The organism is Sphingomonas aquatilis (genome assembly GCF_014196115.1).
GTDB lineage: Bacteria > Pseudomonadota > Alphaproteobacteria > Sphingomonadales > Sphingomonadaceae > Sphingomonas > Sphingomonas aquatilis.
On sequence record NZ_JACIDB010000008.1, the window covers coordinates 1 to 112,002 of the forward strand.

General features: G+C 68.0%; 109 protein-coding genes and 1 tRNA gene (1 of these 110 only partly in view). 37 read left to right on the top strand and 73 right to left on the bottom strand.

The window, feature by feature from the left end; translation table 11 throughout:
* Positions 1-317: 317 nt before the first annotated feature.
* Positions 318-1,799 carry a lipopolysaccharide biosynthesis protein gene (locus tag GGR47_RS14740; protein WP_147035799.1) on the top strand — a complete coding sequence of 494 codons (1,482 nt, stop codon included), beginning with the start codon at positions 318-320 and terminating at the stop codon, positions 1,797-1,799.
* A gap of 20 nt (positions 1,800-1,819) precedes the next feature.
* Here GGR47_RS14740 and GGR47_RS14745 read toward each other — a convergent pair whose 3' ends face one another.
* Positions 1,820-2,248 carry a CBS domain-containing protein gene (locus GGR47_RS14745; protein WP_167509728.1) on the bottom strand — a complete coding sequence of 143 codons (429 nt, stop codon included), beginning with the start codon at positions 2,246-2,248 and terminating at the stop codon, positions 1,820-1,822.
* A 96-nt stretch (positions 2,249-2,344) separates the two neighbouring features.
* Between GGR47_RS14745 and GGR47_RS14750 the strand changes: the two genes are divergently transcribed.
* Positions 2,345-2,653 carry a hypothetical protein gene (locus GGR47_RS14750; protein WP_043061179.1) on the top strand — a complete coding sequence of 103 codons (309 nt, stop codon included), beginning with the start codon at positions 2,345-2,347 and terminating at the stop codon, positions 2,651-2,653.
* 211 nt (positions 2,654-2,864) lie between these two features.
* Here the strand turns inward: GGR47_RS14750 and GGR47_RS14755 are convergent, their stop codons facing one another.
* From GGR47_RS14755 to hisS, 4 genes are all read right to left on the bottom strand, one after another.
* Complete coding sequence (locus tag GGR47_RS14755; protein ID WP_147035797.1) at positions 2,865-3,767, bottom strand: DUF4167 domain-containing protein; 903 nt, start codon at positions 3,765-3,767, stop codon at positions 2,865-2,867.
* Positions 3,768-4,047: 280 nt separating this feature from the next.
* The gene (prmC, locus tag GGR47_RS14760; protein WP_147035796.1) at positions 4,048-4,878 is read right to left on the bottom strand and encodes a peptide chain release factor N(5)-glutamine methyltransferase; all 831 of its coding nucleotides are present in this window, start codon (positions 4,876-4,878) and stop codon (positions 4,048-4,050) included.
* A 144-nt stretch (positions 4,879-5,022) separates the two neighbouring features.
* On the bottom strand, positions 5,023-6,099 hold the full coding sequence (gene prfA, locus GGR47_RS14765) for a peptide chain release factor 1 (protein ID WP_017980675.1): 1,077 nt from the start codon (positions 6,097-6,099) through the stop codon (positions 5,023-5,025).
* Entirely contained in the window at positions 6,096-7,421 is a 1,326-nt protein-coding gene (gene hisS / locus GGR47_RS14770; protein WP_244305008.1) for a histidine--tRNA ligase, read from the bottom strand. The genes prfA and hisS overlap by 4 nt, the downstream gene beginning before the upstream one ends.
* Positions 7,422-7,470: 49 nt before the next feature.
* Between hisS and GGR47_RS14775 the strand changes: the two genes are divergently transcribed.
* The 3 genes from GGR47_RS14775 (at position 7,471) to ppa (ending at position 10,874) form a co-directional block, all read left to right on the top strand.
* Positions 7,471-8,133: a DUF1345 domain-containing protein gene (locus GGR47_RS14775; protein WP_147035795.1), complete on the top strand. Its 663-nt coding sequence runs from the start codon at positions 7,471-7,473 to the stop codon at positions 8,131-8,133.
* 211 nt (positions 8,134-8,344) lie between these two features.
* Positions 8,345-10,261 (top strand): M61 family metallopeptidase, encoded by a 1,917-nt coding sequence (locus GGR47_RS14780; protein WP_147035794.1) that lies wholly within the window; start codon positions 8,345-8,347, stop codon positions 10,259-10,261.
* A 34-nt stretch (positions 10,262-10,295) separates the two neighbouring features.
* Entirely contained in the window at positions 10,296-10,874 is a 579-nt protein-coding gene (gene ppa, locus GGR47_RS14785; RefSeq protein WP_017980671.1) for an inorganic diphosphatase, read from the top strand.
* A 145-nt stretch (positions 10,875-11,019) separates the two neighbouring features.
* Here the strand turns inward: ppa and GGR47_RS14790 are convergent, their stop codons facing one another.
* From GGR47_RS14790 to ispG, 5 genes are read right to left on the bottom strand one after another with little or no spacing between them, the layout of a single operon-like run.
* Complete coding sequence (locus GGR47_RS14790) at positions 11,020-11,502, bottom strand: GNAT family N-acetyltransferase (protein ID WP_147035793.1); 483 nt, start codon at positions 11,500-11,502, stop codon at positions 11,020-11,022.
* Entirely contained in the window at positions 11,499-12,392 is an 894-nt protein-coding gene (locus GGR47_RS14795; protein WP_147035792.1) for a DMT family transporter, read from the bottom strand. Before GGR47_RS14795 ends, GGR47_RS14790 begins: the two co-directional genes overlap by 4 nt.
* On the bottom strand, positions 12,389-12,775 hold the full coding sequence (locus GGR47_RS14800; RefSeq protein WP_147035791.1) for a type II toxin-antitoxin system VapC family toxin: 387 nt from the start codon (positions 12,773-12,775) through the stop codon (positions 12,389-12,391). Before GGR47_RS14800 ends, GGR47_RS14795 begins: the two co-directional genes overlap by 4 nt.
* Positions 12,772-13,017 carry an AbrB/MazE/SpoVT family DNA-binding domain-containing protein gene (locus tag GGR47_RS14805; RefSeq protein ID WP_043061169.1) on the bottom strand — a complete coding sequence of 82 codons (246 nt, stop codon included), beginning with the start codon at positions 13,015-13,017 and terminating at the stop codon, positions 12,772-12,774. Before GGR47_RS14805 ends, GGR47_RS14800 begins: the two co-directional genes overlap by 4 nt.
* A 36-nt stretch (positions 13,018-13,053) precedes the next feature.
* Positions 13,054-14,181: a flavodoxin-dependent (E)-4-hydroxy-3-methylbut-2-enyl-diphosphate synthase gene (ispG, locus tag GGR47_RS14810; RefSeq protein WP_147035790.1), complete on the bottom strand. Its 1,128-nt coding sequence runs from the start codon at positions 14,179-14,181 to the stop codon at positions 13,054-13,056.
* Positions 14,182-14,244: 63 nt separating this feature from the next.
* Between ispG and GGR47_RS14815 the strand changes: the two genes are divergently transcribed.
* Genes GGR47_RS14815 through GGR47_RS14830 form a run of 4 tightly spaced genes read left to right on the top strand, consistent with a single transcriptional unit; the run spans position 14,245 to position 18,272 of the window.
* Entirely contained in the window at positions 14,245-15,393 is a 1,149-nt protein-coding gene (locus GGR47_RS14815) for an acyltransferase family protein (protein ID WP_147035789.1), read from the top strand.
* Positions 15,390-16,307, top strand: coding sequence for an isoaspartyl peptidase/L-asparaginase family protein (locus GGR47_RS14820; RefSeq protein ID WP_147035788.1), 918 nt, complete (start codon positions 15,390-15,392; stop codon positions 16,305-16,307). Before GGR47_RS14815 ends, GGR47_RS14820 begins: the two co-directional genes overlap by 4 nt.
* 16 nt (positions 16,308-16,323) lie before the next feature.
* Positions 16,324-17,364: a DUF6624 domain-containing protein gene (locus GGR47_RS14825; RefSeq protein ID WP_147035787.1), complete on the top strand. Its 1,041-nt coding sequence runs from the start codon at positions 16,324-16,326 to the stop codon at positions 17,362-17,364.
* A gap of 47 nt (positions 17,365-17,411) precedes the next feature.
* The gene (locus tag GGR47_RS14830; protein WP_063687095.1) at positions 17,412-18,272 is read left to right on the top strand and encodes a S1/P1 nuclease; all 861 of its coding nucleotides are present in this window, start codon (positions 17,412-17,414) and stop codon (positions 18,270-18,272) included.
* 84 nt (positions 18,273-18,356) lie between these two features.
* On the opposite strand, the gene GGR47_RS14835 is transcribed toward GGR47_RS14830, so the two are convergent.
* From GGR47_RS14835 to GGR47_RS14890, 12 genes are all read right to left on the bottom strand, one after another.
* The gene (locus GGR47_RS14835; protein ID WP_244305007.1) at positions 18,357-18,602 is read right to left on the bottom strand and encodes a hypothetical protein; all 246 of its coding nucleotides are present in this window, start codon (positions 18,600-18,602) and stop codon (positions 18,357-18,359) included.
* Positions 18,586-18,807 carry a type II toxin-antitoxin system antitoxin gene (locus GGR47_RS14840; protein ID WP_017980660.1) on the bottom strand — a complete coding sequence of 74 codons (222 nt, stop codon included), beginning with the start codon at positions 18,805-18,807 and terminating at the stop codon, positions 18,586-18,588. Before GGR47_RS14840 ends, GGR47_RS14835 begins: the two co-directional genes overlap by 17 nt.
* Before the next feature lie 12 nt (positions 18,808-18,819).
* Complete coding sequence (locus GGR47_RS14845) at positions 18,820-19,716, bottom strand: SPFH domain-containing protein (RefSeq protein ID WP_183949580.1); 897 nt, start codon at positions 19,714-19,716, stop codon at positions 18,820-18,822.
* Between the two features lie 219 nt (positions 19,717-19,935).
* On the bottom strand, positions 19,936-20,460 hold the full coding sequence (pal, locus tag GGR47_RS14850; RefSeq protein WP_017980658.1) for a peptidoglycan-associated lipoprotein Pal: 525 nt from the start codon (positions 20,458-20,460) through the stop codon (positions 19,936-19,938).
* Positions 20,461-20,516: 56 nt separating this feature from the next.
* Complete coding sequence (gene tolB / locus GGR47_RS14855) at positions 20,517-21,932, bottom strand: Tol-Pal system beta propeller repeat protein TolB (protein WP_147035785.1); 1,416 nt, start codon at positions 21,930-21,932, stop codon at positions 20,517-20,519.
* A gap of 178 nt (positions 21,933-22,110) precedes the next feature.
* The gene (locus GGR47_RS14860) at positions 22,111-23,127 is read right to left on the bottom strand and encodes a cell envelope biogenesis protein TolA (RefSeq protein ID WP_147035784.1); all 1,017 of its coding nucleotides are present in this window, start codon (positions 23,125-23,127) and stop codon (positions 22,111-22,113) included.
* Complete coding sequence (tolR, locus tag GGR47_RS14865) at positions 23,127-23,567, bottom strand: protein TolR (RefSeq protein WP_053111642.1); 441 nt, start codon at positions 23,565-23,567, stop codon at positions 23,127-23,129. Before tolR ends, GGR47_RS14860 begins: the two co-directional genes overlap by 1 nt.
* 10 nt (positions 23,568-23,577) lie before the next feature.
* Positions 23,578-24,270, bottom strand: coding sequence for a protein TolQ (tolQ, locus tag GGR47_RS14870; RefSeq protein WP_017980654.1), 693 nt, complete (start codon positions 24,268-24,270; stop codon positions 23,578-23,580).
* Positions 24,267-24,731 (bottom strand): YbgC/FadM family acyl-CoA thioesterase, encoded by a 465-nt coding sequence (locus GGR47_RS14875; protein WP_017980653.1) that lies wholly within the window; start codon positions 24,729-24,731, stop codon positions 24,267-24,269. The genes tolQ and GGR47_RS14875 overlap by 4 nt, the downstream gene beginning before the upstream one ends.
* 63 nt (positions 24,732-24,794) lie before the next feature.
* Positions 24,795-25,544: a hypothetical protein gene (locus tag GGR47_RS14880; RefSeq protein WP_147035783.1), complete on the bottom strand. Its 750-nt coding sequence runs from the start codon at positions 25,542-25,544 to the stop codon at positions 24,795-24,797.
* Positions 25,545-25,838: 294 nt separating this feature from the next.
* Positions 25,839-26,825 (bottom strand): NAD(P)H-dependent flavin oxidoreductase, encoded by a 987-nt coding sequence (locus GGR47_RS14885; RefSeq protein WP_147035801.1) that lies wholly within the window; start codon positions 26,823-26,825, stop codon positions 25,839-25,841.
* Between the two features lie 29 nt (positions 26,826-26,854).
* Positions 26,855-28,114 carry an aspartate kinase gene (locus GGR47_RS14890; protein ID WP_017980650.1) on the bottom strand — a complete coding sequence of 420 codons (1,260 nt, stop codon included), beginning with the start codon at positions 28,112-28,114 and terminating at the stop codon, positions 26,855-26,857.
* Positions 28,115-28,167: 53 nt separating this feature from the next.
* Here GGR47_RS14890 and ubiG point away from each other — a divergent pair, with 53 nt between their 5' ends.
* The 3 genes from ubiG to GGR47_RS14905 all read left to right on the top strand — a co-directional run bounded on the left by ubiG (position 28,168) and on the right by GGR47_RS14905 (position 31,209).
* Positions 28,168-28,929: a bifunctional 2-polyprenyl-6-hydroxyphenol methylase/3-demethylubiquinol 3-O-methyltransferase UbiG gene (ubiG, locus tag GGR47_RS14895; protein ID WP_147035782.1), complete on the top strand. Its 762-nt coding sequence runs from the start codon at positions 28,168-28,170 to the stop codon at positions 28,927-28,929.
* A 154-nt stretch (positions 28,930-29,083) separates the two neighbouring features.
* Positions 29,084-30,493, top strand: coding sequence for a hypothetical protein (locus GGR47_RS14900; RefSeq protein WP_147035781.1), 1,410 nt, complete (start codon positions 29,084-29,086; stop codon positions 30,491-30,493).
* Positions 30,490-31,209 carry a polysaccharide deacetylase family protein gene (locus GGR47_RS14905; RefSeq protein ID WP_147035780.1) on the top strand — a complete coding sequence of 240 codons (720 nt, stop codon included), beginning with the start codon at positions 30,490-30,492 and terminating at the stop codon, positions 31,207-31,209. The genes GGR47_RS14900 and GGR47_RS14905 overlap by 4 nt, the downstream gene beginning before the upstream one ends.
* Positions 31,210-31,567: 358 nt before the next feature.
* Here GGR47_RS14905 and GGR47_RS14910 read toward each other — a convergent pair whose 3' ends face one another.
* From GGR47_RS14910 to GGR47_RS14920, 3 genes are read right to left on the bottom strand one after another with little or no spacing between them, the layout of a single operon-like run.
* Positions 31,568-32,752: a glycosyltransferase gene (locus GGR47_RS14910; protein WP_017980646.1), complete on the bottom strand. Its 1,185-nt coding sequence runs from the start codon at positions 32,750-32,752 to the stop codon at positions 31,568-31,570.
* A gap of 3 nt (positions 32,753-32,755) precedes the next feature.
* Positions 32,756-33,289: a DUF2141 domain-containing protein gene (locus GGR47_RS14915; protein ID WP_017980645.1), complete on the bottom strand. Its 534-nt coding sequence runs from the start codon at positions 33,287-33,289 to the stop codon at positions 32,756-32,758.
* A complete protein-coding gene (locus GGR47_RS14920) occupies positions 33,286-34,230 on the bottom strand; it encodes a hypothetical protein (RefSeq protein ID WP_147035779.1) in 945 nt (314 codons plus the stop codon). Before GGR47_RS14920 ends, GGR47_RS14915 begins: the two co-directional genes overlap by 4 nt.
* A 113-nt stretch (positions 34,231-34,343) precedes the next feature.
* Here GGR47_RS14920 and GGR47_RS14925 point away from each other — a divergent pair, with 113 nt between their 5' ends.
* Complete coding sequence (locus GGR47_RS14925) at positions 34,344-35,486, top strand: glycosyltransferase (RefSeq protein WP_147035778.1); 1,143 nt, start codon at positions 34,344-34,346, stop codon at positions 35,484-35,486.
* A 6-nt stretch (positions 35,487-35,492) separates the two neighbouring features.
* Here GGR47_RS14925 and GGR47_RS14930 read toward each other — a convergent pair whose 3' ends face one another.
* The 5 genes from GGR47_RS14930 to pyrE all read right to left on the bottom strand — a co-directional run bounded on the left by GGR47_RS14930 (position 35,493) and on the right by pyrE (position 39,397).
* Positions 35,493-36,557 carry an AI-2E family transporter gene (locus GGR47_RS14930; protein WP_147035777.1) on the bottom strand — a complete coding sequence of 355 codons (1,065 nt, stop codon included), beginning with the start codon at positions 36,555-36,557 and terminating at the stop codon, positions 35,493-35,495.
* 16 nt (positions 36,558-36,573) lie between these two features.
* Positions 36,574-37,527 carry a signal peptidase I gene (gene lepB, locus GGR47_RS14935; RefSeq protein ID WP_052814250.1) on the bottom strand — a complete coding sequence of 318 codons (954 nt, stop codon included), beginning with the start codon at positions 37,525-37,527 and terminating at the stop codon, positions 36,574-36,576.
* Positions 37,524-37,934, bottom strand: a complete 411-nt coding sequence (gene acpS / locus GGR47_RS14940) for a holo-ACP synthase (protein WP_147035800.1) — start codon at positions 37,932-37,934, stop codon at positions 37,524-37,526. The genes lepB and acpS overlap by 4 nt, the downstream gene beginning before the upstream one ends.
* A 153-nt stretch (positions 37,935-38,087) precedes the next feature.
* Positions 38,088-38,819 carry a pyridoxine 5'-phosphate synthase gene (locus GGR47_RS14945; RefSeq protein WP_147037290.1) on the bottom strand — a complete coding sequence of 244 codons (732 nt, stop codon included), beginning with the start codon at positions 38,817-38,819 and terminating at the stop codon, positions 38,088-38,090.
* Positions 38,816-39,397 (bottom strand): orotate phosphoribosyltransferase, encoded by a 582-nt coding sequence (gene pyrE / locus GGR47_RS14950; RefSeq protein ID WP_147037291.1) that lies wholly within the window; start codon positions 39,395-39,397, stop codon positions 38,816-38,818. The genes GGR47_RS14945 and pyrE overlap by 4 nt, the downstream gene beginning before the upstream one ends.
* Before the next feature lie 208 nt (positions 39,398-39,605).
* Here pyrE and coxB point away from each other — a divergent pair, with 208 nt between their 5' ends.
* The 4 genes from coxB to GGR47_RS14970 all read left to right on the top strand — a co-directional run bounded on the left by coxB (position 39,606) and on the right by GGR47_RS14970 (position 46,035).
* Positions 39,606-40,763: a cytochrome c oxidase subunit II gene (gene coxB, locus GGR47_RS14955; RefSeq protein ID WP_147037292.1), complete on the top strand. Its 1,158-nt coding sequence runs from the start codon at positions 39,606-39,608 to the stop codon at positions 40,761-40,763.
* Position 40,764: 1 nt separating this feature from the next.
* Entirely contained in the window at positions 40,765-42,426 is a 1,662-nt protein-coding gene (gene ctaD / locus GGR47_RS14960; protein WP_147037293.1) for a cytochrome c oxidase subunit I, read from the top strand.
* Positions 42,427-42,895: 469 nt separating this feature from the next.
* On the top strand, positions 42,896-44,644 hold the full coding sequence (locus GGR47_RS14965; protein WP_246343080.1) for a DUF1800 domain-containing protein: 1,749 nt from the start codon (positions 42,896-42,898) through the stop codon (positions 44,642-44,644).
* A gap of 5 nt (positions 44,645-44,649) precedes the next feature.
* Positions 44,650-46,035, top strand: coding sequence for a DUF1501 domain-containing protein (locus tag GGR47_RS14970; protein ID WP_147035036.1), 1,386 nt, complete (start codon positions 44,650-44,652; stop codon positions 46,033-46,035).
* Between the two features lie 3 nt (positions 46,036-46,038).
* Here GGR47_RS14970 and GGR47_RS14975 read toward each other — a convergent pair whose 3' ends face one another.
* The 13 genes from GGR47_RS14975 to GGR47_RS15035 form a co-directional block, all read right to left on the bottom strand.
* On the bottom strand, positions 46,039-46,740 hold the full coding sequence (locus GGR47_RS14975; protein WP_147035037.1) for a GIN domain-containing protein: 702 nt from the start codon (positions 46,738-46,740) through the stop codon (positions 46,039-46,041).
* Between the two features lie 44 nt (positions 46,741-46,784).
* A complete protein-coding gene (locus GGR47_RS14980) occupies positions 46,785-47,510 on the bottom strand; it encodes a head GIN domain-containing protein (RefSeq protein WP_147035038.1) in 726 nt (241 codons plus the stop codon).
* 66 nt (positions 47,511-47,576) lie between these two features.
* A complete protein-coding gene (locus tag GGR47_RS14985; RefSeq protein ID WP_244304948.1) occupies positions 47,577-48,305 on the bottom strand; it encodes a GIN domain-containing protein in 729 nt (242 codons plus the stop codon).
* A 147-nt stretch (positions 48,306-48,452) separates the two neighbouring features.
* The gene (locus tag GGR47_RS14990) at positions 48,453-48,986 is read right to left on the bottom strand and encodes a CarD family transcriptional regulator (RefSeq protein ID WP_017980630.1); all 534 of its coding nucleotides are present in this window, start codon (positions 48,984-48,986) and stop codon (positions 48,453-48,455) included.
* A gap of 209 nt (positions 48,987-49,195) precedes the next feature.
* Entirely contained in the window at positions 49,196-49,537 is a 342-nt protein-coding gene (gene fdxA, locus GGR47_RS14995) for a ferredoxin FdxA (protein WP_017980629.1), read from the bottom strand.
* 102 nt (positions 49,538-49,639) lie between these two features.
* Positions 49,640-49,933 carry an RNA-binding S4 domain-containing protein gene (locus GGR47_RS15000; RefSeq protein ID WP_147035040.1) on the bottom strand — a complete coding sequence of 98 codons (294 nt, stop codon included), beginning with the start codon at positions 49,931-49,933 and terminating at the stop codon, positions 49,640-49,642.
* Positions 49,926-52,400 carry a helicase-related protein gene (locus tag GGR47_RS15005; protein WP_147035041.1) on the bottom strand — a complete coding sequence of 825 codons (2,475 nt, stop codon included), beginning with the start codon at positions 52,398-52,400 and terminating at the stop codon, positions 49,926-49,928. Before GGR47_RS15005 ends, GGR47_RS15000 begins: the two co-directional genes overlap by 8 nt.
* 58 nt (positions 52,401-52,458) lie before the next feature.
* Positions 52,459-52,635 (bottom strand): Trm112 family protein, encoded by a 177-nt coding sequence (locus GGR47_RS15010; RefSeq protein WP_082049335.1) that lies wholly within the window; start codon positions 52,633-52,635, stop codon positions 52,459-52,461.
* On the bottom strand, positions 52,632-53,258 hold the full coding sequence (locus GGR47_RS15015) for an LON peptidase substrate-binding domain-containing protein (RefSeq protein WP_043061143.1): 627 nt from the start codon (positions 53,256-53,258) through the stop codon (positions 52,632-52,634). The genes GGR47_RS15010 and GGR47_RS15015 overlap by 4 nt, the downstream gene beginning before the upstream one ends.
* Positions 53,255-54,163, bottom strand: a complete 909-nt coding sequence (locus tag GGR47_RS15020; RefSeq protein ID WP_371859726.1) for a tetratricopeptide repeat protein — start codon at positions 54,161-54,163, stop codon at positions 53,255-53,257. The genes GGR47_RS15015 and GGR47_RS15020 overlap by 4 nt, the downstream gene beginning before the upstream one ends.
* A 228-nt stretch (positions 54,164-54,391) precedes the next feature.
* Positions 54,392-57,724, bottom strand: coding sequence for an error-prone DNA polymerase (locus GGR47_RS15025; RefSeq protein WP_147035042.1), 3,333 nt, complete (start codon positions 57,722-57,724; stop codon positions 54,392-54,394).
* A gap of 157 nt (positions 57,725-57,881) precedes the next feature.
* Complete coding sequence (locus GGR47_RS15030; protein ID WP_147035043.1) at positions 57,882-59,420, bottom strand: Y-family DNA polymerase; 1,539 nt, start codon at positions 59,418-59,420, stop codon at positions 57,882-57,884.
* The gene (locus tag GGR47_RS15035; RefSeq protein ID WP_147035044.1) at positions 59,332-60,102 is read right to left on the bottom strand and encodes a hypothetical protein; all 771 of its coding nucleotides are present in this window, start codon (positions 60,100-60,102) and stop codon (positions 59,332-59,334) included. Before GGR47_RS15035 ends, GGR47_RS15030 begins: the two co-directional genes overlap by 89 nt.
* 152 nt (positions 60,103-60,254) lie before the next feature.
* Between GGR47_RS15035 and GGR47_RS15040 the strand changes: the two genes are divergently transcribed.
* Positions 60,255-60,329 (top strand) — tRNA-Gly (locus tag GGR47_RS15040).
* A 281-nt stretch (positions 60,330-60,610) separates the two neighbouring features.
* On the opposite strand, the gene GGR47_RS15045 is transcribed toward GGR47_RS15040, so the two are convergent.
* Positions 60,611-61,006, bottom strand: coding sequence for a VOC family protein (locus GGR47_RS15045; protein WP_147035045.1), 396 nt, complete (start codon positions 61,004-61,006; stop codon positions 60,611-60,613).
* Between the two features lie 46 nt (positions 61,007-61,052).
* Here GGR47_RS15045 and GGR47_RS15050 point away from each other — a divergent pair, with 46 nt between their 5' ends.
* Together GGR47_RS15050 and GGR47_RS15055 are read left to right on the top strand one after the other, a co-directional pair.
* Positions 61,053-61,244 carry a hypothetical protein gene (locus GGR47_RS15050; RefSeq protein ID WP_147035046.1) on the top strand — a complete coding sequence of 64 codons (192 nt, stop codon included), beginning with the start codon at positions 61,053-61,055 and terminating at the stop codon, positions 61,242-61,244.
* Between the two features lie 34 nt (positions 61,245-61,278).
* Positions 61,279-61,926, top strand: a complete 648-nt coding sequence (locus tag GGR47_RS15055; protein ID WP_147035047.1) for a YoaK family protein — start codon at positions 61,279-61,281, stop codon at positions 61,924-61,926.
* Between the two features lie 31 nt (positions 61,927-61,957).
* On the opposite strand, the gene GGR47_RS15060 is transcribed toward GGR47_RS15055, so the two are convergent.
* The 8 genes from GGR47_RS15060 to GGR47_RS15095 form a co-directional block, all read right to left on the bottom strand.
* Positions 61,958-63,979, bottom strand: a complete 2,022-nt coding sequence (locus GGR47_RS15060; RefSeq protein ID WP_147035048.1) for an acetyl-CoA carboxylase biotin carboxylase subunit — start codon at positions 63,977-63,979, stop codon at positions 61,958-61,960.
* A 118-nt stretch (positions 63,980-64,097) separates the two neighbouring features.
* Positions 64,098-64,256: a hypothetical protein gene (locus GGR47_RS15065; protein WP_167509689.1), complete on the bottom strand. Its 159-nt coding sequence runs from the start codon at positions 64,254-64,256 to the stop codon at positions 64,098-64,100.
* Between the two features lie 68 nt (positions 64,257-64,324).
* The gene (gene bioB / locus GGR47_RS15070) at positions 64,325-65,431 is read right to left on the bottom strand and encodes a biotin synthase BioB (protein WP_147035049.1); all 1,107 of its coding nucleotides are present in this window, start codon (positions 65,429-65,431) and stop codon (positions 64,325-64,327) included.
* Complete coding sequence (locus GGR47_RS15075; protein ID WP_244304950.1) at positions 65,428-66,114, bottom strand: TlpA family protein disulfide reductase; 687 nt, start codon at positions 66,112-66,114, stop codon at positions 65,428-65,430. The genes bioB and GGR47_RS15075 overlap by 4 nt, the downstream gene beginning before the upstream one ends.
* Before the next feature lie 121 nt (positions 66,115-66,235).
* A complete protein-coding gene (gene scpA, locus GGR47_RS15080; RefSeq protein ID WP_147035050.1) occupies positions 66,236-68,440 on the bottom strand; it encodes a methylmalonyl-CoA mutase in 2,205 nt (734 codons plus the stop codon).
* Positions 68,427-68,846: a methylmalonyl-CoA epimerase gene (gene mce / locus GGR47_RS15085; protein ID WP_147035051.1), complete on the bottom strand. Its 420-nt coding sequence runs from the start codon at positions 68,844-68,846 to the stop codon at positions 68,427-68,429. The genes scpA and mce overlap by 14 nt, the downstream gene beginning before the upstream one ends.
* Positions 68,843-69,133 (bottom strand): hypothetical protein, encoded by a 291-nt coding sequence (locus GGR47_RS15090; protein ID WP_147035052.1) that lies wholly within the window; start codon positions 69,131-69,133, stop codon positions 68,843-68,845. Before GGR47_RS15090 ends, mce begins: the two co-directional genes overlap by 4 nt.
* A gap of 12 nt (positions 69,134-69,145) precedes the next feature.
* Positions 69,146-70,672, bottom strand: a complete 1,527-nt coding sequence (locus GGR47_RS15095; RefSeq protein WP_147035053.1) for an acyl-CoA carboxylase subunit beta — start codon at positions 70,670-70,672, stop codon at positions 69,146-69,148.
* A gap of 100 nt (positions 70,673-70,772) precedes the next feature.
* Here GGR47_RS15095 and GGR47_RS15100 point away from each other — a divergent pair, with 100 nt between their 5' ends.
* From GGR47_RS15100 to GGR47_RS15110, 3 genes are all read left to right on the top strand, one after another.
* Positions 70,773-72,173, top strand: coding sequence for a helix-turn-helix domain-containing protein (locus GGR47_RS15100; RefSeq protein WP_043061045.1), 1,401 nt, complete (start codon positions 70,773-70,775; stop codon positions 72,171-72,173).
* Between the two features lie 177 nt (positions 72,174-72,350).
* Positions 72,351-73,154 (top strand): DUF72 domain-containing protein, encoded by an 804-nt coding sequence (locus GGR47_RS15105; protein ID WP_147035054.1) that lies wholly within the window; start codon positions 72,351-72,353, stop codon positions 73,152-73,154.
* 58 nt (positions 73,155-73,212) lie between these two features.
* Positions 73,213-73,584 (top strand): hypothetical protein, encoded by a 372-nt coding sequence (locus tag GGR47_RS15110; protein ID WP_208663141.1) that lies wholly within the window; start codon positions 73,213-73,215, stop codon positions 73,582-73,584.
* Positions 73,585-73,654: 70 nt separating this feature from the next.
* Here GGR47_RS15110 and GGR47_RS15115 read toward each other — a convergent pair whose 3' ends face one another.
* Positions 73,655-74,173, bottom strand: coding sequence for a YceD family protein (locus tag GGR47_RS15115; RefSeq protein ID WP_147035055.1), 519 nt, complete (start codon positions 74,171-74,173; stop codon positions 73,655-73,657).
* Positions 74,170-74,676 carry a ubiquinol-cytochrome C chaperone family protein gene (locus GGR47_RS15120; RefSeq protein ID WP_244304952.1) on the bottom strand — a complete coding sequence of 169 codons (507 nt, stop codon included), beginning with the start codon at positions 74,674-74,676 and terminating at the stop codon, positions 74,170-74,172. The genes GGR47_RS15115 and GGR47_RS15120 overlap by 4 nt, the downstream gene beginning before the upstream one ends.
* A 139-nt stretch (positions 74,677-74,815) precedes the next feature.
* Here GGR47_RS15120 and GGR47_RS15125 point away from each other — a divergent pair, with 139 nt between their 5' ends.
* Positions 74,816-75,334, top strand: coding sequence for an outer membrane protein assembly factor BamE (locus tag GGR47_RS15125; protein ID WP_244304953.1), 519 nt, complete (start codon positions 74,816-74,818; stop codon positions 75,332-75,334).
* Positions 75,335-75,620: 286 nt separating this feature from the next.
* Here the strand turns inward: GGR47_RS15125 and pbpC are convergent, their stop codons facing one another.
* Together pbpC and GGR47_RS15135 are read right to left on the bottom strand one after the other, a co-directional pair.
* Positions 75,621-77,741: a penicillin-binding protein 1C gene (gene pbpC, locus GGR47_RS15130; protein WP_147035057.1), complete on the bottom strand. Its 2,121-nt coding sequence runs from the start codon at positions 77,739-77,741 to the stop codon at positions 75,621-75,623.
* 255 nt (positions 77,742-77,996) lie between these two features.
* A complete protein-coding gene (locus GGR47_RS15135) occupies positions 77,997-83,777 on the bottom strand; it encodes an alpha-2-macroglobulin family protein (RefSeq protein WP_244304954.1) in 5,781 nt (1,926 codons plus the stop codon).
* A gap of 214 nt (positions 83,778-83,991) precedes the next feature.
* Between GGR47_RS15135 and GGR47_RS15140 the strand changes: the two genes are divergently transcribed.
* From GGR47_RS15140 to GGR47_RS15165, 6 genes are all read left to right on the top strand, one after another.
* A complete protein-coding gene (locus tag GGR47_RS15140; RefSeq protein WP_147035058.1) occupies positions 83,992-85,362 on the top strand; it encodes a glycosyl transferase family protein in 1,371 nt (456 codons plus the stop codon).
* Complete coding sequence (locus GGR47_RS15145; RefSeq protein ID WP_147035059.1) at positions 85,359-86,369, top strand: hypothetical protein; 1,011 nt, start codon at positions 85,359-85,361, stop codon at positions 86,367-86,369. The genes GGR47_RS15140 and GGR47_RS15145 overlap by 4 nt, the downstream gene beginning before the upstream one ends.
* A gap of 372 nt (positions 86,370-86,741) precedes the next feature.
* Positions 86,742-87,656, top strand: coding sequence for a sulfite exporter TauE/SafE family protein (locus GGR47_RS15150; protein ID WP_043061052.1), 915 nt, complete (start codon positions 86,742-86,744; stop codon positions 87,654-87,656).
* Positions 87,653-88,441 carry a TIGR02186 family protein gene (locus GGR47_RS15155; protein ID WP_147035060.1) on the top strand — a complete coding sequence of 263 codons (789 nt, stop codon included), beginning with the start codon at positions 87,653-87,655 and terminating at the stop codon, positions 88,439-88,441. Before GGR47_RS15150 ends, GGR47_RS15155 begins: the two co-directional genes overlap by 4 nt.
* A gap of 67 nt (positions 88,442-88,508) precedes the next feature.
* Positions 88,509-90,194, top strand: coding sequence for an ATP-binding protein (locus tag GGR47_RS15160; protein ID WP_147035073.1), 1,686 nt, complete (start codon positions 88,509-88,511; stop codon positions 90,192-90,194).
* Positions 90,195-90,259: 65 nt separating this feature from the next.
* Complete coding sequence (locus GGR47_RS15165) at positions 90,260-90,589, top strand: hypothetical protein (protein WP_147035061.1); 330 nt, start codon at positions 90,260-90,262, stop codon at positions 90,587-90,589.
* Positions 90,590-90,617: 28 nt separating this feature from the next.
* Here GGR47_RS15165 and GGR47_RS15170 read toward each other — a convergent pair whose 3' ends face one another.
* The 3 genes from GGR47_RS15170 to GGR47_RS15180 form a co-directional block, all read right to left on the bottom strand.
* Complete coding sequence (locus GGR47_RS15170) at positions 90,618-92,105, bottom strand: M23 family metallopeptidase (RefSeq protein WP_147035062.1); 1,488 nt, start codon at positions 92,103-92,105, stop codon at positions 90,618-90,620.
* Positions 92,106-92,256: 151 nt separating this feature from the next.
* Positions 92,257-92,802: an MAPEG family protein gene (locus tag GGR47_RS15175; protein ID WP_147035063.1), complete on the bottom strand. Its 546-nt coding sequence runs from the start codon at positions 92,800-92,802 to the stop codon at positions 92,257-92,259.
* A complete protein-coding gene (locus GGR47_RS15180) occupies positions 92,799-94,013 on the bottom strand; it encodes a UbiH/UbiF/VisC/COQ6 family ubiquinone biosynthesis hydroxylase (RefSeq protein WP_147035064.1) in 1,215 nt (404 codons plus the stop codon). Before GGR47_RS15180 ends, GGR47_RS15175 begins: the two co-directional genes overlap by 4 nt.
* 552 nt (positions 94,014-94,565) lie before the next feature.
* Here GGR47_RS15180 and GGR47_RS15185 point away from each other — a divergent pair.
* Positions 94,566-96,893, top strand: coding sequence for a DNA translocase FtsK (locus tag GGR47_RS15185; protein WP_147035065.1), 2,328 nt, complete (start codon positions 94,566-94,568; stop codon positions 96,891-96,893).
* A gap of 9 nt (positions 96,894-96,902) precedes the next feature.
* On the opposite strand, the gene GGR47_RS15190 is transcribed toward GGR47_RS15185, so the two are convergent.
* Together GGR47_RS15190 and GGR47_RS15195 are read right to left on the bottom strand one after the other, a co-directional pair.
* Positions 96,903-97,289 (bottom strand): STAS/SEC14 domain-containing protein, encoded by a 387-nt coding sequence (locus GGR47_RS15190; protein ID WP_147035066.1) that lies wholly within the window; start codon positions 97,287-97,289, stop codon positions 96,903-96,905.
* A gap of 42 nt (positions 97,290-97,331) precedes the next feature.
* Positions 97,332-98,060 carry a Crp/Fnr family transcriptional regulator gene (locus tag GGR47_RS15195; RefSeq protein ID WP_244304956.1) on the bottom strand — a complete coding sequence of 243 codons (729 nt, stop codon included), beginning with the start codon at positions 98,058-98,060 and terminating at the stop codon, positions 97,332-97,334.
* A gap of 106 nt (positions 98,061-98,166) precedes the next feature.
* On the opposite strand from GGR47_RS15195, the gene GGR47_RS15200 reads away from it, so the two are divergent.
* The 5 genes from GGR47_RS15200 (at position 98,167) to ribA (ending at position 103,849) form a co-directional block, all read left to right on the top strand.
* The gene (locus GGR47_RS15200; RefSeq protein ID WP_246343082.1) at positions 98,167-98,682 is read left to right on the top strand and encodes a hypothetical protein; all 516 of its coding nucleotides are present in this window, start codon (positions 98,167-98,169) and stop codon (positions 98,680-98,682) included.
* 60 nt (positions 98,683-98,742) lie between these two features.
* A complete protein-coding gene (locus GGR47_RS15205; RefSeq protein WP_183949583.1) occupies positions 98,743-100,668 on the top strand; it encodes a S9 family peptidase in 1,926 nt (641 codons plus the stop codon).
* Positions 100,669-100,966: 298 nt separating this feature from the next.
* Complete coding sequence (locus tag GGR47_RS15210; RefSeq protein ID WP_017980532.1) at positions 100,967-101,581, top strand: LolA family protein; 615 nt, start codon at positions 100,967-100,969, stop codon at positions 101,579-101,581.
* A gap of 421 nt (positions 101,582-102,002) precedes the next feature.
* Positions 102,003-102,785 (top strand): exodeoxyribonuclease III, encoded by a 783-nt coding sequence (locus tag GGR47_RS15215; RefSeq protein WP_147036895.1) that lies wholly within the window; start codon positions 102,003-102,005, stop codon positions 102,783-102,785.
* Positions 102,785-103,849, top strand: a complete 1,065-nt coding sequence (gene ribA / locus GGR47_RS15220; RefSeq protein WP_147036894.1) for a GTP cyclohydrolase II — start codon at positions 102,785-102,787, stop codon at positions 103,847-103,849. The genes GGR47_RS15215 and ribA overlap by 1 nt, the downstream gene beginning before the upstream one ends.
* Positions 103,850-103,855: 6 nt before the next feature.
* Here the strand turns inward: ribA and GGR47_RS15225 are convergent, their stop codons facing one another.
* The 12 genes from GGR47_RS15225 to GGR47_RS15280 all read right to left on the bottom strand — a co-directional run bounded on the left by GGR47_RS15225 (position 103,856) and on the right by GGR47_RS15280 (position 111,198).
* On the bottom strand, positions 103,856-104,344 hold the full coding sequence (locus GGR47_RS15225) for an MmcB family DNA repair protein (protein ID WP_017980529.1): 489 nt from the start codon (positions 104,342-104,344) through the stop codon (positions 103,856-103,858).
* 49 nt (positions 104,345-104,393) lie between these two features.
* The gene (locus tag GGR47_RS15230) at positions 104,394-105,056 is read right to left on the bottom strand and encodes a cell wall hydrolase (protein WP_017980528.1); all 663 of its coding nucleotides are present in this window, start codon (positions 105,054-105,056) and stop codon (positions 104,394-104,396) included.
* 153 nt (positions 105,057-105,209) lie between these two features.
* Positions 105,210-105,536 carry a DUF1491 family protein gene (locus GGR47_RS15235; protein WP_017980527.1) on the bottom strand — a complete coding sequence of 109 codons (327 nt, stop codon included), beginning with the start codon at positions 105,534-105,536 and terminating at the stop codon, positions 105,210-105,212.
* Entirely contained in the window at positions 105,533-106,000 is a 468-nt protein-coding gene (locus tag GGR47_RS15240) for a PaaI family thioesterase (protein ID WP_017980526.1), read from the bottom strand. Before GGR47_RS15240 ends, GGR47_RS15235 begins: the two co-directional genes overlap by 4 nt.
* The gene (locus GGR47_RS15245) at positions 105,997-106,461 is read right to left on the bottom strand and encodes a PTS sugar transporter subunit IIA (protein WP_017980525.1); all 465 of its coding nucleotides are present in this window, start codon (positions 106,459-106,461) and stop codon (positions 105,997-105,999) included. Before GGR47_RS15245 ends, GGR47_RS15240 begins: the two co-directional genes overlap by 4 nt.
* Before the next feature lie 66 nt (positions 106,462-106,527).
* A complete protein-coding gene (gene hpf, locus GGR47_RS15250; protein ID WP_063689806.1) occupies positions 106,528-107,142 on the bottom strand; it encodes a ribosome hibernation-promoting factor, HPF/YfiA family in 615 nt (204 codons plus the stop codon).
* Between the two features lie 50 nt (positions 107,143-107,192).
* Positions 107,193-107,888, bottom strand: a complete 696-nt coding sequence (dnaQ, locus tag GGR47_RS15255; RefSeq protein ID WP_147036893.1) for a DNA polymerase III subunit epsilon — start codon at positions 107,886-107,888, stop codon at positions 107,193-107,195.
* Positions 107,889-107,895: 7 nt separating this feature from the next.
* The gene (gene coaE / locus GGR47_RS15260; protein ID WP_147036896.1) at positions 107,896-108,498 is read right to left on the bottom strand and encodes a dephospho-CoA kinase; all 603 of its coding nucleotides are present in this window, start codon (positions 108,496-108,498) and stop codon (positions 107,896-107,898) included.
* A gap of 11 nt (positions 108,499-108,509) precedes the next feature.
* The gene (aroE, locus tag GGR47_RS15265) at positions 108,510-109,322 is read right to left on the bottom strand and encodes a shikimate dehydrogenase (protein WP_147036892.1); all 813 of its coding nucleotides are present in this window, start codon (positions 109,320-109,322) and stop codon (positions 108,510-108,512) included.
* A complete protein-coding gene (locus GGR47_RS15270) occupies positions 109,319-109,666 on the bottom strand; it encodes a hypothetical protein (protein ID WP_147036891.1) in 348 nt (115 codons plus the stop codon). Before GGR47_RS15270 ends, aroE begins: the two co-directional genes overlap by 4 nt.
* Entirely contained in the window at positions 109,663-110,256 is a 594-nt protein-coding gene (locus GGR47_RS15275) for a Maf family protein (protein ID WP_147036890.1), read from the bottom strand. Before GGR47_RS15275 ends, GGR47_RS15270 begins: the two co-directional genes overlap by 4 nt.
* 132 nt (positions 110,257-110,388) lie before the next feature.
* Entirely contained in the window at positions 110,389-111,198 is an 810-nt protein-coding gene (locus GGR47_RS15280) for a pyruvate, water dikinase regulatory protein (RefSeq protein WP_017980517.1), read from the bottom strand.
* Positions 111,199-111,564: 366 nt separating this feature from the next.
* Between GGR47_RS15280 and hemE the strand changes: the two genes are divergently transcribed.
* Positions 111,565-112,002, top strand: partial view of a uroporphyrinogen decarboxylase gene (gene hemE / locus GGR47_RS15285; protein ID WP_244305196.1) — the 5' portion only. It continues 528 nt past the right edge of the window; only the first 438 of its 966 coding nucleotides appear in the window; the start codon lies at positions 111,565-111,567; its stop codon lies beyond the right edge, outside the window.

Genomic DNA, 112,002 nt, shown 5'->3' on the forward strand with positions numbered 1-112,002 from the left:
TAACGTGCGCTTCGAGCCTTGAGGACCCGAAACACACGAGCCGCCGCCCACATGTCCCTTCATCTTACCTACAATGTCAAAGAGCCGACAAAAACCGACGCCCAGTCAATCCCTCTTTTTGGAGGGCGACCCCGGCGCCTGGATTTCGGTGACCGTAGAAGCGAACCGTGTGGTCCGTCGCTGCGGTGACGTCCCTCTAGGCGGGGTGTTCCGAACGGTCAAACACTTTTTTGCATTTTTCTTTCAGGGGACGTGCAAACCCGCAGAAAAGCTGGGATTTACGGGATGTGAAGACCCCCTCCCCTACCCCCCGCCAGATGGCCACCACCGCGAATCATGCCGACAACAGGCCCGAATCACTCGAGAATCAGGTGCGACGCGCGATTCTGTGGCGATCGGGGAGCCAGATTTTCGCCCAGGCGGTGCAGTGGGCCGCGACCTTCCTGGTCATCCGGATCCTCGATCCGCGCGATTATGGCCTGTACGCGATGACCTCGGTCGTGCTGGTGTTCCTCAACATGCTCAATGGCTACGGCCTGGCGAGCGGACTGATCCAGCGCGACGACGTGACACCGCATCAGACTCGGCAGCTGTTTGGGATGCTGATCGCGCTGAACGGGACGCTGGCAATCGTGCAGCTGATCCTCGCGCCGGTTGCCGCCGCCTATTACCGCCAGCCCGAGGTCGCGCAGCTGCTGCGCGTGCAGGCGCTGATCTATTGCGTCACCCCCTTTGCCGCGCTGCCCTATGCGCTGCTCAGCCGGCAGATGGAGTTCCGGCGGCAGGCGACCGCCAATGTCGCCGCCTCGCTGGCGGGCGCGGCGACGGCGCTCGCGGGGGCGCTCGCCGGTCTTGGCGTGTGGACATTGGTGTGGGCGCCGATCGCGCTGTTCGCGGTGCGCGCGACGATGCTGACCTGGGGCGCCCGATCGCTGATGTGGCCGAGCTTCGACTTTCGCGGCGCCGGCCACCTCGCCCGCTATGGCGGCGTGATGGCGGCGGGGCAGTTCTTCTGGTTCCTGCAAAGCCAGGCCGACGTGTTCATCGGCGGACGCTGGTTCAGCGCCCACCAGCTTGGCATCTACACCACCGCGCTGTTCCTGGCGCAGATTTTCGTGTCGAAGTTCGTGCCGCCGCTCAACGAGGTGGCGTTCAGCGCCTATGCGCGCATCCAGCATGACGACGCCGCGGTGTCGCGCGCGTTTGTGCGATCGGTGCGGATCATCATGCTGGCGGCGATGCCCTTCTACGCCGGCCTTGCCGTCACCGCCTATCCGGTGGTGCTGACGGTGCTCGACGCCAAATGGGTGGAGGTGGCGCCGGTGGTGCAGATCATCGCGCTGGCGATGCCGTTCATGACGATCCAGGTCCTCTATTCCCCCGCCTGCGATGCGCGTGGGCGGCCCGGAATCGGTGCGCGCAACGGCGCGTTCGGCGCGCTGGTGCTCGCCACGACCTTCCTGGTCGGGGTGCATTGGGGGCCGGTCGGGCTCGCGTGGAGCTGGGTGGTGGCCTATCCCGTGTATCTGGCGGTGAGCAGCTGGCGGTCGCTGCCGGTGATCGGCGTCGCACCGCTGGCGCTGATCCGGGCGGTCGCGCCGGCGGTGATCGCCGCCGCGGTGATGGCGGGTGTCGTCCGACTGGTGGAGGCGCTGCTGCCGCCGCTGGCGCCGCCGGTGCAGCTAGCGATCCTCGTCGGCGTGGGGGCCGCGACCTATGGCGGCTGGCTCGCGCTGTTCGCGCGCGGCACCGTGCGCGAGCTGATCGCGATCCTGCGCAAGCGGCCGCTGCCGGCCTGACGGGGCAGCGCTGACCCGTCCTATCCCTGCTGGATATAGTCGCGCATCGCCGCGGCATCCGCCTCGATCCGGTCGATGCGGTATTTGACCAGGTCGCCGATCGAGACGAAGCCGACCATCCGCCCGTCCTCGACCACCGGCAGATGACGGATGCGCCGCCGCGTCATCAGCGACAGTGCGCCGATGACGTTTTCCTGCGCGCCGACGCTCTGCACGGGCTGCGTCATCACCTCGGACAGGGGCCGGTCGAGCGCGCCGGCGCCGGCCTGCGCCAGGCAATGGACGACGTCGCGTTCGGAAAAGATGCCCACCGGCACGCCATCGTCGCAGACCGGCACCGCGCCGATTCGCTTCTCCGCCAGCACCGCCACCGCCTCGCCGACACGCGTCTGCGGGATCAGCGCGATCACATCGTCGCCCTTGGTGCGCAGGATTGCCGCGATTGTCATGTTCATCCTCCTCCGTCACATCCGACTCGGTCCCGTCCGGCTCTTCGGGCCGGATCGGGGTTGAGCAGATCATGTTTGCGCGTCATTGGCAAAGCCATGGATCAGCGCCCCGCCGGACTGGACGATCCCGCGCTCGCGGCGCACGCCTGGGCGCGGTTTCGCAGCATCATGGCGTGGATGATCGCCGTCGCCGCGGCGTGCAGCGCGGGCGCGATCGTCGGCCTTGCCTGGGTGCATGGGCCGTTGCGCCTGATCACCATGGCGGCGGTGATCGGCGGGGTCGGCGGATCGATCGCGCTCGCCGGCGCGCTGATGGGTCTGGTGTTCCTGAGTTCGGGCACCGGGCATGATGAACACGTCGAGCGGCACGACCCGCCCGCGCCGGGACCACGGCACGATCGCTAGACGGCGGGCGCGAAGGCACGCGTCCCCGCATCTTTGCGCGACGATTCCCTCGTCGGCGTGGGCGGGGTCATGCGGCGCTTCACCTGCATGCGCCGTGCCGAACGCCAGTCGTTGCAGGAGTGGCGTGTCCGGGTGAGTGCCGCGACACCAAAGCAAAAAGGGCCGGCTCCTCGTCGGAACCGGCCCCTTCTGGCGTTCGGATATCGCGCGCTTATTCGGCGGCGGGCACTTCCACCGCGGGTGTGCGCGGGGTGCGACGGCGGCGCGGCTTGGGCGCCTCTTCGTCGGAATCGTTCGCCGCAGCGATGTTAAGCGAGGGCGGCAGGCGATCGGCGTCGACGCCATTGCCCTGATCCTCGGCCGCGGGCGCTTCCACCTGCGCATCCCGACGCGGGCGACCGCGGCGCTTGGGCGCGGGGGCGTCGGCGGCGATCACGGTCTCGGCGCGCTCGGTGAGCGATTCGCCCTCTGCGATCGGATCGGCACGATGCTGACCGGCGACCTCGACCCGCGCCTGCTCCGCCTCGAAGCGGGGCCGGCGGACGCGGTCCTCGCGCTGCGGGCGGTCGTCACGCTGCTGGCGATCCTCCCGATTGCCGCGCTCTTCGCGATTGCCGCGGTCGTCCCAGTTCCGGCCCTGGCGCTGGTCGCCATCCTGTCGGTCGCGATCCTGCCGATCCTGACGGTCGCGGCTCTGGCGCTGCGGGCGATCCTCGCGGCCCTGCCCGTCGCGCGCCTGCACCTCGCCGTCCTGCTCGCCGGCCCGGATCGGCTCGCCTTCGTCGCCGTAATCCTCGTCGTCGTTCAGGTCGAACGGCTGCTGGCGGCGCGGCTGATTATCCTCGAAACGGCCGCGCTGATCGGCGAGCACGCGGAAATAATGGTCGGCGAACTGCAGATAATATTCGGTGTTGACGCGGTCGCCCTGGCGCTGCGCCTCCATGGCGAGGTTCTTGTACTTCTCGAACAGCTGGTTCGCGTTGCCGCGCGCGCGGCTGTCGATGCGATTGCCGTTGTCGGGACGCCCCTGGCCACCCTGCCGCGGCCCGTTGTTGCCGCCGCCGTTGTTGCCACCACGGCCGCGACGGCGGCCGTTCTGCCGATTGTTAATCAAGCTGATGTCCCATGATCTGAGTAATGGTCCTCAAAACCAATCCGGCCCTTCGGGCCTGACGCACGGTCAAACGGTGCCATCCTTTGCGTCCGCGGCGTGCCCTGCGGGGCGACGCTGGAGCCTGTCACGGCCCCCGCCCATGCGGCGACCTGATGACGAAAGGATGCGGGTAACCGTCCTACGACCCCTTGTGATCGTCGATGGTGCTTGCCCCGGCCCGACCAATAGCTGGCGCGAGGGCGTTCCTACAAGCGAAATATGTGGATGGTCGTGCCATCTTTCAACCGGCGGTGCGGGGCGTGACGAGAAGGCAGCGGTCGCGCTGCCCCAGATCGCGATGGACGACACTGTCGAGGCCGGCCGCGGCGAACAGCGCGGCGACCGCCGCGGCCTGGGTATGGCCGATCTCCACCGCCGCGCAGCCGCCGGGCGCGATCAACCGCGCGAGCTGCCCCGCGAGCAGCTGGTAATCGTCGAGGCCATCGGCACCCGCAAACAAGGCGGAGCCCGGTTCGTGGCGGCGCACTTCGTCGGGCAGCGGCTCGTCGGTGCCGATATAGGGCGGGTTGGCGAGGACGAGATCGAAGCGCGCATCGATCGCCGCCGCCCAGTCGCCGCGGACGAAGGCGGTGCGGTGCGCCATCCCCAGCGCCGTGGCGTTCGATGTGGCATAGGCCAGCGCCTGCGCGGAGCGATCGACACCGACCCCGCGCGCCGGCCATTCGTCGAGCGCAGCGAGCAACAGCGTCCCCGGTCCGGTGCCGAGATCGAGCACGGTTACGGGCGCGCGGTTGCCGAAATGCGCGAGCGCGGCGATCAGCAGCGTCTCACTGTCGGGTCGCGGCACCAATGCGCCGGGACCGACAGATAGGTCGATCGTCCAGAAGCCGCGCGTGCCGGTGATATAGGCCACCGGCTCGTGCGCCGCGCGCCGTTCGACCAGGCCTGCGAAGGTGGCGGGGACGGGCCGCTCCATGTCGAGCAGCAGCGCGTTGCGATCGATCCCCAGCGCGTGCGCCATGAGCAGTTCCGCATCGAGCCGCGCGGTGGGCGAAAAGCCGAAGCGCGCGGTGGCGTCGGCGAGCGCAGCGCGGAGATTGGCGGCGCTCACCTTCCACCCGCTTCGTCATCCCGGCGAACGCCGGGAACCAGGGACACGCGACGCATCGGTTTCACCCTTACGCTGGCCACACCGCCGTCCATGGATCCCGGCGTCCGCCGGGATGACGGAGGAAGGAAGCGGGCCCCCGCGCCCTCACCCATCCAGCGACGCCAGCCGCTCCGCCTCGTCCTCGGCGATCAGCGCGCCGATCAGTTCGTCCATCTCGCCCTGCAGGATTTCGGGCAGGCGATGCAGCGTCAGGTTGATGCGATGGTCCGTCACGCGGCCTTGCGGGAAATTGTACGTCCGGATGCGCTCGGATCGGTCGCCCGATCCCACCATCGCGCGTCGCGTGCCCGATCGTTCGCTCGCCAGCCGCTCGCGTTCGGCTTCGTACAGGCGCGTGCGCAGCACCTTCAGCGCCTTGGCCTTGTTCTTGTGCTGCGACTTTTCATCCTGCTGGATCACGACCAGGCCGGTCGGCAAGTGCGTGATGCGCACCGCGCTGTCGGTGGTGTTGACCGACTGGCCGCCGGGACCCGACGAGCGGTACACGTCAATGCGCAGGTCCTTGTCGTCGATGCGCACGTCGACCTCTTCGGCCTCGGGCAGCACCGCGACGGTGGCGGCGGAGGTGTGGATGCGTCCGCCCGCCTCGGTAACGGGCACGCGCTGCACGCGGTGGACGCCCGCCTCGAACTTCAGTTTCGCGAACACGCCCGTGCCGGTGACGCTGGCGACGACTTCCTTGAACCCGCCCGCATCGGACGACGAGCTGGAGATCACCTCGACCCGCCAGCCCTGCGTTTCGGCATAGCGCTGGTACATGCGTAGCAGGTCGCCGGCGAACAGCGCCGCCTCATCGCCGCCAGTGCCGGCGCGGATTTCGAGCATCGCCGCGCGTTCGTCCGCCGCATCGCGCGGCAGCAATGCGAGCGCCAGCCGCCGGTCCGCCGCCTCCAGCGCGCGGGCGTTATCGCGCAACTCCTCCGCGGCCAGGCTGCGCAATTCCTCGTCGCCGGTATCCTCCGCCATATAGGCTAGGCTGTCCGCCTCCTGCCGCAGCCGCCGCACCTCGCTCGCCGCCTGCGCGACGGGTTCCAGCTCGGCATATTCCTTCGACACCGCGACGAAGCGGTCGGAGGGCAGGTCGCCGGTCGCCATCTGCGCCTGCAACTCGTCCCGCCGCGCCTCGATCTGCGCGATCCGTTCGGGGGAGATGGTGGTCATGCCACTCCACGCACTTGAAAATCAGAACTGCCTTGGGCTCGCGTTAGGTCGCGAAATCCGGGGAAAGCCAGTCGAAGTGCTTCTGCGGCATAGCGCTCCGCCTCTCTAGGAGCCCCAATACGCGAGAGCTTGCCCATCTTACATTCCACGGCAAGCCATCCATCGTCACCTGCGCCTTCTACTTTCAGGATTGCGTCGGCACCCCTCGACTGAGCTTTATCATAGCGCTTTTTAAACGAGCCTCCTGAGACGATGTCGACAGAATAGCCTACCTTTCGAAGACTTTTCGCCAAGCTGATGAGGGCATTTTCGAGGTCATCGACCTCTGACATCACGATGAAGTTTGGCTTTTGCTCCGCCGGCTCGTCCAGCAACATCGCCAGCCGCTCGACGCCCGCCGCCCAGCCGACGCCCGCCGTCGGCGCGCCACCCAGCGACTCCACCAGTCCGTCATACCGCCCGCCGGCCAGCACCGTGCCCTGCGCCCCCAGCCGATCGGTCACGAACTCGAACGCCGTGTGCCGGTAATAGTCCAGCCCGCGCACCAGCCGCGGGTTGCGCGTCCACCGAACCCCCGCCGCATCCAGCCCCGCCGTCACCGCATCGAAGAACGCGCGCGCCTCATCGGTCAGATAAGCGTCGATATCCGGCGCGGCGTCGGCGATCGGCCGGTCGCGCGGGTCCTTCGAATCGAGGATGCGCATCGGATTCTTCTCGAGCCGCGTCAGGCTGTCTTCCGACAGGTCCCCGCGATGCGCCTCGAAATGCGCCACCAGCCCCGCACGCCACGCGTCGCGCGTCTCGGCGTCGCCCAGCGTATTGAGCTGCAACGTCACGCCCTCGGCGATGCCCAACTCGTGCAGCAGCTGGTCCGCCATCACCAGCAGCTCGACATCCGCCGCCGGCTCGGGCGCGCCCAATATCTCGGCGTCGATCTGGTGGAATTGGCGATACCGCCCCTTCTGCGGGCGTTCGTAGCGGAACACCGCGCCACTCGTCGCGACCTTCAGCGGCGCATATTGCTGCCAGCCTTCGGTCAGGAACGCGCGCGCGATACCTGCAGTGAATTCGGGCCGCAGCGTCAGCGAATCGCCGCCGCGGTCGGGGAAGGTGTACATCTCCTTCGACACGACGTCGGTCGTCTCGCCGATCGAGCGGGCGAAGACCTCGGTCGCCTCGAACACGGGCAGATCGACGCGCTGGAAGCAGTACAGGCGGCGGACGCGTTCGAACGTCTCGATCACCGTTGCGAAGCGGCGCTGCTCGTCGCCGAAGATATCCTGGGTCCCGCGCACCCGGCGCGGCGTTTCGATACGGGCCATATGGTGGCGGTATCTAGGCGACGCCGCTGCCAAGCGCTAGCACCCCAACATGACCAATCCGCGCCGCTATTGGGGAATCGGCAACCGCATCGCACCGCCGCGTTTCGCGCTGTTCGTGGCGATCTTCGCCATAGGGCTGGCCGCCCTGATTCCGATCGTCGGCAAGGGGCGCGGGATCATGGGCGCGTTCGATGCCGCCGCGATCGTCTTTCTCCTGTCGCTCGTCTCGCTGTTCCGCCACGCCAATGCCGCGCGGATGCGGCGGGCGACGCGGGAAAACGACGCCAATCGCGCGCTACTGCTGGCGATCACCGCGGCGACGATGGGCGTGATTCTGGTCGCGGTGGCGGGCGAATTGAAGGGCCGCAACGATACGCTGGCGATCGTGCTGGTGGTGACGACGCTGGCGCTGAGCTGGCTGTTTTCCAACATGGTCTACGCCATGCATTACGCGCATCTGTTCTACAGCGCCGACGACGATGGCGAGGGGGACGCAGGCGGCATCGACTTTCCAGGATGCAAGGAACCCGATTACTGGGACTTCCTGTATTTCAGCGCGACGCTGGGCATGACGTTCCAGACGTCGGACGTCTCCATCACCTCGCGGCGCATCCGCCGCGTCGTGCTCGGCCAGTGCCTCGCCGCCTTCGTGTTCAACCTCGGCGTGATCGCCTTCACCATCAACGTGCTGGGCGGCGGCGGCGGGAACTGAGTCCTTTTCGTCTCGTCACCCAGGACTTGATCCGGGGTCCCGCTATTGCCGGCAGAAGAAGCGGGATCCCGGCTCAAGGCCGGGATGACGGGTTTGGATATCGGATGGTGCCAGATCACGGGGCGGAATTCCCCGTTGCCCGCGTAAGGGCTGGACGCCGCGGCTTTGCGAAGCTTACACCGGTGTATTCGTTTCTTGCCGAAGGCTCGCCATGCTCCGTTCCATCGCCGTCGCCTCCCTGCTCCTGTCCACCGCCGCGCCGGCCCTTGCACAGGTCCCGCCCGGCAATTCGGCACCGCAGCCGGTGCCCTTCGTCGACACGATCCCGGCGCCGCAGGATACGCCCTATCCCGGCACGATCCTGCTCAACGTCGATGCGACCAACACCGAACAGGGCATCTTCCGCGTGAAGGAGACGATCCCCGTCGCCAAGGCGGGGCCGATGGCGCTGCTGTTCCCCAAGTGGCTGCCCGGGGCGCATAGCCCGCGTGGCGAGATCGAAAAGCTGGCCGGCCTCGTCATCAAGGCGAACGGCCGCGTCATTCCGTGGACGCGCGACATGGTCGATGTCTTCGCCTTCCACATCGACGTGCCGCAGGGCGCGCGCAATCTGGACGTCGAGTTTCAGTTTATCTCGGCGACCAAGCCCGATCAGGGCCGCATCGTCGCGACGCCCAACATGATCAGCCTCGAACCCAATTCGGTCAGCCTGTATCCCGCGGGCTATTTCACCCGTCAGATCCCGATCCAGATGACGGTGAAGTTCCCGACCGGCTGGACCGCGGCGGGCGCGGTGCCGGCCAAGGCGAACGGCTCGACTTACGTCTACGACAAGACGAATTACGAGATCCTGGTCGATTCGCCGCTGCTCGCCGGCCGCTACGGCAAGACGTGGCCGCTGTCGGAGCGCGTGAACCTTAACGTCTTCGCCGACGATCCCAAGGAACTCGCCGCGACGCCCGAGCAGATCGACGCGCACAAGCGGCTGGTCGAGCAGGCCGAAAAGACGTTCGGCGCGCATCATTACAACCATTACGAATTCCTGCTGTCGATCAGCGACCAGCTGGGCGGCATTGGGCTGGAGCATCACCGCTCGTCGGAGAACGGCGTGACGCCGGGTTATTTCACCGAATGGAACGCCAGCCCCGGCCGCCGCAACCTGCTGCCGCACGAATTCACCCACAGCTGGGACGGCAAGTTCCGCCGCGGTGCCGAGCTGTGGACGCCCGATTATCGCACGCCGATGCGCGACAAGTCGCTGTGGGTTTATGAAGGACAGACGCAATTCTGGGGCTATGTGCTCCAGGCGCGCTCGGGCCTGGTCAGCAGGCAGGACACGCTGGACGCCTATGCCGGCATCGCCGGCAGCTACGATCTCGCCCCGGCGCGCCAGTGGCGCGACCTGATCGATACCACCAACGATCCGATCATCTCGGCACGCCGCCCCAAGGGCTGGACCAGCTGGCAGCGCAGCGAAGACTATTACAACGAAGGCCTGATGGTCTGGATGGAAGTCGATGCGATGCTCCGCCAGAAGTCGGGCGGCACCAAGTCGATCGACGATTTCGCCAAGGCCTTCTTCGGCATCCGCAACGGCGACTGGGGTGAGGTCACCTACACGTTCGACGACGTCGCCAGCACGCTGAACGGCATCGTGCCCTATGATTGGGCGGGCTTCCTCACCAAGCGCCTGACCGAGACGGGCCAGCCTGCGCCGGTCGATGGCTTCGCGATGAACGGCTACAAGCTCGTCTACACCGCCGAACCGACGAAATACTTCACCAACGCCGAGAAAAGCGGCGGCGTGAACGTGACCTATTCGATCGGCCTGTCGGTGGCCAAGGACGGCGAGGCGACCGCGGTGATCTGGGACAGCCCGGCGTTCAAGGCGGGGATGGACGTCGGCACCGTCATTCAGGCGGTCAACGGCACCGCCTATAGCGGCGACGTGCTGAAGGCGGCGATCGTCGCCGCACAGACCTCGAAGGAGCCGATCAAGCTGCTGGTCAAGAGCGGGCCGCGTTATCGCGAAGTCGCCATCGACTATCACGGCGGTCCCCGCTATCCGCGCCTCCAGAAGACTGGCACCGGCGAAACCGGACTCGACAAGCTTCTGATGCCGCGCTGAGGGGCAGCAGGCATAGGATTATCAAGGGACTTTCATGCGTATCGATCTGATTCCGGTCGGCAAGAGCCCGCCCGACGACCTCAACGTCATCATCGAGGTGCCGACCGGCGGCGAGCCGGTCAAATATGAGTTCGACAAGGCGTCGGGCGCGCTGTTCGTCGATCGCATCCTGCACACGCCGATGCGCTATCCGGCGAACTACGGCTTCGTGCCGCACACGCTGTCGCCGGACGGCGATCCGCTCGACGCCTTGGTCGTCGCGCGCTCGCCGTTCATTCCGGGCTGCGTCGTGCGCGCGCGTCCGATCGCGGTGCTGAATCTGGAAGACGAAGCCGGCGGCGACGAAAAGCTCGTCTGCGTCCCGGTCGATTCGACCTTCCCCTATTATTCGAATGTCGGTGAAAAGGACGATCTGCCCGAGATCGTCTTCGAACAGATCGAACACTTCTTCACCCACTATAAGGATCTGGAGAAGAAGAAGTGGGTGCGCATTGGCACCTGGGGCGACCGTGAGGAAGCGCGCCGCATCGTGATGGAAGCGATCGACCGCTACGACGCCGCCAAGAAGCAGGGCGAAGAGCCGCACGACCACGACGTCCCCGGCCGCGACTGATCCACGCCGAAATTCCTCCCTCGCGTCAGCGGGGGAGGGGGACCGCCGGCGTAGCCGGTGGTGGAGGGGGCGTTTCCACGAGCACGACGTTCGCGGCTTACCCCCCTCCGTCACCGCTACGCGGCGTCACCGTGCGAGGGAGGACTTAGCGTCCCGCCATCCGCCTGAGCGCCTCGCCCTCGACGCGCTGCACCGTCCATTCGTCCAGCCCCACCGCCCCCATCCGGCGATAGACCGCGATCGCATCGGCGTTCCAGTCGAGCACCGCCCATTCGAAGCGCGCGCAGTTCCGCTCGACCGCGATTGCGGCCAAATGGCGCAGCAGCGCGCCGCCCACGCCCTTCCCGCGTGCTGCCGGCGTCACGTACAGATCCTCCAGATACAGGCCGCGCCGCCCCTTCCACGTCGAGAAATTGTGGAAGAACAACGCGAATCCGACGGGCGCCCCCGCCTCTTCGGCGATCACCGCTTCCGCCGCCGGCTGCGGCCCGAACAGCGCCTCGCTTAGCATCGCCTCGGTCGCCTCGACCGCATCGGGCTCGCGCTCGAACGCGGCGAGGTCCTGCACGAAGCGCAGGATCGTCGCGATATCGTCGGGCGTCGCGGGGCGGATCGGGATGTCGGTCATAACGACGCTTCCGTTTGCGGGGCGGGGATGGGGCGGCGCACCGCGACCAGGCACCCGGCGATGATGAGCACGGCACCCGCGACCGTCCACGGCGACACGCGCTCGGCGAAGACCAGCCAGCCGAACAAGGCGGACCAGACGAAGGCGGTATATTCGACGGGCGCCAGCACCTGCGCCTCGGCACGCGCATAGGCCCAGGCGAGCGCCACCGCCGAAACCGATCCCAGCGCCGCCGATGCGGCGATCGCGGGCAATTCCTCGACGCGCGGCACGCCGGCGAACCAGGGTGCGCCGATCAGCAGCAGTCCGCCCAGCACGATGCTGGTGAACAGCGCCACCTCCAGCGGATCGGCCGCCTGCGCCTGCCGCCGCAGCAGGATCAGGCTGCCCGCATAGAGGATCGACGCGATCAGAATCGCGACGCTGCCCAGCACCATGTCTTCCGACGCGCGCGCCTGTACCTGACCCGCGGCGATCGCGAACACACCGAGGCTTGCGACCAGCGACCCACCGATCGCGCTGCGCTGGATGCGTTCGCCGAGCGTCAGCGCGGCCAGGAACAGCGCGATCAGCGGCGCGAGGAAGGTCAGCGCCACCCCCTGCGCCATCGGCACGCGCACGAGGCCCCAGAAGAACAGCAGCACCGACGCGCCACCGACGCTGCCGCGCGCCAGATGCAACCGCAGCGCCGCCCACGCCGGCCACCGCCCACCCCGCGCGATGAAGATCGGCGCCAGCAACGCCACTCCCGCCACCGATCGCCAGAGCACGGCAAAGTAGGCGCCGCTCGCAATGGACAGCCCCTTCATGATGGCATCCATCCCTGCGTAGACGGCAATCCCGCCCGCGGCGACGCCGAAGGCGGTGATGGGGGATGTAGCGCGGCTCATCGGATCAGGCGGATGTCGATGCCGAGCGCAGGATCAACCTCGGCTAGCCGGCGATCGGCCGTATAAATCGGCAAATTGCGCGTCCGCCCCAGCGCCAGGCATGCGCGATCGCCAAGCGAGGCGCCCTGCGGACGCGTTGGCTCGCGCAGGCGCGCGGCCTCCAGAGCCTGCGGAAGATCGAACGGTACGACAGTGATCTCATACATGGTCAAGATCGACAGCACATCGTCCGCACTCGCACCGCGCTCGACGCCCCGCGCACAACATTCCGAAATGTTGACGGCCGACATGAGGCTGCCCCTGACGACGTCGCGGACCCTGTCGGCGCCCGGCTCGCCCAGCATGAGCGCCATGGTCGCCGACGCGTCGACGACGGCGCTCATTCCTCGCCCCAGTCGGCGCGCCGCTCCTTGAGAAAGGTGTCGACGGAGTAATCCGCCCCGAAGATCGCCCGTGCCTTGGCCTGCGCCTGTCGTACGGTTTGGTCGAACGTCATCAGTCGAACGCCACCATCCTCGGTGCGATCAATGACCAGCGAATCGCCGTCCTTGATGCCGAGCTCGCGGCGGATATCCGCCGGGATCACCACCTTGCCGCCCGCGATCACCTTCGCATGATAGGTCATGTCAGAACCTCCAGGTCCTGACCTATAACACAGGACCTATTCGGCTGCCACGACCTGCAGTTCGGCCTCGGCCGCTTCGATTTCCGCCGCCTTGGCTTCGACCAGCCGGACGATGTGGTCGATCATGCCCTCGTCCTGCACATGATGGTCGGTGACGCCCGACAGATAGACCATGTGCTTGCCGTTGCCGCCGCCGGTGATGCCGATGTCGGTCTCGCGCGCTTCGCCGGGGCCGTTGACGACGCAGCCGAGTACCGACAGGCTCATCGGCGTACGGATGTGCTGAAGCCGTTCCTCGAGCGCCTGCACGGTGCGGATCACGTCGAACCCCTGCCGCGCGCACGACGGGCACGACACGACGCGCACGCCGCGGTTGCGGATGCCAAGCGCCTTCAAGATTTCGAAGCCGACGCGCACCTCGTCCTCCGGCTCGGCGGAGAGCGAGACGCGGATCGTGTCGCCGATGCCGTACCAGAGCAGGCTGCCGATCCCGATCGCGGACTTTACGGTGCCGCCGACGAAGCCGCCCGCTTCGGTGATGCCGAGGTGCAGCGGGCAATCCACCGCTTCGGCGAGCTGCTGATAGGCCGCGACCGCCAGGAACAGGTCCGACGCCTTCACCGCGACCTTATATTCGTGGAAATCGTGGTCCTGCAGCAGCTTGATGTGGTCGAGTGCGCTTTCCACCAGCGCATCCGGACACGGCTCGCCGTATTTTTCGAGCAGATCCTTTTCGAGGCTGCCGCCGTTGACGCCGATGCGGATCGCGCAGCCATTGGCCTTGGCGGCGCGGACGACTTCGGCGACGCGCTCCGACGACCCGATATTGCCCGGATTGATGCGCAGGCAGGCCGCGCCGGCATCCGCCGCCTCCAGCGCGCGCTTATAGTGGAAGTGGATGTCGGCGACGATCGGCACGCGCGATCCCCGCACGATCTGCTTCAGCGCCGCGGTCGATTCGACGTCGGGGCAGGAGACGCGGATGATGTCGACGCCCGCATCCTCGCAGCGGCGAATCTGGTCGATCGTCGCGCGAATATCGGGGGTGGGCGTGTTGGTCATCGTCTGCACGGTGACGGGCGCATCGCCGCCGACGGGAACGGTGCCGACCATGATCTGGCGGCTCTGACGGCGGACGATGTCGCGCCACGGACGTAAGGACATGGCGTCTATATACAGCAGCCGGGTTGCGGTTCAAAGACGCTGGTGTAGGGCAGCAGCAGTTCCATGACGCGTCCCCCAATTCCTCGCCATTACGGCCTCGACTGGCTGCGCGTCGCCGCCTTCGCGATCCTGATCGTCTATCATGTCGGCATGGTGTTCGTGCCCTGGGGCTTCCACGCCAAGAGCGCGCATGGCGCCGACTGGGTGGTACTGCCGATGCTGGCGGTGAACGCTTGGCGATTGAGCCTGCTGTTTGTCGTGTCGGGCTATGCCAGCCGCGCTTTGCTCACCCGCGCGCACGGTCCCGGCGGCTTCCTGCGCCAGCGTTCGCTGCGCCTGTTGGTGCCGCTGGCCTTCGGCGTCGCGGTGATCGTGCCACCGCAAAGCTGGGTCGAGCTCGTCACCCAGCACGGCTATCGCGCCGGGTTCGCGACCTTCTGGACCCACGATTATTTCCGCCTCGGCAGGCTGGGCGGGATCGGCCTGCCCGCGCTCAACCATCTGTGGTTCGTCGCCTATCTGTGGTTGTACACGGTCGTACTGGCTGCCGGCGTCGCGCTGATCCGCACGCAGGCGCCGCAGCGGGCATTCGACCGGCTGTTTGCCGGGCCACTGCTGATGATCATCCCGACTGCGTGGCTGGTATGCATTCATGGCTGGTGGTTCCCCATGGGTTATGAGACGCACGATCCACTCCACGATCTGATGGCGCATCTGAGCTACCTGCCCGCCTTCCTGTTCGGCTTCGCGCTGGCGGGATCGGCGCCGGTGCTGGCCGCGTGCGTGCGCTGGCGCTGGGCGGGGCTGGCGATGGCGCTCCTGGGCTATGGTTTCATCCTGGCGGTGGAGCTGGTCGGCGGCGACGCACCGCGCTGGCTGTATCCCACCTACGGAGCCGCACATGCGCTGCAGCAATGGGGCGCGACGCTCGCACTGATCGGCTTGGCCGAGCGGCACTGGAATCGCGACGCGCCGGCGCGCGCCACGCTGACCGAGGCGGTCTTCCCCTTCTACCTCGTCCATCAGACGATCATCGTCCTCGTCGCCTATTGGCTGATCCCCGCGCGACTGGCCGGCGGTGCCGAATTTGCGGTGCTGATCGCCGCGACGATCGCCGGCTGCTGGGCCTTTTACGCGATCGGCCGCCGCATCGCGATCCTGCGCCCGCTGATCGGGCTGCGGTCCCTGTCGTCACAGAAGGTAGCATCATGAGCTGGTCCCTTGTCCTGCACGGCGGCGCCGGATCGATCGAGCGCCACCGCCTGACGCCCGAACAGGACGCGGGCGCCCGCGCCGGCCTGTCCCGCGCGCTCGACGCCGGCGCGGCGATCCTGTCGGACGGCGGCAGCGCGCTCGATGCGGTGGAAGCCGCCGTCCAGGTGCTGGAGGACGATCCGCACTTCAACGCCGGCCGCGGCGCCGCCTTCACCCGCGACGGCAGCATCGAGCTGGATGCGGCGATCATGGACGGCGCCACGCGGGCGGCCGGCGCCGTCGCGGGGATCACGCAAACGCGCTCCCCCGTCGCGCTCGCACGCCGAGTGATGGCGGCGAGCCCCCACGTTCTGCTGAGCGGCACCGGCGCCGAGCAATTCGCCCGCGACCAGGGCCTGGAGGTCGCACCCGAAGGCTGGTTCGAGACGCCCGAGCGCCGCCGCCAGCTCGACGAGATGCTGTCGCGCAACGCCGACGCCTTCGACGTCGACATGAAATACGGCACCGTCGGCGCGGTCGCACGCGATGCGGCGGGCCATGTCGCCGCCGCCACCTCGACCGGCGGCGTGACGGGCAAGCGCTGGGGCCGGATCGGCGATTCGCCACTGATCGGCGCGGGCACCTTCGCCGACGATCGTGCCTGCGCGGTATCGTGTACCGGTTCGGGCGAATTCTTCATCCGCGTCGGCGTGGGCCATGAGATTGCGGCGCGCATCCGCCTCGCCGGGGACACGGCGCAAGCGGCCGCGGACGCCGTGATGGCGGAGGTGCGCGCGCTCGGCGGCACCGGCGGCGTGATCGTCACGACACCTGCGGGCGATGCGCTGTGGAGCCTCACCACCCCCGGCATGTACCGCGCCCGCGCCACCGCGGCCGGTATGCGCGAGGTCGCGATCTACGGCGACGAGTGATCGTCACGATCCGGCCATGATCCGTGGCGAGCATGGCCTCATGATCCGCCGCCTCGCCTTGCTCGCCGCCGCACTGCTCGCCACCGCCGAGGCGCCACCGCCGCCCGCGACGCTGACCCCTTATATCACCGGCGGGACGTTCCGGCCGGGCGACTATGGCTGGCTGCGCGGTGCCTTCGATGACGCGACGCCTGCACAGAAAGCCGAATGGCACGTTCTGGACGCTTGGTTGAAGCAGTGCCGGCAGGAGAGCGCAGCACAGACCCGCGCCGAGCTGATCGCGCTCGGCATCGCCGATCCCAAGATCCGCCCTACCTCTTACGGGGATGCGCCCTGCGGCGCGGTGGATCGGGCCTTCCCACAAGGCGACATGGGTAACGATTGGTCGCTGTTCCAGACGAAGCTGACAAGCGCCCGGCGCGTCGCCGACACGCTCGTCTGGTCGGCCGCGCTGGCGCAGGCGGTCGGGGACGAGGCGGGCGACATCCTGACCGCACAGCTGATCGCCCGGCCGATCACCGATCAGGTCCTGCGCACGTCGCTGGCGTGGAATCAGGGTCCGACGAAGGGCGCGCCGCCGCTCGATCCCATGGAGGCGGGAATCGTCCGCGGACTCACCTGGTCGGCGATCGCCGCGCGCGATCATGCCAATACCGCATGGATGAAGACGGTGGTCGCCAAACATGGCTGGCCGACGATCGCCATGGTCGGGGCGCAGGCGTCGTCGAGCGCCTGGATGTTGGTACAGCATGCCGACGACGATCCCGTCTTCCAGCTCAAGATGCTGCGGCTGATGGAGCCGCTTGCCGCGCGCGGGCAGGTGTCGCCCCGGAATCACGCGCTGCTCTACGATCGCGTTATGCTCCAGATGGTCGGGACGCAGCGCTACGGCACGCAGATGAGCTGCGCGACAGGCAGTTGGCAGCCCTTCCCCTTGGAAGATGCCGCGAAGGTCGAAGGCTATCGCCGCGCCGCCGGCCTCAATACGATGGCGCAGAACGCCGCGCGCATCCTGCAGGAAAACGGCCCCTGCCCGCCGATGCCCACAGCCCACTGACGCAAAGCCGCTTCTGCCCGTCACATTCCGACGCTAATACCAAGGTCATGACACTCGTCCGCTTTGCCCTTGCCGCGCTGCCCGCGCTCGTCCTTGCCGCGCCTGCCCAGGCCTATTGGGAGTTCGGGCATGAGACGGTCGCGAAGATCGCCTATGCCAATGTCACGCCGCAGACGCGCCGCGCGATCGACCGGCTGCTCGCCGAGACGCCGAAGCTCGACACGCCCGAATGCCCCGCGACGACGATCGAGGGCGCGAGCACCTGGGCCGATTGCGTCAAGCCGCTGAAGGGCCCCAATGGCAAGTCGCGCTTCGGCTATGCCTACACATGGCACTTTCAGGACGTGAACATCTGCCAGCCCTTTACGCTGGAAGAGGCGTGCAAGGACGGCAATTGCGTGTCGGCGCAGATCACCCGCGACGTCGCGATCCTGAAGAATAAGCGCCTGCCGGCCAAGGAGCGGGCGCAGGCGCTCGTGTTCCTGATCCACTTCGTCGGCGACCTGCACCAGCCGCTGCACGCGGGCGAAAAGAACGACAAGGGCGGCAATGACGTCGCCGCCGCCTACGGCAGCTACAGCCCGAAGCGGTTCAACCTGCATTCGATCTGGGACGGCACGCTCGCCGAACGCGCGATCACGACCGGGCCGAGCCTCGTCCGCCGCTACCCCGCCGCCGAAAAGCGCCGCATCGCTGCGGGCAATGTCGTCGACTGGAGCCGCGAATCGTATCAGGTCGCGCATGACGTCGTTTACGCAAGCGCGCTGAAGGGCGATCCGTGTGCGCCCTCCCCCGCCAAGGTGACGCTGGACGAAGCGACGATCGAAAAGCTGGTCCCGGTCGCGCGGCTGGAAGTGGAGCGCGGCGGGCTGCGCCTCGCCAAGCTGCTGGATCAGGCGCTGGGGTGATCTGCTCGTGAGGCGTGTCGCTCGTGCTTCACGTCTCCCGTCACCCCGGACTTGTTCCGGAGTGACGCAGCCTGTCGGGCGAGCTTACCGCGCGCCTCGCCATCGCCAGTGCCAGCCGCCGCGCGTTTTGACGGCGGCGATCCACACCAGGACTAGCGTAGCGGTCAGCACTACGAGCCATCCCCCACGTGGCTGCCAATGCCTCACGGCGAGAAGCACCGCCAGATACGCCACCAGCACCGCCCATCCCTGCCACGCGATCGGCAGGCCCGCGCCATAACCGAACCGCTTGGGCGCGAACCACGCGCCATCGTCACGCTCCTGCATCATCGTCCTCCTGCTGCTTGGGCGGGCGGCCGCGTTTTGCCGCGACCGGCGCCTCCAGCTTCACCCCCCGCCGGGCAAGCGCTTCCCGCAGCAGGCACTCGACCTGCGCATTGACGCTACGCAGGTCGCCCGCCGCGCTCCGCTCGATCGCCGCATACAGTGCGGGATCGACGCGGAGGGGAAACGCCTTTTTGGGGGGAGAAGCCATCGATCGATACGCTTACTGGTAGAGCGAACCCGCATTGACGACGGGCTGCGTGTCGCGCTCGCCACACAGCACGACCATCAGGTTGGACACCATCGCCGCACGCCGCTCGTCGTCCAGCTCGACGACGTTCTTCGCCGACAGTTGGTCGAGCGCGAGCTCCACCATGCCGACCGCGCCTTCGACCAGCGTCGTACGCGCCGCGACCACCGCCTGCGCCTGCTGCCGGCGCAGCATCGCGCCCGCGATCTCCTGCGCATAGGCAAGGTGCGTGAAGCCGCATTCGTCGACGGTGATCCCCGCCACCGCCAGCCGCGCGATCAGCTCGGCACGCAATTCCGCCCCCACCTGATCGTGGTTGCCGCGCAGCGTGATCTCCTGATGCTCGTAATCGTCATAAGGGTAGCGCGAGCCGATCGTGCGCACCGCCGCCTCGATCTGGACGTTCACGAACGCCTTGTAATCGTCGACGTCGAACAGCGCCTGCGCGGTGTCGGTGACGCGCCAGACGACCTGCGCCGCCATCTCGATCGGGTTGCCGCGCAGGTCGTTGACCTTGATCCGGTCCGAAATGACGTTGTTGGCGCGGACCGACACTTTCCGGCGCATCAGCCAAGGCAGCACCCAGCGCAGGCCCGATTCGCGATCGGTGCCGGCATAGCTACCGAACAAGGTAATCGCGCCCGCCTGATTGTGCTGCAACATGTAGAAACCGGCCGCGATGAACACGGTGCCGATCGCGCATAGCAGCGGCACGATCGCAAGGATCGGCGGCATCGCGTCGGATGCGAGTTCGACGATGACGAACACCGCGATCACGACCAGCAGCGCCGCCAGCGCCAGCATCGTATAACCGCTCGCTGTGGCGGCACGCCGTTCCTGCGACCGCGTGAGACTCCCCTGTTGCACCACCCTGTCCTCCAATTAATGTGATATCACATTTATATCGGATTTTAGGGGATGCAAGGGGATTCGCTTTGACCCATCCCGTCACCCCGGCCGAAGAGCCGGGGTCCCGCTTCTTCGATGCGGTCGGCGGAAGAAGCAGGCCCCCGGGTCAAGCCCGGGGCGACGGGAGGGATCGGATCGTCAGCGGCCCATCGGGCCTGGGAGGGGGCGCCCCTCGGGTCGTCAGTTCAGGACGACCGTCACCGCACGGCGGTTCTGCGCCCAGGCCGCCTCGTCCGATCCCAGCGCGACGGGGCGTTCCTTGCCGTAGCTGATCGTGGTCAGGCGCGACGGATCGATGCCCTTGGCGACCAGATAATTCTTGGCCGCATTGGCGCGGCGATCGCCCAGTGCCAGATTGTATTCGCGCGTGCCGCGTTCGTCGCAATGGCCCTCGATCGTCGCGCGGACGTTCGGGTAGCGCTGCATCCACGCCGCCTGGCTGTCGAGGATCGCACGCGCGTCGGCGTCGATGTCGCTCTGGTCGGTGCCGAACAGAACCGTGTTCGACGTCACCGAGCGGCGGAAGTCGGCGTCAGAGCCGGGCACGATCGCGCCATCGACCGGTCCGGTGTTCGCCGGCGGCGCTGTGTTGAGGCCGGCGGTGTTGTCGACCGGGGGCGGCGGCAGCTGCTTGGGCTTGTGCGCACAGGCGGCGAGCGACGCCAGCGCCGCGCCGGTCAACAGGATGTTGGTCAATTTGGTCATCGTCGTGACTCCGTTGGTGATCGTTTCGCCCCCGAAACACCCCTGCCGAAAACGCGTCAGGGCCGCAAAGGTCCCCAGGCCGGGTCCGAGCCATCGAGCGGCGTCGGAATCTTGCGCTCGACCTGTCCGGTCAGGTCGACCATCCACAGATCGGCCTTGCCCGAGCTGCCCGGCGTCGAGCGGTAGAAGGTGATGACGCGGCCATTGGGCGACCAGCTGGGCCCTTCGTCCTGCCAGCCGTCGGTCAGGATCTTTTCACCGCTGCCCGACGGGGACATGATGCCGATCCGGAAATTGCCGCCCAGCTTCGTGAAGGCGATCAGGTCGCCGCGCGGGCTCCACACCGGCGTCGCATAGCGCCCCCCGCCGAAGCTGATCCGCTGCTGCCCGGAGCCGTCCGCGTTCATCACATAGATCTGCTGGCCCCCAGACCGGTCGCTCTCGAACACGATTCTGGACCCGTCGGGCGAATAGCTGCCGCCGGTGTCGATACCGGGCGAGGTGGTCAGTCGCTGCGGCGTGCCGCCCTGCGCCGAGACGCGGTAGATGTCCGTGTTGCCGTTCTGCGCCATCGAGAACAGGATCCAACGACCGTCAGGCGAGAAGCGCGGCGCGAAGGTGAGGCTGACGTTCTGCACCACCCGGCGCGGGCGGCCCGAGCCGAGATCGTAGACGTAGATCGCCGGCTTGTCGTTCTCGTAGCTCATGAAGACGATCGACTGCTGGTTCGGCGCGAAGCGCGGCGTCAGCACGATCGACTGGCCGTTGGTCAGGAAGCGGTGGTTGGCGCCGTCCTGATCCATGATCGCGAGACGCTTGATGCGCTTGGCCTTAGGGCCGGTTTCGCTGACGTAGACGACGCGACTGTCGAAATAGGGGCCTTCGCCGGTCAGGCGCGCATAGACCATGTCGGCGCATTTGTGCCCGGCGCGGCGCCAGTCGGACGGCGCGACGACGAAGCCGGTGCGCTTCAATTCGATCTTCGAAAAGACGTCGTACAGGTAGCAGCCGATCGTCAGATTGCCGTCGCCATTGGCGCGCACGAAGCCCTGCACCAGTGCCTGCGCGCCCGTGCCGCCCCAGTAATCGAAGGCCGGCGCGTTGACTTCCTGAAAGCCGACGGGACGCAGCTGATTGGCGCCGAGCGGCGTGAACAGGCCGGAATTGCGCAGGTCGTTGGCGATGATGTCCGCCATCTGCCGGCCAAGCGCATCGGTGCGGCCCGCGGGCGTATCGACCACCTCGGCGGTCGGCATGGCCGGGATGGCGATCGGCATCGGTGCGGAGACGCCGCCCGTGACTGACACTTCCAGCGGTGCGGGCGTCTGCCCGGCAGGCGCGGCCTGATCCTGCGGCGCCGGTGCCGCGGCAGCGGACTGCGCCGGGGCGGGCGCCTGCTGCGCGAGGGCAGGCAGGGTTAGCGCAGGCAGGGCAACGGTAACGCTCAGCGCGACCAGCAACGACCGGATCATGACCATCCTCTCAAACGCGTGTTACACGATACCGCGACCCCATACGCCCCGTCACCCCGGACTTGGTCCGGGGTCCACTCTGGGGCTTGGGGAGTGGCAAGCCGCTCCAGCGTTGCCCGTGCGGCTTGGTGGACCCCGGACCAAGTCCGGGGTGACGGAGTGGGTGGGGCCGGCGCCGTCACTGCAATTTCCACTGGAAATTGATGTTGTTCCACCCCCCCGAAGGCGTCGAATAATATTCGGGTGGCAGCTTGAGCGGCGAACAGCCCTTGAAGGCCGCAACGCCCAGATCGATCACACGCTGCTTGTACCGCTCGTTCTCTTCGGTGACGCCCGCCTGGCGGACCATGCGCGGCGTAGCGGCCAACGTCCCGTCCTCGTTGAGCCGTAGGTTCAGCGTCGTCACGATCTCGTTCGCGCCCGGCCCCGGATTGACCTGTCGGTCGGCGCACGGCTGGATCTGGCGCTGGATCGCCTGAACGATCCCCGCCATTGCCCGCGCGTCGATCTTGGCGGCGCGCGGCGCGGTGGAGGTGCTGGTCGACTTCTCGCTGGTCAGCCCGGCGAGGAAGTTGTCGCCCAGGCGCGAGCCGCGCGGGCGCGCCGCCTTGGCGGTTTCGCTGCTACCGCTGCCCTTCGCGGCGGGCGATTTGGCGGCGCTCGCCGACTTGCCCGTCCCGGCCTTCGCCGGTTCGGCGGCGGGTTTCGCTGCAACCTTGGCAGGCGCGGGCTTCGCGGCCGGCTTGGGCGCCGCCTCGGCGACGGGCCGGGGCTTCGGCGCGGCCTTCACCGGCGCGGGTTTCGGTTTGGGCTGCGGCTTGGGTTCGGGTTTCGCCGGCTTCGGCTCTGCTTTGGGAGCAGGCTTGGGCGCCGGTTTCGGTTCGGGCTTGGGCTGCGGCGGCGCCGGCTTGGGTTCGGGCGGCGCGGGTTCGGGTTCTGCGGCGGGCTCCGCCTCGGCAGGCGCGGCCGCGTCCTCCGGCTCGCCGGCATCGGGTGCGACCGATTGCGCAGGCGGCGTCACCGATTGCGGTGCGGTCGCTTCCAGCCCGACATCCTTGACGAGGCTAACCTCCATCGGCGTCTGCTGCAATTTCTCCGGATTGGGCGTGGCGAGAAAGCCGATCGACAGCAGGCCGAAGAGCACGATGTGCCCCGCAACCGCGATCCCCAGTCCGACCTTCTCGACGCGATCCATTATTTCTGCTCGCCGCCTTCCACCGTCAGCAGCGACACGCGGTTGAGCCCGGCGCGGTTGAGCTCGCCCATTACGCGCATCACCTGCCCATAATCGAGCGCGCGATCGGCGCGCAGGAACACCTGCGGCGGCTGGCCGCCCGCCTGCACCGCGGCGATCTGCTCCAGCCGCTGCGGCAGCGCCGCGGCGCTCACTTCCTCGTCATCGATGTACGTCTTGCCCTGCGCATCGAGCGACAGCTGCACCGGCTTCTGGTCCTGATCCAACGCCTTGGCGCGGCTGTCCGGCAGGTTCACCGGCACGCCGGCGGTCAGCAGCGGCGCCGTCACCATGAAGATGATGAGCAGCACCAGCATCACGTCGACCAGCGGCGTGACGTTGATGTCCGCCATCGGTGCGCGCCGGCCGCGACCGCGCTGCGAGGGGAGGTTCATCGCCATCAGCGCGCGCTCACCGCGAACCGTCCAGCTGGCGCGACAGCGTGGTGTGGAAGCCGTCGGCGAAACGGTTCAGCGCCGCCTCGATCCGGTTCACGCCGTGGCTGAAGCGATTGTAGGCGATCACCGCCGGAATCGCCGCAAACAGGCCGATCGCAGTGGCGAACAGCGCCTCGGCAATGCCCGGCGCGACGACGGCAAGCGACGAGTTCTGCGCCTGCGCAATGCCGGTGAAGCTGCGCATGATACCCCACACCGTGCCGAACAGCCCGACGAAGGGCGCGACCGATCCGATCGTCGCGAGGATGTTGAGCCGGTCGCCGATCCGGTCGATCTCGCCCGCGGCCGCCGCGCCCATCGCGGTGGCGAGGCGTTCGCGCGTGCCATTCTTGTCGATCGTGCCGCCCGCGGTGGAGCGGCGCCATTCCTTCACGCCCGCGACGAACACGCGCGCGGAGGGCAGGTCCTTGTCGCTTTCCGCCTTGTAGAAGGCGTCGATATCCTCCGCCTTCCAGAAATCGCGTTCGAAGCCGGCCATGCCCTTGCGGATCCGGCCCAGCCGCCGCCAGAAGGCGATGATCAGCGCCCAGGTCCAGATGCTGGCGCCGAGCAGGCCGAGCATCACGACCTTCACGACGATATCCGCCTGCAGGAACAGTGCGACGGGCGACAGCGTCGCCGCATCCATGTTGAACACCGGATTCATGAATTGGTCCCCTGCCAGATCAGGCGTTGGTAGATGGCGAGCCAGTCGGCCGGTTGACGCTTTGGCCGTCCCGATGGCGCGACGAGCGCCGCCGTGACCTCGGCCTCGGTCAGCACAAGCGAACCGCGCCTGACTGTTTGATGAATGACCACGCTCGCCGGGCTGGCGCGGATCACGCGACTGGCGACGATCAGCGCGTCGTCGAGCCTGGCGGGCGCGCGATAGCGGATCGCGAGGTCGACGATCGCATAGGCGCCCTCGCCCGCCTCATGAACGGCACGCTGGTCGATCCCGGCGACGCGCAGCATGTCGGAGCGGGCGCGCTCCATGTAGCGCAGGTAATTGGCGTGATAGACGACGCCCGACAGATCGGTGTCTTCGAAATAGACGCGCAGCGGGAACAGGTGCTCGCGCCCCTCGAACCGTCCGCCCGCGGGCTGGTCGATGCATCCCTCGTCCATTGCGAGGGGGCGTTAACCCAACCCGGCCCTAGGGGAAACCCTTAGCCGCGCCTGCGCTCCGCCTTATTGCGTAACGGTGCCGGCATCGGCGAAGGCGCTGGGGTCCAGTTTGAGGCGTGGATGCGCCGCTGGCGTCGCGGCCGGCACCGCCTGCACGACCAGCGGGCGCGGGGTGAAGGGCGTCACGCTCGCCATCCGCGTTGCCGCGGCCTGTTGCGCGCGCCATGCGTCATAGGCCGCGTAGAAATCGGTGAACGGCTTTTCGAGCACGGCGAGCCGGCCGGCGGCGAAGGCGGGCAGGTCTGCGGGTGCGACGCTCTGCACGTCGGTCAGCGTCGCAGCGGCGGCATTGCAGAAGGCCTCATGCGCCGGCACCTGGCTGAAGAAATTGTAGAGCCGCGTCATCGCGTCGTCGTAACGGTCCTGCCAGTCGCCGCCGCCTGCCTTGAATTCGCTCGCGAGCCGCGTCTGCGCGGAGGCGAGCATCGCCTTCTGCGCGGTGAGCAGCGTGTTGTAATCCGCGACGACCTGCGTCGATTCGGGGCCGCGGCAGGCGAGCGCCGCGACGTTCAACGCGGCGCGCAGGTGCCAGACCGCGCCGTCGGCGCTGAGGTTGCGATTCGGCGTCGCATAGCGGCCATCGGCCATCAGTGCGGGGATGGGCATGCCGACATAGGCGCCCTTCGGCATCGTCAGCAGCGCGGGGGCGGGCTTGGGCAGCGTCGCCACCACGGGCGGCGGCTGCACCCGGCGCGTCGCACAGCCGGCGAGCAGCGCCAGCACGGTCATGGAAATGGCAATCGAACGGCGCATCGTCCCGGCGTCCCTTTCGCCCCCCGGCGTGTGAGGGCGACTCTGCGGTCGGATGGTTAACGAAGCGTTAGCGGTGCGGTGAGCCGCGAGCGGCTCGGGACAGGGCGCGCTATGGATGACGCTGGGGAATGGGGCCGCCCCCTCGCCCCGCATCCTCCGTCACCCCGGACTGCTTCCGGGGTCCACCGGGCCACACGGGGAAGGCAGGAGGTTCACGCCATCCCCCTCGCCGCAGAGTGGACCCCGGAACAAGTCCGGGGTGACGGCGTGGGTGGGGCTACCGCATCACTCCAATCACGCCGCCCGCTTGTCCAGCGCCGTGGCAGCCTCCGCCATCAGGCTGGCGATGATGTCCGCGATCGGCTCTTCCTTGGTCACCATGCCGACCGACTGGCCGGCCATGACGCTGCCGTGCTCGACGTCGCCGTCGATCACCGCGCGGCGCAGCGCACCGGCCCAATAATGTTCGATCTGCAGCTGCGCCTCGGCCATCGCGACGCTGCCTTCGTCCAGGCTCTGCGCCACTTCGCGCTGCTTGGCGGTGAACAATTCGCCGCCGGCGTTCTTCAGCGCGCGCACGGGGATTACCGGCAGGCGCGGGTCGATCTGCACGCTCGCCACCGCGTCGCGGGCGCTGGCGCGGATGAACGCCTTCTTGAAATTGGGGTGCGCGATCGATTCGGTCGCGCAGACGAAGCGCGTGCCGAGCTGCACGCCCGCCGCACCCATGTCGAGATAGCCCGCGATCGCCTCGCCGCGGCCGATGCCGCCGGCGACGAACACCGGCACCGATTCGGCGATCTCCGGCAGCATCTCCTGCGCGAGCACGCTGGTCGAGACGGGGCCGATATGGCCGCCGGCTTCCATGCCCTCGATCACCAGCGCGTCGACGCCCGACCGGATCAGCTTCTTCGCGAGCGCCAGCGTCGGCGCGAAGCAGATGACCTTGGCGCCGCTCTCCTTGATCGCTTCCAGCGACCCCTTGGGCGGCAGCCCCCCGGCGAGCACGACATGGCCGACGTTGTGCTTGGCGCAGACCGCGATCAGGTCGAAGAGCGCCGGGTGCATGGTGATGAGGTTCACGCCGAACGGCTTGTCCGTCAGCGCCTTCGTGCCCGCGATCTCGGCACCGAGCAGCTCGGGCGTCATCGCCCCGCACGCGATCACGCCGAACCCGCCCGCGTTGGACATGGCGGCGACGAGGTTGCGCTCGCTGACCCACGACATGGCGCCCGCCATGATCGCGACCTCGCTGCCCAGGAACGCGGCGCCGCGCGCCATGCGGCGCGTCAGGCGCTCTTCGCCGACGCTCACGCCGCCGCCTCTGCGTCGAGACCATAGGCGGTGTGCAGCACGCGCACCGCGAGCTCGGTTTCATCCTCGTGGATCAGGACCGAGACCTTGATCTCGCTGGTCGAGATCGCCTGGATGTTGATCCCGCGCGCGCCGAGCGTCGTGAACATCGTGCTCGCCACGCCCGCATGGCTGCGCATGCCGACGCCGACGACCGAAATCTTGGCGACGCGCGTGTCATGGACCAGCTCGCCGAAGCCGATCGCCTCGCGCCCCTGGTTCAGCGCCTCGAGGCTGCGCGCGAGGTCCGCGGACGGCACGGTGAAGGTGACGTCGGTCGAGCCGTGGTTGTGCGCGATATTCTGGATGATCATGTCGACGTTGATGTTCGCCGCCGCGAGCGGCTCGAAGATCGCGGCCACCGCGCCCGGCTTGTCGGGGACGGAGGTCAGCGTGATCTTCGCTTCGTTCTTGTCGTGCGCGATGCCGGTGATCAGCTGGCGTTCCACGTCGTCAATCTCCTCTTCGCCGACGATCATCGTGCCGGGCAATGTATCCGCCATCGGCGCGTCCTCGCCCGTGAAGGACGAGAGCACCTGAACGCGGACCTGTTCCTTCATCGCGAGGCCGACCGATCGGGTCTGCAACACCTTCGCGCCGACGCTGGCGAGTTCCAGCATCTCTTCGTACGTCACCTTGGCGAGTTTTCGCGCGCGCGGCACGATGCGCGGATCGGTGGTGTAGACGCCGTCGACGTCGGTGTAGATGTCGCAGCGGTCCGCCTTCACCGCCGCCGCCACCGCGACCGCCGACGTATCCGACCCGCCGCGACCCAGCGTGGTGACGCGGCCATCCTCCGACCGGCCCTGAAAGCCGGGGATCACCGCCACCTCGCCCGCCGCCATGCTGGCGAGCAGCGCGTCCGTCTCGATCGTGCCGATCCGCGCCTTGGCGTGCGCGTCGTCGGTATGGATCGGCAGCTGCCAGCCGAGCCAGCTGCGCGCCTGCACGCCCGCCGCCTGCAAGGCGATCGCCAGCAAGCCACTGGTGATCTGTTCGCCCGCCGCGACGACGACGTCATATTCGCGTGGGTCGTACAGCGACGAGGCTTCGCGGCAGAAGCCGACCAGCCGGTCCGTCTCGCCCGCCATCGCCGACACGACGACCGCAACCTCGTTGCCAGCCTCCACCTCGCGTTTGACGCGCGCCGCAACGCTCCGGATGCGCTCGATCCCGGCCATCGACGTGCCGCCGAACTTCATCACGATACGTGCCATCGCGTCTCGCCAAACTCCTTGGGTGAAAGGGTGCGCCCTGATAGGTAGCGGCCATGGCAAGCGCAAGCAGCACGATCGATCCCGCCGGCGGCGTTACCGGCGCCACCACCATCGACCCCCGCGAGGCCGATCATTTCGGACGCATGGCGAAGGACTGGTGGGACCCCAAAGGCTCGTCGGCGATGCTCCACAAGCTCAACCCGGTACGGCTGCGCTACATCCGCGCGGCGATCGACCTGCACTGGGACGGTGACGACACCAGCTTCACGCCGCTCGCCGGCAAGTCGGCGCTCGATGTCGGCTGCGGCGCCGGGCTGCTCGCCGAACCGCTCGCCCGGCTGGGCGCGGCGGTCACCGGCATCGATGCGGCGGCAGAAAATATCGCGGTGGCAGAAGCGCATGCAGCGCAGAGCGGCCTCGCCATCGATTACCGCGCGACCGGCATCGAAAGCATGACCGGCCGCTTCGACCTCGTCACCAGCCTCGAGGTCATCGAACATGTCAGCGACCCCGCCGGCTTCGTCCGCGGCCTCGCCGAAGCGCTGAACGACGACGGCCTGCTGATCCTCTCGACCCCCAATCGCACGCCGCTCTCCCGCCTCGCGCTCATCACGCTGGCGGAAGGCACCGGCCGCATCCCGCGCGGCACGCACGATTGGGACAAGTTCCTGACCCCCGAAGAGCTCACCGACTTGATCGAACGCGCCGGCCTGACGGTGACGGACGTGACGGGGCTGAGCTTCTCGCCCGCAACCGGCTTCACCTTGAGCGATTCGACCGCCCTCGATTATTTCGTGACCGCCAAGCGCGTCTAAGTCCTCCCTCGCTTCAGCGGGGGAAGGGGGACCGCGGCCGAAGGCCGTGGTGGAGGGGGTGTTTCCACCAACACAACGCCCACCGCCCCCCTCCGTCACCGCTATCGCGGCGCCACCTCCCCCTGGCGGGGGAGGAATGATAACGGGGCGGCCCATGCCACTGCTTACCAACCCTCGTTTGCGGCTGCCCCTGCTGATCCTCGTCGCGATCGCGGCACGGGCGCTGACGTTCGGCAATCCGGTCGTCCACGTCGACGAGGAATTCTATTATTTTACCGGCACCGCGCTGTGGCACGGCCTGCTGCCGTTCGTGGATGTATGGGACCGAAAGCCCGTCGGCCTGTTCCTGCTCTACGCCCTCCCCGCCGGGCTCGGCTTTCCCGCCGGCATCTGGGCCTATCAGGCGATGGCGCTCGCCAGCCTGATCGCCACCGCGGCGCTCGTCGCCCGCCTTGCGACCTGCGCCGGATTCGCCGCCGGCGCCACCGCGAGCGCGCTCGCGTATGTCCTCTGGTTCGACCTGCTCGGCGGACAGGGCGGGCAGTCGCCGGTCTTCTACAATCTGCTGATGATCGGCGCCGCGCTGTTGGCACTGCACGGCACGCGGCGCGCCGGCCTCGCGGCGATGGCGCTGGTCGGCGTTGCGCTGCAGATCAAATATTCGGTCGTATTCGAGGGGCTGTTCCTCGGCCTGTGGCTGCTCGCCGACGACTGGCGCGCGCGCAAAAGCCTAGCCGGCTTGATCGGATACGGCATCGCTTTGGTCGCCCTCGCGATGCTACCCACCGCGCTCGCCGCCGTCGCTTATGCGGCGATCGGCCAATGGGACGCCTTCGTCTACGCCAATTTCCTGTCCATCTTCCACCGTAACCCCGATCCGCTCGGCGAACTCGCCGGCAATCTCGGCCAGATCGTCCTCGTCATCTCGCCCATCGTCGCGATCGCCAGTCTGGCGCTGCACCGGAACGCGATGACGCGCGCGCGCCGCTTCGTCGCACTCTGGCTCGCGGTGTCGATCGCCGGCGTGATCGTGTTCCGGCCGTGGTTCGACCATTACAGCCTGCCCGTCCTGTTGCCCGCCTGTGCCGCGGCGGCGGGCCTGCTGGGGCGCGACGACTGGCAGCGCTGGCGCACACCCGCCCTGCTGCTGACCGCCGCGCTCGCCGGGCAGATCACGCTCGTCATCCAGCGCCTGGAGCGGGGCGAAGCGCGCGAGTTCGCGGCCCTCAGCGCCGCGGTCGGGCGCGGGACGGGATGCCTGTGGGTCTATTCGGGCAGCACGATGCTGTACGTCTCGACCGCACGCTGCGCGCCGTCGCGCTATATCGTGCCGAGCCACCTCGCCCGCACGCGCGAAGCCGGCGCCACCGGCATCGATCAGCAGAGCGAAATCCGCCGCATCCTCGCCGCTCGTCCCGCCGTCGTCGTCATGCGCCCGCCCTATGGCGGCGAACGGCCCGAAGCCCGCGCGGCGGTGATGGCGGCGATGGCCGCCGACTATGCCCTCGCCGCCGCGCTGCCGATGGGCAACGAGACGATCAGCGTCTATAAACGGCTGCGATGAAACGCCTGTTCGCCTCGATCCATGACGTCTCGCCCCGCTTCGAGGGTGAGGTCGACCGCCTGCTCGACCATCTCGCACCCCATGTCGGCCGGCGCCTCGCGATGCTGGTGGTGCCGGACCATTGGTCGAGCGCGCCGATCACGCCGGCCTTCGCAACACGCCTGCGTGGCTGGGCGGACGAGGGCATCGAGATGTTCGTCCACGGCTGGACGCACCGCGACGACAGCGCCCACACCGGCGCCGCCGCGTCGCTGAAGGCGAAGCATATGACCGCGGGCGAGGGCGAGTTTCTGGGCCTCAGCCATGCCGAGGCGCTGATCCGCATGCGCCGCGGCAAGGCGTTGGTCGAGGACATCACCGGCCGCGCCACCACCGGCTTTATCGCGCCGGCCTGGCTGTATTCGCAGGGCGCGCGCGCGGCGCTGAAGGACGCCGGCTTCGCGTTGGCGGAGGATCATGCGCGCGTCTGGCAGCCCGGCGGCGAGGTCGTCGCCCGCGGGCCGGTCATCACCTGGGCGAGCCGCAGCCGGCCGCGGCAGTTGAGTTCGCTGTTCGCCGCGGGAGCTCTGCGGCATGTGCTGCAGCCGACCAGAAATGTGCGCATCGCGGTACATCCGGGCGACACGACCGTCCCGGCACTGATGCGCAGCATCACGACGACCTTCGCGGCATTCGGGGGGCACAAGCCGGCCGCTTATGCGGAATTGCTAGGCTAAACTCACCTCCGTCACCCCGGACTTGGTCCGGGGTCCACCAAGCCGCAAGGGGATGGCAAGAGGCTCGAACCGCCCCCCTCGCCGCAGAGTGAGTCCGGGGTGACGGAGAAAGAAGACCGCCTGCTCAGGCGCCAAATGCGAGCCAGCGCCCTTGGCGATCACGTCGTACTGATCCAGCATGCAAGGCATAAGTCCGCGATCCACACGGATCGTCTGACGAACCCTCGCCCCACCCACCCCGTCACCCCGGACTTGGTCCGGGGTCCACCGGGCCGCAAGGGGGTGGCAAGAGGCTCAAAACGTCCCCCTCGCCGCGGAGTGGACCCCGGAACAAGTCCGGGGTGACGTGGGAGAAGCCTCAAGCGCTGCGCCGCATCCCGTCCTTGCGCGCGATCACGTCGGCGTAGTGCGCGACCAGCTCGGCGGCATGCTGCTCGTCGGTGCGCACCTTGCCCGCCGCGACGCCGGCCGCGCGGCGCACCACGGCGCGGTCGCGCGCCAGCATCCGCAAAATCGCGTCGGCGCACGAATGCGCGTCGCGCTGGGCATAGACCTCCGCGAACAGCGGCTCGGCGATCTCCGCGGTGCCGCCGCCATCGGGCACGATCAGCGGCGTGCCGCTCGCCAGCGCCTCGGCGGGCACCAGCCCGAACGTCTCCGTCCCGCAGCCGTGGATATAGGCGTCCGCGCTCGCCATGATCGTCGCGAGGCGGCGGCGGTCGTAGACCGGGCGGAACAGGCGGATGTGCGGGTTGGCGCCGATGTGCCGTTCCAGCGTCTTGGTATCCATGCCCTGGCCCAGGATGACGAGGCCGACCGGCGCCTGCGTGCCGACGCGGCGCACCGCGTCGATCACCGTCGGCCAGCGCTTTTCGGGATGGTGCCGCCCGACGCCGAGCAGCAGGTGTGCGTCCGCCGGCAGCCCGCATTGCTGGAGCAGCGCGACGCGCAGCGCCTCGTCACGCAAGCTGGGTGAGAAATGCGCCCGCTCGATCCCCAGCGGCATCGTCGCATCGACGCGCACGCCGCGCGCGCCCAATTGCTTGGTCAGCGACGGGCCGTTGGTGACGATCGTGTCGTACTGATCGAAACAATGCGTCAGATAGCGATCGTACCACGAAAACGCCCGCTCGATCCGCGGTGCGGAGGCAAAGGTCTTGAGCCAGCGCTTCGGATAGGCTTCGACATTGTCGTTGTGCAGGAAGAAGGATCGGATCGCCCGCCCCTTCCACTGCGCGACGATCCAGGCCGAGCGCCATGGCGAGCAATTCTCGACGACGTCGGGGTCCAGCGCATCGAGCCGACGGTGGATCGGCTCGGCATCCCAGAACAGGCCGTAATTGGCGTCGAACGGCATGCCCGGCGCCTTGATATAATGGATCGCGCCGCCGCCGGGTCGTTCCTCGATCCGGTCCTCGCGACCGGGGGCGAGCACGATCAGCTCATGCCCCATCGACGCCAGCACCTCGATCTTGCGATCGATATAGGTGCGTACGCCGCCGCCGGTCGGCGAGTAGATCTCGTTGACGTCGACGATCCGCATCGCTCAGTCGCCCTTGACCGGCCCGAACCCGCCCAGGCCGCGCAGATATTGCATGCGGACGGTCCGTTCCACGGTGCCGCCGCCGACATCGATGATCGCCTGGTCCACCTTTGGCCGCGACATGCCGAGCTTCCCCGTGCCGACGAAGCCGGCACCGTCCTGGAAGAAGTTGAACTTGTTCTTGCCGTCGCGGTCGTGCGTGACGAGCAGCGCATAGCGGCCGGGGCGCGGCACGCGGATGCAGACGTTGACCGGGCCGCTGCCCGGCGTGTTCGCCCAGACGCGGCGGAAGGTCTTGCCCTCGGCGACGAGATTGTCGTCGTCCTTCAGGAAATCCGCCTCGGTTGCCGGATACAGCTCCAGCTTGATACGGCCTTTGCGGTCCTTCAGGCCCGTCACCTGCACCAGGATCGCCGACCCGCCGCCGGCGCTGCACGCCGCGGCATCGCTGCCCAGCACCTGCGCGCCGGCCGGCGTTGCCGCCATCAGCAGTGCCGCGGCGAGGATCGCGCGCTTGGTCATATCCGGCGTCTTCATACCCGTTTCCTGGTCGCGAGATGGTAAAGGCTGAACCCCAACACAAGCACCGCGTGCAGCAGCAGCACGGCGGCGGCGGTGAAGGCGATCAACTCCGACAAGGCCTGATCTTGCCCGATCATCAGGATCGCAAAATTGGCGAAAAGGAGGTCCTTGTTGGGCAGCAAAGGCAGGCGAGAGAACAGCATACGCCCCGCCGACAGGAACACCCAGATGCCGAGCGGCACGCTGGGCATCGCCAGCGCCCAGGCCAGCGCCAGGAAGAACGCCCCGCCGACGAGGCGCAGGCAGTGGATCCCGAACACCGCCCACAGATCGGCGCGCGGCAGCGAGAACACCTTCCGCGAAAAGATCAGGAAGGGCAGCGACGTGCCGAAGATCACCGCGAGGCTGCCGTAGACGTAACGGACCATGTCGTGCGGGATCAGGTTGCGCCCGACCGGCAGTGCGATCGCGATCATCGCCAGCGTCACCGCATTGCCGGCGATCGCCGACAGGATCGACACGTCCTTCACCGCCCCGAACGGCGCCGCGACCAGCTGCGCGCGCTGGCGCGCCCAGGCGTAGAAATAGGCCTCGCCCGAATAGCCCATGACGACGTCGTTCGAGATGCGCTTCTTGTTCAACGCAACGAAGCCCGCCGCAGGGATCCGCCACAGCCGGTAGAAGATCCAGTAATCCGCAAGCGGCGGGATGAAATACAGCGCCAGAAACGCCAGATAGAACCACGGGCTGTGCGGCGTCGCCCGCTCGAGACCGTCCAGCCCCGAGCTCAGCAGCTCGTGCGCGAGACCGCCGAGCATGGCGAGCGTCACCAGCCCGCCGATGATCGCCGGCCAGCGGCTGCGAATCGTCTTCAGGGGCTGCAGCCCGTCGATATCGGAGGAGGAGGACGGTTCGGTCTGGTCCTGGAACCCGTCTGCTTTATGATCGATCTGCACCCAGTGGTCCGAACATGAAGGTGGCGCGATGTAGCCGGCAGCGCGCCGACTTGCACATGAATTCCCTTTCACTGTCGTCTCGGGCAGCAATATGGCAAGAGGCGTAACGAACCATGGCCGCGACCCACATCCTCACCTATGCGCAGGACCTGGCCGGTGGCGGCGTCGAGCGCGCGCAATTGCGCCTTGCGCGCGGCTGGCTGGCCGCCGGACGTCGCGTCACGCTCGCGATCGGCGATGCCAGCGGACCACTGGCGTCCGAAATTCCACCCGGGCTGGAGATCGTGCCGCTCGGCAATCGCGGCTATCTGACGCAGGCGCGAATCGCCGACTGGGTCCGCAAACATGACCCCGATGTCATTTTCTGTGGGGGTAGCCATTACACCTTGGTCGCGGCCTGGCTGCGCTGGCGGCTGGGTGCGGACTGCCCGCCGATCGTCGGGAAATTGTCCAATGCCGTGACGCGCGGCGACCATGGCCGCGTCGCGGATGCCGCGCATCGGCTGTGGCTGGCGCAGCATGGCCGGTTCCTCGACCATCTCGTCGCGATGACGCCCGCCACCGCGGCGCAGGCCGCGCGCCTTACCGGCATGCAGCGGCGCACCAGCGTGATCCCCAACCCGCCCGCACCGCGGATCGTCGATCCCACCGCGCCGGCAATCCCCCTGCCGCCGGGCCGCGTCGTGCTGGGCGTCGGCCGCCTGGTGCCGCAGAAGCGCTGGGACCGGCTGATCGCCGCCCTGCCGCTGATGCCCGAGGACGTGCAGGTCGTGATCCTGGGTGAAGGCGAGTTGCGCGGGGCGCTGGAGCGGCAGGCGCGCGAGGCGGGTCTGGCGAACCGCGTCCACCTGCCCGGCCATGTCGCGGATCCGATCGCAGCGATGGCGGCGGCCCGCGTGCTCGCGCTGCCCTCCGATTACGAAGGCGTACCGGGGGTCTTACGCGAATCGCTGTCGGTGGGGACGCCGGTCGTATCGACCGCGTGCAGCCCGTCGGTACGCGAGATCGTGTCCTCGCCCACGTTCGGCACGGTGGTAGCGGCGGACGACCCCACTGTCTTCGCCGCGGCGCTGACCCGCTGGCTCGATGCGCCGCGCCCCGATCCGGTCGCGCAGCCGGGCAGCGATTCGGCCGACCGCTATCTCATGCTGTTCGATCGACTGGCGGGCGAAGTCCGCGCCAGCCAGAAGGCGCGGCGCGGGGCCTATGCCGGCGCTGGCACCTTACCCGTGCCGGCGACGCAGCCGCTGTCCTGACCAGCGTCAGCCCTCGGCGCCGTCGTCCCGCTCCGATTCGCGTTCGGCGCTGCGCTCCAGCGCGGTCTTGACCATTGCGGTCATCGGGTCGGCCAGCGCCAGCCCCAGAATGCCGAACAGCGCGCTCGCCATGATCTGTGCGCCCAGCGTCAGCGCCGGCGGCAGGTCGACGGTCTTCTTCGCGACGATCGGCAGCAGCACATAGCCGTCGAACCCCTGTACGATCACATAGGTGCCGATCGCCCAGAAGCCGACATGCGTGCCCGCCGAAAAGCCCACCGCGATCATCAGCGCGCCGCTGATGAAGGCCCCGATATTGGGGATGAAGGCGAGCAGGCCGGTGAGGATACCGAGGATCATCGCCATCGGCACGCCGCCGATCGCCAGTGCGGTGCCGGTCAGCACGCCTTCCGCGACCATGCCGAGCAGGCGCCCGGCGAGCAGGCGACGCAGCGTCTTGCCCATCCGTTCCAGCACGGTCGCGAACTCGGCGCGATGATCGCGCGGCACCATCCATTCCAGCCCGCGCTGGTAGGTGCGCGGGTCCATCGCGACGAACAGGCCGATGACGATGATCATGAACATCGTCGTCAGCGCACCGAAGGCGGTGCCGACCCACGAGGTGATCCGCCCGACCGACGACAACGCCTGTTTGGCGATGCCGCTGACGTCGGACGCGCCGGGCATCAGCCCTTGCGAACTCAGCCAGCTCGCCGCGCGATTCGCCTGCGTTTCCAGCGTCGAGCGCAGCTGCCCGAATTGGTCGGCGACCTGCACGCCGGTGAGGTAGAAGGTGCCGATCAGGAAGGCGATCGTCAGCAGCACGACGATCAGCAGTCGCCAGCCACGCCCGATCGGAAGCACCTTGCCGAGCAGCCGCACGCCGCCGTCGAGCAGCGCCGCAAAGACGAGGCCGGCGAAGATGATCAGCAGCGGCTGCACCAGGATCACCGCCAGCGCGATCGCGCCGGCGAGGCCCAACCAGACGGTCGCGCGCTTCAGCTCACGCCGGACGAACGGATCGCGCAGCTCATTGGGGCTGGCCTCCCGCGTGAGCGGCGCGTCCGTCATCGTGATGGTCCTTGCGTCAGTGGGTCTGGGCGGGATGGAGCGACAGGCCAGCCCGGCCCGAGCGCAGCGATCCCCACCAGGTCAGCGGGTTGAGCGTTGCATCGCCGTCGAGGCTGAAGGTCAGGAATTCCGCACGGCCGCCGAGATTCTCATACGGCACCGGCCCGCCCAGACCCAATTGGGTCAGCGGGAAACGGCTGTCCGCCGAGCGATCGCGGTTGTCGCCCATCAGGAAGACATGGTTGGCCGGAATGGTCACCGGGCCATAATTGTCGCCGGGGCTGTCGGGTTCCAGATCGACGGTGTCGTAATGGCGGCCGTTCGGCAGCGTCTCGGTGACGATCGGCAGGTGGCATACCTCGCCCTTGCCCCCCGGCGCCGGGCGCTTGGCACCGTAATAATCGGTTTCGCTGCACGGGCTGTTGGTGTCGACCGGAATGTCGACATAGTGGAGCGGCCCGCGTTTGATCGGCTTGCCGTTCAGGATCACCGTGCCGCCACGCACCGCCAGCGTATCGCCGGGCAGGCCGATGACGCGCTTGATGTAATCGTTCTGCGTACCCGGCGGCGTGACGATGACGACATCGCCGCGCGTCGGCAGGCTGCCGAACAGGCGGCCGTGGATGAATGGCAAGCCGACGCTCCAGCTTTCCTCAGGCCGGCGCAGCACCAGCCCCTTGAAGATCGCGACCGGGTTGGGAATCGTCGGCGAGACGAACGACCAGCCATAGGCGAATTTCGACACCACCAGCCGGTCGCCGACCCGCAGCCCCGGCAGCATCGACTCGCTCGGGATGTAAAACGGCTTGGCGACGAAGCTGTGGAAGCCGAGCACGATCAGGACGAGCCAGAAGATGCCCTTTACCTCGCCCCACCAGTCGGTCGTCTTCTTGGGCGACGCCTCGGCAGGCGGCGGCACTACCGTCCCGTTCTGAGCGGACTCGTTACCGTCCAACACCGCTTCCTTCATGCTCTGGGGTCCGGGATCGCCTCGATGATCACAAAGGCCTGCGCCCAGGGATGATCGTCGGTCAGGGTCAGATGTATCTGCGCGAGGTGGCCCTCGGGGATCATGGCGTCAAGCCTGTCCTTCGCACCGCCGGTGAGGCTGAGCGTCGGCGCACCGGAGGGGGCGTTGACGACGCCGATGTCCTTCATGAACACGCCCGCCTTGAAGCCCGTGCCGACCGCCTTCGAAAACGCTTCTTTCGCGGCGAAGCGCTTGGCGAGCGTGCCGGCCTTGGTGAACGGCCGCTTCGCGGCCCGCGCGCGCTCGGCATCGGTGAAGACGCGGGTTTCGAAGCGATCCCCGAACCGGTCGAGCGACTGCTGGATGCGCTCGATATTACACAGGTCGGAGCCCAGGCCGACGATCACCAGTCCGCCCCCGCGCAGCGGGGGAGGGGGACCGCTCGCCGCAGGCGAGTGGTGGAGGGGGCGGCGGCGCAGCCGCCGTTCCACGGCGGCCCCCCTCCACCATGCTGCGCATGGTCCCCCTCCCCCGCTAAAGCGAGGGAGGAGTTGCGACCCTCACCCACGCGCGGCATCCATGTCCTCGCGCATCCGCCGCACGGCGCCGTCGAGGCCGACGAACAGCGCCTCGCCGATCAGAAAATGGCCGATGTTGAGCTCGCGCACCTGCGGGATCGCCGCAATGGGCCCGACATTGTCGAAGGTCAGGCCATGACCCGCGTGCACCTCGATCCCGTTCTTCGCCGCCAGCGCCGCGGCGTCGGACAGGCGGCGCAGTTCGGCGGTGCGCGCTTCGCCGTCCAGTTCGGCGTAGCGGCCGGTGTGCAGCTCGACGACCGGCGCGCCGAGGCGGATCGCCGCATCGATCTGTGCCGCGTCGGGCTCGATGAACAGAGAGACTCGCACCCCCGCCTCGCTCAATTGCGCGACGATGGGCGACAGGCGCTCGAACTGCCCGGCGGCGTCGATCCCGCCCTCGGTCGTCCGCTCCTCGCGCTTCTCGGGCACGATGCACGCCGCGTGCGGGCGATGCTTCAGCGCGATCGCGAGCATCTCGTCGGTGGCCGCCATCTCCAGGTTGAGCGGCACGGTCAGGCCGGTCGCCAGCCGCGCGATATCGTCGTCGGTGATGTGGCGGCGATCCTCACGCAGATGCGCGGTAATGCCGTCCGCCCCCGCCTCGACCGCCAGCAGCGCCGCCCGCACCGGATCGGGATACCCCGACCCGCGCGCATTGCGCACCGTCGCGACGTGATCGATATTCACCCCAAGCCGCAGGTCGCTGGTCATGCCGCGCGGCTCCCCGGCTTGATCGCGGGGATCGCTTCCAGTTCGGGCGGCAAGGCGTCGGGCTGATAAGTCGGCACGTCGAGCCGGATCAGCGGGAAGAAGGGTACGTCGAACGCCGCCTTGCCACCCGACCGGTCGACCAGCGAGGCCATGGCGATCACGCGCCCGCCCGCCGCCTCGATCGCGGCGATTGCCTCGCGGCTCGACAGGCCCGTGGTGACGACGTCCTCCATCATCAGCACCTCCTGGCCCGGCTCCAGGCGGAAGCCGCGACGCAGTTCGAACGTACCGGTGGGACGTTCGACGAACATCGCCTCGACACCCAGCGCGCGTGCCATCTCATGGCCGGCGATCACGCCGCCCATCGCGGGGCTGACGACCGCGCTGATCCGCGCCTTCAGTTCGGCGGGCATGCGCTGCACCAGCGCGTCGGACAGGCGGGCGCCGCGGCGCGGGTCCATCAGCACGCGCGCGCATTGCAGGTAGCGCGAGCTGCGCAGGCCCGACGACAGGATGAAATGCCCTTCGAGCAGCGCGTCCGCGGCGCGGAATTCGGCCAGCACGTCGTCGTCGGTCATCGTCATTCGTCCCGCACAGGAAACCGTATCGTCGGCGCTCATAGGTACTCCGTCCCGGCCCCTCAAGCGCCCGGCCACCATAAACATGGGGGTAACGCTTGAGGCGGGGCGCCCTGCCGCGTATAGCCCCGGCAAAAGGGGTGCATTCGTGTGCCCATAACGGCCCGTTGCCGGGCGGGCGAGGGAACTGAACGGGGTGACGACACGCATGCGCATGAGGTTCAAGGGAATCGTGCTGGCCGCAGGGCTGGCGCTGACCGGCCTGGGGGCGAGCGCCGTGGCGCAGGCCCCCGCGTCGCCCGCTCCGCAAGGGGCCGCCGCCCCCGCGGGCGTGTCCAATATCGCCCCCACCACCGCCAACGCGACCGCGCCAGCGGTGCCGGAATCGCCCGCGCTCGCGATGGACGGCGCACCGGTGATGACCGCCAAGCCCGGCGTCGGCCACCCGGTCGCCGGCCGCATCGGCTTGCAGCCGCAGGTGACGACCAATGGGCAGTTCGCCCACTGGTTCCACGATTCGATCCTGCTGCCGCTGATCATCTTGATCAGCCTGCTGGTGCTGGTGCTGCTGATCTGGGTCGTGATCCGCTATCGCCGCGCCGCCAATCCGATCCCGTCGAAGACCAGCCACAACACCGCGATCGAGGTGATCTGGACGCTGGCGCCGGTTATCATCCTGGTGCTGATCGCCGTGCCGTCGATCGGTCTGCTGCAGGCGCAGTTCAAGCCGGCTCCGGCGGGCGCGGTGACGCTGAAGGCGATCGGCAACCAATGGTATTGGTCGTATCAATACCCGGATAACGGCGGGTTCGAAGTCACCGCCAACATGCTGAAGGAAAAGGACCAGGTCGCCAAGGGCGAGCGGTTCCGCACCGATGCCGACGGTCCCCGCCTGCTCGCGGTCGACAATCGCATCGTGCTCCCCGTGGGCGTGCCGATCCGCCTGATCACCACCTCGCAGGACGTGATCCACAGCTGGGCGGTCCCCGCCTTCTGGATCAAGCTGGACGCGGTGCCCGGCCGCCTCAACGAGACGAGCTTCACGATCAAGGAACCCGGCCTGTACTTCGGCCAGTGCTCCGAATTGTGCGGCGCGCGCCACGCCTTCATGCCGATCGCCGTCGAGGCGGTGTCGCCCGCGCAGTTCGCCGCGTGGGTGAAGGCCAAGGGCGGCACGATGCCCGGCACCAAGGCGCCGTCGGACAAGGTGATCCCGCAGCCGGGCGCCGAGGGTTCGGCGACCAAGCAGGCGGAAGCCAAGGCCGCCGACGCCGTCACCGGCCCGGTCACCAACGCGACGACCGCCGCCCCCACCACCTCGCAGGGTGCGACCGGCAACCCGGCCACCGGCAACGCGGGACAGTAAGATGACCGATACCGCCCTTCACCCCGACGCCTTCGTCGCGCACGACGATCACGCGCACCACGACGCGGACCACAAGCCGGGCTTCTTCGCCCGCTGGTTCATGTCGACCAACCACAAGGACATCGGCACGCTGTACCTGATCTTCGCGATCGTCGCGGGGATCATCGGCGGCGCGATTTCCGGCCTGATGCGCGCCGAGCTCGCGCAGCCGGGCATCCAGTATCTGGTCGGCTGGGCGAACTTCCTGCCCGGCGGCGACGGCGGCCTCGACCACGCGCTCCATCTCTGGAACGTCCTGATCACCGCGCACGGCCTGATCATGGTGTTCTTCATGGTCATGCCGGCGATGATCGGCGGCTTCGGCAACTGGTTCGTGCCGATCATGATCGGTGCGCCCGACATGGCCTTCCCGCGGATGAACAACGTCAGCTTCTGGCTGCTCATCCCGGCATTCACGCTGTTGCTTGCCTCGCCCTTCTTCGGCGGCGCCGGCACCGGCTGGACGGTCTATGCCCCGCTGTCGACCTATGGCGAGCCCGGACCGTCGGTGGACATGGCGATCCTGTCGCTCCACCTCGCCGGCGCAAGCTCGATTTTGGGCGCAATCAACTTCATCACCACCATCTTCAACATGCGCGCACCCGGCATGACGCTGCACAAAATGCCGCTGTTCGTATGGTCGGTGCTGGTCACCGCCTTCCTGCTGCTGCTCTCGCTGCCGGTGCTCGCCGCGGCGATCACGATGCTGCTGACCGATCGCAACTTCGGCACGACCTTCTTCGATCCGGCCGGCGGTGGTGACCCGATCCTGTACCAGCATCTGTTCTGGTTCTTTGGCCACCCCGAAGTGTACATCATGATCCTGCCGGGCTTCGGCATCGTGAGCCAGATCATCGCGACGTTCAGCCGCAAGCCCGTCTTCGGCTATCTCGGCATGGCCTACGCCATGGTCGCGATCGGCGTCGTCGGCTTCGTCGTGTGGGCGCACCACATGTTCGTCACCGGCCTCAGCGTGAACGTGAAGATGTACTTCACCGCCGCGACGATGGTGATCGCGGTACCGACCGGCATCAAGATCTTCAGCTGGATCGCGACGATGTGGGGCGGCTCGCTGACCTTCAAGACGCCGATGGTCTGGGCGATCGGCTTCATCTTCATGTTCACCGTCGGCGGCGTCACCGGCGTCGTGCTCGCCAACGGCGGCATCGACGATTACATGCAGGACACCTATTACGTGGTGGCGCACTTCCACTACGTGCTCAGCCTGGGCGCCGTGTTCGGCCTGTTCGCCGGCTTCTACTACTGGTTCCCGAAGATGTTCGGGAAGATGTACAACGAGTTCCTCGGCCAGGCGCACTTCTGGGTGTTCTTCGTCGGTGTGAACGTGCTGTTCTTCCCGATGCACTTCCTGGGCCTGCAGGGCATGCCGCGTCGCTATCCGGACTATCCGGATGCCTATGCGACCTACAATGCGCTGGCGACGCACGGCTATGAGATCATGGCCGCCGGCATGGCGATCTTCTTCGTCAACGTGATCTATTCGCTGATCGCGGGTCCTAAGGCGCCGGACAATCCCTGGGGCGAAGGTGCGACGACGCTGGAATGGACGCTGTCCTCGCCGCCGCCGTACCACCAGTTCGAGACGCTGCCGAAGATCGACTAAGGGGTTGAGGCGGATAGCCGATGGCTGTCCGCCGGTGCGATCAGCCGACCGCACGGCCCCGCCCGGCCGACGCGACACCGCCGCGATCGATCCCCGCCTCCGCGGGGACAGGCTACGGGATTTACTCCCGTGACGGGCCAGCGATGAAAGACGAAGCCCCGGAGCGCTCCTCCGGGGCTTTTCTTTTGCCGACCGGTCTCATTGGATTTGGCGTGCGGGGGACAGGATGGGAAAGCATCCCCCCGCGGCGCAGTGGACCCCGGAACACGTCCAGGGAGACGACGTGGGTGGGGCGAGCCGTACCAGCCATTCCTTCGGTTTGTTACGCGTACGACCAATCCGGCCCTGTATGCGCCGACTTGAGGCCACACCCTGCTTATCCGTTAACACTTTGACACGTATGATGTCAGCGTCTTCGATACGTCGGCAGGTGGGTGCCGCCGTCGCGGGGGTGGGGACCGACAATCATATGCTGGACGCGGAACGGGCGGGCGCGGGGGCGCCGCCGGAAGACGTGGGCGACACCGGAGCGGGCGATGCGCCGACGCTGCCGATCGCCCTGGGCGAAGCGACGGGCGCTTCCGCCGCGCTGAAGATCGGCAGCGCGATCGCGCCCGCGGTGCTGCTTGCGGCCTGCGGTGGCGGAGGTGGCGGATCGACACCGACGCCGACCGCATCGACGCCCGTCGTCGTCACGCCCGCCGCGATCAGCGCGACGCAAGCAAGCCGCTTCCTCGCGCAGACCACGATGGGGGCGACGCGCGCGATGATCGATACGGTCATCAGCCGCCGCTACGAAGGCTGGATCGACGACCAGTTCGCCTCGCCGCGCGCGACGTCGCATTGGGACTGGCTGAATGCCAACGGCTATAACGTCGCCGCCAACATCAACATCGAAACCGGCTTCGACGCGACGATGTGGCGGCAGATGATCGTCGAGCCCGATCAGCTGCGCCAGCGGATCGGCATGGCGCTGCTCGACATGCTCGTCGTCGGCATCGGCGGCGTAAACCTCAACTGGAAACAGTTCGCCACCGCGGCGTATGTCGACGTGCTGCTGGACAATGCGTTCGGCAATTACCGCACGCTGATGGGCGCGATCACCACCAATGCGGCAATGGGATCGTTCCTCACCTTCCTGGGCAACCGCAAGGCGAATGCAACCACTGGCGCGCAGCCCGACGAGAATTACGCGCGCGAGCTGATGCAGCTGTTCACGCTGGGCCTCTACCAGCTCAACATGGACGGCAGCGTGAAGACGAACGGCGGCACCCCGCTGGAAACCTATGGCCCGGCCGACGTCAGCGGACTGGCGCGCGTGTTTACCGGCCTCAGCCTGGCGAGCAACGTCAACACGACGCCCGATCGCTATCGCCAGCCGCTGGTGATGAATGCGTCGATCAACGAAACGGGCAGCGCCACCTTCCTCGGCGCCACCGTCAGCGGCGGCGGCATGGCTGCGGTGGACAAGGCGCTCGACACGATCTTCGCGCATCCCAACCTGCCGCCGTTCGTATCGAAGCAGCTGATCCAGCGCCTCGTCACCAGCAACCCCAGCCCCGCCTATGTCGGCCGCGTCGCATCGGTTTTCGCCAACAACGGCTCGGGCACGCGCGGCGACCTGAAGGCTGTGATCAAGGCCATTCTGCTCGATACCGAGGCGCGCAGCGACGACGCGTTGACCGGCCCCACCGCCGGCAAATTGCGCGAGCCGGTGATGCGGCTCACCGCCTGGGCACGGCTCGCCAAGATCAACTCCGCATCGAACGCCTGGGCGTTCGGCGACACGTCCAGCCAATCCACGCGGCTCGCCCAATCGATGGGACGCAGCGGATCGGTCTTCAATTTCTTCCGTCCCGGCTATGCGCCACCTGCCACCGGGATCAGCAACGCCGGCCTCGTCGCGCCCGAATTCCAGATCACCAACGAACAGAGCGTCGTCGCCTACGTCAACTACATGCAGGGCCTGGTCGCCAACGGCACCGGCGACATGAAGCCCGATTACAGCGATCTGACCGCCAAGGCGTCCGACAGCGCGGCATTGGTCGACGAGATCAACCTTGTGCTGGCCGCCGGCCAGCTGAGCAGCGCCACCATCACCGCGATCCGGGCGGCGGTGGACAGCGTCGCGACGACCGCGACCAACGCCGCGACCAACCGCGTCGGCATCGCCCTGCTGCTGACGCTCGCCTCCCCCGACTTCCTGACGCAGCGGTGAGCATCATGGACACGACCCGCGATTCCTCCCGCCGCGCCTTCCTGAAGCGCTCCGCCGCTTTGGGGCTTGCCGGCGTCGCCACACCCTTCGTCACCAGCCTCGCCGCGATCGGCGAAGCCGCGGCGGCGACCGCGACGGACTATAAGGCGCTGGTCTGCGTCTTCCTGTACGGCGGCATGGACTATGCCAACACGCTCGCCGCCTATGATTCGGACAGCTATGCCAAATATCTGGCGGCGCGATCGAACATCGCGCTGACCCGCGAATCACTTGCCGGTACGTTGCTCAATCCGGCGACCGGCCTGCCCAACGGCCGGCAATATGCGCTGGCGCCGACGATGGGATCGCTGCTGCCGCTGTTCGATGCAGGCAAGCTCGCGGTGACGCTCAACGTCGGCACGCTGGTGCAGCCGACGACGAAGGCGCAATATCAGGCGAACAGCGTCAAGTTGCCGCCCAAGCTGTTCAGCCACAACGACCAGCAAAGCTATTTCCAGGCGTCCAACCCCGAAGGCGCGACCAGCGGCTGGGGCGGACGGATGGGCGACCTGTTCCAGTCGGGCAATGGCGCAGCGACGCTGACCTGCATCAATGCCAGCGGCAATGCGGTGTACCTGACCGGCAAGTCGGCGGTGCAATATGCCATCGGCACCGGCGGCCCGATCGCGCTGCTCAACAATGCGACGTCGCTCTACGGGTCGACGGCCGCGGCGGCGACGCTGCGCAGTCTGATGACCGGCAGCACCGGCAATCTGTTTGCCGACGAACATGCCCGCGTCTCGAAGCGCGCGCTCGACACCTATTCGCAGGTCACCAGCGCGCTCGCCGGAGCGCCGGCCAGCGGCTTCTCGCTATTCCCCGGCAACAATGGCCTTGCCGACCAGCTGAAGATGGTCGCGCGCCTGATCGCCGTCTCGTCGCAGCTGGGGGCGAAGCGGCAGGTGTTCTTCGTGTCGATCGGCGGGTTCGATTTGCACGACAATCTGGTCGCGCAGCATCCCGGGCTGATGGGCAAGGTCGCCGACGCGATGCGCGCCTTCTACGACACCACCGTCGCACTGGGCGTCGCGGATCAGGTGACGAGCTTCACCGCATCCGATTTCGGACGGACGTTGCAGTCGAACGACGACGGGTCGGACCATGGCTGGGGCAGCCATCATTTCGTGCTGGGCGGTGCGGTGAAGGGCCGGCGCTTCTATGGTACTCCGCCGGCGATCGGCAACAACACCGCCGATGACGTGGGACAGGGCCGTCTGCTGCCGACGATCTCGGTCGACCAATATGCCGCCACGCTGGCGAACTGGTTCGGGGTCAGCGGCGGGAACATGACGACGGTGCTGCCCAATATGGGCAATTACAATGCGTCGAGCTGGAACCTGGGCTTCGTCTGACGTTCAGCCGCAGGTGACCGGGGCGCCGGCCGGCGCGACGACGCGGCACTTCGGCCGGCCGGCGACCTCGACCGTGCCAAGGCCGGTGCTCGTCACCTGCGCGGTATAGCGCGCCTGCGCCCGCACGGTCCCGGGTCCGTCGAGACGAACGACCACGTCGCCCGCATCGAGGGCGCGTGCATCAATCGTCCCCGATCCGCCGTCGAACAGCCGCGCGGCGCCGACGCGGCCGGCGAGCGTGATCTGCCCATCACCCACCTGCTGCGCGGCGAGGCTATCGCCATCGACCGACGCCGCGCCGATCGTTGCCGCGCCCATTGCGGCAAGATCGATGCTGGCGCCCTTCAGCTGGGCGGCCGAGACTTTGCTCGCCCCCGTCACGCTGATCGCGCTTAACCGCGGCGTCGACAACAGGATGCGCAGCGGCGTGGTGGGACGCGCCCGATCCTGCTCGGTCCAGGTGCCAGCGCGCGCGGTCCGGATCGTCAGCGTCGATCCCTCGACGCGGATGTCGACGTCGCCGATCGCGCCATCATCGCCCACCACCGTCGCATCAGGCGATCCCGTCGTGACGGTCACGTCGAAGGCGCCAAACACCCGCAACCGATCGAAGCTGCCGATCGACACGCGCCGCTCCCCCGCGCTCGCCGCCGATGGCAGCGCGAGGGACGACAGAACCAGCAGGGCGGAAACGGGACGGATCATGGTCGCAGCCTCGCACCGCCGTCACGCGGCGGCAAGGGCCTGCGTTATCGGCCGCAGCGGACCGAACCCGATCCCTTCTTCGACACATCGCACTGCGCCGCCGCGCCCAGATCGACGTTGCCCGATCCCATCAGCTCCACCTTCGCCCGGCCGCTGACCGCGGCGCGGACGTTGCCCGATCCGGCGACGGTCACGTCCGCCTCGCCGACGCGCAGACCCGCCGCATCGAGGCTGCCCGATCCCATGACGTTGGCCTCCAGTCGCTTGATCGCTCCCCCGGCGCGCAACGTACCCGCACCGGCAATATTCACCTCGGCGGCATCGGTGGTCAGGGCGGCGATGTTGAGATCGCCCGATCCGGCGATATTCGCCTCGAACGTCGTGCCCTCGATCCGGTCGACCGTCATCGTGCCGGATCCAACGATATTGGCTTCGGACAGGCGCGGCAGCGTCACGAAGACCTTTACGCCCTTGCCGCCGCCGAAGCCGAACACACGCTTCTGGCGCCCGATCACGAGGTCGCGGCCATCACGCGCGATGCGCAACGTGTCGAGTTCGTCCGCCGGCCCCTCGGCGCGCACGGAAAAGGCGGTGCCGGCGCGCACGTCGACATCGTCTGCACCCGCCACCGCGATCCGGTCGAACCCCTCCACCGCATAGGTACGCGTCGGGCCGCTGCCGCTCGCGGACACGGCGTTGCCCTCGTCGCTGCCGACCGAGCAGGCGGTCAGCGATGCCGCTCCCATCAACGCGATTGCAATCCGGTGCATGGCCTGTCCCCTCTATGTGTATTGCTGCATTAATACACATAGAGGGGCATCGCAAGTCGTCTGCGGTCAGTTGCCGCAGCGCACCCGCCCGCCGCCGACCTTGCTGACCGTGCAGCGCGCCTGCGGCCCCAGATCGACCATGCCGCTGCCCGCCATCGACACCTGCGCGGGACCGCTGACGGTGGCACGGACCGTGCCCGACCCGCCGACGGATACCTGTGCGTTGGAGGCGCGCAGACCGGCAGCGGCGATCCCGCCCGACCCGCCGACATTGGCCTCCAGCGTGCCCACCGTTCCTGCGGCCGAGATCATCCCCGATCCGCCGACGTTGAATTCGGCGGTCCGCGCATCGAGCGCGTCGATGCGCAGCGATCCCGATCCGCCGACGCCGGCCGAAAACCGGTCACCGCCCGCGCGATCGGCATTCAGGCTGCCCGATCCGCCGACACTGGCGGCGCGGAGTGCGGGCATGGTGACGTGGACGACGATCTGCCGCTCCATCGCGCTGCTCTCGCGCTCGTCATACCGCCGTCCGACGACCAGCGCCGATCCATCGCGCGCGATGCGGAAATTGACGAACGCCGCCGCCGGCCCCTCCGCCCGCACGCTATAGCCATTGCCGATATGGACGACGACACGTTCCGACCCGCCCAGCCGGATCGCATCGAAATCGCGCACCGGATAGACCATCGCCTCACCCTGCCGCTGCCCGGCGATACCGGGGCCATGGTCACGTTCCGCGGCGATCGCAGCGGTGGCGACGAGCGGGATCAGGGCAAGCGCGAGATAGTTCATGGCGGGCATCCTATCGAGGTGTGGCCGGATGCTAGCGTATCGCCTACAGATGTAAACACCAGATCGTTTGGAGAAGGCGCGACCGGCCAAACGAAAAAGGGCGGCCCGTTGCGGGGCCGCCCTCTTCGATGGCACGAGGCGAACGGCTTACGCCGGCACCTTGTCCTTGTTGTAGATCGCCGCGGCGGCGCGCAGGATGTCGAGGATCTTTTCCTGCGCCTTCAGCTCGTCCACCTCTTCCATCGCGGCGAGTTCGCGCGCGAGGCGGCTGCACGCCGCTTCGAAGATCTGCCGTTCCGAATAGCTCTGCTCGGGCTGGTCGTCGGCACGGAACAGGTCGCGGACCACTTCGGCGATCGACGCGAGGTCGCCCGAATTGATCTTCGCTTCATATTCCTGCGCGCGGCGCGACCACATGGTGCGCTTGACCTTGGGCTTGCCCTTCAGCGTTTCCATCGCTTCGCGCATCGTCTTGTCCGACGACAGCTTGCGCATGCCGACCGACTCGGCCTTGTTGGTGGGGACGCGGAGCGTCATGCGCTCTTTTTCGAAGCGGAGCACGTACAGCTCCAGGCTGGTTCCGGCGATCTCCTGCTTCTGCAGTTCGATCACACGGCCGACGCCGTGCTTGGGATAAACAACGTAATCACCGACATCGAAGGACAATGCCTTGGCAGCCATGAACGGGCCTTTCTAAGGTCACATCGCTCGCGTGAACGGTCCGTGGCGGAAAACCGCTGGGCAGGACCGACGAGGATGGTTGGTACGAGTGTCTCCTGATCGGGCATGACTCATCCTGCCCGTCGTGGACCCATTTAACACACTCGCAACAAAATTACCAGCGCGGTTGAGTCGCTTAGCTTCGCTCAACCCACTGGAATCACGCAACCTCAGTCGCCGGCACCCGGCTCGGGCGAGAAGAATTTGTCGTACTTGCCCTCGACACCCTTCATCGCGTCCGCGTCGGGCGGCGTCTGGTCCAGCTTGCGCGTGACGTTGGGCCATTGCGCGGAGAAGGTCGTGTTGAGCTCCAGCCACTGTTCCAGGCCGCTCTCGGTATCGGGCAGGATCGCCTCGGCCGGGCATTCGGGTTCGCACACGCCGCAGTCGATGCACTCGCTGGGGTTGATGACGAGCATGTTCTCGCCTTCGTAGAAGCAGTCCACCGGACACACCTCGACGCAGTCCATATACTTGCAGCGGATGCAGGCATCGGTGACGACGTAGGTCATGGGGCTTCCTTGCGGCCTTGGGCGATCGATCTCCGCCCTGTGAACCAGGGGACGAAGAACGGGGTACGAACGCGAGGCTGCTATGCCGCGTTCCGGCTCACGTCAATCGATCGCGGATGTCTGCGATACGTTCGCAACCAGTTCCTGGTAGCAACCTTGCGCTTCGGGTGCCGGTCCACGGCGCAGCGGCAGTGCCTCGATGCGCAGCACGCGGACGCGCCCCTGATGTGCGAAGGTCAGGATATTGCCGACGCGCACCGGCGCCGCGCTGCGCCCCACCGGCCGGCCGTCGATGCGCAAACGCCCCTCGCACGCGATCGCCTGCGCCGCCTCGCGCGTCTTGGCGAGCCGCACGAACCACAGGAAGCGGTCGAGCCGCATCGTCGCGTCAGCCATGCCCGCTCCATCCCGCGAGTGCCGCAAAGGCACCGGTCGCAGGCGGTGCGGGCCGCGCCTCACGCCGGACCGTGCGGCGCCCCTGCCAAATCCACGTCGGTGCCTCGCTGCCGCGCACGCTGCGAAAGCCCAGCTCTGCCATCAGCCGTTCGAACGTCGCCGGCTCGACGCCCATCGAAATGCCGAGCGCCGGATCGGGCGCGAAGGGCTTCCTGCCCTGTCGCGCGTCATGCGCCGCACGCGCGATCCGCTCGACGAGATCGAGCCGCACCGCCTGTGCGCCCAGCGGCCGAAAGCCACTGACGACCTGCGCCCCCGGGCTGCCACGTGCCAGCACGCTCGCGCCTTCGCGTGGCAGCACCGGCGCCGGCCCCCGCACGCCGAGCAGCGCCGCCCGCCAGCGCGCCGCGCCGGGCTTGAGCAATCGCGCATCGAACAGGTCGAGCGCGCCGATCGTCACCCCCGCCTTGCGCAACCGCTTGCGTTCGTCGGGCGACAGGCCGTCCACCGCCTCGCGCAAGGCAATCCGGGGGGCGAGCCCGCCGGCCGCCTCCAGCTCTCCGGCCACGACGCGCAAGGCTGGCGTCGCCTGCGGATCGCGCGCCATATCGGCCAGCGCGATCAGCGCCGGCACGTGGCGGCGGAGCATCGCGTCGAACCAGCGCACCAGCCGCGCCTGGACCGCCTCACGCTGCGGCTTGACGAGGCAATCGAGATCGCGCTCCAGCACCAGCTGCGGCCGCGCCAGCGAGCGCCCCGGCATCAGCTTGGCGACGCCATGCCCGTTCCAGACGATCATGCCGTCGACGAGGGTCAGCGCCGCATCTTCTGCCGCCGCCAGCGCCTCGCCCCGCCGACCGCGTTCGGTCACCAGCCGTTTTTCTGCCGCGGCGAGCAACAGCCGGCGATCCGCGGCCCGCGCGGCCGGATCGACGGTGAAACGGAAGCCATCGAGCCGCCCGATCGGATGATCCTCGACCAGCACCTCGCCTTCCGGCCCGATCGTCACGGGCAGTAGCGACGCATCGGCACCGATCTGACGGATCAGCGCGGTCGTGCGCTTGTCGACGAAGCGCTGCGTCAGGCTGGCGTGCAGCCCGTCGGACAGCCGTTCCTCGATCGCCTTGGCGCGATCGGCGCCCGCGGCGGGATCGGCGAGCCAGTCTGGGCGCTGCGCGATATAGGCCCAGCTGCGGATCGCCGCGATCCGCCCCGCGATCGTCTCGACATCGCCCGAAATCGTATCGAGCCGTGCCACCTCGTCGGCGAACCATTGATTGGGGACGACACCGCGCCCTTCGGACAGATAGGTGAAGACGCGCGACACGAAGCGCGCATGCGGATCGAGCCCCAGCTTGCGAAAATCGGGCAGGCCGCACGCCGCCCACAACCGCTTCACCATCGCCGGCGATCGCACCCGGTCGCGGACCCATGTCTCGTCCGCCAGCCGCTTCAGCACGGCAAGATCGGTCGCCTGCGGCGCGGCGAGCAGCACGCCCGGTTCGGGCCGCCGCTCCAGGCTGGCGATCAGCGCGTCGATGCTGGCGAAGTCCGGCTCGCCGTTGCGCCAATAGAGGTTGCCGATCGGGGGGAAGCGATGCTCCTCGATCGCGAACACCTCTTCTGGCAGGAACGCGCCCGGCCCCTCTTCGGTCACGCCACCGAACGTGCCGTCGCGCTGGTGCCGCCCGGCGCGGCCCGCGATCTGCGCCATCTCGGCGACGGTCAGCCGCCGGGTGCGGCGTCCATCGAACTTGTGCAGCCCGGCAAAGGCGACGTGCGCGACGTCCATGTTGAGGCCCATGCCGATCGCATCGGTCGCAACGAGATAATCGACCTCGCCCGCCTGGAACATCGCGACCTGCGCGTTGCGGGTGCGGGGGGACAGCGCGCCCATCACCACCGCCGCGCCGCCGCGCAGACGCCGCAGCATCTCGGCGACGGCATAGACCTCCTCCGCGCTGAACGCGACGATCGCGGAGCGCTTGGGCAAGCGGCTGATCTTCTTGGCGCCCGCATAGGTCAGCTTCGAAAAGCGCGGCCGCCCGATGATCTCGGCATCGGGCACCAACGCGCGGATCATCGGCCTGAGCGCTTCGGAGCCCAGGATCATTGTCTCCTCGCGCCCGCGCCGCCGCAGCAGCCGGTCGGTGAAGACGTGCCCGCGCTCCGGGTCGGTCCCCAGCTGCGCCTCGTCCAGCCCGACAAAGGCGACGTCGGTCTCCGGCATCGATTCGACCGTACACAAATGCCAGCGCGCGTTCGGCGGCACGATCTTTTCCTCGCCCGTCACCAGCGCGACATGATCGGCGCCCTTCAGCTTGACGACGCGGTCGTACACCTCGCGCGCCAGCAGGCGCAGCGGAAAGCCCATGATGCCGCTGGAGTGCGCGCACATCCGCTCGACGGCGAGATGGGTCTTGCCCGTGTTCGTGGGTCCGAGGACCGCCGTAACCGCCGCTTTCATGGCAACAACATCGTGCGTCGCGGGCCGGTGCGCAATGATGGAGATGAAGGCGGGCGGGCTACAGCCGCCGCGCCTCCTCGGGCAGCATCACCGGTACGCCGTCGCGGATCGGATAGGCGAGGCCCGCCGCTTCCGACACCAGTTCCTGCGCAGCCTCGTCATAGCGCAGCGGCTGGCGCGTCACCGGGCAGACCAGCCGTTCGAGCAGCCAGGGATCGAGTGGGGCGGCGCTCATTGCAGCGTCACCCGCTCGTCGCCGTCATGCCGGCCGAAGAACTGCATCAGCTGGATGATGAGCTCCGCGCGCGACTCGATATCCGACGCTTCGAGCAAGGCCTGCTTCGCCGCGGCGTCGAACGGCGCGATCTGCGCGATACCGTTGACCAGGCTTTCGTCGTCCAGCCGCCCCACCGCGTCCCAGTCGACCGCATAACCCTGCGCATCGGCAAAGCGGCGCGATTCCTGCTCCAGCGACGATCGACGGCCCAACGACAGCGTCTCGTCCGCGCGCACCGGCAGCAACTCCGCCTCGATCTGGCGGAACGGCGTCGTCACGTCGAGTTCGCGCAACACGCGGAACAGCGCGACGCCCTCCAGCACCAGATTGTAGCGGCCGTCGTCCAACGCCTCGACCTCGGCGATCTTGCCGACGCATCCGATGTCGTACAGCGCCGACCGCTCCTCGACCGTCGCCGGCATGGTCAGCGGCTGGATCATCCCGATCCGCCGGTCGCGCGCCATCGCATCCGACACCATCGCCCGATAGCGCGGCTCGAAGATGTGCAGCGGCAGGTGCATGCCCGGGAACAGCAGCGCCCCGGGCAGCGGAAAGATCGACAGGCGGGTCGCTTGCGTCATCCGAACAGGATCGCGGACAGGCGGCGACGCTGCGTGGACACCCAGGGGTCCATCAGGCCGACGACTTCGAACAGCTTGAGCAGCTGCTGACGCGCCGCGCCCTCGTTCCAGTCGCGGTCGGCGGCGATGATGTGGAGCAGATTGTCGGCGGCGGCATCGCGATCGCCCGCTGCCATCTGGGCGTTCGCCAGCGCGAAGCGGCGTTCGTGATCGTCGGGGTGCGCGGCGACCTCGGCGGCGAGGCCGGCGGTGTCCTCGCCCTGCGGCGCGCTTTGCGCGAGCGCGAGCGCCGCCTTGGCGCGCTCGATCCCGGCGTCCTTGATGTCGGCGGGCAGCGCGTCGATCGCGGCCTGTGCTTCATTGGTCTGCCCCGCCGCGACGAGCGCGCGAATGCGACCCGACAGGATGGCCGGATTGTCCGGCGCCATCTCGAACAGCTGGTCGAAGATCGACAACGCCCGCTCGGCATCGCCGCTCGCCAGCACATCCTCGCCCATCGCGATCAGCGGTTCGATCTCGGCGGCGGCATCGGCCGCCTCCGACTGGATCGGCAGCTGCTTGAGCAACTGATCCAGGATCGTGCGCAGCTGCGATTCGGTGCGCGCGCTGGTCAAATCGGCGACCAGCTGCCCCTGGAACATCGCATAGACGGTGGGGATCGACTTGATCTGGAATTGCGCGGCGATGAACTGGTTCTTGTCGGTATCGACCTTGGCCAGCACCACCCCCTTGTCGGCATAGGCCGCGGCGACCTTGTCCAGCACGGGCCCCAGCGCCTTGCACGGCCCGCACCATTCCGCCCAGAAATCGATGATGACGAGGGACGTCATCGACAGTTCGACGACGTCGCGGCGGAAATCCTCGACCGCCTGCTTGTCGGCTGGCGACAGTCCTAACGTGGCCACGTCTTGCTCCCTTCGTCCATTCTTGGCGCCCATGTGGGGCAGGCAAGCGCCGACGCCAAGGCTTTTGGTTGTGCGAATGGTCGCCCCACGCCTTTCGTCACCCCGGACTTGGTCCGGGGTCCACCGGGCCGCAAGGGGGCGGCAAGAGCCTCCGGACATCCCCCTCGCCGCAGAGTGGACCCCGGACCGAGTCCGGGGTGACGGAGGGGGTGGGGCAGCCAGTGGACCTCAATGAAAGTCCCGCGATTTCGGCAGGATGCGCACGTCACGCGGATGCCGCCCGCGTGGGTCCTGGCTGACGATCGGCTTCGGACGGATCACCTCATCCACCGGCGAAAGCGGCATCTGCCCGTCATAGTCCGACGACAACCGCCTGAGCTCGACGGTGCGGTCATAGGCCTTGACCGTCATCAGATGGACGACGCCCTCCTCGCTGCGCTGGATCACGCCCTCCAGCACCAGCAGCCGCGCCGCCATGATCGCACGCCGGTTCGCCTCGAAATCGCGCGCCCATAGCAGCGCGTTGGTGATGCCCGTCTCATCCTCGATCGTGACGAAGATCGCATTGCCCTTGCCCGGCCGCTGGCGGACCAGCACCACCCCGGCCACCCGCGCGCGCCGCCCGTCCTTCGCCCGTGCCGCCTGCTCGCTCGACAGCACACCTTCGGCCGCGAACAGCGGCCGCAGGAATCGCATCGGATGCCCCTTCAGCGACAGGCGCGTCGTCTGGTAATCGGCCGCCACCTCTTCGCTGATCGGCATCGCGGGCAGCGGCGGATCGGCCTCTTCGCGCAATTCGGGTGCCTCCGCCGCGGCGAACAGCGCGAGCTGTTTGGGCGGTGTCCGCCGCACGTCCCACAAAGCGGCACGGCGGGGCAGCGCGATCGATCCGAACGCATCGGCATCGGCGAGCAGGTTCAGCCCCCGCGTCGGCAGGCCCGCACGGCCCGCGACCTGTTCGACGCTCGCAAAGGGCACCCCTCCCCGCGCATCGACCAGCGCTGTCGCCCAATCCTGCCGAAACCCGTCGATCTGCCGAAACCCCAATCGGATCGCGAAATCCCCATCCTCCGTGCGCTCGAGCGCATTGTCCCACAGGCTCGCATTCACATCGATCGGCCGCACCACCACGCCATGCGCGCGCGCATCCTCGACCAACTGCGCGGGCGCATAGAAACCCATGGGCTGCGAATTGAGGATCGCGCAGCCGAACACCGCGGGGTGGAAGCATTTGATCCACGACGACACATAGACCAGCCGCGCGAACGACAGCGCATGGCTTTCGGGAAAGCCATAGCTGCCGAACCCTTCGATCTGCTTGTAGCAGCGTTCCGCAAAGTCCTGCGGATAGCCGCGGCGGACCATCCCGCCGATCAGCTTGGCCTGGAAATTGTCCATGCCGCCCACCTTGCGGAACGTCGCCATCGCCCGCCGCAGCTCATTCGCCTCGCCGGGGGTGAAGCCGGCCGCGACGATGGCGAGCTTCATCGCCTGTTCCTGGAACAACGGCACGCCATAGGTTGCCTTCAAAAGCTGAAACAGCTCGTCGGGCGGGCCGTGCAGCGGTGATGGCGACGGGAAATCGACCGGCTCCTTTTTCATGCGGCGGCGCAGATAGGGATGGACCATGTCGCCCTCGATCGGGCCCGGTCGCACAATCGCGACCTGGACGACCAGATCGTAGAATTCCTGTGGGCGCAGGCGCGGCAACATGTTGATCTGGGCGCGGCTTTCCACCTGGAACACGCCGATGCTGTCGCCCTTGCACAGCATCTTATAGACGTCGGGATGCTCGTCGGTGGCCAGGCTGTCCAGCGCGTGACAGCCCAGGCCGTGCATCTCCATCAGGTCGAAGGCCTTGCGGATGCAGGTCAGCATGCCGAGCGCCAGGATGTCGACCTTCATCAGGCCCAGACAATCGATGTCGTCCTTGTCCCATTCGATGAACGTCCGGTCCTTCATGCCGCCGTTGTGGATCGGCACCATTTCGTCGAGCCGCCCCTGCGTCAGCACGAAGCCGCCGACATGCTGCGACAGATGGCGGGGAAATTGCAGCAGGCGCGACACCAGGTCGCTGAGCTGGGCCAGGCGGGGATTGGCGGGGTCGAACCCGGTTTCGGTGAAGCGTTGTTCGGGCATGCGATCCGAAAAGCTGCCCCAGACGGTGCTGGTCAGCCGCTGCGTCACGTCCTCGCTGAACCCCAGCACCCGGCCGACTTCGCGCACGGTGCTGCGCGGGCGATAATGGATGACGGTCGCCGCGATCGCCGCACGTTCGCGGGTGTAGCGTCGATAGATATATTGCATCACCTCCTCGCGCCGCTCGTGCTCGAAATCCACGTCGATGTCGGGGGGCTCGCCGCGTTCTTCGGACACGAAGCGCGAAAACAGCAGGTCGTATTTCAGCGGATCGACCGAGGTCACGCCCAGCAGGTAGCAGACAACCGAATTGGCCGCCGACCCGCGCCCCTGGCACAGGATCGGCGGGGTGCAGCTGCGCGCGAACCGCACCACGTCATGCACCGTCAGAAAATAATAAGCATATTGCTGACGCCGGATGAGATCGAACTCTTCGTACAGCAGGGTGAGGATACGGTCGGGAACGCGATCCCCGTAACGGTCGAGCGCATTCTGCCAGACGAGATGTTCCAGCCAGGCCTGCGCGTCCCACCCCGCCGGCACCGGCTCGTGCGGATATTCGTATCGCAACTGATCGAGCGAAAAGCCGATGCGACCCAGCAGGCGAAGGCTTTCGTCGATCGCCTCGGGCGCGTCGCGGAACAGCCGGCGCATCTCGGCTTCATCCTTCAAATGGCGCTCGCCATTGGCCGCGAGGCGACGTCCGGCCGTATCGATCGTCACGCCTTCGCGGATGCACGTAACGACGTCGTGCAAGGGCCGGTCGTCACGATGCGCATAGAGCGCGTCCGTCGTGGCGAGCAGCGGCACGCCGACCGTCTCGGCCAGGGCTTTCAGGTGGCGGAGGCGGCGGCGGTCCTGGCCGCGGCGTGCCATGCTGACCCCCAGCCAGACGCCGTCGGGTGCAAGCCGCTTCACCGCCCTCAGCGTCGTGGCGAGGCTGGGATCGCTGCGCGGTGGCGGGCGCTCGGCCTCGTCGCGGGCAACGCCGCCGCGGGCGCTGCTTTCGGGCAGGACGATCAGCAACAGATCGCGATGCAGTGCGATGAGGTCGCCCAGGCCCAGCAGGCAATCGCCCTTTACCGACCGCAGATTGCCCGTGGTCAGGATCCGCGTCAGCCGACCCCAACCGGTGCGATTGGCGGGATAGGCGACGATGTCGGGCGTACCATCGGCGAAGACGAGACGGGTGCCGACCGCCAGCGCGAAGCCGAAGGGCGGCAAGGCGGCACCCAGCCGTCCGGTTTCGGCGCGTTTCAGCGCGTCATAGGCGCGCACCACGCCTGCGACGGTATTCCGGTCGGCGATGCCGATGCCGGCATGGCGGAGCGTGATCGCCTGCGCGACCATGTCCTCGGCATGGCTGGCACCGTCGAGGAACGAGTAATTGGTCGCCGCGACCAGCTCGACGAACCCGGTCATGGCGCGATCGCACCGCCGGCCCCCTCCACCCCGTCACCCCGGACTCGTTGCGAGGCCCACCGAGCCGCAAGGGGGCGGCAAGAGACTCCAGCCATCCCCCCAGTCGCACAGTGGACCCCGGACCAAGTCCGTGGTGACGGAGTGGGCGGGACCACGCTCACGCGAACAGCCCGTGGACGTACCAGCGCGGGTGCGCCTGTTCGCTATGCAGGCCGTGGCGGAAGATCCAGAAGCGCCGCCCCCGGCGATCCTCGATCCGGTAATAATCGCGCGTCGGGATGGCGCCGTAGTGGCGTCGCCACCATTCGCCGGCGATCCGCTCGGGCCCCTCGGCGCGCGCGACCTCGTGGACGCGGCGGCGCCAGCGAAAGCGGTGCGGCGGGCCGTCGGGCACCTCCGCCATCACCGCCTCGATCGGCTGGGGCGGATCGAACAGATAGATGGGCCTCAGCGGCGGTTCCCCCGCCTCCGCCTGCGGCCAGTCCCCCGCAGGCCGCGGTGCGGCGGCGGGCAGCATCAGTTCGGCCTGCTCGGGGATATGGCTGTCGCGCGGGGCGAATCGCCGCACCCGCTCGCGGCCCAGCCGGGTCGACAGGCGATCGATCAGCTCCGCCACCGCCGGCGCCTGGGTCGCCCCCTCGCCGCCCTCCAGCCGCAGCTGCGCCGCATCGAGCCGCTCGGCGAGCGTCACGTCGAGCCGGATCAGGTCATAGCCGTAGCCGGGATCGAGCGGGTCGGCGAGCGCGTCGATCCGCTCGGCAAACAGCCGCATCAGCAGCGCGACGTCGCGCGTCGGCTGCCCCGTCTCGACGCGCAGCGACTGGATGTGGCCGTCGCTGCGGAACAGCCGCGCCTCCCATCGGCGCCCGCCCTGATGGCGCTGGCCGAGCGTGTGTCCCGCCTCGCCAGCCAGCTCCTCGATCACCTCCAGCGCATAGTCGGTCCGCGCGATCGGTTCGGCAAAGCGCCGTTCCACCACCACCGGCGCGACGCGCACGCGCGGCCGGACCGGCGCCTTATAGTCGCCCGACAGCCGCCGCACCGCCGTCGCCGCTTCCTCGCCGAAGCGCGCGGCGATGCCGGCGAGCGGCCGCGCCATCACGTCGCCCACCGTCTTCAACCCCGCGCGGGTCAGCGCCACCGTCGCGTCCGCATCCAGCTCCAGCGCCGCGACCGGCAGACGCTTCACCGCGCGCGTCTCGTCGGGCGCAGGCGCGCCGGCATAGCGGGCGAGGGCGCAGGCGATTTCGGGCGTATCGCCGAACGCATGGCGCGCCAAGATCCCACGCCGCGCCATCCGCGCCTCGACATCGGCGGCAAGTGGACGCTCCCCTTCGAAAGCATGGACGCACCCCGCGATGTCGATCACCAGTGCATCGGGCGGCAGCAGCGCCACCGTGGGGCTGTAGCGCGTGCAGCCATCCGCCAGCCGCTCCAGCCAGTCCATGTCGGCATGCGGATCGGCCGGAAACACCTCCAGCTCGGGCACGCGCGCGCGGGCGTCGGCCAGCGTCAGACCCGGCTCCAGCCCGGCGCGCGCCGCGGCCACATCGGTCGCGGTCAGCCGGATCGCCTGGCCCACCGTCTCGACGAAGGCGACCGGCGCCTCACCGCCGACGAACAGATGCGGCCGGGTGGCGCGCAGCCGCTCGATCGGGAGCCATGGAAAGACCAGCGCCAGATAGCGGCGCGTCACGGAAACTCTTGGCATCACGATCCCACTCCACGCGCCAGCGCTGCCCCGCGGGGCCGCCACGCCGGCGCGCACATTCGACGTCGAAAGCCGGCAGGCCCGGCGCACCCTCCCCCAGCCCCTGATCCAGCGCGGTCGAGGGCACGGCGGTGACGCTCCACCGGGTCGCAGCGGCACTCGCCACCGGTTCCGCGCCGATCCGCAGCGACAGCAATGTGACGCCCGACGCCTCCGCCGCCAGCATCAGCCGCCGCGTCGCGGTGAGGTCCAGCCCCGGCATCGGCCCGGCGCTTTCGACCAGCACCATGCCCAGCCCCCCGCAGCGCGCCGCATCCGCCGCCGCGCGCAGCAGCGCCGATTCGTCGGCGACGACGACCAGCAGCACCGAATCGGCCGCCAGCCCCAGGTCTGCGAGGCCGCTGGCATGCAGTCGGCCTTGCGCGCGCTCCCCCGCCTCGGTGCGCAGCCACAGCAGCGGCACCGCCCCGGCGGCGAGCGCCAAGGCCAGTCCGAACCCCGCGGCGCTCGCCCCGTCTTCGCCCTCCAGCGCATAGATTTCATGGAGTTGCGCACGCGCCAGCCCTTCCGTTCGCCAGGCATCGACCGGTGCCGCCGCCGCTTGCGCAGCCCCGCCGGCAGCGGCAAGGCCACGCAGATGGGCGATCAGGGCGGACGAGTCGGACATATATGTTCTTGTAATGTTCCGGATATCGAGTCGCCAAGTCGAAATCGTGTGCGAAAATCACAAGATGGGGCTTGCGGCCCCGCGCAGTCGCCGCTAGTGGACGCGCCTCACCCAGCCGGTGGCTCCAACGAGCAGCCGGCACAGGCGCCAGAGCGGGCGTAGCTCAGGGGTAGAGCACAACCTTGCCAAGGTTGGGGTCGAGGGTTCGAATCCCTTCGCCCGCTCCAGTTTTTCCGAATAGTGTCATGCGGCTGCGGCGGTCCTTTGGGGCCGTTTTTCGGCTTCCCCGGCTTGCCGCTCGGTAATGCAGTAGCATGGAGGAAGGCGACGCGGTCCAGTGACCGGCGCGCTGAGTCTTCATGGCACCAAGCGTTCTACCCCCTGACCGCGGATGTGCCTCGATTGCCGCGATCCGGTCTTGAAGTGTCGCCGGTGGCCCCGGCAGGCATGATTCGCGCTCATCGGGCAATCCTGACCTCGTCAGTCATTCGGTTCATCGGCCATAGCGTCAGTCAAAGGGGGCCATGACGTCGGCAGGATGTTTGGTCGTGTGTTCGACATATTCGACCAGCATGCCATCGGGGTGACGCACCAGCATGTTGCGCCCGGTCGGAACCGGCTTTACCGCTTCCAGGATCGTGCTACCGGTCGTCGGGAGATGCGCGGCGAACGCGTCCAAATCCTCGACCATGAATGTCGCTTCGGTGGCACGGAACGGCGCCAGGCTTTCGTCAGTGCCGGCGATGAACAGGATCGAGGCGACCTGCGCCAGCTTCAGGTCATGTTCCGGATAATCGAACGCCAGACGCCGCTTCTGCCCGGTCAAGGCTTCATAAAAGCTGACGGCCGCATCGATCTCGTCGAGCGAAAGGTAGCGGCGAACGAGGATGTTCAGGATTCGCATATCGGTGGTGCTCCGAAGGCCGTGATGCTGACCATATCGCATCAGCTTGGCCGAACGCGCGCCGCGGGTCGAGCTTTGCGCCCGCGGGGCACTGGTGCAGGGCTTTGGCGGGGTCATGCTCTACGGCGCAGTCTTCGCGCTCGGCCTGTCGGGGCTGAGCGTGCTCGTTTTCGGCCGTCGGAAGGCTGCGATCGTCGATGCAGACGATGCCCCCTATCCCTCCCACGTCGCCCCTTGAGTCCCCGCCCGCTCTCCCCCAACACTCCCGGCTGATGACCCGCTACGACCGCCGCTTCTGGTTTCTCGCCGCCGGTCTTTCGGCGACGGCGGGTTATGTCGATGCGATCGGGTTCCTGCGGCTTGGCAGCTTCTTCGTGTCGTTCATGAGCGGCAATTCGACGCGGTTCGCGGTCGGTGCGGTGACGGATGCGCATGTCGCATATGTGGCGGGCACATTGATCGCGGGCTTTGCGGCCGGCGTAGCGGGCGGGACATGGCTGTCGGCGCGGCACGGGGGTGGGCGCCTGCCCGTCTCGCTGCTGCTGATGGGCGCGCTGCTGGCGCTGGCCGCGGCGAGCGATGGACGATTGCCCGCGATGGCGACCAGCCTGATGATGGCGGCGGCGATGGGCGCGGCGAACACCATCTTCCAGCGCGATGGCGAGGTGAGCATCGGCGTCACCTATATGACCGGCACGCTGGTGAAATGCGTGCAACGGCTGACCGCGGCGCTGATGGGCAGCGGGCCGCGCTGGGCGTGGCTGCCCTATGCATTGCTGTGGATGGGGCTGGTCGCGGGTGCGTGCGGCGGGGCCGCCGTCTATGGCGCGGTGGGAACGGCGGGCGTGTGGCTGGCGGTCGCCGCGGTCACGTTGCTCGCCGTCTATGCGCGCGCGATCGGGCGGCCACACGCGCCCTGACCGCCGGGCGGGGGCGCCCGGCGGCGGTGGCTCATTCCATTTCGAGGATGATCTGATCGACCGCCAGGCTGTCGCCGGCGGCGGCGGAGACGGCCTTCACCCGGCCCGCCTTCTGGGCGCGCAGGATATTCTCCATCTTCATCGCTTCGACGACGGCGAGCGGCTGGCCCGCCTCCACCGCATCGCCCGCGCCGACGTCGAGACGGACGAGCAGGCCCGGCATCGGCGCGATCAGGAAGCGCGACAGGTCGGGCGGCACCTTCTCGATCATATGCTGCGCGTACGGCGCGGCGTGCGCGGGCAGGACGCGGACGTCGTGGCTCGCGCCGCGCGTCGTCAGGCGGAAGCCGCTGCGAATCGGCAGGATGCGCACGGTAAGCTGCGCATACTCCCCGTTTTCTCGGCCAATCTCAGCCTCCACCATCCGATCGCCGGGGGTATATTCCAGCGCGATGTCGAGCGCGTTGCCGTCGACGGTGATACCGTCGGTCGAGACCGCCACGGCATGATCCTCGCCATCGATCCGCACGGCCCAGGCATGCGGCGGCTGCAGGCGGCTGCCGAGCTGGCCGTCGATTCGACGCGCGCGGTCGGCCTGCGCGGTTGCGGCGAAGGCGGCGATGGCGGCGAGATGGCGCTTCAGCTCGGCGTCGGCGGGGGCGCCGTGGAAGCCATCGGGATATTCCTCAGCGATGAAGCCCGTGGTGATATTGCCCGACCGGAAGCGCGGGTGCTGCATCAGCGCCGACAGGAAGTCGATGTTGGTGCCCGGCCCCTCGATCTCGAACGCGTCCAAGGCCGCGATCTGCGCGTCGATCGCCGCCTCGCGCGTCGGCGCCCAGGTGACGAGCTTGGCGATCATCGGATCGTAGAACATGCTGACCTCGCCACCCTCGGCGACGCCGTCGTCGACGCGGATGCGGGGTTCGTCAGCTTGCGTCGACGACGACGTGGATTCGGGCGGATTGTACCGCACCAGCCGCCCGATGCTGGGCAGGAAGCCGCGGTACGGGTCCTCGGCATAGACGCGGTTCTCGACCGACCAGCCGTTGATGCCGACCTGATCCTGGGTGATCGACAGCGGCTCCCCCGCCGCAACGCGGATCATCTGTTCGACGAGATCGAGGCCGGTGATCTCCTCGGTCACCGGATGCTCCACCTGCAGCCGGGTGTTCATCTCGAGGAAGTAGAAGCTCTCGCCGGTCGTATCCGCGCCCGACACGATCAGCTCGACCGTACCCGCGCTGTAATAGCCCACCGCGCGGGCCAGCGCGACCGCCTGTTCGCCCATCGCCTTGCGCATCGCCGGTGTCACGAAGGGCGAGGGCGCTTCCTCGACCACCTTCTGGTGGCGGCGCTGCACCGAGCATTCGCGCTCGTTGAGGTACAGGATATTGCCGTGCTGGTCGCCGAGCACCTGGATCTCGATGTGGCGCGGCGATTCGATGAACTTCTCGATGAAGACGCGATCGTCGCCGAAGCTGGCCAGCCCCTCGCGCTTGGTCGCCTCGAACCCTTCACGCACGTCCTGCTCGCTGTAGGCGAGGCGCATGCCCTTGCCGCCGCCGCCGGCTGACGCCTTCATCATCACCGGATAACCGATATCGGTCGCGATCCGCACCGCCTCGTCGGTGTCGGCGATCTCCCCCAGGAAGCCGGGGACGACGTTGACGCCCGCTTCCTTGGCGAGCTTCTTCGATTCGATTTTGTCGCCCATCGCCGCGATCGCGTTCGGCGGCGGGCCGACGAAGGCGATGCCCGCCTCGGCGCACGCCTTGGCGAAGCTTTCGCGTTCGGACAGGAAGCCATAGCCGGGGTGGATACAGTCCGCGCCCGTCTCCTTCGCGGCGAGCAGGATCAGCTCGGCCTTGAGATAACTTTCCGCGGCGGGTGCCGGCCCCAGGCGCACCGCCTCGTCCGCCATCAGGACGTGGGGGCTGCGCGCGTCGGCATCGGAATAGACCGCGACCGTCTTGATCCCCATGCGCTTCGCGGTGCGGAACACGCGGCAGGCGATCTCACCGCGATTGGCGACCAGGATTTTCTTGAACATCCTCTTCTCCCCTCCCGCTCGCGGGAGGGGCCGGGGGAGGGCCTGTCCGCGCGGGATCATTCTGATGGTGGGAAGGACAGGCCTCCCCGAACCCTCCCGCTCCCGGGAGGGGCGATGGTTATGTCTTTCCGATTTGCTTCACGATGCGACGAGCAAACCAATGGCAGAAAGTCACCGTGACGACGGCATAAATGGCCGTCACCACGACATTCGCCGCCATCATCATGGGAACCACGGCACGGCTTCCATCAGCCAAGGTGATTGCCACCATCAGCATTGGGGCGATCGTAAACCAATAGAGTGCCGAACCTACGGCAAACGCTATTGCCGGCCACCGAACGCGGTTCACTCCGCCGCCTCGAACATCACCGCGTCACCCCGGGCTTGACCCGGGGTCCCGCTTCTTTCCACGGAGCCGCAGGAGCGGGACCCCGGCTCAAGGCCGGGGTGACGGGCACTGGGCTCCGCCGCCATCGGCGTCACGCCCAGCTTCGCGAACAGCGCCGCATCCTTGTCGTCGCCGGCATTGCCCGCGGTGAGCAATTTGTCGCCGGTGAAGATCGAGTTCGCCCCCGCCATGAAACACAGCGCCTGCGCCGAATCCGACATGCTCTCGCGCCCCGCAGACAGGCGAACCATGCTGGCGGGCATGGTGATGCGCGCGACGGCGACGGTGCGGACGAACTCGATCTCGTCGATCTTGGCGAGCGGCGTGTCGGCGAGCATGTCGCCCAGCACGGTGCCCTTCACCGGCACCAATGCATTGACCGGCACGCTGCCGGGATGCTCGGGCAGGGTCGCCAGCGCATGGACGAAGCCGACGCGATCTTCGCGCGTCTCGCCCATGCCGACGATGCCGCCGCAGCACACGTTGATCCCCGCGCTCCGCACCGCGTCGAGCGTGTCGAGCCGCTCCTGGAAGCTGCGCGTGGTGATGACGTCGCCGTAGCGTTCGGGCGAGGTGTCGATATTATGGTTGTAGTAATCGAGGCCCGCGTCAGCGAGCTGCTTGGCCTGATGCGGCTCCAGCATGCCCAAAGTCATGCACGTTTCCATGCCCATGCCGCGCACGCCCTCGACCATCGCAACGATCGCGCCCATGTCGCGGTCCTTGGGGTTGCGCCACGCCGCGCCCATGCAAAAGCGGGTCGATCCATTGTCCTTGGCCTGCGCCGCCGCCTGCAGAACGCTGCGCACGTCCATCAGCTTGGTCGCCTTGACCCCGCTGTCGGCGCTGACCGACTGCGAGCAATAGCCGCAATCCTCCGGGCAGCCGCCGGTCTTGATCGACAGCAGCGTCGACAGCTGCACCTGCCCCGCCGCGTGATGCGCGCGGTGGACCGTCTGCGCCTGCCACATCAATTCGTCGAAGGGCAGCTCGAACAGCGCGGCGATTTCGTTCCGCGTCCAGTCGTTGCGAACCGCGTTGCGCTCTGGCGAGGGCGCGCTCACTTGGCCATCGCCTGCTTCAAGCGCGCTTCCAGCGCCGGGGCCTCGGACGGCTCAAATCCATAGGACGTATAGACCTGCCGGCCTTTGCTGTCGAAAAGGTAGACCCGCGGGATGCCGACCTTTCCGTCGGGGATATCCTTGAGGTCGGCGGCGACGATCTGTTGATAGGCTTTGACGTCAGCAACGACATAGTCGCTATCGGATAGGCCACCGCGCGCGAGGAAGCGGGCGATGGAATCGGCAGGCTGCGACGGATCAGGATTCCCATCCCTGCGATTGACGTAGACGAAGTTGTACCGCCCCGCCAAATCCTTGCGCATCTTGTTGAGATAAGGCGCCTCGACCATGCAGGGCGGACACCAGCTCGCCCAGATCGAGATGAGCGTCGGCTTTCCCGACACGATGCGGGATCCGAGCGTGATCGGCTTTCCGTCGCGCGTCTTCAACGGCACGCCGGCTAGGCTCGTGATCGAGCGTCCGTTCGTCGCGGCGCGCTCCTGCGCGGCGGCTGGGGAAGCGATCGCAAGGGACAGGCCAAGCGACCACGCTAATGTTGTTCCAAACCGCATATTCACTCCTACGCCGCCTGCAGCGAAATTTCTTGAACCGAACCGATCGCGCGTATTGCCCGCCGCCCGGATCGATGCCGTGGCGGCGTAAACGCTCGTCGTCCGCGCTGCCATTGCACATTATTCAACTGTGCCGCCCGCTCGCCTGTCAACCGCGTGGGCCATTAGCTGCGTATCGTCCGTCGCATCGATCCGCCCGCATAGTCCCCGCGCGCGGCGGTAAGGGTCAAACGGATCACGCGGCGTCCTCCTGCGGCGGCATGTTGTGGCCGAGCAGGCGCAGCACCTCTTCGGCCGCCTTGATGAGGTTGGTGCCGGGGCCGAAGATCGCTTGTACACCCGCGTCGCGCAGCGCCTGATAATCCTGCGCCGGGATCACCCCGCCGGCGATCACCTTGATGTCGGCGCGGCCTGCGTCGCGCAGGTGACCGATCAGTTCGGGGATCAGCGTCTTGTGCCCGGCGGCGAGGCTGGAGGCGCCGACGACGTCGACGTCCTGCTCCAGCGCGAGCACCGCGGCCTCCTTGGGCGTCTGGAACAGCGGGCCGGGGACGACCTCGAACCCCAGATCGCCGAACATGCTGCTGACCAGATTGGCCCCGCGATCATGCCCGTCCTGCCCCATCTTTGCGACGAGCATGCGCGGTTTGCGCCCCAGCCGGCGTTCGGTGGCAGCAACGCCCTCGGCGAGCCGCTCCCAGCGCATGTCGTCGGTATAGGCGCCGCCATAGATGCCCTTCACCGGCGTCGGATGGGTGCCGAAGCGGCCGAACACATCCTCCATCGCGGACGAGATTTCGCCGAGTGTCGCGCGGGCGCGGGCGCATTCGACGGCGAGCGCGAGCAGATTGTCCTTACCCCGCGCGCCTTCGCGCAACGCATCGAGTGCGGCGCGGCACGCCGCCTCGTCGCGGGTCGCCTTGACGCGTTCGATGCGGCGGATCTGCGCCTCACGCACCGCGACGTTATCGACGTCGAGGATGTCGATCGAGTCCTCGTCGGCCTTGCGGTATTTGTTGACGCCGACGATCACGTCCTCGCCGCGATCGACGCGCGCGGCGCGGGCGGCCGACGCCTCCTCGATCATCGCCTTGGGCCAGCCCGCCGCGACCGCCTTGGCCATGCCGCCTTCGGCCTGCACGCGCTCGATGATCTCCCACGCGCCATCGACCAGGCTCTGCGTCAGGCTCTCGATGTAATAGGAGCCGCCGAGCGGATCGACGACCTTGGTCATCCCCGTCTCTTCCTGGATGACGATCTGCGTGTTGCGCGCGATGCGGGCGGAGAAATCGGTAGGCAGCGCAATGGCTTCGTCGAGCGCGTTGGTGTGCAGCGACTGGGTGCCGCCGAGCATCGCCGCCATCGCCTCGATCGTTGTGCGCATGACGTTGTTGTACGGGTCCTGCTCGGTCAGCGAGACACCGCTGGTCTGGCAGTGGGTGCGCAGCATCTTGCTGCGTTCGTCCTTCGCGCCGAGCTGCGTCATCGCGCGATGCCACAGCACGCGCGCGGCGCGCAGCTTGGCGATCTCCATGAAGAAGTTCATGCCGATCGCGAAGAAGAAGCTCAGGCGCCCGGCGAACTTGTCGATGTCGAGGCCGGATGCCACGCCGTATTTCACATATTCCATGCCGTCGGCGATGGTGAAGGCGAGCTCGTGGAGCTGCGTCGCCCCCGCCTCCTGCATGTGATAGCCCGAAATCGAGATGCTGTTGAACTTCGGCATCTCCCGGCTGGTGTAGCCGAAGATATCCGAGATGATCCGCATGCTCGGTTCGGGCGGGTAGATGTACGTGTTGCGGACCATGAACTCCTTGAGGATGTCGTTCTGGATGGTCCCGTCGAGCAATTTGCGGTCGACGCCCTGTTCTTCCCCGGCGACGATGAAGAAGGCGAGGATCGGGATCACCGCGCCGTTCATCGTCATGCTGACGCTCATCTGGTCGAGCGGGATGCCGTCGAACAGGATCTTCATATCCTCGACGCTGTCGATCGCGACGCCCGCCTTGCCGACGTCGCCGGTGACGCGCGGATGGTCGCTGTCATAGCCGCGATGGGTGGCGAGGTCGAAGGCGACGCTCAGCCCCTTCTGCCCGGCGGCGAGGTTGCGGCGGTAGAAGGCGTTCGATTCCTCCGCGGTCGAGAAGCCGGCATACTGGCGGATCGTCCACGGTCGCCCCGCATACATCGACGCGCGCACGCCGCGCGTGAAGGGCGCGAAGCCGGGCAGGCCGGGGTCTGCCGTCACGTCCTCGGCGGTGTAGAGCGGCTTGACCGCAATGCCTTCGGGCGTCGGCCAGGTCAGGTCCTTGCCCTTCACCTCCTTCGCGGCGGCGGCCTGCCAGTCGACGAGCGTCGGGCGCGGCGTCGGTTCGGGTGTGGCCTGCGCCTTGGGCGCGGCGCCGCTGTCCTCGCCGGTGTTAGTCTCAATGATCGCCATGCGGCGTCTCCATCAGTTCGACGAGCACGCCGCCCATGTTCTTGGGATGTACGAAGACGATCGGTGTGCCGTGCGCACCGATGCGCGGTTCACCGAGCACGGTTGCGCCCTTGGCCTTCAGGTCCGCGACGGCGGCGTGGATGTCGGGCACTTCGAAACAGACGTGATGCTGCCCGCCCGCCGGGTTCTTCTTCAGGAAGCCCGCGATGGGGGAGCTATCGTCATACGGCTCGATTAGCTCAATCTGCGTGTTGGGCGTGTCGATGAAGCACACTTTGACGCCCTGTGCCGGCAGGTCGAACGGCTCGCCGATCACGGTGGCGCCGAGCAGGCTGCGATAGGTCTCGATCGATTGCGCGATCGATGGCGTCGCGATGCCGACGTGGTTGAGGCGGCCGAGGGTCATGATTTCTTTCCGATCGGTGTCTCCGCTTCCTTCTTGATGAGGCTCATCACCATTCCGATCGCCCAACACAGAAGAAATACGGCAACGGAAGTATGGTAGATTTTTGCCTCCGAGGAAGAGACGTAGATGGCGGTGGAATGGAACTTCACGGGAATATCATGACCCGGTGTCGGAACGGTCGTTGCGCCTTCATGGTGCGCAACGCCTTCGATCCACATGCCAAGTGCACCAGCGGCGAGGGCTACCGCCACACAAGCCCGAAGAGCCCAATTGAACGATTTCGACATAGCACCGCTCCCTCAAAGCGGAATATTGTCATGCTTCTTCCACGGATTCTCGAGGCTCTTGCCGCGTAGCTTCCGCAAGCCCAGCGCGATCCGTCGCCGCGTCGAGTGCGGCTGGATCACCTCGTCGATGAAGCCCTTGCTCGCCGCGACGAAGGGGTTCGCGAAGCGCGCCTCATATTCCGCCGTACGCTCGGCGATCTCCTCGGGCGTCTTTCCGCGGAAGATGATCTCCACCGCCCCCTTGGCACCCATCACCGCGATCTCGGCGGTCGGCCAGGCGTAGTTCAAGTCGCCGCGCAGATGCTTCGACGCCATCACGTCATAGGCGCCGCCATAGGCCTTGCGCGTGATGACGGTGATCTTCGGCACGGTCGCCTCGGCATAAGCGAACAGCAGCTTGGCGCCATGCTTGATGATGCCGTTATGCTCCTGCGCCGTGCCGGGCAGGAAGCCGGGGACGTCAACGAACGTCAGAATCGGAATCTCGAACGCGTCGCAGAAGCGCACGAACCGCGCCGCCTTCTTCGAGCTGTTGATGTCGAGCACGCCCGCCAGCACCATCGGCTGGTTGGCGACGATGCCGACGGTCTTGCCCTCGATCCGGCCGAAGCCGGTGATGATGTTGGCCGCATGCGCCGGCTGCGTTTCGAAGAAGTCGCCTTCGTCGACCACCTTCCGGATCAGCTCATGCATGTCATAGGGCTGGTTGGCGCTGGCGGGCACGAGCGTGTCGAGGCTCGGCTCCAGCCGGTCCCAGGCGTCGGCGGTCGGGCGTTCCGGCACCGCCTCGCGGTTCGACAGCGGCAGGAAGTCGATGAAGTCGCGCGCCGCCAGCAGCGCCTCGATATCGTTCTCGAACGCATTGTCGGCGACGGAAGTCTTGGTGGTGTGCGTCACGGCACCGCCCAGCGCCTCCTGCGTCACGACCTCGTTGGTCACCGTCTTCACCACGTCGGGGCCGGTGACGAACATGTACGAGGAATCCTTCACCATGAAGATGAAGTCGGTCATCGCCGGCGAATAGACCGCGCCACCCGCGCACGGCCCCATGATGAGGCTGAGCTGCGGCACGACGCCGGATGCGAGCACGTTGCGCTGGAACACCTCGGCATAACCGCCAAGGCTCGCGACGCCCTCCTGGATGCGCGCGCCGCCCGAATCGTTGAGGCCGATGACGGGCGCGCCGACCTTCATCGCGGTGTCCATCACCTTGCAGATCTTCTGCGCGTGGCGTTCGGACAGCGATCCGCCGAAGACGGTGAAATCCTGGCTGAACACATAGACCAGCCGGCCGTTGATCGTGCCCGATCCGGTGACGACGCCGTCGCCGGGGATCACCTGCTCCGCCATGCCGAAATCGACGCAATTGTGCTCGACGTACATGTCGATCTCTTCGAATGAGCCTTCGTCGAGCAGGATGTCGAGCCGTTCGCGCGCGGTCAGCTTGCCCTTGGCATGCTGCGCGGCGACGCGCTTTTCGCCGCCTCCGGCCCTGGCGGCGGCGCGACGGCGTTCGAGTTCGTTCAGCGTGGAAGACATGGGCAAACTCCTGCGCGGCTGTTTCTGCCGGTCTAGGCGCTGCTTTCAACTGTGGGTTTGCAAAATTGCAATTTGCATCTTTGCAAACTAGGCCCATGCGATGACCGCCGAGCCGCCCCGCCCCCGTCTGTTCGCCGGCGATCGGGTGCGCACGCTGCGCGCGCGGTTAGCGCTCAGCCAGACGGCGCTCAGCCAGCGCCTCGGCATTTCGACCAGTTACCTGTCGCAGATCGAAAGCGGTGACCGGCCGATCACCGGCGGCGTCCTGGCGGCGCTGGCGCGCGCCTTTCCGCTCGACTGGGTCGACGTCGCGCCGGAGGAGGAATCGGCGGCGCTGGTCGCCGCGCTGGCGGCCGGGACCGACCCGTCCGTACCCGCCGCACAGCTCGACGAGGATGCGGTGCGCCGCGGCGTGCGCCAGCAGCCCTTGCTCGCACGACGGATGGCGGCGCTGCATGCCGCGCTCCAGCGCACGCAGGAGCAGCTGCGCGTGCTCGATGACCGCGTCGATGCCGGCGGCAACCAGCCCGTGCCGCTGCCGTGGGAAGAGGTGCGCGACTGGTTCCAGGGCAGCGGCAATTACATCGACGCGCTCGATCGCTTCGCCGAAAGCCTCGCCGCCGATCTGTCCGGCGCGCGCGCCTATGCCGAACGGTTGGAGCGCGCCCACGGCATCCGGCTGATCGACGATGGCGACGCCCTGCGCAGCTACGATCCCGCCGCCGCGACGCTGCGCATCGATGCCGCGCAACCGATCGAAACGCGCGCCTTTCAGATGGCGCACCAGCTGATCCGGCTCGAGGCGGCGGATCTGATCGAGCGGATCGTCGCCGACGCCCCGCTGCAGTCGGAGGCGGCGCGCGAGCTGCTGCGCGTCGGCCTCGCCAATTACGGCGCGGGCGCGCTGATGATGCCCTATGCCGCCTTCCGCAGCGCCGCGCGGCAGCAGCGCCACGACGTCGACGCACTGCGCCAGCGCTTCGGGGTCAGCTTCGAACAGGTGTGCCACCGCCTCTCGACGCTGCGCCGCCCCGGCGCACCCGGCATCCCCTTCTTCTTCTGCCGGATCGACATGGCGGGCAACATCACCAAGCGGCATTCGGCGACGCGGCTGCAATTCGCGCAATACGGCGGCGCCTGCCCCCTGTGGGTCGCGCACGAGGCGGTGGCGATCAGCGACCGTATCCTCGTCCAGGTCGCCGAGATGCCCGACGGCGTGCGCTACGTTTCGATGGCCAAGGGGCTGGTCAAGGCCACCGCAAGCTACCGCCGCTCCCCCCGCCGCTATGCCGTGGTGCTCGGCTGCGAGGTCGAGCATGCCGCCGCCTTCGTCTATGCTGACGGGCTCGACGTCGCCGGTGCGGACAGCGCGACGCGGATCGGCCCCTCCTGCCGCATCTGCCCCCGCCGCGACTGCGACCAGCGCGCCTTCCCGCCGGTGGGCCGCGACCTGCTGATCGACCCCGACCGCCGCGGGATCGTGCCCTATCGTTTCGACTGAGTGCGCGCAGCGGCGCGGAGGACGCAAAGACGCCTAACGCGCGGCAGCGCCCTTCTCCGCTGGGGCTCATTGTAAGGAGTGACCGACGCCGCCGGCGCACCCTCTCTGCGCCCTCCGCGCCTCTGCGCGAAAAATCTGCCTCGCCGCGAGGCATGTCCCCCGGTCGCCCGCGCCGTTATGCTCCCGCCCATGACGATACGAATCGGGATCGGCGGCTGGACCTATGAGCCGTGGCGCGGGACCTTCTATCCCGAAAAATGGCCCCAGAAGCGCGAGCTGGAATATGCCGCGTCGCAAATGACCGCGATCGAGATCAACGGCACCTATTATTCCAGCTTCAAGCCCGCCAGCTTCGCAAACTGGGCCGCCGCGGTGCCTGACGGCTTCGTCTTCACGCTGAAGGCGTCGCGCTACTGCACCAACCGCAAGGTGCTGGCTGACGCCGGCGACTCGATCGAACGCTTCGTCGGACAGGGCATCACCGAGCTGGGCGACAAGCTCGGCCCGATCCTGTGGCAGTTCATGGCGACGAAGAAGTTCGACGCCGACGACATGGCCGCCTTCCTCAAGCTCTTGCCGGCCAAGCACGACGGCATCCCCCTCCGCCATGCCATCCAGGTCCGCCACGACAGCTTCGCCGACCCCGCCTTCATCGCCATGGCGCGCGGGGCGAACGTCGCGATCGTCTACGCCGATTCGGCCGACTATCCCGCCATCGCCGACGTCACCGCCGACTTCGTCTACGCCCGTCTGGAAAATGCGGTGGAGGCGGAGCCGGCAGGCTACAGCGATGCTGCGCTCGACCGCTGGGCGAAAGCGGCTCGCGACTGGCAGGCTGGCGGCCGCCCCGAGGGCCTGCCCTACGTCACCCCCGACACGCCCGCGAAGGCCCAGCGCGACACGTTCGTCTTCTTCATCAACGGCGCGAAGGTGCGCGCACCGCATGGCGCGAAGGCACTGATCGAGCGGGTGCGGGGGTAGGCAGATCGGCGGCTTACGCCAATTGCGGACGTACCTTTGAGGTTGCATCTTGAGGATCATGCTTGGCTGGTTGCGCAAAAAGCTCGTGAACACCTCGCAGCTGACGCGCTGGAATGTCAGCTTTTCGGATGGCGACATCGTGACCAGCGATGGTCAGGGCGCTGAACGAAAGCTGCCCCTTCGCGACCTACGTCGGGTTGTAGTCGCGACAGACGATAGCGGCCCTTGGGGCGCAGACGTCGTGTTTCTGTTGTTCTCAAATGCCCCAGACCCTGCCGCCGTCTTTCCACTCGAAGCGACCGGGCGAGAGGGCTTCGTGGAATGGCTGAGTGCCCAACCGGGCTTTCAAGACCGCGAATTAGCCAAAGCGATGGGTTCGACGCGGGTCGCGAGGTTCGAAGTCTTGGCTATCAGGCCGAAGGTCAGCTAGCCCCCAGTAACGGACGAGCCAACCTCAGTTCGATTGCCGCCCTTTCGGATTGAACGGCGGCGACCATTCGTCACCCCCCCGCCAGCTTCGCCTTCAAGTCCTTCAGCGCCCCGAACGGCCCGGCCTCTTCCTCACTGATGACGCCGGCGGCCTTCAGCGCGTCGGCGGCGTCGGGGCTGCGGGGGAAGGGGTCAAGCGACAGCGCAAGGGTTTCGGCGGCGACTTCGCCGAGGTCGATTCCGCCGCCCTCGATCTCCACCGTGTCGAGCGCGCCGGCGTCGAGTTCCACCTCGTCCTGGCCGTCGAGCCGTTCGACGAACAGCAGCGCGACCGGTTCGTCGATCGTTGCAGGCAGCGGCACGCCCGTGACCGAACACGCCTGTGTCACCGCGCCCGTCACCCGGCCGCGCACGGCGATGCCGGCGGCTTCGCGGCGCAGCGTCAGCTCCGCGTCCAACCGCTCGACCGCGATCAGATCGAAGCGCCGTGCCAAGGCGGCGCGTTCGTCGGCGTCAGCGACGATGTGGACGGCACGATCGCCCGCGCCGATCGCGTCGAGGCGTTCGGGGCGGCTGAATTCGGGGGTCATGGCAAATCTCCGGCGGTCAGGCGGTCGAGCGGCGTCGCGTCGAGCGCGGTGCGGAAGGCGGTAAGGTGCTGTGCCACATGCGCCACGGCCCCCGGCGCAGGGGCCTCGCCGCGGTACAGGTTGCGGACCAGCGCCGGCGTCAGGTCGCCCGCCGCCAGCCCGTCGCGATACGCGCCGAGCCGCCCGCCGAGCATGCTCATCATCTTGCCGACATGCTTGCCGACGACCAGGTCGCCCATGCCCATCTGCCGGAGCTGCCCGTCCATGTCGTCGACGAAGCGTTCGGTGAGGTGCGCCGACAGCGTCGCGGCGGCGGGCTCCGCCTCCAGCCGCAGCAGCACCATCGTCAGTACCGCGGCGATCATGTCGAACCGGCCATCGACAGTGTCGGGCACGGCGCCGGCCAGATACCAATGCTCCGCCCGCCCGCGCGTCACCACCGCATTGTACAGCGGCAGCGCCTGGTCCTGTCGCTCGCCGAACAATCGTCCCCACCAACCCACTGTGCGCCCGTCCTCCCTGCCACGCCCCGCGGCACTGCCGCTTGAAGCCTTGTCGTTCCTCGCATATCGAGGCGATCGGCGGGCGATGCAATCGATCCTGCGCGCGCCATGGGCGGGAAAGCCGCCGCTGGAGATTGTGATGAGCGTATCCGTTGCCCGTTTCGGCGCCCGCGCCCGTGCCCGCGTGGGTCTGATCGCGGGACTGGCCTGTGTCCTGGGTGCCGGCGCCTGCACGCCGCTGCGGTCGCACCAAGGCTATATCATCGACGCCGATCTGGTGAATTCGGTGCAGCCGGGCGTCGACAACCGCGCATCGGTGGCGCAGGTGCTGGGCCGGCCGACGATCGCCAGCCAGTTCGGGGCGCAGGACTGGTATTACGTCTCGCGCGACAGCCGGAACCTCAACTTCCAGAAGCCCAAGGCGAAGGACCAGATCGCGCTGAAGATCACCTTCGATCCCAACGGCACCGTCAAGTCTGTGACGCGCACCGGCATCGATCAAATCGCCAACGTCGATCCGTATGGCAAGACGACGCCGACGCTGGGCAAGAAGCGCGGCTTCTTCGAGGATCTGTTCGGCAACATCGGCACGGTCGGTGCGGCGGGCGCAGGCGGCCCCGGCGGCAGCAACACCGGCGGCGGTCGCAACACGCCGTAAGCGGTAGGGTCTGCTGGGGCCGATCCGACGACCCTATAACGTCACCCCAGCGCAGGCTGGGGACTCTTGCGACTCCTGTCGCGGATTCTGACCGGGAGACCCCAGCCGGCGCTGGGGTGACGGGTCGGCGCAAGCGTATCTTACCACGGCGTTGGCCGCGCCGCCTGCTACGCATCGGCGCGGCCGTGCCGTGCTTGGACCGGCACTGATCCCAAAAGGGGTTAAGGGATCAGTGGCGGCTAACGCGTCATGCGGGCTTTGGTTCGTTCGTGCCGCACGATTTTCGTCAGCGCACCGTGAACAGGATCTGGTCGACGATGCGGCCGCCGCCATCGACCAGCCGCAAGCGATGCAGCCCCGGCCCCGGCATCACGGGTTCGCCGTGATCCGCCGGCCCCAAATCGCGCGAATCGAGCTGGATGCGATGCGCGGTAGCGCTGCCGCTGACCCCGATCACCAGCCGCTGGCGATCCGCCGGAATGTCGGGGTCGAGCGCATAGACGCTGCCCGCCACCGGATTGGTGAAGCGCGGGCGATGCGCCTCGGCCGGCGCGGCGGCGACCTGCGTCTGCGCGGTGCCCCGCACGAAAAACTCCTGCCGCGCCTGTTCGCGCGTATCGGTGAAGGCGACTCGGCTCGCTACGACATCGGCGGGCTTCGGCGGCGCGCGGCCGGGCGCGCGGGCATGCAGGGCCAGCATCACGTCGCGCCATACCGGCGCCGCGCCGCTGGTGCCCGACACCGCGCGCATCGGGTCGCCCTCCGCATTGCCGACCCACACGCCGACGGTGAAGCGATCCGAATAGCCGATGCACCAATTGTCGCGCATCGCCTTGGACGTGCCCGTCTTCACCGCCGCCCAGAACGGCAGGCGCAGCGCCGAATCGAGGCCGAAGGTCGCGGCGCGCGCGTTGGGATCGGATATCATGTCGCCGACGATCCACGCCGCCGCCGGCGACACGATCGCGCGCGGCGCGACCCGCGGCTGGTCCAGCGTCAGCCGCAACGGGCTCCACCGCCCGCCTTGCGCCAGCGTGCGATACGCGTCGGCCTGCTCCAGCAGCGTCACCTCCGCCGATCCCAGCGCGAGCGAGAAGCCATAATAAGCGCCGTCCTCCACCAGCCCGCGATAGCCGAGGTCCCACAACCGATCGCGGAACGGCTCGACGCCGACGAGCAGCAGCGTGCGCACCGCCGGTACGTTGAGCGACCCCGCCAGCGCGATCCGCGCCGACACCGGTCCCTTGAATCCACGATCGTAATTCTGCGGCACGTACAGGCCCGACGCGGTGTCGAGCTGCACCGGCGAATCTTCGAGGATCGACGCGGGGGTGAGGAAGCGCCGCTCGATCCCCAGCGCGTACAGGAACGGCTTCAGCGTCGATCCCGCCTGGCGATAGGCATTGGCGTTATCCACTGCGGGCGCGGTCGACGCGCCGCCGATCCCGCCGACATAGGCGAGCACATCGCCGCTCGCATTGTCGACCACCACCACCGCACCATCCCGCGCGCGCGTGCCACCGAGGCCCAGCAATTGCCGCCGCAGCGCCGCCGCCGCCATCCGCTGCACGCCGGCGTCGAGCGTCGTAATGATGCGCAGCCCAGGCTTCGTCAGCAGCCGGTCCGACAGATGCGGCGCCAAGCCCGGATCGAGCGCCAGGCTGCGCGCCGGGCCCAGCATCGCCGCGACCTGCGGCGCGAACCGCGTGCAATCCGCACCCCCCGACAGCGCACACGCCCGCCGCGCGATCGTCGCCGCATCGGCGCGCGGATCGGGCAGCAGCGCGGCGAGCAGCAACGCATCGTCGCGCGTCAGGCTGGCCGGCGTCTTGCCGAACAGCCCCAGCGCCGCCGCACCGATCCCCTGCGCCTCACCGCGATAGCCGGCGAGGTTCAGATAGGCTTCGAGGATATGGTCCTTGCTCCACCGCGCCTCCAGCGCACGGCCGGCGCGAATCTGGCGCACCTTGTCGATCCACCCGCGTGCGCCCGGCCGCGCCAGCGATGGCGAGAGGAATCCCGCCAGCTGCATCGACAATGTCGACGCGCCGCGCGCCCGCTGCCGCTCGATCCGTGCGCGCGTCGCGCCGGCGAGCGCCAGCCAGTCGACACCGCCATGGTCGAAGAACCGATGATCCTCCGCCCGCACGATCGCGGCGCGGGCATCCGGCGCGATCGCCGACAGCGGCGTCCAGGCGAGCCGCCGCGCCGCGAAATCGACCCGCGCGCTGTCGATCAGCGTGCCGTGCCGATCGTACAGCCACGCCTCCGACGGCCGCCACCGCGCGCAGACGGTGGCGTAGTCCGGGAGGGGTGGTGGGCGCGTGGCGTAATCGAGGCCGCCACCGATGACGGCGACGACGCCGACCAATGCGAGGGCGCGCCGGGGGGTGAAACGGAACGCCACGTCAGACGCTCAGGCCAGCAGCCCCGCCGCTCTGCCACCCCGCTTGCCCCACCCACTCCGTCACCCCGGACTCGTTCCGGGGTCCATCGTGGGGCTGGGGGGACGGCCTGCGCCTCCGGCCTTCCCCCTCGCCGCGGAGTGGACCCCGGACCAAGTCCGGGGTGACAGGGGATGTGAGGCGACCGCAGCGCCGCCATCCAGCGCGTCCTGATCCGGCGCTGCATCGCCGCGCCCTCCTCACAATGACCGCCCCCCTCACCGCTGCCCCACCACCACCGGCTGGTTCGGCACCTGCGCCCGCACGCTCGGCGAATACATCGCCTCCACCCGCGTCGGCGGCAGGCTGAACCGGCCCGCGCCGTTCAGCCGCAGCGCATAGCTCACCGTGAAGCGCCCGCGCGGCACCCAGGCGAAGAAGCCGCGCCAGCTGTCGTTGCCGCGCTCGATGTACGACGGTTGCACGCCATCGCTGTCGCCGCCCTCCCCCAGCATCTGCGACTGGTTGGCGAGGTCGCCGATGATCGTCGCGCCCGCGGGGATCGGATCGTCGACCACCACCCAGTTGCGCTCGGCACTGGCGTCGACGGTGATCGTCACGCGCAGCACGTCGCCGCGCGTCAGCTGCCCGGCCTTGCGCGCCTGCACCACCTGCACCGTCCGCGTCGCGCGGTATCCGGCGAAAACCGGGCTGGTCAGCGGCACCGCAGCGCGCACCAGCACCGTCGCCCATGGCCCCGCCCCGCCGCTCTGGCGCAAAACCAGCGGCGTCTGTGCGGGCGGCAGCGGCAGGCTGACCGTCCGCGCGTCGGCGGCGAGCGGCCAGCTGCGCGACGCGCTCGCCGAACCCAGCTGCAGCGTCGTCGTCCCCGCGATCGCCTGTGCCGGGTACAGCCCCGCGAACTTGCGCACCGCCACCGCGCCCCAGGCATTGGCGGTCGTCGTATCCCAATGGCCGCGCGACTGACGCAGGCTGACGCCGACCATCATCTTCGCCGCCTCGTCCTGCCAGCCCGGCCGCCCGAGCGTGACGAGCAGCGCCTTGATCGCCGCCTCGTCGCCCGACGCCATCAGCCACCACGGCGCCGACGACGCGTCGGACAGGTCGAGCCGCGTGCCCTCATAGACCAGCCGGCTGCGCAGCACGCCCTCCGCCTGCGCCTTCAACGCCGCCGCATTGGCGGCCGGCACCCGGTCGAGCGCCGCGATATAATCGGCGAGCAGCGAGGTCGGCATGTCCTGTGCAGGCAGCCCGATCTGCCCCAGCATCGCGGGCGTCGCCTCGCCCGCGCGCGCCAGCGCCGCGAACGCCACCAGCTTCTGCTGGCGCGGATCGCCATAGGTTTCGTGCCGGACGCGGCCGTCGAGCACCGCCTTCAGGCCCTCCACCATCCGCGCGCGCGATGCCGGCGGCAGCGGCAACCCCGCCTCGCTGGTCAGCGACAGCACATAGGCCGTCAGCGCCTCAGACCCGTCGAGCGATTCGCGCGGCCAATAGCGCAGCAGGCCGTCGGATGCCTGATAGGTGGGGATCGCCCCCGCCAGCGCGCTCCACCGCGCCGAATCGCCGAGCGCGACGATCCGGCTCAACTGCTGTTCGAAGCAATTGTACGGATAGCGCGTCATGTAATCGCGCACGCCCGCCAGCGGCGGCGCGAGCGTGTCGGTCAGCTGCACGTCGACCGATCCGCGCCCAGGCAACGCCCCCGCGGGCGCCGCGATCGGCAGGCTGGTGGTGTCGCTGACCCGGGTCAGCGCCGCCGCCCAGGTTTCGACCGGCACCGCCGGCACCACCTGCTGAGTGACGGTCAGCCGGTCGCTCGCCTTGCCGTCCTTCGACGTGGCCGTGACCTGCCAGCGCAGCGTCCCGCTCGCCTGAGGGGCGGTCAGGTTCCACGCGACCGGCACGGCGCGGCCGGCGGGGATCGTCACGGTCAGCGGCCGCCCTTGCGCGATCCGCGGGAACACCTCCACCTTCGCGGTGACGGTCATCGGGCGATCGCTGCCGTTACGCAGCGTAAAGCCCGCCGCATACCAGTCGCCACTGCGCACCAGCGGCGGCAGGCCCGCATAGACCGACAGATCCTGCGCGGTGCGGATCGCGGTCGATCCGGTGCCGAACAGCCCGTTGCCGTCGGTGGCGATCGCGACCAGCTTGAACGAGGACAGCGCATCGGACAGCGGCACGCGCAGCGTCGCACGCCCGCTCGCATCGAGCGGCACCTGCCCCTGCCACAGCAGCACCGGCTTGAAGTTCTCGCGGTTGATCGCCGCCGCGGCATCGCCGCCGCCGCCGCCCGCTTCCACCGCCTTGCGCCCGTAATGCCGCTTGCCGACGACCTGCATCTGCGCGGTCGAGGTGAGCACCGACAGCGGCCGCTCGCCCATCATCGCCGTCAGCACGTCCCAGCTGTCGTTGGGCGCCAGCTGCAACAGCGCCTCGTCCACCGCGACAAAGGCGACATCGGCGCTCGTCGCCGGCGAGCCATCCGGCCGCTTCACCTGCACCGCGACCGCCGCCGTGCCGCGCGGCGCGAACCGGTCGTGATCGGCCTTCACCGTCACGCCCAGCGTATGCGTCTCCCACCCCACCTTCACCTTGGCGATGCCGAGCCGGAAGGCGGGCTTGGCGAGGTCGACCAAAGCGGTCGGTTCGGGCGCGGGCTCGCTCTTCACCAGCCCCAGCGACTGGCCGATGCCGCGCAACCAGCTGGTCCAGCCGCTCTCCACCCGCCCGCGCACCGCGAGGACGGAGACGAAGACGTCGGGCGCGTACGATCCCGGCATCGGCACCTCGACCACCGGATCGGTGCCGCTGAGGTCGGTGACGAAGCTCGACAGCACGCCCTCGCGCTCCACCGTCACCAGCGCGGTCGCGGCGCGGAACGGCATGCGCACCTGGAATCGCGCGGTCTCGCCTGCCTTGTAGGCGGTGCGTTCGGGGATCACGTCCATCCGGTCGCCATTGTCGCCACCGAACCACCAAGCGTCGTCGCCGACCAGCCAGACCGACTGCACCGCGCGCGCGACATTGCCGTCCGCGTCGGTCGTCGTTGCGACCGCATAGACCTCGCCCGACACGCCGGGATCGATCGTGCAAGCGGCCAGCCCCTGCGCATCGGTGGTGGCGGTGCAATCCGCCGCCAGCTTCGTCGTGCGGATCTGGTTGTCATAGGCGTAAAAGCCGCCGATCAGCCGCCGCCGCGCGGTGAGGATCTGCCGGCTGTACAGCGCGACCGAGACCGTCTGCCCCTTGATCGGCTTTCCGCGCGCATCGAGCGCGACGAACTTCAGCCGCAGGTCGTCCTGTTTCATCAGCCAGCCGTCGGTCTTGATGCCCAGCTGCACCGCGGACGGCAGGATCGGGATGACGCGGCTGGCGGTGAGCACCTCGCCATTGGCGTCCTGATAATCCATCTCGACGCGCATGTCGGCGAGTCCGTCGAGCGCGGGCACGTCGACGTTGATATGGCCCGTACCGTCGCCGCTGAGGGTCGCCGGCAGCGTCTGCGTCGGGGGCAGCGGCGTCTCGCGATCGTCGCCGTCGCCGTTCATCGCGCGCGTGCCCTCTTCGACCTTGGCACCGCCGAAGGTGTACGCCTCATAGCCTTCCGGGTTGGCGCTGTGCGCGAACCAGCCGACGCGCACATCGACGGGCAGATTGCTCGCGCCGCCGCCGGAGAGGTAGCCGACATACAGATCGAGCGGCAGCGACTTGGGTCGCACCGCCGGCGCCTTCGGCCCGGTCACGCTCGCCCGCATCGTCGGCAATTTGTATTCGTCGACCTTGAACGATTGCGATGTGTAGGTGACGTCGTCGCCCCGCACGCCACCACGTACGATGCGCAGGTCATAGTCGCCCATCGGCGCGCCCTGCGGCACCGTCCAGCTCGTCTCGCCCACCCCGCGCGCATCGATATTGAGCGGCAGGTCAAACTGCGTGTCCGACCCACGATGGGCGAGGCGCAATGTGCCGCTGAATCCCGGCGGGATCGCAAAGCCGCTGCCGTCCGGCCGGCGGACGATATGCTTCATGTGGATCGTCTCGCCCTGGCGCACCAGCGCGCGGTCGAAGACGGTGTGGAACGTCTCGGACGGCGCCGAATAGCCATAGGGCAATTCGAAATCGTACGGCCGGATGCCCTCGCCCCAGGTCGTCAGCGCAAAGCTGAAATCGTCGCCGTTGCGCGCGGAAATCATCAACGGATGCGCGGTCGAGGTATCGGAACAGCTACCGTATGTCTCGGGCTCGGGCAGCCCCTTGGGCACCATCAGCCCGCCGCTGCGATCGGTGACGCCGCGCGCCAGCACACGGCCGGTGCAGCTGTCGCTCACCTGCACGCTGGCATTGGCCACCGGCTTGCCGCTGTCGAGCGCCGTCACCCAGGCGAGGCTGCGCTCGCGCCCCCATTTGAAGTGCACCGCCATGTTGGTGACGAGCGCCGCGGTCGCGACATAGCGCGGCGCGTTCCGCCCCAGCAGCGACCGCCCGAGCCGCGGGCTGGCGAGTTCCACCACGTAGAAGCCCGGCTTGCCCAACGGAATGCCGACGACCTCGAATGCGCGGCCCTTGCCAGGCAAGCCCAGCTTCAGCCCCGCGCCCTGGTCGCCCAGGATCGACCGGTCGCCGGTGTGGTTGATGCGCGCCACGACCTCGTCGCCGCGCTTCACGTCCTCGATGTTCGTTTCGCCCGCCGCCGCGACGGTACGCAGCCATTCGGCGACCGCCGCATCCGAATCGCCCACCTTCAGCGTCCGCCCGCCAATCGCCAGGCTCTTGCCCTGCAACGCCGGTTCGACGTTGCGCACGGTGACGGGCAGCACGCCACCTTGTGCCGATTCGAGGATACCGAAGTCGGCCGCGAACTTCACCAGCGGCGGCGCTTCGTCGAACTTCACTTCCAGCGGGAATCGTTCGGCGTTGCTCAGGCTACGACCGCTCTCGTCCTTGATCCCGGCGGGCAGCGTCAGCTTCGCGGTCGCATCGGCGGGCAGCGGCGCCTTGAAGGTGACGTCGCTGATCGTCGCCTTCTTCTTTTCGTCGTCATCGAACGTCGGCGCGATCGATTTGCCGTCCGCAAAGGTCAGCCGGATCGCCGCGGCCTGGCTCATCGGCACCGGCGCGGTGAAGCGGACGTACGCGGGCTGTACCGGGCTGCACCCGGCCTGCGGATTGGTACGGCTGCATTCGAAGCGCGCCGCGAACGGCTTGCGCACGGTGAAGTCGAACCGCTGGTCCGTGCCGGCGAGCTTGCCCGAGGCGGACGCGATCCCCTTGCCCCACACCAGCGCCATGTCGCGCCCCGGCGGCAGCGCGCGGCGGCATTTGAGCGCGGTGATCCCCGCATAGGCGGCCTGTCGCTCCGCGGGCATGGCGGGCACCGCCTCGGGCAGCCCGGCATTCTCCAGGAAGCTGCGCACCGACCAGTTGCGCGTCCCCATCTCGCCCAGCAGCTTGGCGGGCAGGCCGGCATCGAGCACGTCGACCGGAATCTTCTCGCCCAGCCCGTCGACCGCGCAATAAGCGTTGGCGGCCACCGAGGCGCGCGTCGGCGCCACCGGCGCGGCAACCAGGAACACCTGATCCTCTTCGATCTCGTCCCCCGACGGCAGCACCGCGAGCGCGCGCGGCCCGCCCGCCTCGACCGTGTAGCTCGCCCGCCCGGAGAAGCTGTAGCCCGATACGCTCTTCAGCCCCTCGACCGCATCGAAGCTGCATTTGGCATCGCCGGTCAGCGGCGCGGCGAAATCGAACACCCAGGTCTGCGGATCGACCCAGCGGCCGGTGCCGGCACAGCCCGTTTTGAACGGCGCCTTCGCTCGCGGGTCGCCCAGCGGCACCATCGCCTGATTGAAGCGGATCGTATAGCGTTCGATCGCACCGCCGCCGTTCGCACCGGCGCCGCCCGTGCCGGGCTGGGCGAGCACCACCTGCGGGCTGTCGTCACCGAATGCCGCAACGGGCGCCAGAGCCAGTGCCAGCACCGCCAACCGTACCGCCGCATTCCGCCGCATGCCCGCCCCCCGCTGTTGCGCCATGTCTAGGCGGTTCGCGGGGCCGAATCCAGCGGGCCAACGCTGTCTGTCGCATGCGCACATGCGGACCTTTATTGATCCGATTCGCGCGAAAACCTCGAAGCCGTCGGCACGACCGGCCCGTTATCTTGGGCCAAATCATATCGATGCCAGAAGCGACTTGCCGAACTTTGGTCCGTAATGGAGGTTTGTAACCGGGCGGACCGGGGGGTGGCGCGTGGATTGGATCACGGCATGTATCGATGCCGCTGCGCGCGAAACCATGTTGTTCGCCGCAGCCGGCCTGTTGATCGGCGGACTGGACGATCTGATCGTCGACCTGTGTTTCCTGGTGCGACGCGGAATGGGTCGCGGCGCCATTCCCCCGCATCTCGATCGACTAGCGGCGCCGACCGACAGCGGATGCCTCGCGATCTTCGTGGCTGCCTGGGACGAACAGGCGGTGATCGGCCAGATGCTCGCCACCGCCGTCGCGCGCATCGATCATCCCGATTACCGGCTCTACGTCGGCGTCTATCCCAACGATCCCGGCACGATCGCCGCGGCACGTGCGGTGGCGGCGACCGACCCGCGCATCCGCGTGATCGTCGGCCCGCGCAACGGCCCGACCACCAAGGCCGATTGCCTCAACAGCCTGTGGCGCGCACTCGTCGCCGACGCCGCGGACGGCCCGATCAAGGCGGTGGTGCTGCACGATGCCGAGGATGTCGTCCACGCCGCCGAACTCACCGTGTTCGACACGCTGATCGAAGGATGCGCCGTCGTGCAGCTGCCCGTGCTGCCGCTGGTCCGTCGCGGATCTTTGGTGTCCGGCCATTATGCCGACGAATTCGCCTATGCGCATATCGTCCAGCAGCCGGTACGCGCGATGCTGGGCGCCGCGATGCCGCTCGCCGGTACGGGCTGTGCGATCGCGACCGACATGCTCGCGGCCATCGCCGCGGATCGGGGCGGCGCACCGTTCGACGACACCAGCCTGACCGAGGATTACGAGCTCGGCCTCCACATCGCCGAACGCGGTGGCCGCAGCCGCTTCGCCCGCGTGCGCGATCCCCGTGACGACAGCCTGATCGCGGTGCGCGCCTATTTCCCAGACAGCGTGCCCACCGCCACGCGGCAGAAGGCGCGATGGATGACCGGGATCGCGCTCGCCGGCTGGGATCGCACCGGCTGGGGACGGCCGCAGGCGCTGGCCGATCACTGGATGCGCTTTCGCGACCGGCGCGCGCCCGTGTCGGTGCTGGTGCTCGCAATCGCTTATGCCGCGATCCTCCTGTGGCCGCTGTCGGTCGGCCTGCACTGGCTGACCGGAACCGCGGTGGCGGATGACCGGCTCGCCGACTGGCTGCTGACCGCAACCACATTGCTGCTCGTCTGGCGGCTGGGCATGCGGGTCGGCTGCACCGCGCACGACCATGGCTGGCGCCAGGCGGGATGGTCGCTGCCGCGATTCTTCGTCGGCAACATCATCGCGCTGATCGCCGCGCCACGCGCGATCCGGCGCTACCTCACGCTGCTGCGCGGCGGCCCGCTGATCTGGGACAAGACCGCACATGCCTTTCCGGAGCCAGGCACGCCGCTGGCATGACCGGCGGGCGCCCCTTGCGCTTTCTCGCGATCGTGCTCGGCGGCTGGATCGGCATGCGGACCCTGGCCCTGTTGCAGGCAGGCGACTTGCCGCTGGCGCCGCTCGCCGGCCCGGTCGAGCATATCGTCGCCGCACTCGGGATCGGACCGGCGGAGGCGGCCGCACGCGCTCCGCTTCCGACGGGCGGCGCCACACCGGTCCCACGGCCAAACCCCACGCAAATCGCGGCGCCGCCACCACTGTCGCGCATCCCGAACGCCGCCGCCCGGACGGACGGCGACCGCCCCGCGCCCGCCATGACGACGACGCCAACGCCCCGCCCCACGCCACCACCGCCCCTGCTCCCGCTCGCAACGAACGCGGCGATCACCCCGCGGGGACCATCGCGTCTTGCCGGCAGCGTCTGGGGCATCACCCGCGGCGGCGGGATCGGGCAGGCCAGCGGCGGCCAGCTCGGCGGATCGCAGGCGGGGATCCGCGTCACCTATGCGCTGGGCGCATCGCGCCGCGTCGCGCTCGCGGCGCGGTTCTCGACTCCGCTCGCCGGCCGTGGTGCGGAAGCGGCGCTGGGCCTCGACTGGCAGCCCACCCGGTTGCCGATCCACCTGCTTGCCGAACGCCGCATCGCGATCGACGGCGGCCGCGGCGGCACGATGCTCGGTCTCGTCGGCGGCTATGGCCCCGCGCCCGTCGCCGGGCCGGTGACGGTCGAGGGCTATGGCCAGGCGGGACTGATCGCACGCGACGGCACCGAAGCCTTCGTCGATGGCGCGCTCCGCCTCGCGCATCCCGTCGCGCGCCGGGGCAAGGCCCGCCTCGACGTCGGAATCGGTGCGTGGGGCGGGGCGCAGCGCGGCGCCGCGCGACTCGACGTCGGCCCGTCGCTCGGCCTCGTCGTGCCGGTCGCGAACCACAACCTCCGCCTGACCGCCGACTGGCGCCAGCGCATTGCCGGCGATGCCCGCCCCGATTCCGGCCCCGCCCTCTCGATCGGCACCAACTTCTGACGGCGGGCCCCGCCCAACCCCTCTCGTCACCCCGGCCTTGAGCCGGGGTCCCGCTTCTCCAACGGTCGACCCAAAGCGGGACCCCGGATCAAGGCCGGGGTGACGGAATAAGACTGGTCGCCATTCAGCGGGTCAGCCACTCCTCCCCCGCAAGGGGGAGGTGGCGCCGCCGAACGGCGGTGACGGAGGGGGCGGAAAGGACCGTTGCCGGTAATATAGCGCCACCTCGACCTGCCCCTCCCTCATGTCGGCGGCATGCCATCTCTCTTGGCAGGGGAAGGAATGCACTACCGCCGCGCGTCAATCGGCCCGCCGACCCGCACGATGACGATGGTCCTAGTCCCGCGCCGCCAGCCGCGTATAAAGCCCTACGTGGACCTCTACCTCCCCATCGCCAATCTGTCGGTCAACGCGCTGGTCATCATCCTGCTGGGCGGCGGCGTCGGGCTGTTGTCGGGCATGTTCGGGGTCGGCGGCGGCTTTCTGACGACGCCATTGCTCATCATCTACGGCATTCCGCCCACCGTCGCCGCCGCCTCCTCGGCCAGCCAGGTGACGGGCGCGAGCGTGTCGGGCGTGTTCGCGCATTTCCACCGCGGCGGCGTCGACGTGAAGATGGGCAGTGTCTTGGTTGCCGGCGGTATCCTCGGCAGCGGGGCGGGCGCGTGGATCTTCCAGCTGCTCAAAGCGAGTGGCCAGATCGATACGGTGATCGGCGTCGTCTATGTCGCGATGCTGGGGTCGATCGGTACGCTGATGGCGCGCGAATCGATCGGCGCCATCGGCGTCGCCAAGGGCCGCGTCCGCCCCCGCGCGCGAAAGCGGCGTCACCATCCGCTGGTCGCCGCGTTGCCGCTGCGCACGCGTTTCTACGCGTCGGGCCTCTATATCTCGCCGCTCGCGCCGCTGCTGCTCGGCTTCTTCACCGGCATCCTCACCATCCTGCTCGGCATCGGCGGCGGCTTCATCCTTGTGCCGGCGATGATCTACCTGCTCGGCATGGCGACCAGCGTCGTCGTCGGCACCAGCCTGTTCCAGACGCTGTTCGTCACCGCGGTCGCGACGATGGTCCACGCCACCACCACCAAGGCGGTCGACATCGTGCTCGCCGGCCTGCTGCTGCTCGGATCGGTGACGGGCGCGCAGCTGGGCGCGCGCTTCGCCAGCCGGGTGAAGCCCGAATATCTCCGCCTCGCGCTCGCGATCATGGTGCTACTGGTCGGCTTGCGCATCCTGCTCGGCCTCGTCTGGCGGCCGGAGGAAATCTTCACGGTCGAGCTGACGTGAGCGCGCGCGCGGCTCTGCTGCTCGTCGCGCCGGCGCTGCTTGCGTCGTCGGCGCCGCCGGGCGGCTTTGCGACGGCGAAACCGGTGCTCGTCCCCGACGTGTCGCAGCGCCAGATCGAAATCGCCTACAGCTTTACGGGCGCGGAGCTGCTGCTGTTCGGCGCGATCCTCTACCCCGGCGGCCGCCTGCCCCCCGGCGAATCGCCGACCGATATCGTGGTGATCGTGAAGGGCCCGACGCAATCGGTGCTGGTCCGCGAAAAGGAAAAGATCGCCGGCATCTGGGTCAATGCCCAGCATCAGCGCTACAGTTCGGCGCCCAGTTTCTACGCGCTCGCCTCGTCGCGCCCGATCGACCGGATCGTCGACGAACGCACCCGCGCGATCTACGAACTGGGGCTCGACAGCCTGCAATTGTCCCCCGGCTCCAATGCGGCCAGCACGGTCGAGCATCGCTTCCAGCAGGGCCTCGTCGACCTGCGCCGCCGGGCCGGCCTGTATGTCGAGGCGCCGCGCGCGGTCGAGATCACCGACGACGTCCTGTACCGCGCGCGACTCACCATCCCGGCGCGCGTCCCCGTCGGGCGATTCACCGCCGAAACCTTCCTGATCCGCGACGGCCGCGTGCTGGCGGCGGCGGTACGCGACATCGATATCCGCAAATCGGGCTTCGAACGCTTCGTCGCGCGCGCCGCCGAACGGCATGCGTTTCTCTACGGAATCGCGGCGGTGGCGCTGTCGATCGCGCTCGGCTGGGGTGCGGGCTGGGTTGCGCGCCGTGTGTGACGGTTCCCAACGCTAAATTAACCAGCGCCCTCTACCTTTGGTCCGGTATGAACGGGGATCGGGCGTGATGAACGATATGGCGGGGGCGGGTTCGTTTTCGCAAGGTACGCCGTTGAGCGCGGCGGACGTGCAGGAAACGATCGGCCTGTCCGGCGCACCGATCGGTTGCGTCCTGACGATCGCGGGCAGCAGCAGCCGCGTGCTGTTCGATCGCAATGCGCTGGCCCTGTCCGCGCAAGGATCCGATCCGGTTTCCGCCGGCGCGGGCCAGGTCGGCACCCAGATCAAGATGCGCATCGGCCAATCGTGGTTGGTCGCCAACGTCCGCAGCCTGACGCTGCGCGACGGGTCGAGCGACTGGGTCGCCGCCGAAATCGACTTCCTGGGCGAAGGCATGGAGGAACAGCTGACCGGCCGCCTATACGGCTTCCGCCGCGGCGTGACGCGCTATCCGATTCCGGGGTGCGAGGTGTTCCCGATCACCACCGCCGACCTTCAACAGATCTATTCGGCCAGCAACCGCGCGCATATTCAGATCGGCACCGTCTATCCGACCCGCGACGTGCGCGCCTCGCTCTACATCGACGCGATGCTCGGCAAGCATTTCGCGCTGGTGGGTTCGACCGGCACCGGCAAATCGACCAGCGCCGCGCTGATCCTCCACCGCATCTGCGAACTGGCGCCGCAGGGCCATGTGCTGATGATCGATCCGCACGGCGAATATGGCGCCGCCTTCGGCAACAACGGCGCGCTGTACGACGTCAACAACCTCCAGATGCCCTATTGGCTGATGAACTTCGAGGAGCATTGCGAGGTCTTCGTCACCGCCCGCGGCGAAGACAGCCAGCTCGACCGCGACATTCTGGCCAAATGCCTGCTGATGGCGCGCGGCAAGAATCGCCTGGGCCAGGGCGTCGCCAAGCTCACCGTCGACGCGCCGATCCCCTATCTGCTCAGCGACCTCACCAATTGCATCAGCCTCGAAATGGGCAAGATGGATCGCGCCGGCGATACCGCCCCCTATCTCCGGCTCAAGACCAAGATCGAAGAGATCAAGGCCGATCCGCGCTACGGCTTCATGTTCTCCGGCATGCTCGTCGCCGATTCGATGGCGGATTTTCTCGCCCGCATCTTCCGTATGCCGGGCGGCGGCAAGCCGATCTCGATCATCGACGTGTCGGGCGTGCCGTCGGAAATCACCTCGGTCGTCGTCGCGATGCTCAGCCGCATGACCTTCGACTTCGCGATCTGGGCGCGCAACGAGCCCAGGCGCCCGATCCTGCTCGTCTGCGAAGAGGCGCACCGCTACATCCCGAGCAGCCTCGGCGCCGACGGGCGCAACGCCTCGGTCGGCCGCATCCTCGGCCGCATCGCCAAGGAAGGGCGCAAATATGGCGTCAGCCTGGGGCTGATCACGCAGCGCCCGTCCGATCTCGAGGAAGGCGTGCTGTCGCAATGCGGCACGATCATCGCGATGCGCCTCAACAACGAACGCGACCAGGCCTTCGTCCGCGCGGCGATGCCGGAGGGCGCGCGCGGCTTCCTCGATGCGATCCCGGCGCTGCGCAACCGCGAATGCATCGTCTGCGGCGAAGGCGTCGCGGTGCCGATCCGCGTCAGCTTCGACAACCTCGAACCCGCCAAGCAACCCGCGTCCACCGACCCCATTTTCTCGCAACTCTGGTGCGACGCCGGTGGCGAAGACGATATCATCGCCCGCACCATCCTCCGCTGGCGCGCCCAGGGGCGGTAACGTTCGACCCCGCCGGTGCGTCGATCCCAGCCATGTGGTACGGTGGAAGCGGAGGAACCGGGTCCATGGCCAACGCAATCCTGTCGACGCTTTTCGTCTTGCTGACCTGCAGTCTGGCCTATCGGGCCAACAGGTGGTTCCGCGGTGAAGCTCGTCTTCCGATGCAATGGGGGTTGGCCGGTAACGTGAACTGGTCGGCACCCCGAGCGGTCGCCTTTGCCTTCATGCCGATCCTAGCGGGTGTGGTGCTGGGTTTCGTGACGATCCTGTCCATGACGGTCCCGCCCAGGGCAGGTCAGGAACATCTTGTTCTGCCGGCGACAGCCTTTATCGGGACGGCCCTCGTCGCGACGCAGCTCATCCACTTCTGGCTGATCCGGCGAACGCTACGCTAACGCCACCGACGCGGCTTCGCCAAGCCGCCTACCGCCCGCCCACTGGCACTGCGAGCAGCCCCGCCGCATAGCTGCGGAACCGCCGCAGGTCGCTGCCCGACAGCGCCGCGACGCTGGCGAAGCTGATCGAGCGCGGGTTTACCGTCTGGCCGTTGCGCCATACTTCCCAGTGCAGATGCGGTCCCGTCGACAGGCCGGTCGAGCCGACATAGCCGATCACCTGTCCCTGCCGCACATGCTGGCCGCGCGTCACCGCGATACGGCTCATATGGCCATAGCCGCTGGCAAGGCCGCCGGCATGGCCGAGCTTGACGAAATTGCCGTAGCCGCCCGAGCGCCCCGCGCCCTGCACCACGCCGTCGAGCACCGCATAGATCGGCGCGCCATAAGGCGCACCGATGTCGACGCCCTTGTGCATTTTCAGATAGCCGAGCAGCGGATGCATGCGGAATCCGAAGGACGAGGTGATCCGCCCCGCCACCGGCATGCCCATGAAGCCGCGGCGTTCGCTCTGCCCCTTGGCGTCGAACCAGCTCGCATGGCCGTCCGCATCGTCCCAGCGGACCAGCTCGACCTTGCGGCGCCCCTGGTCGATGCCGGCGAACAGCAGGTCGCCGAGCCGCTGTTCGCCGGTCGCAGCGCGGTCGCGCTGGATGATCAGGTCGAAGCTGTCGGCGGCCCCTACGTCGCGGCCGATCGACAGGCGCGTCGCCAGCGCCTTGATGTAGCTTTCAACCACGCGCGCCGGCGCGCCGGCCGCGCGTGCCGAGCGGTACAGGCTGGAGCCGACGAGACCCTGGATACGCAGCGGTGTGCGGTCGACCGCGATCGGCTGGCGTGCCAGCACCAGGCCGGTGGCGGCCCGATCGAGCGTCAGCGCCAGATCGAAGCGTGCACGCAGCGACAGCTTTTCGAGCGGCCGGGCGACGGTGCGCGTCGGGCGGCGGCCGAGCGTCAGCGACAGGCGGGTGCCCGGCTGAATGTCGTCGAGCGATACCGCCTGCGCGATCAGCTCTGCCGCACGCGCCGCATCGGCGCGACCGACGCCGGCACGGGTCAGGACGTGCGCCAGCGCATCGCCCTCACCCAGCGTCGCGCTGAGTTCGACATGCGGGCGTTCGGGTGCCTCGGCGAGCGGCGAGACGAGGTCGTTCGCCGCCATGCGATGGCCAGTGTCGCCGCCCCAGGCGAGCGGCGCGATGGCCTGGCCGCGCGCCTCTTCCCAGGCGGTGCCGTCGAGCGCCGCGGGCGCCGCGCCGACCAAGGGGCGGATACCGGGATTGAGCGCCCAGACCGTCGCCAGCAGGCCGGTCAGCGTTGCGAGGCCGCGCCACCAGTCACGCGTGCCGATCTGCGCGCCGAGGTCGGGCGCCCAGTCGATCGCGCCCCAGTCGATACCGAACAGCCCCGGCGTCCGCACCGCCGGCCGCGCGCCGGGCACGCCCGGCAGGCGCACGAACGGGCGCGCCGCGGTGCCGCCGGCCAGCTCATAGCCTTGATCGTTGCGCAAAAACACGCGGGCGGCGCCTCATGATCCATGCGCCGCGTCCCCCCGGCGTCAGGGTGGCAGCGTTGTGGGGCCAAAGCGCTAAAGTCAAATTAAGCGCGGAATGTGCGGGTTACGCCTGCGACGAGCCGGTTGCCCGCTGCGGCAGACAGGGGCCGGATTAGCGCAGCAGCGCCAGCGCCGCCATCAGCAGCGCCGCAACGCTGGGATAGAAGGTCAGGCCGAAGCCCAGCGCGCGCGCCGCCGCGCCGTCGCGATAGCCGCTCCAGAACAGCAGCCGCCCGGCCGAGAAACAGGCCGCGAATAGCGCAACGGCCACGCGCGCATGATCGTCGAGCAGCGTCAGCGCACCATAAGCGATCGCGGCGAGCAGCGCCTGTTCGGCGGTGTTGCGCAGGATGGCATTGGCCGCATCGACACGCGGGTCGACGCCGTCGCCGCCATCGATCGCGCTGGCCGAAGCGAAGCGCCGCCGCGCGACGTCGCCGATCGCCGCCGCCACCCACAGACCCAGCGTCAGCAGCGCGACGCCCAGCGTCCAGCCGCGCGCCTCCAGCATCATCGCATCGCCGTGGGCGTAGCCGATCAGCGCCAGCGCCACCGTCACGACGACGGCGATGCCCATGGCGCGCGTCACGCCTGCCTGCGCGCGGGCAAGCGGCGTCGCGGGTGCCCGCTTCGCCGGATCGACCGGCGTCTCGCTCACACCAGCAGGCCCTGCAACAGCTTGGGCAAGGTGCCGCTTTCGCCCCGCGCCTCAGCCATGAAGCGATCTTTTAGCGGCGGCAGGCGGTCGACCGCCGAAATGCCGAAGCGGCGCACCGCGCTCGCCGTCTTGCCCGGAATCCCGAACAAGCGCGTCAGCGTATCGGTGGCGGCGGCGACCATGAACGTGTCGAGCCCGCGCCAGCGCTGATAGCGTTCGAGCAGCGCCGGATCGCCCAGGTCCAGCCCCAGCCGTTTGCCCTCGACCAGCACCTCGGCCAGCGTCGCGACGTCGCGCAGGCCCAGGTTCAGCCCCTGCCCCGCGATCGGATGGATGCCGTGCGCGGCATCACCGACCAGCGCCAGCCTCTCCGCCGTGATCCGCGCGGCATGGTGAAAGCCCAGCGGATAACTGGCGCGCGGCGATGCGGCGGTCAGTTCGCCGAGGAACCCGCCCATCCGCTTGGTCGCCTCTGCCAGGAAGGCGCGGTCGCCCAGCTTCATCATGCCGGGCCCATCCGCGCCCTTCACCGACCAGACGATCGCCGAGCGATGGCCGATGTCGTCGTCGGGCAGCGGCAGCAGCGCGAACGGGCCGGCGGGGTAGAAGATTTCGTAGGCGACGTCTTCGTGGGGATATTCGTGGTGGAACGCGCCGACGATCGCGGCATGGTCATACTGCCAGCGCGCCACCGGGATACCCGCCGCCTCGCGCGTCGGCGAATTGCGCCCCTCCGCCACGATCACCAGCGGCGCGGTGACGGTGTTGCCGTCGCTCAACGTCGCGGTGACCTGATGCTCGCCGCGCACCAGCTCGGTAGCGCGCGTCTGCATGCGCAGGTCGACGTGGTGCGCGGCGGTCGCGGCGGCGGACAGCGCGGCGCGCAACGCCTTGTTTTCGTACATCGTGCCGAGCGGATCGTCGTTGTCGCCAGGCCGGAAATCGAGCTTGCCCGGCGCCAGCCCGTCGCTGACCCGGATATGCCGGATTGCGCAGCCCTTGCCCGCCAGCGCCTTGCCCACGCCGATCGCATCCAGCATCCGCCCGCTGGCGCTGGCGATCGCCGACGCGCGCCCGTCGAAGCCGGGGGCATGGACCACCGCGGGGTCGGCGGGATCGACGACGATGCTCGTGACCCCATGCGCGTCGAGCGCCAGTGCGAGCGTGGCGCCGACCAGGCCCCCGCCGAGGATGATGACGTCCGAATTCATGTGCATCCCTCTACAGGTCGCCGCGCACCGTGCCAACGCTCCCTACGGTCGTGGGGCAGGCGTTGTTCCCGGCGGGGGAGCGGTTCGGAAAGTCACAAAAGTCACGCCGACGCACGTGTTTTTCGAAACGGGAGGCCTGCGGTGATATAGAGCGTGGAAGGGGTGGCACGGATGGGGCGTGTAGGACAGCGGGAATGTGGTCGGCCGATTTCGTTATCCATATTCAATGGGTTGGCGGGCGGCGGCGGTAGCGGCGATCCAACGGGTCCGACGCTTCGTAGCCGACGCCTTGTCCCTGGACTGTTTTGCCCATCCCCGTTCACCTGGTGAGCAGGTTGCCGAGCCTCCCAGGCTCGGCTGAAACCATCCGGGGGATGGTTTCACCTGCTCACTGTCGAAGGGCGGCCCACGAGCGCATCGCTGGTGGCACGCGCCCTTCGACAGGCTCAGGGCGAACGGGTGAAGCAGGCGATCGGCCCGCCATCTTGACGGAATCGCGCCATCGGCCGATGAACCCGCGTTAACTTTTCGGAACATTGAAGGAATCGAGCGATGGCGAGCCGTGCGCAGCCAGGGCTGTTGCGTGAGACGGTGAAGGCGGGCGCCGTACGGGGCGGCGCGTTGGTCGCCGCGATCGCGCTGTTCGTCGCCACCGCGGTAATGGTACTCGCGCTGGCGAGCTATCGCGCCAGCGACGCCGCGCTCAACACCGCCTCCGGGGGCCCGGTGCAGAATCTCGCCGGCCCGCCCGGCGCCTGGTTCGCCGACCTCGCGCTCACGCTGTTCGGCCCGGCGGTCGCCCTGCTGCTGCCGATCGCGCCGATCGTCGCCGCGCGGCTGTGGCGCGATCGGCCCGCGGGGCGCTGGCTCGCGATGCTGCGCAATGCCGCGATCGGCGTGGCGCTGATCGCCGCGGCGCTCGCCTTCGTTTCCGATGCGTCGGTGCTGGCGCTGCCCGCCGGATGGGGCGGCGTCGCCGGCCTGTCGATTGCGAAGGCGGTGGAATGGGGCCTGTCGTTCATCGGCCAGCCGGGCGCAGAGCGCTGGGCGGCACGCGGCATCGGCCTGATCGTCGGAATCGCCGGTATCGTGATCTGGGCGAAGAGCCTCGACATCGACCTCGGCGACCGCCGCTTCCGCCTGCGCCGCACGCGTGGCGACGCGATCGGTGCCGATGACGATGGCGACGATCTGTACGACGACGCCTATGACGACGGGGACGAGGAACCGCTCCAGCTCGCGCGCAAGGTCGTCGAACCGCGCGCGGTCGCGACGCCAGACCCGCGTCCCGCCCCCAACATCGCCGACCGCAATCTCGCGCCCTCCGCCGCCAAGCCCAAGCCGAAGCAGCAGAGCCTCGACCTCGGCCACAGCTATACGCTGCCGCAGCTCGACCTGCTCACCCCTGCGCCACCGGCGCCGAAGGGCACGATCGACAAGGCCTCGCTGGAACGCAACGCGCGCCTGCTCGAAAACGTGCTCGACGATTTCAAGGTACACGGCGTCATCAACGAAGTGCGCCCCGGCCCGGTCGTGACGATGTACGAGCTCGAGCCCGCGCCGGGCATCAAGGCCAGCCGCGTCATCGCGCTCGCCGACGATATCGCGCGCAACATGTCGGCAATCTCGGCGCGCGTCGCGGTGATCCCGGGCCGCAACGTCATCGGCATCGAACTGCCCAACCAGAAGCGCGAATCGGTCAGTCTGCACGAACTCGTCGGCAGCCAGACGTTCGAGGATCAGGCCGCGCAGCTGCCGATCATCCTCGGCAAGAACATCGCCGGCGATCCGGTGATCGCCGATCTCGCCCCCATGCCCCATCTGCTCGTCGCCGGCACCACCGGGTCGGGCAAGTCGGTCGGCCTCAACTGCATGATCTTGAGCCTGCTCTACCGGCTGACGCCCGAACAGTGCCGGATGATCATGATCGATCCCAAGATGCTCGAACTGAGCATGTACGACGACATCCCGCACCTGCTGTCGCCGGTCGTCACCGATCCCGCCAAGGCGGTGCGCGCGCTCAAATGGGCGGTCGAGACGATGGAGGACCGCTACCGCCAGATGTCGTCGGTCGGCGTGCGCAGCCTGGCGGGCTTCAACGACAAGGTCCGCGCGGCGAAGGCGAAGGGCCAGCGCCTCGGCCGCCGCGTCCAGACCGGCTACCATCCCGACACCGGCCAGCCGGTGTATGAGGAAGAGCAGCTCGACTACGAACCGCTGCCGCAGATCGTCGTCATCGTCGACGAGCTTGCCGACCTGATGATGACCGCGGGCAAGGAGGTGGAATTCCTGATCCAGCGGCTCGCGCAAAAGGCGCGCGCCGCGGGCATCCACCTGATCATGGCGACGCAGCGCCCGTCGGTGGACGTCATCACCGGCGTCATCAAGGCGAACCTGCCGACGCGCATCAGCTTCCACGTCACTAGCAAGATCGACAGCCGCACGATCCTGGGCGAACAGGGCGCCGAACAGCTGCTGGGCCGCGGCGATATGCTCTATATGCCCGGCGGCAAGGGCATCGTCCGCGTCCACGGCCCCTTCGTCAGCGACGACGAGGTACGCGCCATCGCCGATCACTGGCGCGCACAAGGCCAGCCCGATTACATCAGCTCGGTCACCGAAGAGCCCGAGGACAGCTTCGCGCTCGACGGCGCGCCGGAAGGCGAGGACACCGCCGAGGACCAGCAGTATCGCGCCGCGATCCAGCTGGTGTGCGAATCGCAGAAGGCCTCGACCAGCTGGCTGCAACGCCAGCTGCGCATCGGCTACAATTCCGCGGCGCGGCTGATCGAACGCATGGAAAAGGATGGCATCGTCGGCCGCCCCGACCATGTCGGCCGCCGCGAAGTGCTGCGCGATACCGAAGGCCACGCGATCTGAGGCGGGGGATCAGGCCCCGTCCGGGGAGAACAGCCATGCCACGGCCGCGTCCCGATCGACGAAGTAGCGGAATTCGGCGTGGTCGCGATTGGCGCGCTCGGCCTGAAACCTGGTGAGCGCGGCGCCCGTGTAGACCGCGACGCGTCGTGATCGCACCGCAGGATCGGCCATCATCGCGATGAATCCCGCCACGACCTCCTGGCTCTGCACCATCGCGCCCGAATAGTCGCACAGGCTGACCGGCTCGCGGCCCGTTGCGCGGATACGGGCAACCGCATCCTCCAGCGCCCGACGGAAATCCGCCAGCGTCTCCAGCGTCCAGAAGCCCTGCATCGCGGTCTCGAAGCAGCCGCGATCCATATCGACCGTCACGCGAAACGTCGGGTGCGTATCCATCCGACGCCTTCTATGCCGCCGGGGTTACGAGTCGGTGAAGCCCTACCGCGCCACCGGCAGCCACGCAGGCTCGAACGCCGGCTGGCGCGGCGGCAGCGGTGACAGCTGCCGCAGGCGATCGACGTCGAGCAGCCGCACGCGATGCCCCGTCCGCGCGATCAGTCCCTCGTCCTCCAGCGCGCGCACCGTGCGGTTAACGTGAACCCCGGTCAGCCCGAGCAGATCGCCGATCACCTCCTGCGTCAGCGGCAGATCGAACGCATCGTCCTCCACCAGCCCGATCGGCGTCAGCCGGGTGTGGAGATCGATCAGCAGCCGCGCCAGCTGTTCGCGTGCCGAGGCATTGCCGGTGATCGCCAGCATATCCATCAGCGCCAGCCGCTCCATCTGCACCGCCACCGTGAACAGCGCGGCGAGGCGCGGCGCCGTCTGGTACAACCGCCCGAACCGCGCATAGGGCACGAGCGCGGTCACCGATTCGGTGATCGCGGTCAGTGTGTCCGCCGCCTCCGACAGCACCATCGTCGGCGTACCCAGCATGTCGCCGGGCAGATGCACCTTCTGGATCAGGCGGTTGCCGCTGCGCAGGATGATCGACGAGGCCACCCAGCCTTTCAGCTGCAGGTAAAAGCCGCTTACCGTATCGCCTTCGCGCTGGAAGACTTCGCCGCGCCGGCGCATCACCGCGCCCTCGCCGAGCGTGCCGAGCAGTTCGACTTCGGTGCGGGTGAGATCGGCGAACGCGCGGTAACGGTGGATCGGATACGTCATATACGTCAGGTTTGCCGACCGTTACGCTGGCGTTCAAGCTGAACCCCCTTGATGCAAAGCAGGACGCCGGCATGATGGCGCGCTCACGCCGCAGGGGGCATCGATCATGACACGCATCAGCGGCCGCGCGCGATCCTGTCTGGCGCTCCCGATCCTCGCACTGCTCGCAACCGCAGCCGCCCCGGTTCCGCCGACACCGCGCGAGCGTGCGATGATGGACGCGATCGAGCGCAGCATCGTTCTGCCGGCAAAGGCCCGGCCGCTGGCCGCCTATGGGCGCAACTATGCCTGGGCGGACCCGACGCATGTGGTCGCCACCTACCTGTTGCCCAGGCTTTCGTCCCCCCCGGGCGAGCAGTGCAGGGTCATGCAAGACTCTGTGATGCGGCCCTGTTCCAGACGGGAGATCGCGGATATTGCACGACAGGAGGCCGAAGCCCGTGCCGCCGAAACGCCCGCCGGGCACCGCCGCTGGTTCGCGCGCCCGGAGGGATGGCCCACGATCTTCGATGGCGGCTGCGCGCAGGTAAATGTCGCCTATGACGTTCCCAATCAGCGGATCACCCAGGTGGCGTGCAACGGCGACCTGACGGCCCCGCCCCCCGATCGCCATTTTCCTTGATCCCCGCCGCCAAGCTGGCAAGGTGTAGCTAAGACATAATACACCGGGGAGTATCATTCGATGAAACGCATCGCCGCCGCCGCCGCGCTTCTGCTGGCCGGCACCGCCATGGCGCAGGACAGCGCCACGATCGCCCCGCCCGCCGCGATCGTGGCGGATGGTATCCCGCCGGTGCCGCAGGCGCTCGCCGACGCGACGCGGCCTTATATGGAATCGCGCTCGTCGGCGTTCGGCGGCTGGAATCCGGTGACGCGCGGGGTGCTGATCGCGACGCGCTTCGGCAATACGGTGCAGGCGCACGAGGTCGCAATGCCGATGGGCGCGCGCCGCCAGCTGTCGTTCGAGGCGGATGCGATCGCCCGCGCGAGCTACGCGCCCAAGCGCGGCGACGTGATGGTCGTGCAGAAAGACGTCGGCGGCAGCGAATTCTGGCAGCTCTACACGCTGCGGGATGGCCGCCTGACGCTGCTGACCGACGGCAAGAGCCGCAACGCGATCAACGCCTGGAGCCATGACGGCCGCTGGCTCGGCTATTCGTCGACGCGGCGCAACGGCGCGGACAACGACCTCTACGTCATCGATCCGCGCAATCCGAAGAGCGACCGGCTGGTCGCGCAGGTGAAGGGCGGCGGCTGGGCGATCAGCGACTTCGCACCCGATGCGAAGACCGCGGTCGTCACCGAATATCGCTCGGTCAACAAGACCAACCTGTATCGGATGGACGTCGCGACCGGCGCGATGACACCGATCGGCGATCCCGCCGCCGCCATCGCGTACGGCGAGGCCAAGTTCGCGCCCGATGGCACCTTGTGGGTCACGTCGGACGAGGGATCGGACTTCCAGCGCCTCGGCACGATCGATCCGAAGACGGGCCGCTTCACCGCGGTCGCCCCCGAACCGAAGTGGGACATCGACGCCTTCGACATTTCGGACGACGGCCGCACCATCGCCTATGTGGTCAACGAAGCGGGCATCGACCGGCTGAAGCTGCTCGACGTCGCGAGCCGCCGCGCCCGCACCGTGCCGCTGCCCGCCGGCAGCATCGGCGGCGTGGCATTCGCGCCATGGGGCGCGCTGGGCTTCTCGCTCAATTCCGCTAAGGCGCCGACCGACACCTATTCGCTCGATCCCGCGACGCTGACGGTGACGCGCTGGACGGCGAGCGAAACCGGCGGCCTCGATCCCGCGCGCAACGTCGAACCGGAATTCGTCGAGGTGAAGAGCTTCGACGGCGAACCCGTGTCGGGCTTCCTCTACCGCCCCGATCCCAAGCGCTGGCCCGGCAAGCGCCCGCTCCTCTTCAACATCCACGGGGGACCGGAGGGGCAGTCGACCCCGGGCTTCCTGGGGCGCAACAATTACCTGCTCAACGAATTGGGCATCGCGCTCTTCTATCCGAACGTCCGCGGCTCGACCGGGTTCGGCAAGCGCTTCGTCGCGCTCGACAACGGGCCGTTCAAGCGGGAGGATTCGGTGAAAGACATCGGCGCCTTCCTCGATCGGTTCGACAAGGATCCACGCATCGATGCGAAGCGGATCGCGGAGACCGGCGGCAGCTACGGCGGTTATATGTGTTACGCGCTCGCGATCCGGTACGGTGACCGGTTCAAGGCGGCAAACTGCATCGTCGCCATCTCCAACTTCGTCACCTTCCTCGAAAACACGCAAAGCTACCGCCGCGACCTGCGCCGCGTCGAATATGGCGACGAGCGCGATCCCGCCCAGCGCGCCAAGCTGGTCGAGATCAGCCCGCTCACCCGCGCCAAAGAGCTGAAGATCCCGCTGATGGTCGTCACCGGCGGCAATGATCCGCGCGTGCCCGCCTCGGAAGCCAATCAGATGGTCGCCGCGGTCCGCGCCAATGGCGTCCCCGCCTGGCACCTGCTCGCCAAGGACGAAGGCCATGGCTACGCCAAGAAGGAGAACCAGGACTATCAGTTCTGGACCAGCCTGATGTTCTGGCAGGCGAACCTGCTGGGGAAGTGATGGATCGAATGGCATTTAAGCACTTGTGATCAAACGATGAATTAGAATCACCGCCCTCATACCCCGGCCGTACCGCACCCACCCTCACCCTTCGCCGCCTATGGCGGCTCTTCCCTCTCCCATTGGGAGAGGGAGGGAGCGGCGCAGCCGCGGAAGGGTGAGGATGGGCCCACGACATCACCTTCAAAAACGAACCGATCGTTTTCTTTTGGGTGTTCATGTCGTCCATGTTCCCGGCACCAACACCCGTCCCGACAGTTAAGGGCCGGTTCAACGCCTTCCCCGCATCAGGACCCGCATGACCCGATACGCTCTTGCTCTCGCCCTGCCGATCGCACTCGTCGCGCCGGCCGCTCTGCCCGCCCAGGCGACCGGCGACCTCGCCGCGGTGCAGCGCCACCTCCAGTCGGTCGAGACGATGACCGCCGACTTCACGCAGACCGACCGCAACGGCAAGGTGCTGACCGGTACGTTCACGCTGAAGAAGCCGGGCAAGCTGCGCTTCCAGTATGAAAAGGGCGTGCCGATCCTGATCGTGGCAGAGGGCGGCGCGCTGACCTTCATCGATTATTCGGTGCGGCAGGTGCAGCGCTGGCCGATCAAGAATTCGCCGCTGGGCGTGCTGCTCGATCCGACGCGCGACATCACCCGTTATGCCAAGCTCGTCCAGACGGGGAACGACCGCGTCGTCTCGGTCGAGGCAAACGATCCCAAGCACCCCGAATATGGCAAGATCACGCTGATCTTCGCCCGCGACTCGGCGGCCCCGGCCGGACTCGCGCTGCAGGGCTGGGTCGCACTCGACAGCCAGAACAACCGGACGACGATTCGCCTGTCAAATCAGCGATTCGGCGTGCCGGTCAGCGACCAGACGTTCAAATGGAACGATCCGCGGAGGCCGAACGTCCGCTGAGCCGGGTTCATTCATGTACCCGACAGGTTTGCTGGCCTAGAGACGTCCTCGCGGATGTGGGGCGTTCGGGATTTTTTCCCCCTGTTGCCCGGATGACCATCAACCACTTCCCGCCTGCGTGACGAACGCTAGGTCGGCCCTCGCTCCATGCCCCCGGAGCGAGGGCCTTTCCGTTCATGCGGGGCAAGCCCGCATGGACCGGCCGGCGGGCAGAGCCCGTCCGACGTCATGGGCTTCGCGCATGACGCGCCCCCTCTCCCGTTCGCCCAGAGCCGGTCGAAGGGCACGTTGCCACCAGTGTGGGGCTCGGGGAAAGCTGCCCTTCGACAGGTTCAGGGCGAACGGAAGGCGCGTGGCGCATACGGCCCCAAGGTCGGCCCGAACCTTGCCCCCCTCCCCGCCCCCGCCTAGATGCACCGGCGTGAAGATCGTCTCCTGGAACATCAATTCGGTCCGCTTCCGGATCGCCATCGTCGAACAGTTCCTGCGCGAGGTGGAACCCGACATCCTGTGCCTCCAGGAAACCAAGGTCGTCGACGCCGACTTCCCGTTCGATGCCTTCCGCGCGCTCGGCTACGACCATATCGTCATTCACGGCCAGCGCATGCACCATGGTGTCGCGATCCTCAGCCGCGTGCCGCTGGTCGAGGACGACCGCTTCGACTGGCAGGCGAACCAGGAAGCGCGCCACGTCGGCGTCCGCCTGCCCAACGGCGTCCGGCTGGAAAACGTCTACGTCCCCGCCGGCGGCGACGTCCCCGATCGCGACGTAAACCCCAAATTCGGCCAGAAGCTCGACTTCGTCGAACGGATGACGCGCTGGTCGGAAACGCTCGACGTGCCGACCATCCTGACCGGCGATTTCAACATCGCGCCGCTGCCCAGCGACGTGTGGAGCCACAAGGCGCTGCTGAAGGTCGTCAGCCACACCCCCATTGAGGTCGAGGCGCTCGATCGCCTCCAGGCCTCGAACGATTGGGTCGACCTGGGGCGGCATTTCCACCCCGCCCCCGCGCGCCTTCACACGTGGTGGAGCTATCGCTCGCGCGACTGGACCAAGAACGACCGCGGCCGCCGGCTCGACCATATGTGGGCGACGCGCGACGTCGCGGAGAAGGCCACGGCGCACGTCGTCCACGAAGCCTGCCGCAGCTGGCTGAGCCCATCGGACCATGTGCCGATCCTGACCGAGTTCGCCTTCTGATGAGCGCGTCCGCCCGCGATGTCGCGCGCGCGATCGACGCGCTGCGCCGCGGCTGGCCGATCGCCATCGCCGCGCCGGGTGAGGCCCCCCTGCCCCTGCTCGCGGTCGAGACTGCCGATCCGATCGGGCTCGAATCCTTCGCGGGCGGTGGCACATTCCCGCTGCTCATCTCCAACGGCCGCGCCGCGACGCTGAAGCTGACCAACCAGCTCGCCGCCGCCGATCCCGACACGCCGGTCGCGATCGAGCCGGCGCCGTGGCTCGACTTTTCTACCGCGGTCGCGCTCGCCGATCCGCAATTCGATCTCGCGACGCCGCTGAAAGGACCGTTCCGCACGATGGCGATCGATCGCCCGGCGGCGAGTCTCGCGGCCATCCGGCTGGCGCGGATCGCAGGACTGCTGCCGGCCTTCGTCCTCGACGGCGCCGGCGCAGAGGTGACGATCGATCCCGCCGCAATCGACGCGCATCAGGCATCCGGCGCATTGCGTCTCGCGACGCGCGCCCGGTTGCCGGTCGACGGCGCCGAGGATGCCGAGATCGTCGCGTTTCGATCGCCCGATTCGAGCGACGAACATGTCGCACTTCTGGTTGGCCAGCCCAATGGATCGCCGCCGCTGGTCCGCCTGCATAGCGAATGCCTGACCGGCGACGTGCTCGGCAGCCTGAAATGCGATTGCGGACCGCAGCTGCGCGCGGCGATCGAAGCGATCAAGGCGCAGGGCTGGGGCATGTTGCTGTATCTGCGACAGGAGGGCCGTGGGATCGGCCTGGTCAACAAGCTGCGCGCGTACGCGTTACAGGATCAGGGGTTCGATACGGTCGATGCCAACACGCGGCTGGGCTTTGCGATCGACGCCCGCGATTTCGGCGTGGCGGCGCGGATGCTGTCGCTGCTGGGGCAGCGCACCGTGCGGCTGTTGACCAACAACCCGGCCAAGGTTGCGGGACTGGAAGCGGCGGGCGTGACGGTGATCGAACGCGTCGCGCACGCGCTGCCGCCCAACCCCCATAATGCGCGCTATCTGGCGACGAAGCGGGACCGGACCGGCCACCAGCTCTGACTTCGCTCAGACGAACGCCTCCGGGTCGGTGAGTCCCGTCAGCCGTCGCGCCGCGCGCCGCGCGAAGGCGAGGGTGCAGCGTTTGCGAACGTGCGCGGCCAGCGGCACGCTATGCGCCTCACGCAGGATCGCCGCATCGTAACGATCGGCGACGATCACGCCCGTCCGCTCCGGCAGGAACGCCGCACCGTCCAGCGGCGCGGTATCGAACCCCGCCGGCACCGCCCAGTAATACCGGTCGCAGTGACCGAGATAGTCGGGCCATTTGCCGTCACCCATCAGGTCGGCGCGCGACACCTTGATCTCGACGATCACCAACTGTCCGCGCGCGTCGATCGCCATCAGGTCGGCACGGCGGCCGCCCTCCAGCGGGACTTCGGGGATGGTGACGAGGTCGTGGCGCAGCAGCATCCGCGTGACGCCGCGCGCGACGTCGGCGGCGCAGATCGCGGGATCGCCGCCCTCAACGCAAGAAACCGGAGCCATGTCGAGCATGACCCCGGTTTAGAACATTCGGCGAACGAGGCAAGCGCCCCGTGGCGGATCAACGATAGAAGACGTGGTTGCCGATCATCGCGATCTTGGTGACATTGGCACCGGGGCGACGGTTCGGCGTGTTGAAGAACAGTGCCTTCGGAGCCGGGCTGTCCCACGCCGCGTCCAGCGCGACGCGCGCGACGGCGAGGGCGGTGCGGTAGGTCGCGCGGCCTTCGTCGATCGCCGGGATTTCACCGTGGCGCACGAAGCTGAACTGGCCGCGCTGCTTCACGACCGAGCAGATGTCGCTGGGGAAGCGGCCCGACTTCGAGCGGTTGATGATGACGTTGGCGACGGCGAGCTGGCCCGCGAGCGGTTCGCCCTTCGATTCGAAATAGATCGCGCCGGCGAGGCAGCGCTGCGTCTCGTCGACGTCGGCGCTGTCCTGCGCGGCAACGGCTTCGGCGAGGCTGTTATACTCTTCGTCTTCGCTGGCTTCGACCGTGGGGAGCGGCTGGACCACCGGCTTAGCGGGTCCGAACGTCGCGGCAACGGGAGCGGGAGAGACGGGGACCGATGCCGGAACGACCGGATCGGTGGAGGGGGCGGTCGGCGCGGGAATCGCGGTGCGATTCAGATCCGAGGCCCGGACCGGCGAGCTGTGGCTGATCAGGCCCGCCAGAGAGAAAGACATCACCGCGATGGCCGCGGCGCGCTGCAAAATCGTCATCAACGTATTCGATATGCGGTTGGACCACGGACCCGATCAGTCAGGCTGATCGTCCGGGCATCCCCCCGACTGCGTCACCGACCCGGATCGCACCCAGGCGCGGCACAACGCGCATTCAACGTGCGCGAGCCATCGTCACACATCCGTCACGAGTCAATTCGACAGGATCGTTTCAGCGGCGAACCGTTCGGCTTCCGGGATATCCAGTTCGACGACCCATAGATCGGGGTCGCGACTGCACCGCCGCCGCCAATAGGCTTCGGCACCATCGGGCGGGACCGATTCGGCTAGAATCGCCACGCCATCGAAATCGATCGTGCGTTCGAGAACCCGAACCGGAGATGAACGGGATTCGATCAGCAGCAGAATTGCGCCCCCTTGCGGATCGCCCTTCGCCCGCACCATCGCCATGCCGCCCGCATCGTTGACCCGGCGCAGCAGCGCCCCGACCACCAGATGCGTCGGCAGCCGATCGCTCACGGTGCGGCGCGATAGCCGGGCAGGCCGGACAGCGCGATCTGCGAGCGCATGAACGTGCCGGTGCCGCGCGCCGCCTCCTCGCCATCGGCATCGATCAGCCGCGCATCGGCGACATAGACGCGGCGCTTGCCGCTGATCCAGCGCCCTTCGGCGATGACGGGCCCCGCCTTCATCGGCCGGGTAAGCAGCAGGTTGAACGCCGTCGTCAGCAGAAACCGGTCGGTGACGAGGCTGTTCGCCGCATAGAAAGCGGCGTCGTCCAGCATCTTGAAATAGCTGGTGCCATGCGCGGCGCCGGCTGCGTGATAATGTTCGGGCCCGATCAGGAAGTGGATGCGCGCGACACCCGCCGCAACGATCTCCAGCCGCGATTCGAACAGGCGGTTGATCGGTGCGGCAGCGTAGAGCGATTCGAGGCTGCGATAATGCGCCTGTGCGCCGCTGTCGTCGGCCGTCCCGCTCACGCCGCGTCGCGTGCCGCGTCGGCGGTGAACAGCGCGTAGAGCGCATCGGGCGAACCCGCGCCGCGCAGCTTCGTAAGGAACGTCCGGTCGCGTAAACGCCGCGACACGCGGGCGAGCGCCTTCAGATGATCCGCACCGGCATCGACCGGCGACAGCAGCATGAACACCAGGTCGACGGGCAGATCGTCGACCGCGTCGAATTCGATCGGCTGGGCAAGGCGCATGAAGACGCCGGTCACCGCGGGCAGATCGGGCAGGCGCGCATGCGGGATGGCGACGCCGCCGCCGAAGCCGGTCGAGCCGATCTTCTCGCGCGCCGCCAGCAATTCGGCGGTCAGGCGACCGTCGATACCCAGGCCCTCGGCCGCGGTCGCAAGCTGCGCGAACAAGGCCTTTTTATGCGCGACGGCGACGTCCTTATAGACCGCCTCGGGGCGCAGCAGATCGCTGAAGTCGTTCATCCCGGTCTCGAATAAAAGAAAAGGGCCCCGCCGGGCCCGTAACAGTACCGGCGGGGGGTGGAAAGATCAGCTTGCGGCGGGCTGCTGTGCCTGCACGCTGCCGCGCTGCGGCTCGACCCAGCCGATGGTGCCGTCGCCGCGACGATAGACCATATTGTAGGCGCCCGTGCCCGCATTCTTGAACAGGAGCGCCGCGGTATTTCGCAGGTCGAGCATCATCACCGCATCCGACACGCTGGCATCGGGGATGTCGACGCGCGTTTCGGCGATGATGAGCGGCGCGTCGCCCACATCCTCTTCGGTGGCGGCCGGTTCCTGGAACAGCGTATAGCCCGCATTGTCATAGCCCATGTCTTCCTGAATGGCCGCCGCCTCGCTGGCGTGGCGATCCTTCAGGCGGCGCATGTAGCGACGCAGCTGCTTTTCGATCTTTTCGGCTGCCCCGTCGAACGCGAGGTGCGCCTCTTGCGCCTGGTGGCTGCCCTTCAGCACCAGACCCTTCATGACGTGCACCACGATATCGCAGCGGAAACCGACGTCATGCGGCCCCTTGCCGAACGTCACTTCGGACGAAATGGCACGTGCGAAATGCTTGGTGGCGATACCCTGAAGCCGGTCGCTCACATGATCCTTGAGCGCGTCGCCGGTTGCGACCTGATGACCAGAAATCCGGATATCCATCGTCTTCTCCATTGATAGGGGCTGACCTGTTGGCCTTTGCCCGGTTGGCGTTAATCGAACGCCGCGACCCCCCAGATTGGATCCTGCAACTTGGAAACAAATGCCGCATGGGCGGCAAGTTCCGCCTCGGACGGGCGAAAGGTGCGCGGCGGGCGTACCGTGACCGGGCGGCGGACGACCGGCGCCAGCGTGTCCGCGGTCGCGACTTCGCTGATTAGCCCCAGGCCGATCTGCCGTCCGCCCATCAGCTCGACATAGACCTGCGCCAGCAGCTGCGCGTCGAGCAACGCGCCATGGTGGACACGGTGCGACCGGTCGACGCCGTAGCGGGTGCAAAGCGCATCGAGCGTATGTTTGGCGCCGGGATGGCGGCTGCGCGCGATCTGCAGCGTATCGACCATCCGCGTCTTGTGGCAGATTGGCGGGAAGCCGAGCGCGCCCAATTCGCCGTTCAGGAAGCCGAAGTCGAACGAGGCGTTGTGCGCGACGAGCGGCGCATCGCCCAGAAAGTCGAGCAGCTCCGCCACGCCCTCGGCGAACACCGGAAACTTCGACAGGAATGCCGCAGACAGGCCGTGGATGCGCTCGGCATCGGCCGGCATGTCGCGTTCGGGGTGATAATAAGCGTGGAAAGTGCGGCCGGTTTCGACCCGGTTGACCATCTCGACACAGCCGATCTCGACCAACCGATCGCCTTCGCTGAATTTGAATCCGGTGGTCTCGGTATCGAAGACGATCTCACGCATTACCCTCTTATCCGCCTGCTTCGACCCTCATGCAAGCGATCACGCGGCGGACAGCCTCTCGCGTCTGATCGATCGCGACATCGGTGGCGATGACGACGTCGGCACGCGTGCGTTTCTCCGCATCGGGCATCTGGCGCGCGAGGATGGCGTCGAATTTCGCGGGCGTCATGCCGGGGCGGGCGAGCGTGCGCGCGCGCTGCACCTCCGGGGCTGCCGAGACGACCGCGATCCGATCGACATGCGCGTCGCCACCGGTTTCGAAGAGCAGGGGAATGTCGAAGACGACGAACGGCGCATCGGCGTTGGCGGCGAGGAAAGCCGCACGCTCCTCGGCTACGGCCGGGTGAACGATCCCCTCCAGCCGGCGCATCGCATCGTCATCGCCAAGGACGGCCGCCGACAGTTTCGCCCGATCCACACCCCTATTCGACGTGGTGCCTGGAAACGCTGCCTCGATCGCTGCGACGACGCGGCCGCCGGGGCCTTGCAGGCGATGCACCGTCGCGTCGGCGTCGAACACCGGCACATCGTCATCGGCAAACATCGTGGCAACCGTCGACTTGCCCATACCGATCGAGCCCGTGAGGCCGAGGATCAGCGGGCGCGCGATAGACGGAGCGGTCACGCCAGCAGCGCCTCGCGAAGCTCCTCGTCGCGGTCGCGTGGGGGTGCGACGCCGAAGAACAGTTCGAACGCCAGCGCCGCCTGACCGATCAGCATTTCGAGTCCATCGACCGTCTCCAGTCCCCGCGCGCGCGCCGCCGCGAGCAGCGGCGTTTCGAGCGGCGAATAGACGATGTCGTAGACGACGCTATCGTCGTCGAGGTCAGGCAGATCGACGGGAAGGGAAGGCTGGCCGGTCATGCCGAGCGTGCTGGCGTTGACCAGCAGCGCCGTGTCGGGCGGCACCGGTGCGGTCAGCGGCAGCGCCTGCCCCTTGAGGCCGAAGGACGACAGCAACACCCCCGCCTTCAACACGTTGCGGTTGAGCAGCGTCACCGGCCCCACGTTCATCCGGGCGAGCGCGAACAGCACCGCGCGCGCCGCGCCGCCGGCCCCGATCACTGTGACCGGCCGATCGGCGAAATCGAACCCGGCGATCGGCGCATAGAAGCCGCCCGCATCGGTGTTGGTCCCGACCAGCGCGCCGTCCTCCGCGCGGAAGACGGTGTTGATCGCGCCGATGCCGCTGCGCACATCCCCGCGGTCCTCGACATGGTCGAGCGCGGCAAGCTTGTGCGGCATCGTGATGTTGCAGCCACGCCAGGCGGGATCCTCGCGCCGCTCGGCGAAGAAGCGCGGCAGGTCGTCGGTGGTCACCAGCGTCTTGCGATAGTCGGCATCGAGGCCCAGCTGATCGAGCCAGAAGCGATGGATGATCGGCGATTTCGACTGGGCGATCGGATCGCCGATCACGTCTGCATAAGGGGTCATGAAGAATTCCGGCATTCGAAGCGACCGTCGCAGACGAGGTCGATGGTGAGCGCGCCCACACCGATCAGCACGACCGGCGCGGCAAGCGCGAGGATGGCGGCGAGCAGCAACGGGCGACGTTTCGCTGCGAATTGCGCCAGCGCCGCGACGATGCCGAGGACCAGCGCGCCGATCAGGCAGGGCAAGGCAGACATCAGGCCGACGAACAGCACGGTCAGTGGCCAGCCGCCCGCATTCGGTGAATCATAGAGCATCGGCGAAAACAGGATCGCCATCGCCGCGAACGGCAGGCCGAGGCCGGCGATCACCGCAACGATGATGGCCAGCGCGCGATCCCCGTTCATGCGAGCAGCATCCCGCGAACGCGCAGATAATCGAGCACGTTGAGCAGCGGCAGCCCCAGCACGGTGAACTGGCTGCCCTCGATGCGGCTGAACAGCTGCGCGCCGGGCCCTTCGATTCGATAGCAACCGACGCAGCCGCTGATCGCCGGCCATTCCTGGTCGAGATACGCCTGGATGAAGGCGGGGGAGAGGGGGCGGACATGCATCCGCGCCGCCTCGACATGGCGCCAGACCGGGCGTTCGGCTTCGGCGATCACTGCGGCGCTCCACAATTCATGGCGCGTGCCCGACATGGCGGCGAGATGCTCGGCCGCCTGTTCACGACTCTCGGGCTTGTCGAGCAGGCGACCATCGGCGAGCGCGACGACGCTGTCGCTGCCCAGCACCAGCCGGTCGGGATGGCGCAGGCTGACCTTCACCGCCTTCAATTCGGCAAGCGCATCGGCAAGGTCGCGCGGGGATCGACCGGCGAGCGACGCCTTGGCGGCATCCTCGTCGACGCCCGCGGCGGTCGCGTCGAACGGCACGCCCGCGGCGGTAAGCATCGCTCGGCGCGACGCGCTTTGCGAGGCGAGGAGGAGGGGGGTCATCTCAAATCTCCGTCATTCCCGCGAAGGCGGGAATCCAGAACCACTGACGCTGGTGATAGAGCCGCAACGGTAGCGCGTCTGGATCCCCGCCTGCGCGGGGATGACGGCTGTGGGGGAACGGCAGCAGACGCATCACCCCTTCCGCTCATTCGCCAGCGCGATGATCGCCGCGGCCGTCTCCTCGATCGAGCGGCGCGTCACGTCGATCACTGGCCAGCCGTTGTCGGCGAACATGCGCCGCGCAAAGGCGATCTCGCGCGTCACCGCTTCCTCCTCGACATAGGCCGTGTCGGGCATCTGGTTGAGCGACAGCAGGCGGTTGCGCCGGATCTGGATCAGCCGGTCGGCGCTGGTCGTCAGTCCGACGACGAGCGGACGCTTCAGGTCGAACAGCATCCGCGGCGGCGGACTTTCGACGACGATCGGGATGTTCGCCGTCTTCCACCCCCGGTTGGCGAGATAGATGGAGGTCGGCGTCTTCGACGATCGCGACACGCCTGCGAGGACGATATCCGCCTCTTCCCAATCCTCGTGCGCGATACCGTCGTCATGCGCGATCGTCCATTGGATCGCATCGACGCGGGCGAAATAGGCGGCATCGAGCGCATGCTGGCGCCCCGGCCGCGCCTTCGCCTGCTGGCCGAGCAAGCCCGACAGCGCATCGTTGACCGGATCGAGCGGCGCCACCGCCGGCAACCCCAGCGCCAGACACCGCTGCTCCAGGATGCGGCGGGTCGCGGCGTTGACCAGCGTGAAGATCACCAGCCCGGGGTTCTGCGCGATCTCCTGCAGAATGCGCTCCAGATGCGCCTCGGTGCGCACCATCGGCCAGAAATGGCGCACGGTCTCGACGTCGTCATATTGCGCGAGCGCGGCCTTCGCGATGTTCTCCAGCGTCTCACCGGTCGAGTCCGATAGAAGGTGGAGGTGGAGGCGCATCATCGCGACCTCCCGGGCAGACCTGTGGACAACATGGGGATGATCGATAGGACAAGTCGGCAGGTCCGCCAAGCGACCCTCACGCCGTGGACAACCCGCATTTCATCCACATGTTCGCCAACATGGCACGTTTTTATCCACAGATCGTGGAAAACGGGGACATGGCGAACCGAATCGACACGATTCCGCGCGTCCTTGCCCGTCAACCTGTGGGTGATTAGGGCATGAAACCGCTTATCCCGTATTCCACGTGCCAATCACTTCATCATCCTTTCTAAGAATCTTATTATAGGAAGAAGGACGCTGACCGATCCTGTGAACAAGCCGCTGCTCGCCACGCTGAAGGGTGCGAAGCCGGCCGTGCCGCCGATGTGGCTCATGCGTCAGGCCGGGCGCTATCTGCCCGAGTATCGCGCGCTGCGGGCGGAGAAGGGCGGCTTCCTGGCGCTCGCCACCGATCCGATCGCGGCAGCCGAGGTGACGCTGCAACCGATCCGCCGCTTCGGCTTCGACGGCGCGATCCTGTTCTCCGATATCCTGATGGTGCCCTGGGCGCTGGGGCAGGAGCTGACGTTCGGCCCGGGTGAGGGACCGCGACTGACCCCGCCGTTGGTCGATCATGCGCTGGGGGCGCTGGAACGGGTGCCTCAGCGCCTCGAGTCGGTCTATGCCACCTGTGAGCGGGTGGCCGCTGCCTTGCCGCCTGAGACCGCCTTTCTGGGCTTTGCCGGCAGTCCCTGGACGGTCGCGACCTATATGGTGGCGGGGCAGGGGTCAAAGGACCAAGGCGAGACGCGCGGTTTCGCT

Bases quoted from the DNA above. Each gene is read 5' to 3' on its own strand.
- GGR47_RS14740 (WP_147035799.1), top strand. From the start codon at position 318: ATGGCCACCACCGCGAATCATGCCGACAACAGGCCCGAATCACTCGAG.
- GGR47_RS14745 (WP_167509728.1), bottom strand. From the start codon at position 2,248: ATGACAATCGCGGCAATCCTGCGCACCAAGGGCGACGATGTGATCGCG.
- GGR47_RS14750 (WP_043061179.1), top strand. From the start codon at position 2,345: ATGGATCAGCGCCCCGCCGGACTGGACGATCCCGCGCTCGCGGCGCAC.
- prfA (WP_017980675.1), bottom strand. From the start codon at position 6,099: ATGACCACCATCTCCCCCGAACGGATCGCGCAGATCGAGGCGCGGCGG.
- hisS (WP_244305008.1), bottom strand. From the start codon at position 7,421: ATGGCCCGTATCGAAACGCCGCGCCGGGTGCGCGGGACCCAGGATATC.
- GGR47_RS14775 (WP_147035795.1), top strand. From the start codon at position 7,471: ATGACCAATCCGCGCCGCTATTGGGGAATCGGCAACCGCATCGCACCG.
- GGR47_RS14780 (WP_147035794.1), top strand. From the start codon at position 8,345: ATGCTCCGTTCCATCGCCGTCGCCTCCCTGCTCCTGTCCACCGCCGCG.
- ppa (WP_017980671.1), top strand. From the start codon at position 10,296: ATGCGTATCGATCTGATTCCGGTCGGCAAGAGCCCGCCCGACGACCTC.
- GGR47_RS14790 (WP_147035793.1), bottom strand. From the start codon at position 11,502: ATGACCGACATCCCGATCCGCCCCGCGACGCCCGACGATATCGCGACG.
- GGR47_RS14795 (WP_147035792.1), bottom strand. From the start codon at position 12,392: ATGAGCCGCGCTACATCCCCCATCACCGCCTTCGGCGTCGCCGCGGGC.
- GGR47_RS14800 (WP_147035791.1), bottom strand. From the start codon at position 12,775: ATGAGCGCCGTCGTCGACGCGTCGGCGACCATGGCGCTCATGCTGGGC.
- GGR47_RS14805 (WP_043061169.1), bottom strand. From the start codon at position 13,017: ATGACCTATCATGCGAAGGTGATCGCGGGCGGCAAGGTGGTGATCCCG.
- ispG (WP_147035790.1), bottom strand. From the start codon at position 14,181: ATGTCCTTACGTCCGTGGCGCGACATCGTCCGCCGTCAGAGCCGCCAG.
- GGR47_RS14815 (WP_147035789.1), top strand. From the start codon at position 14,245: ATGACGCGTCCCCCAATTCCTCGCCATTACGGCCTCGACTGGCTGCGC.
- GGR47_RS14820 (WP_147035788.1), top strand. From the start codon at position 15,390: ATGAGCTGGTCCCTTGTCCTGCACGGCGGCGCCGGATCGATCGAGCGC.
- GGR47_RS14825 (WP_147035787.1), top strand. From the start codon at position 16,324: ATGATCCGTGGCGAGCATGGCCTCATGATCCGCCGCCTCGCCTTGCTC.
- GGR47_RS14830 (WP_063687095.1), top strand. From the start codon at position 17,412: ATGACACTCGTCCGCTTTGCCCTTGCCGCGCTGCCCGCGCTCGTCCTT.
- GGR47_RS14835 (WP_244305007.1), bottom strand. From the start codon at position 18,602: ATGATGCAGGAGCGTGACGATGGCGCGTGGTTCGCGCCCAAGCGGTTC.
- GGR47_RS14840 (WP_017980660.1), bottom strand. From the start codon at position 18,807: ATGGCTTCTCCCCCCAAAAAGGCGTTTCCCCTCCGCGTCGATCCCGCA.
- pal (WP_017980658.1), bottom strand. From the start codon at position 20,460: ATGACCAAATTGACCAACATCCTGTTGACCGGCGCGGCGCTGGCGTCG.
- tolB (WP_147035785.1), bottom strand. From the start codon at position 21,932: ATGATCCGGTCGTTGCTGGTCGCGCTGAGCGTTACCGTTGCCCTGCCT.
- GGR47_RS14860 (WP_147035784.1), bottom strand. From the start codon at position 23,127: ATGGATCGCGTCGAGAAGGTCGGACTGGGGATCGCGGTTGCGGGGCAC.
- tolR (WP_053111642.1), bottom strand. From the start codon at position 23,567: ATGGCGATGAACCTCCCCTCGCAGCGCGGTCGCGGCCGGCGCGCACCG.
- tolQ (WP_017980654.1), bottom strand. From the start codon at position 24,270: ATGAATCCGGTGTTCAACATGGATGCGGCGACGCTGTCGCCCGTCGCA.
- GGR47_RS14875 (WP_017980653.1), bottom strand. From the start codon at position 24,731: ATGGACGAGGGATGCATCGACCAGCCCGCGGGCGGACGGTTCGAGGGG.
- GGR47_RS14880 (WP_147035783.1), bottom strand. From the start codon at position 25,544: ATGCGCCGTTCGATTGCCATTTCCATGACCGTGCTGGCGCTGCTCGCC.
- GGR47_RS14885 (WP_147035801.1), bottom strand. From the start codon at position 26,825: ATGGCGCGCGGCGCCGCGTTCCTGGGCAGCGAGGTCGCGATCATGGCG.
- GGR47_RS14890 (WP_017980650.1), bottom strand. From the start codon at position 28,114: ATGGCACGTATCGTGATGAAGTTCGGCGGCACGTCGATGGCCGGGATC.
- ubiG (WP_147035782.1), top strand. From the start codon at position 28,168: ATGGCAAGCGCAAGCAGCACGATCGATCCCGCCGGCGGCGTTACCGGC.
- GGR47_RS14900 (WP_147035781.1), top strand. From the start codon at position 29,084: ATGCCACTGCTTACCAACCCTCGTTTGCGGCTGCCCCTGCTGATCCTC.
- GGR47_RS14905 (WP_147035780.1), top strand. From the start codon at position 30,490: ATGAAACGCCTGTTCGCCTCGATCCATGACGTCTCGCCCCGCTTCGAG.
- GGR47_RS14910 (WP_017980646.1), bottom strand. From the start codon at position 32,752: ATGCGGATCGTCGACGTCAACGAGATCTACTCGCCGACCGGCGGCGGC.
- GGR47_RS14915 (WP_017980645.1), bottom strand. From the start codon at position 33,289: ATGAAGACGCCGGATATGACCAAGCGCGCGATCCTCGCCGCGGCACTG.
- GGR47_RS14925 (WP_147035778.1), top strand. From the start codon at position 34,344: ATGGCCGCGACCCACATCCTCACCTATGCGCAGGACCTGGCCGGTGGC.
- GGR47_RS14930 (WP_147035777.1), bottom strand. From the start codon at position 36,557: ATGACGGACGCGCCGCTCACGCGGGAGGCCAGCCCCAATGAGCTGCGC.
- lepB (WP_052814250.1), bottom strand. From the start codon at position 37,527: ATGAAGGAAGCGGTGTTGGACGGTAACGAGTCCGCTCAGAACGGGACG.
- GGR47_RS14945 (WP_147037290.1), bottom strand. From the start codon at position 38,819: ATGACCAGCGACCTGCGGCTTGGGGTGAATATCGATCACGTCGCGACG.
- pyrE (WP_147037291.1), bottom strand. From the start codon at position 39,397: ATGACCGACGACGACGTGCTGGCCGAATTCCGCGCCGCGGACGCGCTG.
- coxB (WP_147037292.1), top strand. From the start codon at position 39,606: ATGCGCATGAGGTTCAAGGGAATCGTGCTGGCCGCAGGGCTGGCGCTG.
- ctaD (WP_147037293.1), top strand. From the start codon at position 40,765: ATGACCGATACCGCCCTTCACCCCGACGCCTTCGTCGCGCACGACGAT.
- GGR47_RS14965 (WP_246343080.1), top strand. From the start codon at position 42,896: ATGCTGGACGCGGAACGGGCGGGCGCGGGGGCGCCGCCGGAAGACGTG.
- GGR47_RS14970 (WP_147035036.1), top strand. From the start codon at position 44,650: ATGGACACGACCCGCGATTCCTCCCGCCGCGCCTTCCTGAAGCGCTCC.
- GGR47_RS14975 (WP_147035037.1), bottom strand. From the start codon at position 46,740: ATGATCCGTCCCGTTTCCGCCCTGCTGGTTCTGTCGTCCCTCGCGCTG.
- GGR47_RS14980 (WP_147035038.1), bottom strand. From the start codon at position 47,510: ATGCACCGGATTGCAATCGCGTTGATGGGAGCGGCATCGCTGACCGCC.
- GGR47_RS14985 (WP_244304948.1), bottom strand. From the start codon at position 48,305: ATGAACTATCTCGCGCTTGCCCTGATCCCGCTCGTCGCCACCGCTGCG.
- GGR47_RS14990 (WP_017980630.1), bottom strand. From the start codon at position 48,986: ATGGCTGCCAAGGCATTGTCCTTCGATGTCGGTGATTACGTTGTTTAT.
- fdxA (WP_017980629.1), bottom strand. From the start codon at position 49,537: ATGACCTACGTCGTCACCGATGCCTGCATCCGCTGCAAGTATATGGAC.
- GGR47_RS15000 (WP_147035040.1), bottom strand. From the start codon at position 49,933: ATGGCTGACGCGACGATGCGGCTCGACCGCTTCCTGTGGTTCGTGCGG.
- GGR47_RS15005 (WP_147035041.1), bottom strand. From the start codon at position 52,400: ATGAAAGCGGCGGTTACGGCGGTCCTCGGACCCACGAACACGGGCAAG.
- GGR47_RS15010 (WP_082049335.1), bottom strand. From the start codon at position 52,635: ATGAGCGCCGCCCCACTCGATCCCTGGCTGCTCGAACGGCTGGTCTGC.
- GGR47_RS15015 (WP_043061143.1), bottom strand. From the start codon at position 53,258: ATGACGCAAGCGACCCGCCTGTCGATCTTTCCGCTGCCCGGGGCGCTG.
- GGR47_RS15025 (WP_147035042.1), bottom strand. From the start codon at position 57,724: ATGACCGGGTTCGTCGAGCTGGTCGCGGCGACCAATTACTCGTTCCTC.
- GGR47_RS15035 (WP_147035044.1), bottom strand. From the start codon at position 60,102: ATGTCCGACTCGTCCGCCCTGATCGCCCATCTGCGTGGCCTTGCCGCT.
- GGR47_RS15045 (WP_147035045.1), bottom strand. From the start codon at position 61,006: ATGCGAATCCTGAACATCCTCGTTCGCCGCTACCTTTCGCTCGACGAG.
- GGR47_RS15055 (WP_147035047.1), top strand. From the start codon at position 61,279: ATGACCCGCTACGACCGCCGCTTCTGGTTTCTCGCCGCCGGTCTTTCG.
- GGR47_RS15060 (WP_147035048.1), bottom strand. From the start codon at position 63,979: ATGTTCAAGAAAATCCTGGTCGCCAATCGCGGTGAGATCGCCTGCCGC.
- GGR47_RS15065 (WP_167509689.1), bottom strand. From the start codon at position 64,256: ATGCTGATGGTGGCAATCACCTTGGCTGATGGAAGCCGTGCCGTGGTT.
- GGR47_RS15075 (WP_244304950.1), bottom strand. From the start codon at position 66,114: ATGGCAGCGCGGACGACGAGCGTTTACGCCGCCACGGCATCGATCCGG.
- scpA (WP_147035050.1), bottom strand. From the start codon at position 68,440: ATGGCGATCATTGAGACTAACACCGGCGAGGACAGCGGCGCCGCGCCC.
- mce (WP_147035051.1), bottom strand. From the start codon at position 68,846: ATGACCCTCGGCCGCCTCAACCACGTCGGCATCGCGACGCCATCGATC.
- GGR47_RS15090 (WP_147035052.1), bottom strand. From the start codon at position 69,133: ATGTCGAAATCGTTCAATTGGGCTCTTCGGGCTTGTGTGGCGGTAGCC.
- GGR47_RS15095 (WP_147035053.1), bottom strand. From the start codon at position 70,672: ATGTCTTCCACGCTGAACGAACTCGAACGCCGTCGCGCCGCCGCCAGG.
- GGR47_RS15100 (WP_043061045.1), top strand. From the start codon at position 70,773: ATGACCGCCGAGCCGCCCCGCCCCCGTCTGTTCGCCGGCGATCGGGTG.
- GGR47_RS15105 (WP_147035054.1), top strand. From the start codon at position 72,351: ATGCTCCCGCCCATGACGATACGAATCGGGATCGGCGGCTGGACCTAT.
- GGR47_RS15110 (WP_208663141.1), top strand. From the start codon at position 73,213: ATGCTTGGCTGGTTGCGCAAAAAGCTCGTGAACACCTCGCAGCTGACG.
- GGR47_RS15115 (WP_147035055.1), bottom strand. From the start codon at position 74,173: ATGACCCCCGAATTCAGCCGCCCCGAACGCCTCGACGCGATCGGCGCG.
- GGR47_RS15125 (WP_244304953.1), top strand. From the start codon at position 74,816: ATGAGCGTATCCGTTGCCCGTTTCGGCGCCCGCGCCCGTGCCCGCGTG.
- GGR47_RS15135 (WP_244304954.1), bottom strand. From the start codon at position 83,777: ATGGCGCAACAGCGGGGGGCGGGCATGCGGCGGAATGCGGCGGTACGG.
- GGR47_RS15145 (WP_147035059.1), top strand. From the start codon at position 85,359: ATGACCGGCGGGCGCCCCTTGCGCTTTCTCGCGATCGTGCTCGGCGGC.
- GGR47_RS15160 (WP_147035073.1), top strand. From the start codon at position 88,509: ATGAACGATATGGCGGGGGCGGGTTCGTTTTCGCAAGGTACGCCGTTG.
- GGR47_RS15165 (WP_147035061.1), top strand. From the start codon at position 90,260: ATGGCCAACGCAATCCTGTCGACGCTTTTCGTCTTGCTGACCTGCAGT.
- GGR47_RS15180 (WP_147035064.1), bottom strand. From the start codon at position 94,013: ATGAATTCGGACGTCATCATCCTCGGCGGGGGCCTGGTCGGCGCCACG.
- GGR47_RS15185 (WP_147035065.1), top strand. From the start codon at position 94,566: ATGGCGAGCCGTGCGCAGCCAGGGCTGTTGCGTGAGACGGTGAAGGCG.
- GGR47_RS15190 (WP_147035066.1), bottom strand. From the start codon at position 97,289: ATGGATACGCACCCGACGTTTCGCGTGACGGTCGATATGGATCGCGGC.
- GGR47_RS15195 (WP_244304956.1), bottom strand. From the start codon at position 98,060: ATGACGTATCCGATCCACCGTTACCGCGCGTTCGCCGATCTCACCCGC.
- GGR47_RS15200 (WP_246343082.1), top strand. From the start codon at position 98,167: ATGACACGCATCAGCGGCCGCGCGCGATCCTGTCTGGCGCTCCCGATC.
- GGR47_RS15205 (WP_183949583.1), top strand. From the start codon at position 98,743: ATGAAACGCATCGCCGCCGCCGCCGCGCTTCTGCTGGCCGGCACCGCC.
- GGR47_RS15210 (WP_017980532.1), top strand. From the start codon at position 100,967: ATGACCCGATACGCTCTTGCTCTCGCCCTGCCGATCGCACTCGTCGCG.
- ribA (WP_147036894.1), top strand. From the start codon at position 102,785: ATGAGCGCGTCCGCCCGCGATGTCGCGCGCGCGATCGACGCGCTGCGC.
- GGR47_RS15225 (WP_017980529.1), bottom strand. From the start codon at position 104,344: ATGCTCGACATGGCTCCGGTTTCTTGCGTTGAGGGCGGCGATCCCGCG.
- GGR47_RS15230 (WP_017980528.1), bottom strand. From the start codon at position 105,056: ATGACGATTTTGCAGCGCGCCGCGGCCATCGCGGTGATGTCTTTCTCT.
- GGR47_RS15245 (WP_017980525.1), bottom strand. From the start codon at position 106,461: ATGAACGACTTCAGCGATCTGCTGCGCCCCGAGGCGGTCTATAAGGAC.
- hpf (WP_063689806.1), bottom strand. From the start codon at position 107,142: ATGGATATCCGGATTTCTGGTCATCAGGTCGCAACCGGCGACGCGCTC.
- dnaQ (WP_147036893.1), bottom strand. From the start codon at position 107,888: ATGCGTGAGATCGTCTTCGATACCGAGACCACCGGATTCAAATTCAGC.
- aroE (WP_147036892.1), bottom strand. From the start codon at position 109,322: ATGACCCCTTATGCAGACGTGATCGGCGATCCGATCGCCCAGTCGAAA.
- GGR47_RS15270 (WP_147036891.1), bottom strand. From the start codon at position 109,666: ATGAACGGGGATCGCGCGCTGGCCATCATCGTTGCGGTGATCGCCGGC.
- GGR47_RS15275 (WP_147036890.1), bottom strand. From the start codon at position 110,256: ATGACCCCCCTCCTCCTCGCCTCGCAAAGCGCGTCGCGCCGAGCGATG.
- GGR47_RS15280 (WP_017980517.1), bottom strand. From the start codon at position 111,198: ATGATGCGCCTCCACCTCCACCTTCTATCGGACTCGACCGGTGAGACG.